The sequence below is a fragment of the Tanticharoenia sakaeratensis NBRC 103193 genome, assembly GCF_000963885.1.
GTDB lineage: Bacteria > Pseudomonadota > Alphaproteobacteria > Acetobacterales > Acetobacteraceae > Tanticharoenia > Tanticharoenia sakaeratensis.
The window spans coordinates 57262-159350 of the sequence record NZ_BALE01000012.1 but is presented as its reverse complement, the minus strand read 5'-3'; the positions used below and the strand labels follow the sequence as shown (position 1 = coordinate 159350).

Annotated in this window: 86 protein-coding genes (1 of these 86 running past the window's edge); 40 read left to right on the top strand and 46 right to left on the bottom strand. The window is 64.5% G+C overall.

Annotation, left to right across the window (positions count from 1 at the left end; genetic code table 11):
* Positions 1-225: 225 nt before the first annotated feature.
* The 5 genes from B8446_RS06400 to B8446_RS06380 all read right to left on the bottom strand — a co-directional run bounded on the left by B8446_RS06400 (position 226) and on the right by B8446_RS06380 (position 5797).
* On the bottom strand, positions 226-642 hold the full coding sequence (locus B8446_RS06400; RefSeq protein WP_048848370.1) for a hypothetical protein: 417 nt from the start codon (positions 640-642) through the stop codon (positions 226-228).
* Positions 643-772: 130 nt separating this feature from the next.
* Complete coding sequence (gene glpK, locus B8446_RS06395; protein WP_048848368.1) at positions 773-2314, bottom strand: glycerol kinase GlpK; 1542 nt, start codon at positions 2312-2314, stop codon at positions 773-775.
* A 42-nt stretch (positions 2315-2356) separates the two neighbouring features.
* Positions 2357-3226, bottom strand: a complete 870-nt coding sequence (locus B8446_RS06390) for an MIP/aquaporin family protein (protein ID WP_048848439.1) — start codon at positions 3224-3226, stop codon at positions 2357-2359.
* A 100-nt stretch (positions 3227-3326) separates the two neighbouring features.
* On the bottom strand, positions 3327-4883 hold the full coding sequence (glpD, locus tag B8446_RS06385) for a glycerol-3-phosphate dehydrogenase (RefSeq protein WP_048848365.1): 1557 nt from the start codon (positions 4881-4883) through the stop codon (positions 3327-3329).
* Between the two features lie 155 nt (positions 4884-5038).
* Positions 5039-5797, bottom strand: coding sequence for a DeoR/GlpR family DNA-binding transcription regulator (locus B8446_RS06380; RefSeq protein WP_264921907.1), 759 nt, complete (start codon positions 5795-5797; stop codon positions 5039-5041).
* A gap of 153 nt (positions 5798-5950) precedes the next feature.
* On the opposite strand from B8446_RS06380, the gene uvrB reads away from it, so the two are divergent.
* Positions 5951-8167: an excinuclease ABC subunit UvrB gene (uvrB, locus tag B8446_RS06375; RefSeq protein WP_048848362.1), complete on the top strand. Its 2217-nt coding sequence runs from the start codon at positions 5951-5953 to the stop codon at positions 8165-8167.
* 60 nt (positions 8168-8227) lie between these two features.
* On the opposite strand, the gene B8446_RS06370 is transcribed toward uvrB, so the two are convergent.
* The 8 genes from B8446_RS06370 to B8446_RS06335 form a co-directional block, all read right to left on the bottom strand.
* Positions 8228-9280, bottom strand: coding sequence for an NAD(P)-dependent alcohol dehydrogenase (locus B8446_RS06370; protein ID WP_148505879.1), 1053 nt, complete (start codon positions 9278-9280; stop codon positions 8228-8230).
* A gap of 38 nt (positions 9281-9318) precedes the next feature.
* Positions 9319-10266, bottom strand: coding sequence for an ABC transporter substrate-binding protein (locus B8446_RS06365; protein ID WP_048848358.1), 948 nt, complete (start codon positions 10264-10266; stop codon positions 9319-9321).
* Positions 10267-10446: 180 nt separating this feature from the next.
* The gene (locus B8446_RS06360; RefSeq protein ID WP_048848356.1) at positions 10447-11646 is read right to left on the bottom strand and encodes a sugar ABC transporter permease; all 1200 of its coding nucleotides are present in this window, start codon (positions 11644-11646) and stop codon (positions 10447-10449) included.
* A gap of 1 nt (position 11647) precedes the next feature.
* The gene (locus B8446_RS06355) at positions 11648-13249 is read right to left on the bottom strand and encodes a xylose ABC transporter ATP-binding protein (RefSeq protein ID WP_048848354.1); all 1602 of its coding nucleotides are present in this window, start codon (positions 13247-13249) and stop codon (positions 11648-11650) included.
* A gap of 7 nt (positions 13250-13256) precedes the next feature.
* Entirely contained in the window at positions 13257-14276 is a 1020-nt protein-coding gene (gene xylF, locus B8446_RS06350) for a D-xylose ABC transporter substrate-binding protein (RefSeq protein ID WP_048848353.1), read from the bottom strand.
* 82 nt (positions 14277-14358) lie between these two features.
* The gene (locus tag B8446_RS06345) at positions 14359-15297 is read right to left on the bottom strand and encodes an ABC transporter substrate-binding protein (protein WP_048848351.1); all 939 of its coding nucleotides are present in this window, start codon (positions 15295-15297) and stop codon (positions 14359-14361) included.
* 41 nt (positions 15298-15338) lie between these two features.
* Entirely contained in the window at positions 15339-16358 is a 1020-nt protein-coding gene (locus tag B8446_RS06340; RefSeq protein ID WP_048848349.1) for an ABC transporter permease subunit, read from the bottom strand.
* 30 nt (positions 16359-16388) lie between these two features.
* Positions 16389-17951: a sugar ABC transporter ATP-binding protein gene (locus B8446_RS06335; RefSeq protein WP_048848346.1), complete on the bottom strand. Its 1563-nt coding sequence runs from the start codon at positions 17949-17951 to the stop codon at positions 16389-16391.
* Positions 17952-18105: 154 nt separating this feature from the next.
* Here B8446_RS06335 and B8446_RS06330 point away from each other — a divergent pair, with 154 nt between their 5' ends.
* From B8446_RS06330 to gshB, 5 genes are all read left to right on the top strand, one after another.
* Positions 18106-19044, top strand: coding sequence for an aldose 1-epimerase (locus B8446_RS06330; RefSeq protein WP_048848345.1), 939 nt, complete (start codon positions 18106-18108; stop codon positions 19042-19044).
* Positions 19037-19537, top strand: coding sequence for a transcription elongation factor GreB (gene greB / locus B8446_RS06325; protein ID WP_048848343.1), 501 nt, complete (start codon positions 19037-19039; stop codon positions 19535-19537). The genes B8446_RS06330 and greB overlap by 8 nt, the downstream gene beginning before the upstream one ends.
* Positions 19538-19621: 84 nt before the next feature.
* Entirely contained in the window at positions 19622-20767 is a 1146-nt protein-coding gene (locus B8446_RS06320) for a YncE family protein (protein ID WP_048848341.1), read from the top strand.
* Between the two features lie 139 nt (positions 20768-20906).
* Entirely contained in the window at positions 20907-23507 is a 2601-nt protein-coding gene (locus B8446_RS06315) for a TonB-dependent receptor plug domain-containing protein (RefSeq protein WP_048848435.1), read from the top strand.
* A gap of 118 nt (positions 23508-23625) precedes the next feature.
* Positions 23626-24621, top strand: a complete 996-nt coding sequence (gene gshB / locus B8446_RS06310) for a glutathione synthase (RefSeq protein ID WP_048848338.1) — start codon at positions 23626-23628, stop codon at positions 24619-24621.
* Positions 24622-24630: 9 nt separating this feature from the next.
* Here the strand turns inward: gshB and B8446_RS16000 are convergent, their stop codons facing one another.
* Entirely contained in the window at positions 24631-24951 is a 321-nt protein-coding gene (locus tag B8446_RS16000; RefSeq protein ID WP_148505875.1) for a hypothetical protein, read from the bottom strand.
* Between the two features lie 95 nt (positions 24952-25046).
* Between B8446_RS16000 and B8446_RS06305 the strand changes: the two genes are divergently transcribed.
* From B8446_RS06305 to B8446_RS06295, 3 genes are all read left to right on the top strand, one after another.
* Positions 25047-25769, top strand: coding sequence for a class I SAM-dependent methyltransferase (locus B8446_RS06305; RefSeq protein WP_048848336.1), 723 nt, complete (start codon positions 25047-25049; stop codon positions 25767-25769).
* A gap of 175 nt (positions 25770-25944) precedes the next feature.
* Positions 25945-27063: a hypothetical protein gene (locus B8446_RS06300; RefSeq protein ID WP_148505874.1), complete on the top strand. Its 1119-nt coding sequence runs from the start codon at positions 25945-25947 to the stop codon at positions 27061-27063.
* Positions 27060-27986 (top strand): heme o synthase, encoded by a 927-nt coding sequence (locus tag B8446_RS06295; protein ID WP_048848332.1) that lies wholly within the window; start codon positions 27060-27062, stop codon positions 27984-27986. The genes B8446_RS06300 and B8446_RS06295 overlap by 4 nt, the downstream gene beginning before the upstream one ends.
* Positions 27987-28303: 317 nt before the next feature.
* Here B8446_RS06295 and B8446_RS06290 read toward each other — a convergent pair whose 3' ends face one another.
* From B8446_RS06290 to B8446_RS16235, 6 genes are all read right to left on the bottom strand, one after another.
* Positions 28304-29173, bottom strand: a complete 870-nt coding sequence (locus tag B8446_RS06290; protein WP_084712124.1) for a Tim44 domain-containing protein — start codon at positions 29171-29173, stop codon at positions 28304-28306.
* Positions 29170-30504: a TldD/PmbA family protein gene (locus B8446_RS06285; protein WP_373277134.1), complete on the bottom strand. Its 1335-nt coding sequence runs from the start codon at positions 30502-30504 to the stop codon at positions 29170-29172. The genes B8446_RS06290 and B8446_RS06285 overlap by 4 nt, the downstream gene beginning before the upstream one ends.
* Positions 30501-31766 carry a M16 family metallopeptidase gene (locus B8446_RS06280; protein WP_048848330.1) on the bottom strand — a complete coding sequence of 422 codons (1266 nt, stop codon included), beginning with the start codon at positions 31764-31766 and terminating at the stop codon, positions 30501-30503. Before B8446_RS06280 ends, B8446_RS06285 begins: the two co-directional genes overlap by 4 nt.
* 82 nt (positions 31767-31848) lie before the next feature.
* Positions 31849-33246 carry a threonine synthase gene (gene thrC, locus B8446_RS06275; RefSeq protein ID WP_048848430.1) on the bottom strand — a complete coding sequence of 466 codons (1398 nt, stop codon included), beginning with the start codon at positions 33244-33246 and terminating at the stop codon, positions 31849-31851.
* Positions 33247-33288: 42 nt separating this feature from the next.
* Complete coding sequence (locus tag B8446_RS06270; RefSeq protein WP_048848327.1) at positions 33289-34356, bottom strand: L-dopachrome tautomerase-related protein; 1068 nt, start codon at positions 34354-34356, stop codon at positions 33289-33291.
* Positions 34357-34366: 10 nt separating this feature from the next.
* On the bottom strand, positions 34367-34564 hold the full coding sequence (locus B8446_RS16235; RefSeq protein ID WP_158507531.1) for a hypothetical protein: 198 nt from the start codon (positions 34562-34564) through the stop codon (positions 34367-34369).
* A gap of 200 nt (positions 34565-34764) precedes the next feature.
* Here B8446_RS16235 and B8446_RS06260 point away from each other — a divergent pair, with 200 nt between their 5' ends.
* A complete protein-coding gene (locus tag B8446_RS06260) occupies positions 34765-36516 on the top strand; it encodes a tetratricopeptide repeat protein (protein WP_048848326.1) in 1752 nt (583 codons plus the stop codon).
* On the opposite strand, the gene B8446_RS06255 is transcribed toward B8446_RS06260, so the two are convergent.
* From B8446_RS06255 to B8446_RS06240, 4 genes are all read right to left on the bottom strand, one after another.
* Complete coding sequence (locus B8446_RS06255; protein ID WP_048848426.1) at positions 36513-39371, bottom strand: [protein-PII] uridylyltransferase; 2859 nt, start codon at positions 39369-39371, stop codon at positions 36513-36515. The genes B8446_RS06260 and B8446_RS06255 overlap by 4 nt on opposite strands.
* Before the next feature lie 57 nt (positions 39372-39428).
* A complete protein-coding gene (gene mutS / locus B8446_RS06250) occupies positions 39429-42071 on the bottom strand; it encodes a DNA mismatch repair protein MutS (RefSeq protein WP_048848424.1) in 2643 nt (880 codons plus the stop codon).
* Positions 42072-42133: 62 nt separating this feature from the next.
* Positions 42134-43675: a murein biosynthesis integral membrane protein MurJ gene (murJ, locus tag B8446_RS06245; protein WP_048848324.1), complete on the bottom strand. Its 1542-nt coding sequence runs from the start codon at positions 43673-43675 to the stop codon at positions 42134-42136.
* A gap of 170 nt (positions 43676-43845) precedes the next feature.
* Positions 43846-44076, bottom strand: a complete 231-nt coding sequence (locus B8446_RS06240; RefSeq protein ID WP_048848322.1) for a hypothetical protein — start codon at positions 44074-44076, stop codon at positions 43846-43848.
* Between the two features lie 382 nt (positions 44077-44458).
* Between B8446_RS06240 and B8446_RS06235 the strand changes: the two genes are divergently transcribed.
* Both B8446_RS06235 and B8446_RS06230 read left to right on the top strand, forming a co-directional pair.
* Complete coding sequence (locus B8446_RS06235) at positions 44459-45838, top strand: carbohydrate porin (RefSeq protein ID WP_148505878.1); 1380 nt, start codon at positions 44459-44461, stop codon at positions 45836-45838.
* Between the two features lie 68 nt (positions 45839-45906).
* Positions 45907-46296, top strand: coding sequence for a DUF4112 domain-containing protein (locus B8446_RS06230; protein WP_048848320.1), 390 nt, complete (start codon positions 45907-45909; stop codon positions 46294-46296).
* On the opposite strand, the gene B8446_RS06225 is transcribed toward B8446_RS06230, so the two are convergent.
* Positions 46297-47277, bottom strand: a complete 981-nt coding sequence (locus tag B8446_RS06225; RefSeq protein ID WP_048848319.1) for an AEC family transporter — start codon at positions 47275-47277, stop codon at positions 46297-46299.
* A 9-nt stretch (positions 47278-47286) separates the two neighbouring features.
* On the bottom strand, positions 47287-47790 hold the full coding sequence (locus tag B8446_RS06220; protein ID WP_084712122.1) for a glutathione peroxidase: 504 nt from the start codon (positions 47788-47790) through the stop codon (positions 47287-47289).
* Positions 47791-47944: 154 nt separating this feature from the next.
* On the opposite strand from B8446_RS06220, the gene B8446_RS06215 reads away from it, so the two are divergent.
* The gene (locus B8446_RS06215; RefSeq protein ID WP_048848420.1) at positions 47945-49156 is read left to right on the top strand and encodes a NupC/NupG family nucleoside CNT transporter; all 1212 of its coding nucleotides are present in this window, start codon (positions 47945-47947) and stop codon (positions 49154-49156) included.
* Between the two features lie 7 nt (positions 49157-49163).
* Here the strand turns inward: B8446_RS06215 and B8446_RS06210 are convergent, their stop codons facing one another.
* The 4 genes from B8446_RS06210 to tsaD all read right to left on the bottom strand — a co-directional run bounded on the left by B8446_RS06210 (position 49164) and on the right by tsaD (position 52871).
* Positions 49164-49892 (bottom strand): TylF/MycF/NovP-related O-methyltransferase, encoded by a 729-nt coding sequence (locus tag B8446_RS06210; RefSeq protein WP_048848316.1) that lies wholly within the window; start codon positions 49890-49892, stop codon positions 49164-49166.
* A 108-nt stretch (positions 49893-50000) separates the two neighbouring features.
* A complete protein-coding gene (locus tag B8446_RS06205) occupies positions 50001-50960 on the bottom strand; it encodes an NAD(P)H-dependent glycerol-3-phosphate dehydrogenase (protein ID WP_048848314.1) in 960 nt (319 codons plus the stop codon).
* A 16-nt stretch (positions 50961-50976) separates the two neighbouring features.
* On the bottom strand, positions 50977-51807 hold the full coding sequence (locus B8446_RS06200) for a 23S rRNA (adenine(2030)-N(6))-methyltransferase RlmJ (protein WP_048848312.1): 831 nt from the start codon (positions 51805-51807) through the stop codon (positions 50977-50979).
* Positions 51804-52871, bottom strand: a complete 1068-nt coding sequence (gene tsaD, locus B8446_RS06195; RefSeq protein ID WP_048848311.1) for a tRNA (adenosine(37)-N6)-threonylcarbamoyltransferase complex transferase subunit TsaD — start codon at positions 52869-52871, stop codon at positions 51804-51806. Before tsaD ends, B8446_RS06200 begins: the two co-directional genes overlap by 4 nt.
* Before the next feature lie 93 nt (positions 52872-52964).
* Here tsaD and hemC point away from each other — a divergent pair, with 93 nt between their 5' ends.
* The 3 genes from hemC (at position 52965) to B8446_RS06180 (ending at position 55756) form a co-directional block, all read left to right on the top strand.
* Positions 52965-54032: a hydroxymethylbilane synthase gene (gene hemC / locus B8446_RS06190; RefSeq protein ID WP_048848308.1), complete on the top strand. Its 1068-nt coding sequence runs from the start codon at positions 52965-52967 to the stop codon at positions 54030-54032.
* A complete protein-coding gene (locus tag B8446_RS06185) occupies positions 54029-54751 on the top strand; it encodes a uroporphyrinogen-III synthase (protein ID WP_048848306.1) in 723 nt (240 codons plus the stop codon). Before hemC ends, B8446_RS06185 begins: the two co-directional genes overlap by 4 nt.
* A 267-nt stretch (positions 54752-55018) precedes the next feature.
* Positions 55019-55756 (top strand): aspartyl/asparaginyl beta-hydroxylase domain-containing protein, encoded by a 738-nt coding sequence (locus B8446_RS06180; protein WP_048848305.1) that lies wholly within the window; start codon positions 55019-55021, stop codon positions 55754-55756.
* Between the two features lie 101 nt (positions 55757-55857).
* On the opposite strand, the gene secB is transcribed toward B8446_RS06180, so the two are convergent.
* Positions 55858-56367 carry a protein-export chaperone SecB gene (gene secB, locus B8446_RS06175; RefSeq protein ID WP_048848419.1) on the bottom strand — a complete coding sequence of 170 codons (510 nt, stop codon included), beginning with the start codon at positions 56365-56367 and terminating at the stop codon, positions 55858-55860.
* Between the two features lie 961 nt (positions 56368-57328).
* Here secB and B8446_RS06165 point away from each other — a divergent pair.
* The 7 genes from B8446_RS06165 (at position 57329) to B8446_RS06135 (ending at position 65241) form a co-directional block, all read left to right on the top strand.
* Entirely contained in the window at positions 57329-58033 is a 705-nt protein-coding gene (locus B8446_RS06165; RefSeq protein ID WP_048848301.1) for a Tim44/TimA family putative adaptor protein, read from the top strand.
* 81 nt (positions 58034-58114) lie between these two features.
* Positions 58115-59308 carry a murein transglycosylase A gene (gene mltA, locus B8446_RS06160; RefSeq protein ID WP_048848298.1) on the top strand — a complete coding sequence of 398 codons (1194 nt, stop codon included), beginning with the start codon at positions 58115-58117 and terminating at the stop codon, positions 59306-59308.
* A 17-nt stretch (positions 59309-59325) separates the two neighbouring features.
* Positions 59326-60135 (top strand): DNA-methyltransferase, encoded by an 810-nt coding sequence (locus B8446_RS06155; protein WP_048848417.1) that lies wholly within the window; start codon positions 59326-59328, stop codon positions 60133-60135.
* Positions 60136-60241: 106 nt separating this feature from the next.
* A complete protein-coding gene (locus B8446_RS06150; protein WP_048848296.1) occupies positions 60242-61747 on the top strand; it encodes a cytochrome-c peroxidase in 1506 nt (501 codons plus the stop codon).
* Between the two features lie 455 nt (positions 61748-62202).
* Complete coding sequence (locus B8446_RS06145) at positions 62203-62763, top strand: Smr/MutS family protein (RefSeq protein WP_048848294.1); 561 nt, start codon at positions 62203-62205, stop codon at positions 62761-62763.
* A 547-nt stretch (positions 62764-63310) separates the two neighbouring features.
* The gene (locus B8446_RS06140) at positions 63311-64420 is read left to right on the top strand and encodes a FecCD family ABC transporter permease (RefSeq protein ID WP_048848415.1); all 1110 of its coding nucleotides are present in this window, start codon (positions 63311-63313) and stop codon (positions 64418-64420) included.
* A gap of 5 nt (positions 64421-64425) precedes the next feature.
* Positions 64426-65241 carry an ABC transporter ATP-binding protein gene (locus B8446_RS06135; RefSeq protein WP_241767659.1) on the top strand — a complete coding sequence of 272 codons (816 nt, stop codon included), beginning with the start codon at positions 64426-64428 and terminating at the stop codon, positions 65239-65241.
* A 21-nt stretch (positions 65242-65262) separates the two neighbouring features.
* Here the strand turns inward: B8446_RS06135 and B8446_RS06130 are convergent, their stop codons facing one another.
* Both B8446_RS06130 and hemF read right to left on the bottom strand, forming a co-directional pair.
* The gene (locus tag B8446_RS06130) at positions 65263-66345 is read right to left on the bottom strand and encodes a hypothetical protein (RefSeq protein ID WP_048848291.1); all 1083 of its coding nucleotides are present in this window, start codon (positions 66343-66345) and stop codon (positions 65263-65265) included.
* Positions 66346-66573: 228 nt separating this feature from the next.
* Positions 66574-67512, bottom strand: a complete 939-nt coding sequence (hemF, locus tag B8446_RS06125) for an oxygen-dependent coproporphyrinogen oxidase (protein WP_048848289.1) — start codon at positions 67510-67512, stop codon at positions 66574-66576.
* Positions 67513-67648: 136 nt separating this feature from the next.
* On the opposite strand from hemF, the gene B8446_RS06120 reads away from it, so the two are divergent.
* Positions 67649-68518, top strand: a complete 870-nt coding sequence (locus B8446_RS06120) for an S-methyl-5'-thioadenosine phosphorylase (RefSeq protein WP_199484053.1) — start codon at positions 67649-67651, stop codon at positions 68516-68518.
* On the opposite strand, the gene B8446_RS06115 is transcribed toward B8446_RS06120, so the two are convergent.
* The 4 genes from B8446_RS06115 to B8446_RS06100 form a co-directional block, all read right to left on the bottom strand.
* Entirely contained in the window at positions 68515-70257 is a 1743-nt protein-coding gene (locus B8446_RS06115; protein WP_158507530.1) for a putative bifunctional diguanylate cyclase/phosphodiesterase, read from the bottom strand. The genes B8446_RS06120 and B8446_RS06115 overlap by 4 nt on opposite strands.
* Positions 70258-70480: 223 nt before the next feature.
* Positions 70481-70858, bottom strand: a complete 378-nt coding sequence (locus B8446_RS06110; protein WP_048848410.1) for a hypothetical protein — start codon at positions 70856-70858, stop codon at positions 70481-70483.
* 102 nt (positions 70859-70960) lie between these two features.
* Positions 70961-72145 carry a zinc-dependent alcohol dehydrogenase gene (locus B8446_RS06105; protein WP_048848408.1) on the bottom strand — a complete coding sequence of 395 codons (1185 nt, stop codon included), beginning with the start codon at positions 72143-72145 and terminating at the stop codon, positions 70961-70963.
* Between the two features lie 89 nt (positions 72146-72234).
* Complete coding sequence (locus B8446_RS06100) at positions 72235-72897, bottom strand: dienelactone hydrolase family protein (protein ID WP_048848287.1); 663 nt, start codon at positions 72895-72897, stop codon at positions 72235-72237.
* Positions 72898-73141: 244 nt separating this feature from the next.
* Here B8446_RS06100 and B8446_RS06095 point away from each other — a divergent pair, with 244 nt between their 5' ends.
* The 3 genes from B8446_RS06095 to B8446_RS15995 all read left to right on the top strand — a co-directional run bounded on the left by B8446_RS06095 (position 73142) and on the right by B8446_RS15995 (position 75540).
* Complete coding sequence (locus B8446_RS06095; RefSeq protein WP_206742554.1) at positions 73142-73435, top strand: co-chaperone GroES; 294 nt, start codon at positions 73142-73144, stop codon at positions 73433-73435.
* Positions 73436-73489: 54 nt separating this feature from the next.
* Positions 73490-75130: a chaperonin GroEL gene (gene groL / locus B8446_RS06090; protein WP_048848286.1), complete on the top strand. Its 1641-nt coding sequence runs from the start codon at positions 73490-73492 to the stop codon at positions 75128-75130.
* A gap of 224 nt (positions 75131-75354) precedes the next feature.
* Positions 75355-75540 (top strand): hypothetical protein, encoded by a 186-nt coding sequence (locus B8446_RS15995; RefSeq protein WP_148505871.1) that lies wholly within the window; start codon positions 75355-75357, stop codon positions 75538-75540.
* Positions 75541-75550: 10 nt separating this feature from the next.
* Here the strand turns inward: B8446_RS15995 and B8446_RS06085 are convergent, their stop codons facing one another.
* On the bottom strand, positions 75551-76168 hold the full coding sequence (locus B8446_RS06085; protein ID WP_048848406.1) for a glutathione S-transferase family protein: 618 nt from the start codon (positions 76166-76168) through the stop codon (positions 75551-75553).
* 98 nt (positions 76169-76266) lie between these two features.
* Between B8446_RS06085 and B8446_RS06080 the strand changes: the two genes are divergently transcribed.
* Positions 76267-76749 carry a cupin domain-containing protein gene (locus B8446_RS06080; protein WP_084712119.1) on the top strand — a complete coding sequence of 161 codons (483 nt, stop codon included), beginning with the start codon at positions 76267-76269 and terminating at the stop codon, positions 76747-76749.
* Here B8446_RS06080 and B8446_RS06075 read toward each other — a convergent pair.
* Both B8446_RS06075 and B8446_RS06070 read right to left on the bottom strand, forming a co-directional pair.
* Positions 76740-78341, bottom strand: coding sequence for an amidase (locus B8446_RS06075; RefSeq protein ID WP_241767658.1), 1602 nt, complete (start codon positions 78339-78341; stop codon positions 76740-76742). The genes B8446_RS06080 and B8446_RS06075 overlap by 10 nt on opposite strands.
* 17 nt (positions 78342-78358) lie before the next feature.
* Positions 78359-81391, bottom strand: a complete 3033-nt coding sequence (locus B8446_RS06070) for an ATP-dependent DNA helicase (RefSeq protein WP_048848401.1) — start codon at positions 81389-81391, stop codon at positions 78359-78361.
* Between the two features lie 168 nt (positions 81392-81559).
* Between B8446_RS06070 and B8446_RS06065 the strand changes: the two genes are divergently transcribed.
* From B8446_RS06065 to B8446_RS06055, 3 genes are read left to right on the top strand one after another with little or no spacing between them, the layout of a single operon-like run.
* Positions 81560-83209, top strand: coding sequence for a lysine--tRNA ligase (locus tag B8446_RS06065; protein WP_048848284.1), 1650 nt, complete (start codon positions 81560-81562; stop codon positions 83207-83209).
* Between the two features lie 21 nt (positions 83210-83230).
* Positions 83231-85354, top strand: coding sequence for a lysylphosphatidylglycerol synthase domain-containing protein (locus B8446_RS06060; RefSeq protein WP_148505870.1), 2124 nt, complete (start codon positions 83231-83233; stop codon positions 85352-85354).
* Between the two features lie 27 nt (positions 85355-85381).
* Complete coding sequence (locus tag B8446_RS06055) at positions 85382-86137, top strand: MarC family protein (RefSeq protein ID WP_048848282.1); 756 nt, start codon at positions 85382-85384, stop codon at positions 86135-86137.
* A 37-nt stretch (positions 86138-86174) separates the two neighbouring features.
* Here the strand turns inward: B8446_RS06055 and B8446_RS06050 are convergent, their stop codons facing one another.
* Positions 86175-86765 carry a uracil-DNA glycosylase family protein gene (locus B8446_RS06050; RefSeq protein ID WP_048848280.1) on the bottom strand — a complete coding sequence of 197 codons (591 nt, stop codon included), beginning with the start codon at positions 86763-86765 and terminating at the stop codon, positions 86175-86177.
* Between the two features lies 1 nt (position 86766).
* The gene (thpR, locus tag B8446_RS06045; RefSeq protein ID WP_048848397.1) at positions 86767-87318 is read right to left on the bottom strand and encodes an RNA 2',3'-cyclic phosphodiesterase; all 552 of its coding nucleotides are present in this window, start codon (positions 87316-87318) and stop codon (positions 86767-86769) included.
* A 225-nt stretch (positions 87319-87543) separates the two neighbouring features.
* Between thpR and B8446_RS06040 the strand changes: the two genes are divergently transcribed.
* The 5 genes from B8446_RS06040 (at position 87544) to cyoD (ending at position 92701) form a co-directional block, all read left to right on the top strand.
* Positions 87544-88311, top strand: coding sequence for a Bax inhibitor-1/YccA family protein (locus tag B8446_RS06040; RefSeq protein ID WP_048848278.1), 768 nt, complete (start codon positions 87544-87546; stop codon positions 88309-88311).
* Positions 88312-88829: 518 nt separating this feature from the next.
* Positions 88830-89762 carry a ubiquinol oxidase subunit II gene (gene cyoA, locus B8446_RS06035; protein ID WP_048848276.1) on the top strand — a complete coding sequence of 311 codons (933 nt, stop codon included), beginning with the start codon at positions 88830-88832 and terminating at the stop codon, positions 89760-89762.
* A gap of 4 nt (positions 89763-89766) precedes the next feature.
* Complete coding sequence (gene cyoB, locus B8446_RS06030) at positions 89767-91752, top strand: cytochrome o ubiquinol oxidase subunit I (RefSeq protein ID WP_048848275.1); 1986 nt, start codon at positions 89767-89769, stop codon at positions 91750-91752.
* A complete protein-coding gene (cyoC, locus tag B8446_RS06025; protein WP_084712118.1) occupies positions 91752-92366 on the top strand; it encodes a cytochrome o ubiquinol oxidase subunit III in 615 nt (204 codons plus the stop codon). Before cyoB ends, cyoC begins: the two co-directional genes overlap by 1 nt.
* Entirely contained in the window at positions 92366-92701 is a 336-nt protein-coding gene (gene cyoD, locus B8446_RS06020) for a cytochrome o ubiquinol oxidase subunit IV (RefSeq protein ID WP_048848272.1), read from the top strand. Before cyoC ends, cyoD begins: the two co-directional genes overlap by 1 nt.
* A 281-nt stretch (positions 92702-92982) precedes the next feature.
* On the opposite strand, the gene fdxA is transcribed toward cyoD, so the two are convergent.
* The 3 genes from fdxA to B8446_RS06005 form a co-directional block, all read right to left on the bottom strand.
* Positions 92983-93315: a ferredoxin FdxA gene (gene fdxA / locus B8446_RS06015; RefSeq protein WP_048848270.1), complete on the bottom strand. Its 333-nt coding sequence runs from the start codon at positions 93313-93315 to the stop codon at positions 92983-92985.
* A gap of 162 nt (positions 93316-93477) precedes the next feature.
* Entirely contained in the window at positions 93478-93765 is a 288-nt protein-coding gene (locus B8446_RS06010; protein ID WP_148505869.1) for a S4 domain-containing protein, read from the bottom strand.
* Entirely contained in the window at positions 93762-96350 is a 2589-nt protein-coding gene (locus tag B8446_RS06005; protein ID WP_048848269.1) for a helicase-related protein, read from the bottom strand. Before B8446_RS06005 ends, B8446_RS06010 begins: the two co-directional genes overlap by 4 nt.
* 91 nt (positions 96351-96441) lie before the next feature.
* On the opposite strand from B8446_RS06005, the gene B8446_RS06000 reads away from it, so the two are divergent.
* Positions 96442-97887, top strand: coding sequence for a leucyl aminopeptidase family protein (locus tag B8446_RS06000; RefSeq protein ID WP_084712117.1), 1446 nt, complete (start codon positions 96442-96444; stop codon positions 97885-97887).
* Between the two features lie 306 nt (positions 97888-98193).
* On the top strand, positions 98194-98589 hold the full coding sequence (locus tag B8446_RS05995) for a MarR family transcriptional regulator (protein WP_048848267.1): 396 nt from the start codon (positions 98194-98196) through the stop codon (positions 98587-98589).
* 144 nt (positions 98590-98733) lie between these two features.
* On the opposite strand, the gene B8446_RS05990 is transcribed toward B8446_RS05995, so the two are convergent.
* Positions 98734-99783, bottom strand: a complete 1050-nt coding sequence (locus B8446_RS05990) for a glycosyltransferase family 4 protein (protein WP_084712116.1) — start codon at positions 99781-99783, stop codon at positions 98734-98736.
* A gap of 110 nt (positions 99784-99893) precedes the next feature.
* Here B8446_RS05990 and B8446_RS05985 point away from each other — a divergent pair, with 110 nt between their 5' ends.
* Together B8446_RS05985 and B8446_RS05980 are read left to right on the top strand one after the other, a co-directional pair.
* Positions 99894-101888: a polysaccharide biosynthesis protein gene (locus B8446_RS05985; RefSeq protein WP_048848391.1), complete on the top strand. Its 1995-nt coding sequence runs from the start codon at positions 99894-99896 to the stop codon at positions 101886-101888.
* A 15-nt stretch (positions 101889-101903) separates the two neighbouring features.
* On the top strand, positions 101904-102089 hold the start of the coding sequence (locus B8446_RS05980) for a DegT/DnrJ/EryC1/StrS family aminotransferase (RefSeq protein WP_048848263.1). Its footprint extends 978 nt past the window's final position; only the first 186 of its 1164 coding nucleotides appear in the window; its start codon is at positions 101904-101906; its stop codon lies off the right edge, out of view.

Here is a 102089-nt window from a genome sequence, read left to right as displayed (position 1 = left end):
TCCTGTCACGCCACAGAATCAGCGTTCAGTGGAGCCGCTCTAGGTCGATTGTCTGACGTTCGCCGCCTTGTGGCCGCCCTCCGCCGGGGCGGGGCAACGGGCGGCGAATTGTGTCCCGAATCTGTGACTCGGTCGTCGGATCCGTGTCAGGCTTGACGGATGATCCTCGCGCGAAGGCAATCAACCCACCGTTGCGCGGCGGGTTTTGATCCCGGCGGGTGAGGCCTAGAAAATGTCCTTGATAAGGTCGTCGCCGATTCCGAAGCCGGCTCCGGCTTCGACCGAACGTGCGAACCCGGAATTCAGGAAATTGTTGAAGAAACCGCCGCCCTGCTGAGCGGCCGGCTGCGGCTGCGGTGCGGGTGCGTAGCCCTGCTGCTGGCCGTAATCCTGAGGTGCATACGTCTGGGCCTGCTGCGCCATGGCGTTATGCAGATTCTGCAACAGGGCCGCGACCTGCTGCTGTTCAGCCTGAAACGAGAGCGCCAACTCACGCAGGTCGAGCATCCATTCCCGGGCCTGCTGGTCGCCGCTCTGGGCCGCAGCCTGAAGCTTGTTGCCCAATGTCTGGAGCGCTTGGGCTGACTGCTGAGCCTGCCCCTGGAGCTGGGTGTAGGTCTGATCGATCGTCTGGATGTCCATGGGCGTGTTCCGTCGAATGGCGATTGAATGTGTCATAGCATGGCAAGGCACGCCGGACACGACAAGGGCGCCGACGGAAATCCGTCGACGCCCCTGTCAGACCGGTTCGGGCGAAGATGCGCCCGCGATGTCAGGCCGCGTGGCTGGACACCGGATGGATCGACGGCTTCGTCTCGGCCGGAACCTGCGGCGTGAGCGTGCGGCGTACCGCATCGGCCCAGCCATTCAGCATCGTGCGGCGCTGGTTGGCTTCCATCTGCGGGCGGAACACGCGGTCTTCCGACCATGTCGCCGCGACCTCGGACAGGTCATTCCAGACGCCTGTGGCCAGGCCAGCGAGAAAGGCCGCCCCTTGTGCCGTCGTCTCGAGATCGCGTGGTCGCTGGACCTCGGCCTGGAGCATGTCGGACAGGAACTGGCAGAACCAGTCATTCGCCGCCATGCCGCCGTCGATCCGCAGGCGACGGGCCTGCGCACCGCCGTCCTCGCGCATCGCATGGGCCAGATCGTAGGTCTGGAACGCCACGGATTCGAGCGCTGCACGCGCGATATGTGCGGATGTCGAACCAAGTGTCAGGCCGCAGATAAGGCCGCGTGCATCCGGATCCCAGTGCGGCGCACCGAGGCCCACGAAAGCCGGCACCATGAAGACGCCGTGGCTGTCCGGAATGCGCGTCGCCATGTCGTCCGTCTGGGACGCGTGGGTGATCAGGTGCAGCCCGTCACGCAGCCACTTGATCGCAGCCCCTGCGACGAAGATCGAGCCTTCGAGCGCGTAATTGGTCTGGCCGCGCATCCGGTAGGCGACGGTCGTGAGCATCCTGTTCTGCGACATGACGGGCTTCGTGCCCGTATTGAGCAGCATGAAGCAGCCCGTGCCGTAGGTCGACTTGGCCATGCCTTCCTCGAAGCATGCCTGGCCGACCACGGCTGCCTGTTGGTCGCCGGCCATGCCGCCGATCGGAATCGGGCGGCCGAAAAGCGATGCATCGGTCTCGCCGAAGATCGTGCTGTTGTCGCGCACTTCCGGCAGGATCGCACGCGGGATCCGGAATAGGCGCAGCAGTTCCTCGTCCCAGTCCTGCTTGTGGATGTCGAACAGCAGTGTGCGGCAGGCATTCGTGATGTCGGTCGCATGCACGCGGCCGCCGGTCAGACGCCACAGCAGAAAGCTGTCGATCGTGCCGCAGGCAAGCTTGCCCGCTTCTGCCGCATCCCGTGCGCCGGGCGCGTTGTCGAGGATCCAGGCAAATTTCGTCGCCGAGAAATACGGGTCGAGCAGCAGGCCCGTCTTGGCGCGTACCGTTTCCTCGATCCCGTCGGCCTTCATCTTCTGGCACAGGGCACTTGTACGGCGATCCTGCCAGACGATGGCCTTGTAGACCGGTCGCCCGGTGTCGCGCTCCCAGATCACGACGGTTTCGCGCTGGTTGGTGATACCGATGCCTGCGATCCGCTCCGGCGATCCGGCCTGCTCGATCGCCTCGCGGGCGGTCTGGACGACATCGCGCCAGATCTGTTCGGCATCGTGCTCCACCCAGCCCGGCTCCGGATAGAACTGCTCGAACTCGCGGCGGGCGACGGACAGGCTGTGGGCCCGGTTGTCGAAGACGATCGAGCGTGTCGAGGTCGTGCCCTGGTCGATGGCGAGAATGCGGTCTTGCTTGGTCATGATGGTGCTCCTTGAAGGGTCCGTGTCAGGGTCGAGACGGTCTCAGGGATGGGACGGCGTGCCGAAATGGTTGGGATCGGCGAGCGGAACGGGGGTGGGTGCTGTCACTTCCGCCGTGGGCAGCGGCGCATTGGGCATGAAGGGCCGCAGCAGCGTGTGATACATGCCGGCACCGATCAGGCCGCCGAGAATGGGCGCTGCGATCGGAACCCACCAGTAATTCATGGGAGCAGGGAAGGCGGACGAGCCCCAGCCCGCGAAGTAGCAGAAGATGCGCGGCCCAAGGTCACGGGCGGGATTGATGGCCCATGCATCCAGATAGCCGGCCGATGCACCGATGGTCGCGACCAGAAGGCCGATGATCAGGGCGGACGTGTTCGCCTGCGGTGCCTGCGTGTTGAACTGGCAGGTGATCGCGAAGATTCCGAACAGCAGCATCGCCGTCAGCACCGTCTCGTCGAAGAAGGCATGCCTCGCCGTGATGTAATCACCGGGATGAGTGAAGAACACGCCCGCGGCCCCACCATCCAGTGCACGCGTCAGATGATGCGTCGCATTGAAATGGTCGATGACCGGCCCGAAGAGGGCATAGACGAGGGCCGCGCCGATGATGCCGCCGACGATCTGTGCCGCGCAATAGGCAGGCACCTTCTTCCACGAGAAACCGCGATACGTCGCGAGCGCGATCGTGACCGCAGGATTGGCGTGCGTGCCGCTGACGGCGCCCGTCGCGTAGATCGCGATCGTCACGCCCAGGCCCCAGACGATACAGACGCCCCAATAGGCGGTCTTGTACGGGCTCGGATCATAGAGCGTGTACATCGCAGCGACGCTGTCACCAAAGAGGATGATGATGATGACAGCGAACATCTCGCAGATGAGTTCACCAAGAAACTTCTTCTGCGGTGTCATGGTCCGGGCATCCGCCCGGGCGATCGGATCTGTGGACATATGTTTCGTTCCTAGAACGAATCGGTGGGATGCCGCGCGGCATGGGCCGCGCGTGGTTGCGTTAGGCGACGTGCGATACGGAGGGCGCGGTTCGCCGGTGGGTCATGTAGGCATCAAGTCGGGTGACCTGGGCCTGGTCGAGAACCAGTCCAAGCTTCGAGCGGCGCCAGAGAACGTCCTGCGCGGTGCGGGCCCATTCGTGATCCATCAGGTAATCGACTTCACGTTCCGAAAGGCCGCCACCGAAATCCTGTCCGAGATCAGCGGCCGCACGGCCCGCGATATCGAACGCGCGCGTCCCGTAGTTGCGCGCCAGACGCCAGGCCGTCTTCTTGTCGAGATAGGGCGCCTTCGCCCTGAGCCTGGCGAGCAGCTTGTCGAATTCCCGACTCTGGAAATCGCCGCCCGGCAGGGGACGGGACGCCGTCCATCCGGGACTGGAAACGGCCGACAGGACGGGGGCCAGCTTCTCCAGGGCATGCTCGGCCAGTTTGCGATATGTCGTGATCTTGCCGCCGAAGATCGACAGAACAGGCGCGCCGCCATCCGTGTTCAGGTCGAGCACGTAATCGCGGGTGACCGCCGAGGCATTCGCGGCCGCGTCGTCATAAAGCGGCCTGACACCCGCATACGTCCATTTCACATCGGCCGGAGAGACCGACTTGCTGAAGTAGCGGTTGAAGCTGTCGCACAGATACGTGATTTCCTCCCCGGAGATCTCGACGTGACCCGGATCCTGCGTCCACGGAATGTCCGTGGTGCCGATCAGCGTGTAGTCGTTCTCGTAAGGAATCGCGAAAATGATGCGCTTGTCAGGGTTTTGCAGAATGTAGGCCTGCGGACCGTCGAACTGGCGCGGCACCACGATGTGGCTGCCCTTGACCATGCGGACCTGCTTGTTTCCGCTCACGGCCAGTGTCCTGTGCAGCAGTTTCGCAACCCACGGGCCCGCCGCATTGACCAGAGTCCGGGCCTTTATGGTCCGCCGTGCGCCTGTTTCGGTGTCTTCGAGCGTTGCTTCCCAGTACGTTGCCTGACGCGTGGCTCCGATCAGACGCGTGCGCGTGTTGATGTCCGCGCCCAGCGAGGCCGCGTCCATGGCATTCAGCGCGACCAGACGGCTGTCCTGAACCCATCCGTCCGAATAGATGAAGCCCTTCGTGTATTCCGGCTTGAGGCCTGCGCCGACCGAACTCTGTTGCAGACGCACGGCGCGCGTGCGCGGCAGGGTCATGTTCGGTGCGAGATGATCGTAGATGAACAGCCCAAGGCGCAGGAGCCACGCCGGACGGAGCAGCTTCGAGTGCGGCAGGACGAAGCGCATCGGCCAGATGATATGAGGGGCGATCTTCAGAAGCCGGTCGCGCTCAATCAACGCCTCCCGGACGAGCCGGAACTCGTAATATTCCAGATAACGCAGGCCGCCATGGATCAGCTTGGTGCTGGCGGATGACGTGTGACCTGCGAGATCGTCCTGTTCGACCAGCATGACGCTGGCGCCGCGGCCTGCCGCATCGCGCGCGATGCCGCAACCGTTGACCCCGCCGCCGATGACCAGAAGATCGATCATGTCATGCTGCGGCGCATGGGCGGTCGTGATGGAACTGATCGACGACATGGCTGCCTCCCTAACTTGGAGGCATTCGTATCCGAACATCACCGCGTGCATCAACGGCGATAACGAGCAAAAGAGAACGCGTTTTCGTGAGGAACGAACGATTTGTCACAGAAGCGTGTTCGGTTTGCGCCAATACGCGCCGGGCGCTGCGCCAGTCAGGGCGGCGCGATATGGATGCGCGTCCTGCATTGCGCCAGCATGGCACGCGCGCCCGGCGGGGGATCGCGATCCGTGATGAAATCATGGACATCGCGGATATGCCCGACGCAGCCCATGGCGCGACGCTGCCATTTCGTATGGTCGGCAAGCAGAAGCACGCGCTGCGAATTCCTCATGATCATCCGGGCGCAATGGATCTCCTCGACATCGAAGTCGAGCAATGAGCCATCCTCGTCGATCCCGCTGATCCCGATGACGCCGAAATCCGCGCGGAATGCGGAGAGGTTCTCGGTTGCGCTCGATCCCACGATTCCACCGTCATGCGACCGCACCGTGCCGCCTGCGATCACCACCTGATAATCGGGCCGCGGCGCGAGTGTTGCTGCCACATGCAGGTTGTTGGTGATGACACGAAGGCGCGGACACTGGCCGAGCGATGCGGCAAAGGCCTCCGTCGTCGTACCGATATTGATGAACAGGGCGGCGTCGGGCGTGATGAGACCCGCGGCACAGCGGCCGATCGCCGCCTTTTCGAGACGGTTGCGGACCTGACGTTCCCCATACGCAATGTTCTCGACCGATGAAGGCAGCCCCGCGCCCCCGTGGTGGCGCATCACATGCCCTTCATCGGCCAGTCGGTTCACGTCGCGACGGATGGTCTGGACGGCAACGCCGAAATGGCGGGCAAGGTCTTCGTTGGAGAGATAACCCCGGGTCCGCACCATGGAGACGATCTCGCGCAGGCGAGGGGTCAGGGTGGTTCGTTCGGAATCGCGCGTGTCAGGTTCGTATTCGCTCAAATGCTGTCTCATCATCGAAGGACGTGCGTCGATCTGGCCTCTTGCCGCGTTAGGCGTCAACGATCGAAACACCTTGCGCCGCGACCGTCAGGAGCCATCTTCTACGCCATGTCTGCATCTGCCGCCCGTTCCTCGCTTCCCGATATGCCCATGGCCTTCACGCCCGAGCGCCAGCCTGCGAAGGCCAAGGTGCGGCGGATGGAGGCCGTCTCGGATTACGAACCCGCCGGCGACCAGCCGACGGCGATCGCGGAACTCGTGCGCGGCGTCGAAGAAGGCGAACGCGATCAGGTCCTGCTGGGCGTCACCGGTTCGGGCAAGACGTTCACCATGGCCAAGGTGATCGAGGCGACACAGAAGCCGACGCTCGTGCTGGCACCGAACAAGACGCTGGCCGCCCAGCTCTACGGCGAGATGAAGCAGTTCTTTCCGAACAACGCGGTGGAATACTTCGTCTCGTACTACGACTACTACCAGCCGGAAGCCTATGTCCCGCGCTCGGACACGTATATCGAGAAGGACAGCCAGATCAACGAGCAGATCGACCGCATGCGCCACGCGGCGACACAGGCTCTGCTCGAACGCAACGACGTCATCATCGTGGCGTCCGTCAGCTGCATCTACGGTATCGGTTCAGTCGAGACCTACTCGAAGATGGTGGTGAAGCTGGAGACCGGCGGCTCCATCGACCGCGACCGGCTCATCAAGGCGCTTGTGGAACTGCAGTATCGCCGCAACGATGCGGCCTTCCAGCGCGGCACGTTCCGGGTCAGGGGTGAGCAGATCGACGTCTTCCCCGTGCAGAACGAGGATCGCGCCTGGCGGATCTCGCTGTTCGGCGATGAGATCGACCAGATCACCGAGTTCGACCCGCTGACCGGCGACAAGACGGCGGACCTCGCGGAGATCAGCCTCTATGCGAATTCGCACTACGTCACGCCGAGGCCGACGCTCAATCAGGCGATCATCGGCATCAAGCAGGAACTGAAGGGCCGTCTGGAGCAGTTCACGGCGGAAGGCAAACTGCTCGAGGCCGAACGCCTGCGCCAGCGTACCACGTTCGATCTCGAGATGATCGAGACGACGGGCGCCTGCAAGGGCATCGAGAACTACTCGCGCTATCTCTCCGGACGCGGCCCCGGCGATCCGCCGCCGACCCTGTTCGAATATCTGCCCGAAGACGCGCTTCTTATCGTGGACGAGAGCCATGTGACTGTGCCGCAGATCGGCGGCATGGAGCGCGGAGACTTCGCGCGCAAATCGATCCTGTCGGATTTCGGCTTCCGCCTGCCGTCCTGCATCGACAACCGGCCGCTGAAGTTCGGTGAATGGGAAGCCTTCCGCCCGCAGACCGTGTTCGTCAGCGCAACACCCGGTCCATGGGAAATGGAGCGGACCGGCGGTGTCTTCGCCGAGCAGATCATTCGTCCGACAGGGCTGATCGACCCTGTCACGATCGTGCGGCCGGTCGAAGGGCAGGTGGACGATCTGCTTGCGGAATGCCGCGATACGATCAGCAAGGGTGGCCGTATTCTGGTCACGACGCTGACCAAGCGCATGGCGGAGGACCTCACGGATTATCTCGGCGAAGCAGGTATCCGCGTGCGTTACCTCCATTCCGACGTCGATACGCTTGAGCGCATCGAGATCATCCGGGATCTGCGTCTGGGTGCGTTCGACGTTCTGGTCGGTATCAACCTGCTGCGCGAGGGGCTCGACATTCCCGAGTGCGCGCTGGTGGCGATCCTGGATGCCGACAAGGAAGGCTTCCTGCGCAGCAGGACATCACTGATCCAGACCATCGGACGCGCCGCACGCAACGTGGATGGTCATGTCCTGCTCTATGCGGACAAGATGACCGACAGTCTGAAGTTCGCAATCGAGGAAACGGCACGCCGTCGTGCGAAGCAGACCGAATGGAACGAAGCGCACGGGATTACGCCGCAGAGCGTGCGCACGAAGATCGGCGATGCGCTAGGCTCCGTGTTCGAGCAGGACTACGTCACTGTCGCGCCCGATGCGGAGGGCGATACGAAGGAGTTCGTCGGCAAGTCACTGGGGGCCTCGATCCAGGATCTGGAGAAGCGGATGCGCGAGGCGGCAGGCAATCTCGATTTCGAACAGGCCGCCCGCCTGCGCGACGAGATCAAGCGGCTCGAAGCGATCGAACTCGGCCTCGATGCGCCGGCGATCGGCAATTCCACCGCGGGCCGCCCGGGCGCCCGCAAACCCAAGGACCACACCCCGAAGCCGCTCGGGCCGGGCGGCGGCGGGTATGATCCGAACAAGAAGCGCGGCGGAGGCCGCAGGCGCGGGTCTAAGTAAGCCTGGAAGCCTCGTCCCGGCCGAGCCAGATTGCTCGGCCGGTGCGGTGCCGTCCTGCGGTTACGGTGTATCCGAGCCCACGCGGATCTGGAGTTTGACGTCGGTGGCGCGGGCTTCGGCGGCGCGTTCGAAGGCCGCCACCGAATCTTCGAAAGCGAACGTTTCCGCGATCAGGGGCTTCAGGTCGATCTTGCCGGATGCCATCAGATCGAGCGCGCGGTCGAACACATTGGCATAGCGGAAGACCGTCTCGATCCGGATCTCCTTGGCCTGTGCCGAGACGATATCGAACGGTGCCTTGTCAGGTGGCATGCCGACCAGCACGACCGTCCCTCCGGGTCGTACGGCGGCCAGCACATCGTCATACACGTGCGGACTGCCGCTGGCCTCGAACACCACGTCCGCTCCCCAGTCCGCGCCGCACAGCGTATCGAGGCGCGCGCGCAGGCTTTCCTCCCGGACGTTGAGCGGGACCAGGCCCGGATAGCGCGCCGCATTGGCGAGCTTGTCCGGCGCGACGTCGGTGATGATGACCTCGGACGCGCCGCCTGCGAGCGCCGACAGCGCTACTATCAGGCCGATCGTGCCGCATCCCGTGACGGCGCATCGATCGCCGGGCTTCAGACCGGCCTTCACGGCTGCCTGAATACCGATCGCAAGCGGTTCCACCATCGCACCTTCCGCGAAGGACACGCTGTCCGGCAGGCGGAAGGTACAGGCCGCCGGATGCACGACCGATGGCGTCAGACAGCCATGGATCGGTGGCGTCGCCCAGAACCGCACGGCGGGATCGACATTGTAGAGGCCCATTCGCGAGGCGCGGGACCGTGCGTCGGGAATGCCGGGCTCCATGCAGACCCGATCGCCGACGGCGAGATGTCGAACCCCGCCGCCGATCTCGGTCACGATACCGGATGCCTCATGACCCAGAACCATGGGTTCGCGGACGACGAATGGGCCGATATGCCCATGCGTGTAATAGTGGACATCGCTGCCGCAGATGCCCACCGTGTGGATCGCCACACGGACATCGTCGGGACCAAGTTCGGACGGAACATCGATGTCCCGGATCGACAGGACATGCTCACGTTCGAGGACAAGCGCACGTGCCAGGGCCATTTTCGAAAGACTTTCCTGTTTGCGACGCGGGTTCACCAGCCCTTGTACTGGGCGACCGTATCCATCGTCACGAGTTCCGGCTCGATCAGGTTCATCGTCTTTTCCGGCTTGCGGCCGTCCATGAGGCCGAAGCCGATGTCCACGGCCATGCTGCCTTCCAACGTTGGATTCTGCGATGCCGTCGCCTTGATCATGCCGCCCGACTTGATGGCGTTGACGGCGTCAGGCGACCCGTCAATGGATGAGATGATGATGTTCGTCCGGTGCAGTTGCCGCGCCGCGAGCTCCGCGCCGATCGCCTGGGGATCGTCGACCGTGAAGACGCCCTTGAAGTCGGGAAAGCGCGTCAGGTGTCCCATCATGACGTTCATGCCGCCATCACGCGCCACGTTCCCGTTCTGATTATCCGACAGGACTTTCAGTTCGGGATATTTCGCAAGCGATTCCCGGCATCCCTTCATACGCTCGATGATGGAGGACACCTGCGGGCCGGTCTGAATGACGATATTGCCCTGCTTGAGCGTCTCGCCGAGATATTTGCAGGCCAGGCGACCGGCCTGCGTGTTGTCGGTCTGCACGGTCGCATCGACGTTCTTGGCGGCGACATCCACGGCAATGACGACGATGCCGGCGGCACGCGCACGGCTGACAGCAGTGCCGATCGCGTTCGGGTCGGCGGCGGCCAGAAGAATGATGTCTGCGCCGGCGGAGATGAAATTGTCGATCTGGCCGGACTGTTTGCCCAGATCGTATTCGGACGATACCGCAAGAATCTTCGCCTGCGGATTGATCTTGTGAGCTGCTTCCGTCGCGCCGCGGACGAGAGAGACGAAGTAGGGGTTGCCCAGCGATCCCACCGAAATGCCGACGGTATCAAGCGTTTTGGATGGGGCTGCGTGCGCCGCACCGGCGCCGAGGCTGCCTGCCAGCAACGCTGCGATCGAGCACAGGAACCTGGAAGATCGGGCTGTCCGCGACATGAAGAAACCTCTGGAACCTTGTTGAATGATGCTCCGGTTTTTTACATCCGGGTCGTCATTCCGCGCGCCCGCAGGTGCAAAGTCAATTTGCCGATCCAACACTTATGAGCGACGAATATAACGAAATATCGTTAACCGATGCAGGGCGGATCGGAGCTTTCGCCCTGCATCGAAAACGCATCAGCGCCGGGCGCTGGTGGCGATGTCCAGCCAGACCGCAAGCAGCAGGATCACGCCCTTCACGATCATCTGCCAGAACGTGTCGAGGCCCATCATGGACATGCCGTTATCGAGGCTCGCCATGAACAGGGCGCCAAACAAAGCACCCGCGACCGTGCCTGCGCCCCCGCGCATGGACGTGCCGCCGATGATGCATGACGAGATGGCGTCCAGCTCGCCAAGACTGCCGGCCGACGGCGTGCCGGCGGCGAGGCGGGCTGTCGTGATGAGGCCGGCGAGGGCGGCCATCGTGCCCATGATTGCGAAAATCACCAGCTTGTTCAGCCGGACGTCAACGCCGGACAGGCGAGTCGCCTCAAGATTGCCGCCGATTGCGTAAATGCGGCGACCGAACACCGTCTGACGGCTGACGAAGCTGAAAATGCCTGCGACACTCAGGAGAATCAGCACGGGGAAGGGAACGCCCTCGTACGAATCCAGCACTACCATGAAGCCGCCGATGACGGCTGCGTAAAGAGCGATCCGCAGATAGACCTGCCATGCGGGTGCTGTCGCGAGACCCACGGCCAGGCGGCGCTGATGCGTGCGCCATGTCGTCACCGCCAGGACGCCGAACAGGACAACTGCACAGGCATCACCGATCCGAAGCGGCACGTAGGACTGTCCGATCCTGACCAGCGCCTGGGACACGGGTGCGATGGTCTCGCCGCCGGTCACGCCGATGACGATGCCCCGGAAGGTCAGCATCCCGGCCAGACCGACGATGAACGACGGAATGTTCAGATAGGCGACCCAGAATCCGTTGAACGCCCCGACAGCGGCGCCGCACAGGAGGACGATCGGCACGGTGGCATAAGCCGGGACATGCGCAACGTCGAGCAGTGCCGCAACGCCGCCGAGAAGCCCGAGCAGCGAGCCGACAGACAGATCGATTTCACCGGAGATGATGACGAAACTCATCCCGCAGGCCAGCATGCCCGTGATCGCCATCTGGCGCAGGAGGTTCGACAGGTTGCGCGGCAACGTGAAGTCGCCGCCCGTCATGTAGGAAAAGAACGCGCCCACGACCACGATCGCGACGATCAACGCCAGGATCTTGTTGCGCGCGAACGCATCCCGCACGGAGCGGACCGAGCGCGGCTGGCGCGCGCGGGGCGGAGGCACGAATGTGGGGTTCGCAGTTTGAGCTTCGGGCGCCATGTCAGAGTTGTCCTGCGGTCTGGGCCGGATGGGCGTCGGACGTGTCCGCGCCGATCGCGGCCGAGAGAACCTGTTCCTGGGTCAGTCCGTCGTTGGTGAAGTCCCCGCGCAGCCGGCCTTCGCCGATCACCAGCACCCGGTCGCTGATGCCGAGGACTTCCGGCAGTTCGGACGAGACCATGATGATCGCGACACCATCTCGCGCGAGTTCGTAGATCAACCGATAGATCTCGTATTTGGCGCCGACATCGACGCCCCGTGTGGGCTCGTCGAGGATGAGGACGCGGGGCTTGGGCATCAGCATGCGAGAGATCACCGCCTTCTGCTGATTGCCGCCGGACAGGTTGGAAATGGCGAGGGCAGGGCTTGCGGTCCGGATGCGCATGGCCGCGATGTCATGGTCGATCGCACGACCTTCGCTGTCCACGTCCAGCACGCCATGGCGTGCGAACTGCGGCAGGGTCGCCATCGTCATGTTGTGCCCGACCGCCATGCCCGGCACGATGCCGTGCGCCTTGCGGTCTTCCGGCACCATGCAGATCCCGGCCTTCACCGCATCGCGTGGCGAGCGGATCGCGCATTTTCGTCCTTCGATGTAGATTTCGGCCGTATGCTCGCCGGGATAGGATCCGAACACGCTGCTGACGAGCTCGGTGCGCCCGGCGCCAACCAGACCGGCAATGCCGACGATCTCGCCGCGACGCACCGAAAACGACACGTCGTCGACGCGCTTGCGGGACCGATCATGTCGGGAGAACGCCGTCACGTGCCGGGCCTCGAACACGACATCACCGATTTCGTGCGGCTCGCGCGGGTAGAGATTGGTCATCTCGCGGCCGACCATCATGCGAATGATCTCACGTGGCGACAGGCCGCTCATGGGCGCCGAGCCAATAAACCGGCCGTCCCTGATGACGGTCACGCTGTCGGCAATGGCCGCGACCTCATCGAGCTTGTGCGAAATATAGACGCACGCAACGCCGCTTTCCTTGAGATCGCGGATCAGGCTGAGCAGGGTGTCGATTTCCGAGCGGCTCAGCGACGAGGACGGCTCGTCGAGGATCAGCAACCGTGCGTTCTTCGCGAGCGCACGGGCGATCTCGATCAGTTGCTGCTCGCCGCCGCCATAATGGCTGACGGGCTCCGCGGGGTTGATGTGTCCCATGCGGAGCCTGCGCAGCAGCACCTGCGACTGGGCGTTCATCGCGTCGAAGTCGATCTGCCCGTGCCGCGTCGGTTCGCGTCCGAGAAAGATGTTCTCGGCAACGGACAATTGCGGAACGAGCATGAGTTCCTGATGGATGATGACGATGCCGGCGGCTTCCGTGTCCCGGATCGAATTCGCCCGGAGTTCACGGCCTTCCCACAGGATCTGCCCTTCCCAGGTGCCATAGGGATAAACCGCCGACAGCACCTTCATCATCGTGGATTTGCCGGCGCCGTTCTCGCCGCACAGGCCGACGCATTCGCCCGCATGCACGACGAGATCGATCCCATCCAGCGCGGCCACACCGGAAAAGCTCTTCCTGATGCCGCGCATTTCGAGAAGAGGTGCACCCGTGCGCGGCGTGTCCTGCACGGGTGTCAGCGGTTCCGCCAGCATGGCACGCCTACTTCATTCCGAGTTGGGCAGCTGTATAGAAACCATCACGAACGAGAACGTGGACGTTTTCGCGGGTGATCAGGATCGGTGTGAGCAGGATCGTATCGACGTTCTTCACGCCATTATTGATCTGCGCGTTGAACGGGGGCTTTTCACCGCGCACGAGCTGAACGGCGGTCTGGGCGGCTGTGGAGGCGATCTGCTTGAGCGGCTTGTAGACCGTGGAGGTCTGCGTGCCATCGAGAATACGCTTGATGGCGGCAAGATCGCTGTCCTGGCCGGACACAGGCACCTTGCCCGCGAGACCCTGGCCCTGAAGGGCCTGGATCGCACCGCCAGCAACACCGTCGTTCGAGGCGACAATGCCGTCGATCTTGTTGTTCTGGGCGGTCAGCGCGTCCTCGATGATCGACAGGGCCTGGGACGGGCTCCATTCAGGCACGTACCGCGCGCCGACGATCTTGATATCGCCGCGATCAATCAGCGGTTGCAGCACCTTCATCTGGCCCTGCCGCAGGAGCTTTGCGTTGTTATCCGTCGGTGCGCCGCCGAGCAGAAAGTAGTTCCCCTTGGGTTTGACGTCGACGACGGCCTGCGCCTGCATCTGGCCGACCCGGACGTTATCGAACGAGACATAGGCATCGATGTCGGCACCCAGGATCATGCGATCGTACGAGATCGTCTTGATGTTCGCCTGCTTCGCCTCGGATACGACATTAGTGAGCGCATTGGCGTTGAATGGGACAATGACGAGCGCGTCCATGTTGCGCGAGATCAGGTTCTCGAGCTGCGACGTCTGCCGTTGCTCACTGGCGTCCGCAGACTGAACATTGGTCGTGGCGCCGAGCGCCTTGGCGGCCGCCACGAAATAGTCCCGATCGCGCGACCAGCGCTCGACGCGCAGATCGTCGATGGAAAAACCGAGTTTCGGATGCGCCGTATCGGCAAATGCCGAGGGTATCTGCTCGGCAAGCCACGCGGCGGCTGGCGCCGTGCCAAGCAGGGACACGAAAGTGCGACGTTTCATGGGAGGTCTCCGGCTGCGCGGACCGTCCTTGCAGCCATGGGGTAACACTCGTTCTTGAAAGGGAAGGGCGGCGGGTGCGGCGTCAGTGTTCCGTCCAGCCGCGATAGCTGCCGACATTGTCGCTATTGACCAGCACGGGCGCCATCAGCTTCGTCTGGCCGCGCTGGCCATGTCCGTCGATGATCGCCTGCGCCATATCCACGGCGTTGGCACCCATCTGGTATGGATCCTGCGTGGACGATGCCTTGATGGCCGAATGACCGCTTTTCAGCGCCGAGACAAAATCCGGGGCGCCGTCGACGGACGTTACGATGATGTCGTGGCCATGACCCTGACGGATGGCGAGATCCGATCCTACCGCCTGCGGATCGTTGATCGTGAAGACGCCGTTCAGGTTCGGATAACGGACGAGATAGCCCTGCATGATCGAAAATCCGCCGTCGCGTGACCCCTGGCCGTTCTGGTCGTCCGTCACGACGTGGATTCCGGGGGCCTGCGAGAAGGCCTGCTTGCAGCCGGTGACGCGATCGATCACGGCCGAGACCTGCGGCCCGTTCTGAATGGCGACGTTGCCCTTGCCGCCGAGCGACTTGGCCAGGAACGCGCAGGAGAGGCGACCCGCCTCGACGTTATCGGTCTGCACGGTCGCATCGGCGCCCGCAGCCTTCACGTCGACGGCCACCACGACGATGCCGGCAGCCTGTGCCCGCTTGATCGCCGGCAGGATCGCCTGGGGATCGACGGCGTTGATCAGGATCAGCTGCACGCCGGATGCGATGAAATTGTCGATCTGGGAAAACTGCTTGTTCAGATCGTAATCAGCCGAAAGTGCGATGACGTGGGCCTGCGGATTGGTCTTGCGGGCCTCGGCCGTGGCGCCCTGGGTGAGCGCCACGAAATAGGGGTTTCCGAGCGAACCGAGTGTCACGCCGATCGAGTTGATCGGTTTGGCGGACGCAGGTGTTACGGCGGCGACCGCCGCCATGGCGACACCGGAGAGAAAAGCTGCAGTTTTGTTCATGGACTTTGTCCGAAGAAATGAGACTGAGGGCAGAAATGTGCTCAGGTGCGTGCCGCAGGCTGGCGGAAGCGGTCGAGGGCGACGGCGATAATGATCACCAGTCCCTTGACGATGAATTGCCAGATGTCGGACACGCCCACGAGAACGAGGCCGTTGGTCAGCACCGCGATCATGAGGCCGCCGACGAGCGTGCCCCAGATCGATCCGATGCCGCCGACGAAGGAAGTGCCGCCGAGGATCACGGCTGCGATAGCGTCCAGTTCGTAGGACTGACCCAGTTGCAGACCATTGGCGGCGTAGAGTCGTGCCGATGACATCACACCGCCCAGGCCGGCCAGCAGGCCCGAGAGGCAATAGACGAACATCAGGACGGCACCGACGCGAACACCGGACAGGCGCGCGGCCGACGGGTTGCCGCCCACCGCGTAGATATGCACGCCCAGCACGGTGCGACGCAGGACGAACCACGACGCCACGACCACGAGCAGCGCGATCACGGCAAGCCAGGGAATGACCAGCGTCGAGGTGATCGCGATCCCGTCATTGCCGATCCACGCATAGGGCAGATCGGCATTGAACACCGTACGGTCGCCGCCCATCAGACGTGCAATGCCGCGTACGGCCGTCAGGGTGCCGAGGGTTGCGATAAACGGCGGGATACGGATGCCTGCAATCAGGACGCCGTTGATCGCGCCGATGAGGAGGCCCACGAAAAGACAGGCCGGGATCGCCAGAAATCCGAACCCGTGCATCAGGGAGACGATCAGGCCGCCCATCGCCGATGCGGCGAGGATCGAACCGACCGAAAGATCAATCCCGCCCGTCAGGATGACGAACGTCATGCCCGAGGCCAGAACGATATTGATCGCAGCCTGCTGGGCCACGATCGAGAGGTTCTGCCCGCTGAGAAAGCGGTAGCCACCCAGCAGATGAAAACCGACTGCCAGCAGCACAAGCACGGGCAACATGCCTGCGGCCTGGATCGCACTGCGCATGCGCTCACGCGATGTCGAAACCTGTTGCGGAGCGGTACGCAGCGCAGAGGAGGTCGTGGACGTCATGACCCGTAAATCCTTGGAATTGACGTGGTATCAGGCCGCGATACCTGCGGCGTATTCCATGATGGCTTCCTGCGTGATCTCGGCTGCGCCATTGCCGCCGACCTCACCCATGATCGTGCCTTCGCGCATCACCAGCACCCGATCGCACAGGCCCACGATCTCGGGCATCTCGCTGGAGATGACGAGAATCGCGAGGCCTTTTGCGGCAAGTTCACCGATCAGCCTGTAGATTTCGGCTTTCGCGCCGATATCGACGCCACGTGTCGGCTCGTCGAGGATCAGCACCTTCGGCCCGGTTTCCAGCAACCGTCCCAGAAGAACTTTCTGCTGGTTGCCGCCGGAGAGACCGCCGACGGAGACGATCGGGCTGGCGGCCCGCACGCCGAGCGATGAAAACGCGTTTTTCGCGCGCGCCCGGCCGTGTTTGCGATCCAGCACGCCCCCGCGGGCATCCTGCTCGATGACGCCGAGATTGATGTTCGCAGCACAGGACATATCCAGGAACAGCCCCAGCGCCTTGCGGTCTTCCGTGAGATACGCGATCCCGCGGTCGAGTGCGTCGCGCGGCCGACGTGGCGCGAACGGCATGCCATCGAGGATGATGCGACCGGATTTCGGCTGCTCCGCGCCAAAGATCAGGCGGGCGAGCTCCGTGCGTCCGGCCCCGACCAGGCCGGCGAGGCCGAGCACTTCGCCGCGGTGAAGCGTCAGGCTGCAGTCGCGCACCCGTCCGGCATGATCCGAGAGATGCTGGACGTCCATGACGACATCATTGAAGACCGCCAGCGGATCGCGGTGCTTGACGTAAAATCCCGACAGGTCCCGCCCGACCATCATGTGCACGATCGCGGCACGGCTCAGTTCATGCCGGGCCAAGGTGCCCACGGCACATCCATCGCGCAGCACGGCGACCCGGTCGGCAAGCTCGTCGACCTCGGCCATGCGGTGGCTGATGTAAATCAGCGCGATGCCTTCTTCGCGCAACTGCCGCACCAGGGCGAACAGGCGCTCGGTTTCGCGGGAGGACAGGGCCGTCGTCGGCTCGTCCAGAATGAGAATCGACGACTTGCGGTGCAGGGAGCGCGCGATCTCCACAAGCTGCTGTTCGGCAACCGACAGACTTGAGACGATCGTCTCAGGTCCGAACGGAACGCCGAGCCGTTCGAGAAGCGGGGCCGAAGCGGCGTTCATCCCGGCACGATCCATCATGCCGCGACGTTTCGGCTCGTTGCCAAGGTAGATGTTTTCGGCGACCGTCAGATTGGGCGCGAGCGCCAGCTCCTGGTAGATGATCGCAATGCCGGCAGCACGGGCGGCCAGAGGGCTGTCGATCGAAACCCTGCGGCCATTGATCCGGATCTCCCCGCCCGGATCGGCGGAATAGGCCCCTGACAGGATCTTCATGAGGGTCGATTTTCCAGCGCCGTTCTCGCCCATCAGCGCCAGAACCTCGCCGCCATAGGCGCGAAGGGACACGTCGGACAGGGCACGCACACCGGGAAAGCTTTTGGATATATGCTGCATCTCGAGCGCCGGAGTTTCCGGGTCGGACCGGTTGTCATCAGGCGCCTGGGAGATCGGATGGTCAGTCATCGATATGGATCTCTCATCGGACAATCCGCACATCGGACTGTTCGATCTGTCTCATATTAACTCGGTGTAATCCGATCGTAATGTCATCTTTCCGTGTGGGGCGTATGACGCGGGGTCAGACGGCCGCGTTTCAGATGGCCGGGAGAATTGAGCGATGAGCGAGTCCACCACCCAAACCGGGCCGCAGGTCCTGACCCTGACACGCGGGGCGCACCGGCTGGACCTGCTTCCAACACTCGGCGGCGCCATTGCCGGCTGGACAAGCGGCGATCGCGCCCTGCTGCAGCCGGTGGCCGACCCGAACCTGATCGCCCAGGAGCACCATCCAGTCGCGGCATACCCGCTCGTCCCGTATTCGAACCGGATTGCGGACGCGCATTTCACGTTCGAGGGCGAAACCTTTGCGCTGTCTCCGAACATTCTGGGCGAATCGAACAGTATCCATGGCAATGCCTGGGAGCGGGAATGGACGGTCGCGCATCAGTCCGAAGACCGGGCGGTCCTCATCCTGGACCATCGACCGGAAAATACGCTCGACGGCACGGACCCCGCCATGCAGTGGCCGTTCACCTATCGCGCGGCCCTCAGCTACGCCCTGGTGGAAAATGGCCTGGATGTGGAGCTCGTCGTTGAAAATCGCGACACCCGTCCTCAGCCGGTCGGGTTCGGGTTTCACCCGTTCTTCCCCCGCAGCGAGGACATGCGCGTGAGCTTCGATGCGCGCGGCGTCTGGCTGTCCGACGCGTCCAACCTTCCACAGAAGCATGCGACGGCAGCAGGAGAGTGGGGATTTTCCGGCCCGACGGACGTCTCGGCCCGCGCGATCGACAACTGTTTCTCCGGCTGGTCGGGCCATGCCAGGGTCGACTGGAACGACTCGGGTCTGAGCATGACAATCGAGGCCGACCCGGTCTTCCACCATCTCGTGGTCTTCACCGCACCGGGCAAACCCTTCGTTGCCATGGAGCCGGTCAGCAACATGAACGACGCCATTCATCATCCCGAGATTCCCGACCGGGGACTGCATGTCCTGAAGCCGGCCGGTCTTCTCCAGGGCAAAATCCGCTTTCGCCTCGTGGACGCCGATGGCTGAACCGACGCCGCTTGCGCGCTATCTCACGCCCGCCGGCGCCGATACGATGCGGTCCGAGCTGCGCATGTTGCTGCAGGACGAGCGACCCAGGATCGTGGAGATCGTATCTTGGGCAGCGGGCAATGGCGATCGGTCGGAAAACGGCGACTACCAGTATGGCAAGCGTCGCCTGCGGGAGATCGATCGAAGGGTGCGGTTTCTCAGCAAGCGCCTCGAGCATGCCGTCATTGTCGATCCGGCCGCCCAGACCCAGCGCGATCGCGTGTTTTTCGGCGCGACCGTGACCTATCTGGACGACCACGATTCGGAGCGTCGCGTCACCATCGTCGGCGCTGACGAGGCGACGACGGGTAGGGGGGAAGTCAGCCTCATGGCGCCTGTCGCACGCGCCCTGATGCGGGCACGCGTCGGGGATGAAGTCACGCTCGCCACGCCGTCGGGCCCGGTCTCGATCGAGATCGTCGGCATCACGTATCCCGAGGCGCGGCCATAGGATCACGGAAACGTCATTTGCCGAGAAGGGCCGTCCGAAGGCCATTCCGGCCGTGTCAGTCATAGTTTGATACGGGACGATTCCATGCGCTTGAGGTTTGCGGCGGCACTCTTTCTTTCCATGGGCGCTGGCGCGTCCGGTTACGCTCAGACGGTCATTTCAGCCAACGACGCGCATTCGATCCTGGTCGGCGGCAAGCAGGTGCTGCCGACGCCTCTGGTGCCCGACAGCGTCTCGACGCTGGCGCAGGGATCGGACGGGCTCTGGCACGTCAGGGACTCGATTGCCGCTCATGCCAGCGTCATCGGACCGCCGACCGCGATCGGCATGACGTCGGACGGCAAGACGGTCTTCGTGGCATCGGCGTCCACGGCCGACCCGGTCAACAACACGATCGCGCCGGATGACCGCATCAGTGTCATCGATGTCTCCGGCGGCAAACCGGTTCTCGTGCAGACCATTGCTGCCGTGCCCGGCGCGACCACCCTGCGGCTGACGCCGGATGGACACCATCTGCTGGTCGCCGGGGGCAAATCCGGTGCGCTGGCATGGTTCCGGTTCGATGGCCGCACATTGTCGCAGCGAAAGATCATCCAGCTCCCGGGCAAGCCGGGTTTCCCCGGTGGCCTTGCGATCCTGCCGGACGGCAAGACGGCCATGGTCAGCCTGTGGCAGGCCAATGTCCTCTATCGTCTGATGATTTCCGGCGACACGATTCGCGTCGACCCGAAGCCGCTGCCGCTCGGACCGGGACCGTGGACCATCCGGCTGACTCCTGATGCGCGTTATGCGGCCATCAACATCCTCGGCCATGGGGAAGGACTGCCGGGCGAGATCGCGATGCTCGACCTGAGCACCTATCCCTGGCGTGTCGTCCAGCGCGTTCCGGTGCCCAATGCACCTGAAGGCATGGATATTGCACCTGACGGATCGGCGCTGGCGGTCGTCTCGCAGAACGGCTCGGCCATGCCGCCTGCTTCGCCACGGTACAATGCGCGCGGTATCGTCACTGTCTTTACGTTGCATGACGGCCATCTGACGCAGGCCGCCCAAGCGCCTGGGCCGCTATGGCCCCAGGGACTGATCTTTGCTCCCGACGGTCGCTCGATCCTGGCTCAAGGCGTGATGGACCATGCCCTGCGGACATTGTCGTGGGACGGAAAAACGTTGTCGGTAAAGGGAGATGCCGCACTTCCCGGCGGCGGCGCCGATCTGGAGCGCCAGCGCTGATCGCGCCAGAACGATACGGCAGCAAAACTGTGACGTATTTGCAATAGCCGTATCATTCTATGTCCCGGGCGCACGAAAACATCTCGCACCCGGAAACATTTTGACGGATCGTGATGACCTCGAAACGAGGAATTCACGAATGAACCGTAAACAGTGTCTGTTGGCCGCTACTATTCTCGGCTTGTCGTTCTGGAACGTGGCGCATGCGAACGCCGCACCCACGACAACGGACACGACACCAGCAGGCAAGGGACGCGCGACGGGCACCGCGCCCGTCCGGCGCGCTGTGACACCGAAGGTGACACCAGCCGCTCCGGCACGTTCCCATCGTGCTGCGCCGGTTCAGACGGAAGCGCTGATCGTCACGGGAACGCATGCAGCCAATCGTTCGGCGCGGCAGAGCATCTCGCCGGTATCCGTCGTCACGGCGGCGACACTGCAGCGCTCGGGCCTGATGAACATCGCCGATGCGCTGACGCGCACATATGCGGAGATCAATGTCAGTGCGATGGGGCTCGATACGGGGTCGTTGACGTCGTCGATCCGCATGCGCGGTCTCAACCCGAACGAAGTGCTGGTGCTTGTGGACGGCGAGCGGCGGCATACCACGGCCAACATCTACGCCGATCCGGGACCGGAATTCGGTTCGACCCCCGTCGACCTGAACATGCTGCCGGCCAATGCCATCGATCATATCGAAGTGCTGGAAGACGGCGCCGCCGCCATGTACGGCTCGGACGCCATCGCAGGTGTTGTGAACATCATCACGAAGCACACCGACCATGGCCTGAACATGTCGGCCCAGACCGGGGCCGACGCCTATGCGGGCCAGGGCTGGGGGTATCAGGTCGGTGTCGACGGCGGGACGAAGATCCTCGGTAACGGCTATCTGCACGTCAGCGGTCAGGTCTATCACGCGGACCATTTCATCGCGAACGGGACGGAAGACCATCGTCTGGTCGGCTATACGCCGCCGGGAGCTGACGCCGATCTCTATACCGCGAAGGCCGGCGGTTATCAGCCCTCCGCAGGCAGCGTCGACAAGTTCATGAGCACGCCCGAGGAAACGCGCGAAAACCTTCTGATCAACTTCGGCAAGCCGATCACGCAGACGATCGACTTCTACGGACAGATCACCTACGCGCACCGGCATTCCGAGGGCTACGAATACTATCGCACGCCCGATGTCGCGGCGTTGCCGGATGGTTCCTATCTCTACCCGCAGGGTTTCACCCCGATCGAAACGAACGACGAGAACGACTATGCGGGCGAACTCGGCCTGCGCGGCCGGGATCTGTTCGGCTTCGACTGGCACCTGAGCACGGTCTACGGCGCCGACGAAGACAGCATCGGCAACAAGAATACGGCCAACCCGACATTGCTCGCGGCAGGCACGTTCTACGGCACCAAGGCCATGGCCGAGCAGTATCGCATGGCCCAATGGACCAACAGCCTCGACTTCCGCCGCAACTTCCTGATCGCCAACACGGTGCCCGTCGTCTGGGCGTTCGGCGGCCAGCATCGTCTCGAGACATACAACATCCGGGCCGGCAACGCGCCGTCCTATGAAGATGGCGGAACGCAGGGTTATGCCGGCCTGACGCCGCAGGATGCGGGTGCCTGGAGCCGTGACGTCTGGGCGGCCTGGATGGACGGGGATTTCCACTTTACCAGGAAATGGGAGGTCGATTTCGCCGGCCGCTTCGAGCACTACACCGACGTCGGCAATACCGAGAACGGCAAGGTCTCGACCCGATACGACTTCAACAAGCGTATCGCGATCCGCGGGACGATCAGCAACGGCTTCCGTGCGCCCACACTGGCGGAAGAGCACTTCTCGGCGCTGAACGTGTCGCCCAACGGTGCGGGCGGCCTGCTGCCCACGACGTCGAGTGCGGCAGCGTCGCTCGGCGCGGTCCCGCTCAAGCCGGAACGCTCGACCAGCGAAAGCGGCGGTGTCGTGCTCATGCCGATCGACGGCTGGCATGTGGAAGCCGACGTCTATCAGATCAACGTCCGGGATCGAATCGTCGAGGGCGGCACGACGAACGGCGCTGGCGCCGTCGATGCAATCGAAAAGCTCGGAATTGTTCTCCCAAGCAACCTGACCGGTGCGGATATTAACAACGTCGACGCCTATTACATGGCGAACGGTGCCAGCACCCGCACACAGGGCGTCGATCTCAAGACCGATTACCTGCTGCGACTGCACCAGTACGGCAATGTCATGCTGACCGCGTCGCTCGACCTGAACCGGACGCGGCTGCACCATAACGGCACCGGTGCGAACGGTATGCAGTTCCTGACGGCACAGAACATTGCGGCACTCACGACTGCCTATCCCCGCAGCAAGCTGATCCTGAACGCGCTCTGGACAGTCGGGCGCTGGGACGTGAACGTCCGGCAGACCCGCTACGGCGAGACCACCGATCTCCTGACCTATGAGGACTGGGAGCCCTCGAGCGCGCAGTGCCCGAATGGCGGCGGGTCCAAGCAGTATTCCAACACCTGCTTCTATCAGTTCAAGAACACGCCCCGCTGGCTTACGGATATCGAGGTCGGCTACCGGATCAGCGATGCATGGCATGTCGCCGTCGGCGCGGATGACATCTTCAACGTCCGTCCCCGGCGTGTGCCGCAATACGTGAACGATCTCGGCGCCACCCCCTACGATACCGACTCGGCCCAGATTCCGATCTATGGCGGCTACTATTATGGGCGCGTGAACGCGACGTTCTGACGCAGGGTCATCGCGGGCACATTGCGATCGGGAACGCTTGGTCTACAAACATGGACCAACCCGATCGCATCCAGCCCGCTCCTCTCCGGCGCGGGTGCCACTGACCGCAGGAACCCGCATGTCCCGACCGCTGAAGATCGCCGTGCAGATGGACCCGCTGGAGCACGTCAACATCGACGGTGACAGCACGTTCGCACTGATGCTCGAGGCGCAAAGGCGCGGCTACGAGCTGTTCGTCTATGACGTGACCAGCATGCGCCTGAGCGAAGGCGTGAATGCGCCGGAGGACACACGGGCGAGGGGACGCCTGCAGGCGACGGCCCGTCCCGTCCGCGTCCAGCGCGTCCGCGACAATCACGCGGATTTCGGGGATGCCGCTACACTGGACCTGGCGGATACCGACGTGATCCTCATGCGCCAAGATCCGCCGTTCGACATGGGATACATCACGGCGACGCACATGCTCGAACACGTGCACGGCACGGGGCCCGGCCGGAGCCTCGTGGTCAATGACCCGCGCAGCGTCCGTGACGCACCTGAAAAGCTCCTGGTGACCCATTATCCGGATCTGATGCCGCCCACGCTGGTGACATGGGACCGCGCGGCCATCCTCGACTTCCGTGCCCGTCACAAGGACATCATCGTCAAGCCGCTGTTCGGCAATGGCGGAGCCGGGATCTTCCGGATTCGCGAAGACGACGAAAACCTGGCGTCGCTGCTGGAAATGCATTTTGCCCGCTCGCGGGAGCCGCTGATGATCCAGCGCTACGAGCCGAAGGTCCGCCAAGGCGACAAACGAATCATTCTCGTCGACGGCGATCCGATCGGCGCCATCAACCGTATCCCCGCCACCGGAGAATCGCGGTCGAACATGCATGTCGGCGGCCGTGCGGTGTCCTGCGCCCTGACCGATCGCGACCGCGAAATCTGCGCCGCGATCGGGCCGCATCTGCGAGAAAACGGCCTGATCTTCACCGGCATCGATGTCATCGGAGACTGGTTGACCGAAATCAACGTCACGTCGCCGACCGGGCTGCAGGAGTTAGACCGGTTCGACGGCATCAACAGCGCGGGGCTGGTCTGGGACGCGATCGAAGCACGTCTCGCTCCCTGATCCGGACGTTCAGGATTCGACGTTGCGCTGGAAGATGGGCTGCTTGAGTTCTTCTTCCTCTTCCGGCGTCAGTTCGCGGACTTTCGGGCGTCCGAAACGGTTGACCATCCATCCCATGAGCTCTTCGCGGAAGTGGAAGACGAAGATTCCGATCCAGGCGAGCGCGGAGACGATCGCAAGAATCATGTGAAGATGGCTCATGTCGCCGCACCTGCCTGAACTGTTGGCGATAGAGACGCGATCGCAGCGGATGAAGCGAACGTGCCGGACCCGGACAAGACGTAAACGGGTTGGCGCAAACTCGCCAGCAGTGATAAGCGTGGCGCGCAATTTGACCTCCCGGTCTGGCCGTGCTCGCCTTCCTGTCGAGACGGCTGTCTCGACAGGGATTTGGAACAGGCCCGCGTTGGGCAATAAGGAGCTCGATGAGCGACGTGCTTCAGGACGATCCGGGTCCGATCCACCGCGGCCGGACCGGATCGCAACCCCGCTCGGCGCTCGACGCGGACGCCGTGCGCGCCGCCTATCGACGCTGGGCGTCGATCTACGATGTCGTCTTCGGAGGCATCTCGGCGTTCGGCCGCAAACGTGCGGTCACAGCAGCCAATGCGCTCCCCGGGGAGCGCGTCCTGGAAGTCGGTGTCGGCACGGGACTGGCCCTGCCGCATTATGCGCCGTCGAAGCGGATCACGGGGATCGACCTCTCCGAAGACATGCTCGCGCGCGCGCGCCAGCGGGTCGTGCAGCGGCAGCTCGGCAATATCGATGACCTCGCGGTCATGGATGCCGAAGCCACGACCTTCGAGACGGCAAGCTTCGACATCGCGGTCGCCATGTTCGTGGCATCCGTCGTCCCGAACCCGCGCCGCCTGCTTGCCGAGCTGAAGCGCGTGGTCAAACCGGGCGGCCACATCCTGTTCGTCAATCACTTTCTCGCGACCTCGGGGCCGCGGCTGGCCGTCGAGCGCGGCATGGCGCGCGCATCCCGCTCGCTCGGCTGGCATCCGGACTTCGCCGTCGATGCGTTGCTGCCGCCGGAGGATCTCGTGCGCGCAACCCTGCTTCCCGTTCCGCCTGCAGGCCTGTTCACACTCGTGACATTGCCCCATGGCGGGAGTATGCAGTCTGAAACATATCGGGACGCCTGACCCGCCACGCCATTGGCGTTGGCCATGAATGCCCAGGCGCCCGCCGTTCGCCCCCGGTTTCACCGGGTGCGGTGACGATAGAGGGATAGCCTTGGCAGACTCTTCAATCGCTTGCGGACCGGCGTCTCAGCCGAATGCCGGTTTCGAAACCCGGGTGATCGGGCCTGCCTATTTCATGTTGGCCATCGTCGCCGGTCTTGCTGGCGCCGGGATCGGCGGGCAGGGAACGGAACTCGGGTCGTCCGCCATCGCCCGGCATGGCGTCATGATGACCTTTTTCGTCATCATTCCGAGCCTGCTCGGCGGTCTGGGAAACGGCCTGCTGCCATCGCGGCTTCGAACCGACGGCATGGCGCTGCGCGGTCTGAATGTCGCGGGTCTTCTTCTCTTTGCCCTGGGTCTCCTGGCCATCCTCGGCGCGGGCTTTGCCGGCGCGCAGGCCAGTGCGCTGGTTGCAGCGGGGTTGGGCGTAGGGTGCGTAGCGATGATTTCGCTCGCAATCGTGCTGATCGCCTCCATTCTGGATGGCCGGCGCAGCGGTGTCGCGATGGACACGCTGACATGGTCCCAGCTGTTCGGTGCGTCGGCGCTGATCGCCGTCGTTCCTCTTGTCGGCGCCGCCCTGACACGCGCGGCTTTCGGAACATCCGGGCCGCTCGCCAGCGTTCTTTCCGCGATGCCGCTGCCTGCAGCAACGATCGCGCTTGCGCCGGCCTGTGGCATCGTGGCCGATGTCCTTGAGGTTGATCTCACCGGCAAGCGCCTGCGCATATGCCTCGTTTCGGCGCTTGGTATCATGTCGATCGGGGCGGCTGTCGTCTGGGATCGCCTCATGGTCGTTCACATGGACTGGCCCGCCTCGCTGACCGTCGCGCTTCAGGCGATCCCCGCAGTCGTGGCGGTGGGCGCGGCGTTGGTGGGAAGCTGGCGACATCTCAAGCACGCATCGCTGCCGCTCGCATGGATCTGTGGCGTTGTCGTCCTCCTCTCGGCCGGCTGGCTGGTCGGCAATGCCGACGCCCGGCATTCCGCCATGGCGTTCGGCCTGATCTTCGCGGCATTTGCGGGGCTTTATCGCTGGCTTGGCCTGAGTGGCCGCGACGTCGGACCCATGGCCTGGCCGCATTGCGTTTTGACCGCAGTCGGCACGGTGGCGACGCTCATGCCGACGATCCTGCCCGAGCCGATCGGCGGCGCGGCGATGTCCGCTGCCCTGGTCTGCCTCGTGCCCATGGTGCTGCGTGCATTCACAGGGCCGGCGCCCGAGCTGGCACATGTGGGAGCTGCATCATGAGCGAGGCCGTCGCCACCGGTTTCCCGTCCGCGGACGGCGGTACGCTGAAAGAGTGGCTCCAGCTTCTGAAGCCGCGCGTGATCTCTCTGGTCGTCTTCACCGGCGCTGCAGGGCTGGCGGTCGCACCGGTCTGGCCGAACTACGTGATCGGCGCGATCTCGATCCTGTGCATCTGCATCGGGGCAGGTGCGGCCGGTGCCATCAACATGTGGTACGATCGCGATATCGATGCGATCATGACGCGCACGTCCAAGCGCCCGATCCCGCATGGCAGCATCGATCCCGAGCGTGCGCTGACCTATGGGGTGGTGCTTTCCGTCCTGTCCGTTCTGGTCCTGTGGCTGGCCACGAACACTCTGGCGGCCGGGATCCTGGCTTTTTCCATCTTCTTTTACGCCGTCATCTACACGATGTGGCTCAAGCGCAGCACGCCGCAGAACATCGTGATCGGGGGCGCTGCCGGCGCCTTTCCGCCAATGATCGGGTGGGCCGCAGCAACCGGGTCGCTGTCGACCCTGCCGATCGTCATGTTTGCGATCGTGTTCCTGTGGACGCCGCCGCATTTCTGGTCGCTGTCGCTCTATGCCTGCAAGGACTATACGCGGGCAGGGATTCCCATGCTCCCCGTCGTCCGCGGGGCGCGCCACACGCGCTGGCAGATCGTGATCTATACCGTGATCCTGATGGCCGTGAGCCTCGTCCCCGGGTTCATGCATCTGTGCGGGCCGTTCTATACGGTCAGCGCGGCGGCGCTTGGGCTCGGTTTCATGGGCTTTGCCCTGCGCGTTTTGTTCGATCGGCAGGACAAGGCGGGCGTAAGCCTCACGAAGGACCGTCCTGCACGCATGGCGTTCCGCTATTCGCTCGCTTATCTCTTCTTCCTGTTTGCGGCCCTGTTGGTCGATCGGGTGCTGCTCGGATGAATACACGTCAGGGACGTCTCGCCGGCATCATCGGCGGCATTCTCTTGCTCGTCATCGTGGTCTACGCGATCGGGATCATCCGCCTATAGCCGCGCAGAAGCGGCGATATTTTACGCGGGCCTGAAGGCGCGCGTTGACGCATTTTCGAGATCATACAGCATCGCTGTGAGCTTGTGAGCTTGTGAGCTTGTGAGCTTGTGAGCTTGTGAGCTTGTGAGCTGTCTAGGCTGAGGCCAATCGTTTGCGCTGCACCGCGTATCCGAGGCGGTCGCACGTATGTCGCGCAAGCGACCTCGGATACGCGAGATATATTCCTGTTATCGAACCTGCTGGATCGCCGACAGGACCCAGTTCCCGGTGCCTTCAATGCGAAGGAACGTCCATAGCTCGGTTACGAGGGTACGCTCGGTGGATGAGCCGTCAATGACCCGGCCGGTCATGTCCGTGGTCACGTCAATCATCGAAAAGCGCATGGCAACCGTTGCATATTCCCGGTTTCCTTCGCGCCACGCCTCGGACAGATCGCCCTGCTGGAACTGGACATCCGATACGATGTTGCGCGCGCCGCGACTCGCGAGCTCTGAAAGTTGGTCGTTGAACTGCGCCGTCATTTCCGGTGTCGCCATCGTGGACAGCGCCCGCAGGTTGCGAGCACTCCATGCGGCCTGGATGTCGATCAAAAGCCGCTGAAACGCCCGGTAATCATTGGCCGTGATCGTCAGTGCGCCACCACCCATCGTAGGTGACAAACCCGCTGTGGATGAACGCCTGCGCCGCAGGAACCACGATATGACAAACCCGATCAGGACGACCTGCAGCAGGAAGCCCAGGATTCCGAGGCCGCTGTGCATGCCGCCGAGGAACCCGTGACCACTCAGCAATCCGAACAGCCCCGCACCAAGCAGACCGCCTGCAAATCCCGTCAGAAACGGGTGGCGCGTTCCGTATCCATAACGGGGCGCACCGTAACCACCGGGCTGGCCCATGTAGGGGCCACGAGGCGTCAGGCTCTGCTCCATCGGCTGGGCCCCGTAGGGGCTCGTGCGTGTCGGCGGCGGTGCAGAATACGTCCGTGAGCCACGGCTGCCGAAGGAGTGGCCGCCGCCCGGCCGTGCATCGGCGGCGGGCAGGGAGACGGACAGTGTCAGCAGCGTCAGACACGCCGCCGCGAAGAAGCGATGTTTCATTGCCCAGCAACGCTCAGACCATCGATACGGATGCTGGGTGCATCCATGCCTCGACGGAATTCCAGATCCGAGCCGATGGTTATCCGGCGGAACATATCGATCAGATTGCCTGCAACCGTCAGTTCAGCCACAGGCTCGGCCAGAGCACCCTGCCGGATCATGAAGCCGCTCGCACCGCGGCTGTAATCGCCGGTGTTAGAATTGACCGACGATCCCATCATTTCCGTTAGAAGTACGCCTTCTCCGATATCGCCAATCAACGTCGCAAAGTCGACGTCGCCAGGCTCAAGGTAGACGTTGGTCGGGGCCGGGGACGGCGCGGAGGAGGCGCCGCGCGCCGCGCGTGCATTGCTCGTCATGCCAAGCTGCCGCGCGCTCCGGCTGTCCAGCAGCCATTGGGTCAGCACGCCGTCATCAATCAGGGCCAACGGCGCAGTCCGCAGGCCTTCACCATCGAAGGGACGTGAGCGTAGCCCACGGACCCGAAGCGGATCGTCCATCACGCGCGCACCGGTCGCCATAATCTGCTCGCCGAGACGGTTCTTCAGGAAGGAGCCTCCGCGTGCAACGGACGCGCCGTTGATGGCGCCGAGGAGGTGACCGAGAAGGCTGCTCGAAACGCGCGGATCGTAGACCACCGGCATCTGCTTTGTTGGCGGCTTGCGTGGATCGAGCCGTGCCAGCGCACGCTCGGCCGCGTTGTGACCGATCGTCTCCGCATCCATCAGATCCGACAGATGAACGCTGGAGTGATAGTCATAGTCGCGCTGCATCCGCGCTGCATCACCTGCCAGCACACTGACCGAGACGGAGTGGTTCGTGCGCACATAGTCGCCGAAGAACCCTGCGGACGTACCGAGTGCGACACTCGTGCGCCCATATCCCGCGCTGGCTCCGGCACTGTTGGAAATGCCGGCATGAGAAAGGGCGGCAGCCTCTGCGCATCCTGCCCGATCAAGCAACGCCGCCGTATCCGGTACGCCAATGCGATCTTCGAGGTCCAGCCCCGCAGCGTCGAATCGTCCGATGGACGCGTGCTCCGCGAGCCCACCGAAGCGGTCCTCCGGCACGACGCGCGCCATGGCCACGGCGCGCTCCGCAAGCGCATCGTGACCTGCCGTGTCCAGATCGGTGGTCGAGACGATCGCACTGCGCTGCCCCACGAAGACACGAAGGCCGAGCGTCGTCGTCTCGGCCTGCTCGATCGCATCGGTCTGGCCCCGGCGGATCATGGCGCCGATCGATACGTCCCGCACGACGAGCGCGTCGGCCTGATCCGCTCCGGCACGGCGGGCGGCGGCCAGGATGGCTTCGACGGTGGACAGGCTCACGCCGCAAGCCTCCGCGCGATTGTCCCGATGTCCGGCATATGTCCGATCGGGCCGAGAGAAGCGACCGTTGGAGGGGCGGTAAACACAGCATTTGCAACGCGCAGGATGTCGCGTTCCGTGACGGCGTCGATCTTCGCGACGGTCTCGTGCGTCGGGATCATGCGGCCGAACAACTGCCATTGACGCGCAATCTGCTCGCAGCGGCTGCCGGTGCTCTCCAGCGACATCAGGAGCGAGGATTTGAGCTGGGCGCGGGCACGTGCCAGCTCCTCGTCGTCCAGACCGTCCTGCAGGCGGCGAAGCTCGTCGAGCACCACGGGCACGAGTTCAGCAACCTGTTCGCCGCCAGTGCCGGCGTAGATCCCGAACAGGCCGGCATCCACGAACGGCGCCGAGAAGGCATAGATCGAATAGACCAGACCACGCCGCTCGCGGATTTCCTGGAACAGGCGCGACGACATGCCGCCGCCCAGCAGCGTCGAGAGCAGCATGCTGGCGTGGTAATCCGCATGGCCGTACTGGATGCCCGGGAAGCCCATGACGAGATGGGCCTGATCCAGTTCCTTGGACTGGCGGAACTCGCCGCCGCCATAGGTGGGCGTGTTGCGGATATCGGCGGCATGGGTCGACAGATCGGCGAAATGCGTTTCGACGAGGCCGACCAGACGGTCGTGGTCGAGGTTGCCTGCCGCGGCGATCGTCATGTTGCCGATGCTGTAATGCCTGCGCATGTAGCCCATCAGCGTCTCGCGGCTCATGGTCGAGATCTGGGCTTCGCGGCCGAGCGTCGGGCGACCCATCGCCTGATCCGGATACGCCGTCTCCTGGAAATGATCGAAGATGATGTCGTCGGGCGTATCGCGGGACTGGCCGATTTCCTGAAGGATCACGCCGCGCTCGCGCTCGATTTCCTCCGGCAGGAACGTGCTGTGGCACAGGATGTCGCCGATGATGTCGACCCCGAGCGAAAGGTCGTCCTTCAGGAGCTTGACGTAATAGGCCGTCTGCTCGCGCGCGGTGTAGGCGTTGATGTGGCCGCCGACATTCTCGATTTCCTCGGCGATCCGGGCAGCCGAGCGACGCTCGGTGCCCTTGAAGGCCATGTGCTCGAGAAAGTGCGAAACACCGTTTTCATCCGACGCCTCGTCACGTGTCCCGACGCCGACATAGGCGCCGAAGGACACGGTTTCCACGCGCTCCATGCGTTCGCTCACGACGGTCAGGCCCGAAGGCAGGCGGGTGACGTTGATCGGGTCGGTCATGCGCGACAATCTGTCCTTGGTCGAAGAAATTCAGATCAACAGATAGGGGCGCGAGCCGCCCGGGACCAGAGGTGGCCCGTGGTCAATGTGTCCGTGCCACGTGAGCGCGCACCGCGTCCTGAATGACGCCAAGCGTATTGGGGCGTCGGTCGAAGCGCTCGGGGCGATCGAACAGATCGGCGAGGTGGGGCGGAAGGGCAGGGTGGATGCCCGTCGCTTCCACCACGGCATCGGGAAATTTGGCAGGGTGGGCCGTGGCCGCCACCACCATCGGCACGCCGGGTTCGCGCGCGGCGCGGCCGGCGGCGATCCCGATCGCCGTATGCGGATCGGCCTGATAGAGGCTGCGCGTGTAGATGCTGCGCATTTCCGACAGGGTCTCGACGTCATCCAGACGCAACCCGGATATCTGCGCATGGGCATGTTCCCAGACGCCCTGCGGCACGGACATGCGGCCGGTCTTGCGGAATTCCTGCATGATGGCCGAACAGGCCTGCGCGTCCCGGTCCAGCAATTCGAACAGAAGCCGCTCGAAATTGGATGACACCTGAATGTCCATCGACGGAGACAGGCTGGGCTGCACCTGCCGCACGCTCATGTCATTGCTGGTCAGGAACCGCGTCAGGATGTCGTTGCGGTTGGACCCGATGCAGAGTTTTGCGATCGGCAGCCCCATCTTCCGCGCGGCCCAGGCGGCAAGCACGTTGCCGAAATTGCCGGTCGGTACGGCAAAAGAGACCGGCCGGTCGGGGGCCCCCAGGGCGAGGGCCGCGCGGACATAATATGGGATCTGGGCCGCAATCCGGGCCCAGTTGATGGAATTGACGGCCGACAACCCGACTTCCTCGCGAAACGGCGCATCGGCAAACATTGCCTTCACCAGATCCTGGCAATCGTCGAATGTGCCATCGATGGCGATATTGCAGATGTTCGGGGCCTGCACGGTCGTCATCTGGCGGCGCTGAACGGCGGATGTGCGGCCGTCCGGGTGCAGAATCACGACGTTGATGCGCTTGCGGCCTGCCAGCGCTTCGATGGCGGCCGAGCCGGTGTCGCCCGATGTCGCACCCACGATCGTGACGGGGCGGTCCTGATCGGCTAGCACATGGTCGAACAGTCGCCCCAGCAACTGCATCGCCATGTCCTTGAAGGCGAGCGTCGGGCCATGGAAAAGCTCCATGGCGAACAGGCCGTCCTCGATCTCGCGCAAGGGCGCGATGGCGGGATGATCGAAATGGACATACGCATCGCGGCACAGTAACCGCAGCGTCGCTAGGTCGATCGCGCCCTCCGCGAACGGCGCGATGACCTCGGCCGCCAGATCCGGATAGGATTCCGCGCGCAGGGATCGCCAGCGATCGGCGGAAAAGACCGGCCAGCTTTCAGGCATGTAGAGACCGCCGTCAGGCGCGAGCCCGGCCAGCAGGATTTCGGAGAAGTTTCGGGGTGTCGCATCCCCGCGCGTCGAGATGTAGCGCATGTGCGAGCCCATAGCAGATTTTTCGGCGTTGGGGATGAGGCCTCAGGGCAAAGGCGGGGGTATCAGCCGGATGATGCTCCCCGAGCCTTTCCATCGCGGCATGTCATTCTGCCGCGTCGCATCCGCGTCCAGCGATCCCGTCGCCACATAGATCGCATGATCCGGCCCGATTGCGATCGAAAGGGGGGTATCGAGGCGTGGATCGGTCGTGAGGCGCTGCGGGAGACGACCGGGCGTGAAACGAAGGACAGCATGCTCCGCGATGTCTGCCATGTAGAGGCTTCCGTCAGGTGCCATCACCATGCCCGTGACGCTCGGGGTGCCGCGCCATTGCACGACGCCTTCGAGCTGCTCGATCGGGCTGTAGTCCGGATCGGTCAGCAGGGCCGTCTCGACGCGAAACAGGGGGCCGGACACAGGCTGATAAAAGAGCCACGCGCCGTCCGGACTGACCGCAAGCAGCGTGTCCTCCCGTCCGATCGGCAGTCCGCGCGGGTCGCGCAGGATCATGCCGTCCACCGATACGGGCCGCTGCGGCACCAGAGACTGGTTCGCGTCCAGAACCCGCTTTACGGCGCCGGTTTTCAGGTCGAGTATGATGATGCCGGGTTCTCCGGCATCCGCAATGTACGCGCGCGCCTTGTCGACGGTGATCGCCGTCAGACGGCTTCCTGAACGGACCGCAGAGTCGAGCTGATAGCGGGCCGTGATCGTTGCGGCATTGTCACCGGTCTGGAGACGCAGCACACTTGCCTTGCCCGCCGCTGCATCGACAGCCCAGAGAGTATCCCCGGATCCGCCTGCGAGAGCAGAGATCCGCTGGACAGGGCTGCCGCCGGCTTCCGCAACGATCGGATAGCGGGTTGTCTGTCCGGACGACACGAGAACCAGCGTGTCGGTTCCCGGTATGGCGCCGGAGCGCGCCAGCATTCGCCCTTTGGCATCGAAGACCAGATCGGCAAGCGGTGCATCTCCGCTCTGTGCGACAACTGCGATTGAAGGCGCCGGCTTGACGTCCGTCCACGGCAGTTCCGCCCGGGCGGCATCCGACAGACCAATAAAGACGCAGGACGCCGCAAGTATCGCGCGGCAGCGAGGAAGCCAGATCATGTCATCTGTGTCAGGCCCTTTCGAGCGAAACGCAAGGCCGTGCGGCGCTGACCTCGGTTGCAGCCGGCTCCGGAGACCGCACCGCGCGATTCTTCTCGACGAAGGAGAAACGCGAGGCTGGTCTGGGATTGGCAAGCCAGGGCGCCGTTTCCACCTCGATGGGAAAGGCAACGGCTGCATGCAGCAGGATCGCGTTGTCGACCGTCATGCATTCCGGGCTCCAGCGATCGTCCGGCATTTTCGCGACGAAGCGCCCGGCATTCGTGCGTTCCACATCCACACGGATTGTACGATGGGTGTTGCCATGCCTGACTGTGGCATAGATGGTTCCTGGCACTTGGCCGGTTCTCTGTTCGACGTGCATCGGTAGATTGCCCCTTGCGTCATTTGGGGGGCACCATTCCAAAGATGTCTGAAGACTTCGTTAACGGGGACGACACTGATCAGGTCAGCATTGGATGGGCACGACTTGCCCGGGGCGATCTGCAAGGCGCGGAATCGGCGTTCCGCCTGGTGGATGCGACATCAGCCGGCCGCCCGGATGCCTTGACCGGGCTGGCGCAGATTTCTCTGGCACGCGGGGACTGGGCTCGCGCGGCAGGCCTTGCCGGAATGGCGGCACGCGCATCGCGTTCCGAGTCCCAGCACGCCGGATCGCATGCCGCACTTGGCCGCGCCCTGCTTCGACTGGGGCATTCCGAAGCCGCGCGTGCCGCATTACATGTCGCGCTTCTGCACGATCCGCTTCACATCCAGGCCAATGCGGATCTCGCCGATGCATTGATTGCGCTAGGCCGTCTCGATGAAGCGCTGAACCTGGTCGATGCCATAGTCGTCCTGGCACAAACCGATGTGGGGCTGCGGCTGAAGCGGGCGCAGATCCTCGGTTTTATGGGACGACATGACGAGGCCGCCCGAGAGTTCCGGGTCATTGCGGATCTGCGGCCGGACGATCCTGCGGCCGCCGCCAATCTCGGGGCCGGATTGTTTGTGTCGGGCGATCTTGATGCAGCGGCCGAGGCGCTTGATCAGGCAGTCCGGATCGGATCCGCGACACCGGAAACGCTCAACAATATCGGTCTGGTCGCCATGGCGCGCGGCGACCTCGGACGGGCGGGCCACGCCTTGCATGACGCGCACCAGGCCACGCCCGCCGATCCGCGAATCGCCAACAATTACGCAACCGTGCTGCAGGAGCTGGGCTCACATGCGGAAGCCGAACGGCTGTATCGCGGCATTGCCGGGACCAAGGATGGTCTCGAGGCGTCCCGTGCCGGGTTCAACCTCGGCACGCTGATGCTGGGCAGCGGACGATGGTCCGAAGGTTGGCGTTTCTTCGAGCAACGTCTGGCGCTCGCCATACCCGCCGGGTCCGGGCTGCCCGACTGGCGCGGTGACAGCGGCACAGGCTGTGTCCTGATCGAGGCGGAGCAGGGACTTGGCGACGTGATCCAGTTCGCACGCTTTCTGTCGGCGGCGGCAGCCCGCGTGCCTGTTGTCGTCCGTCTGCCGGAGACGGCTGCGGGTCTGCTCGACATGATACCGGCGCTCCGGGCCTTTCCGCCGGGGCACATTCGAACTGCGGATGCGGAATGCGTTGCCCGTTGCTCGTTGCTCAGCCTGCCTGCAATTCTTGAAGCCGGCGCGCCATCGAATGCGCCCTATCTGGCCACCGGTCCGGTGGGCACGCGGTCGCCGGGAACGGAACCGGTCGTTGGTATCGTCTGGCGCGGCAGTCCGCGGTATCGCTTTGATCGGCGACGGTCGCTGCAACTGGCGCAACTTGCGCCTCTGCTGGCTACCCGGGGTGTAACCTGGTGGAACCTGCAGCGCGACGTCGACGTGCCGGGCCTGCGGTCGGTTGATCTGACGACGTTGAAGGCAACGGCGGATGCCATCATGGCGTGCGATCTTGTGATCGCCGTCGATACGGCGGTCGCGCACCTCGCTGGCGCGCTCGGCCGGCCTGTCTGGCTGCTCAATCGGTTCGGGGGTGACTGGCGCTGGTACGATGCGCCCCATTCAGATGGCTTGGCCCCAGGCGGCTGGTATCGGGATCTCGTGCAGTTTCAGCCCGAGCAGCCGTCGCCACCGCCGGGCTGTTGGGAGGATGTCATCCTGCATGTCGGCCGGGCGTTGCGTGCGCGATTCGGCCTCTAGGTCAGCAGGGCAGGGTCCGCATTCGCGTCCTCGGCGCGCTCCAGTGCGGCGACGAGGGCGGCCCGGACCTCGTTCACGCGGCGCTCACCCGTCAGCTTCATGCCCAGAAGATCGCGAACATAGAATACATCGACCGCGCGCATGCCGTAGGTCGTGATGTGGGCCGATGCGATCTGCAGCGATTGCTCGCTGATGACGCGCGTCACGTCATGCAGAAGTCCGGGCCGATCGCGGCCGTTGATCTCGAGCACCGTGTGCCGGTCCGATGCACGATTGTCGATCAGGACGCGCGGCGGCACGTGAATGGCTCGTGCACGCCTGCGAATTGCGGGAATCGCGATCCGGGCAATCTCCCGGTCGAGATTGAGACGTCCCGAGAGGGCCTGCTCCACCAGTGAGTTCAGGCGTACGAGCTGATGTGGCGCCTCGAACGCGTGTCCCGCGTGGTCCTGGATCCAGAACGTATCGAGCGCCATCCCGTCGCTGAGCGTATGGATCCGGGCATCGACAATGGATGCGCCCGCGACGGCAAGCGCGCCTGCGATCTGGCTGAAGAGGCCGGGATGGTCAGCGGTCAGGATCGTGACTTCCGTCACGTCCCGTGCCGGGATCGGCAGTGCCTCCACGGTCAGCGGCGCCATGTCCCGATCTGACTGGGCGATCATGCGCGCATGGCGCGCATGGGTATCGGTGTCGAACGACAGCCAATATCCGGCATACCCAAGCGAAAGATAGCGCTCGATCTCGGACTCTTCGAGGGCACCCTGGCCGGGTCCGGCATTGATCGTCAGGGCATCGCGGGCCAGTTCCTTGGCCTGCGCGACGCGCCCGTCGCGTTCCTGTGCCGCCATGCCGCCCTCAAGCACTTCCGCCACGCGCGTATAGAGCTCGCGCAGGAGGGTTGCCTTCCATGCGTTCCAGACCTTTGGGCTGACGGCGCGCATGTCGGCGATGGTCAGCAAAAGCAGCAGGCGCAGGCGCTCGGGCGACTGAATCGTGTCGGCGAGATCGAGGATCGTGCGGGGATCGTCGATATCGCGCCGGAACGCCGTCTGGCTCAGGAGGAGGTGGTGCAGGACGAGCCACGAGACCGTATCGGTTTCCTCGCTGTCGAGCCCGAGTCCCGGGCAAACTTCGGTCGCAACCTCCGATCCAAGTTCCGAGTGGTCGCCGCCGCGTCCCTTGGCGATGTCATGCAGCAGTACGGCAACATAGAGCGCACGCCTCGAATCGATCTCGCGGGCGATGTCGTAGGCCAGCGTGATCTCGTCGGCCATCGTGCCGGACTCGATGCAGAACAGGATCCGCACGGCCTCGATTGTATGCTCGTCGACGGTGTAGATATGGTAGGTGTCGAACTGCATCTGTCCGACGATCTTCGACCAGTCGGGCAGCATCCGGCCGAGGATGCCGGTATCGTTCAGCACATGCAGCCACGGCGCACCGCCGCAACGCGTCGTGGTCGTCGGACGGGCGCACAGGAGATCCAGGAAAAGCGCACGGGCGCGCGGATCATCGGGCAGGCTTCCGGCAGCGCGCTCGTTGCGGATGAGTGCCTGCGTCGCCAGTGGATGCAGCGGCAGCACGTGACGGCGCGCGATATCCAGCAGGGAGAGCATCCGAAGCGGCTCGGCGGCGAAGCCGGGTTCGGGGAGAGGCGCCAGCTTTCCGTCGAGCAACTGCAGTCCGGCGCGCGTGATCTCGTCGCTGATCGCCTTGGACGGACGTGGTCCCGATACGCCATGCGGCTGGGACGCCAAGATCGCGGGTTCCAGAATCAGGCCGAGACGGGTGACCTCGCGCACAGTCAGGAAATAGTGGCGCATGAAGCGCTCGACGCCCGCCTGACGGCCGTGCCACGCATAACCCATGCGGGCGCCGATGACCGGCTGGACGTCGAAATTCAGTCGCTCGTCAGCACGGCCTGCGATGTAGTGCAGGTGAAAACGGACGGTCCAGAGGAACGTCCAGGCGCGTCGGGCGCGCTGGATTTCGTGGTCGGTGAGAAGCCCGGCGCGGGCGAAGGCGTCGCTGCCATCGCGCGACGCCGCGAAGAGGTCGATTCCGGGCTGCACGCCGATCAGAACGCGGCCGATCCAGTTCAGCGTCTGAAGGTCGCGCAGGGCGCCTCGACCTTCCTTGACGTTCGGCTCGACCAGAAACGGGCTGTCGCCGAAGCGCTGATGCCGGGCGCGATGTTCGGCGATCTTGTCGGCAACGAAGATGGAGGCGGCGGACCCGCTGCAGGCCGCGGCGAAGCGTGCGCTGAAGCTCGCGAAAAGCTCGGGCTCACCCCAGAGGCGCCGCGCGTCGAGGAGGGCCGTCCGGATGGTCGCGTCTTCGCCCGCCAGTGTCAGGCATTGCGAAATCGAACGCGTGGCATGACCCACGCGCAGGCCCAGGTCCCACAGGAAATAGAGCACGTATTCCACGCGGGCGAGCACGCGCGGGGAGGGCTGTTCGCCGCTGAGAAACAGCAGGTCGATATCGCTGAACGGCGCCAGAAGCCCTGCGCCGTAACCGCCCGTCGCGGCGATGCACAGTGCGTCGGCGGCATCGGCCGGCCCTGAATCGGCATTGGTTGCCGTGGCATCGCGCGCCAGGCTTCCCAGAGTCGCGATCACGCCGTCGATCAGCGCGGCCAGCAGACGACCGGCCTCGACGCCCTTGATCTCACGCGCTTCGAATGCACGTCGCACGAGCCCCTGCTGGCGACCGATGTGACGCCGGACCGCGCCGACTGCGTCTTCCCGCTGGAACGTTCGACCGGCCTGGCCCGCATCCGCGCGGGCATCGTCCAGAGCGGCGGCCAGCGCATCGTTCATCGCGGCGGGGTCTGGAATGGGGTGTTGCATCAAATCCTGGTTCGGTCGCAAGAGCGGCATGGAAAGCGGCGCATCGGAGCCGGAACGTTATCCTCGGCCTAAAACCGTATCGTCTTCAAGCGCCAGTTTCCGAAGCGCATAAATCGCATCCAGTGCCGCGCGCGGTGTCATGGCATCCGGGTCGAGATTTGCAACCGCCTCATGCAGGGCGGAATGCGCATTTGGGGCGTCGTGTGGCTCTGGCGCCGCTGCCTGCCCGGCGTCGAACAGCGGCAGGGGCGCACGGGCGCGGGCATGGTCGGCTTCGAGAGCGCCGAGGAGCTTGGCCGCCCGGCGCACCACGACTTCGGGTACACCGGCCAGACGCGCCACGTGGACACCCCAGCTTCTCTTGGCCGATCCGCGTCGCACCTCGTGCTGGAAGACGACATCGCCGCGCCATTCCCGCACGGCCATCGTGAAGGGCGCGAGCCGCGGGAGCGTGTCGGCCAGATCGGTCAGTTCATGGAAGTGCGTGGCGAAAATGCAACGCGATCCAAGATCCGAGTGCACGGCTTCCAACGTTGCCCACGCGATGGCGAGGCCGTCGAGCGTCGCGGTGCCACGGCCGATCTCGTCGACCACGACGAGGGAGCGCGGTCCGGCCTGATTGAGGATGGCCGCCGTCTCGGTCATCTCGACCATGAACGTGGAGCGCCCGCGCGCCAGATCGTCGGCCGCGCCCACACGCGAGAACAGCCGGTCCACGATGCCGATGACACCGCTCCGGGCCGGCAGGGGCAGGCCGGCCTGGGCCAGCACCACGGCAATCGCGTTCTGCCGCAGGAACGTCGATTTGCCGGCCATGTTCGGCCCGGTCAGCAGCATGACGCGGGCATCGGGTGCCAGCACGCAGTCGTTGGGTACGAACCGGGCGTCGCCGGTCAGGGCCGCCTCGACCACGGGATGTCGCATGGCCCGCAGGGTGAAAGCCGTATCGTCCCGCATCTCAGGGCGGCACCAGTCACCGCCCTGTGCGAGCTGGGCCGCACCCCGCACGACGTCGAGGAAGGCGAACAGTTCGGCGATTTCGGGCAGGGCCGCGCTGGCCAACGTATCCTCGGCAAGACTCGCGAAGATCTGCCGCTCGAGCACGAGCGCCCGCTCGCCGGCATCGAGAATGGCTCGATCGAGGCTCGCGAGCTCCTCGGTCGAGAACCGGGCGACGCTTGTCGTACCCTGACGGAACAGCAGGCCCGGCCTGTCGCGCAGGGAGGCACCCATCGCGGCCGGAACCTCGACCACGTAGCCGAGCTGCGCGTGATGACGGATCTTGAGGCTGTTGAGACCGAGCTCCGCCTGCAGCCTGACCTGCAACTCCGCGACGACCCGGCGGCTGTCGTCACGCAGGGACCGCGCACGGTCCAGTTCGGCCGAATAGCCGGTCGCGATGAGACCGCCATCCTCGACCCGGGCCGGAAGATCGTCGGCCAGGGCTGCATTCAGGGCGGCGTGCAGATCGGGTACCCGATTCGCGAGATTCTGCTCGGCGTCCGCGATCAGACGCGGACCTTGGGCAGATCCGGCGCCTGCCAGCAGACCCGCGATTACGTCGGCACAGGTCAGCGCATCGCGTACGCTCGCGAGATCGCGCGGTTGACCACGCCCTGCCGAGAGCCTGCCGAGCGCTCGTGCGAGGTCAGGTGCGCTGCGCAGGGCCCGGCCGAGCGGATCGGCGAGTTCGGTCCGGGTGACGAGCCAGGACCAGGCATCCTGACGCGCGATGATCAGCGACAGATCCGTGCTCGGGCTTGCGAGCCACAGTCCGAGCAGGCGGCCGCCTGCGGCGGTCAGCGTCCGATCGATGGCGGAGACCAGCGTGTGTTCCGTCGTGCCGTCACGTGCGCGCAGCAGCTCGAGGCTGGCGCGCGTCGCCGGGTCCAGGCCCAGAACGGCTCCGGTCTCGACCTGGGCCGGTCGGGCGAGACGCGGAAGCCGGCCGGCCTGCGTGCGGCGGATGTATTCGACGGCCAGCGCACCGGCGACGCACTGTTCGTCCGGAAAGTCCCCGATCGCATCGAGCTGGGCGACACCGAGGTTGCGCGACAGGATGGACCGGGCCGATGCGGGGGCGGGCGGTGCAATCGTGGGCGCGAGGCGGGAGACGTACTCGCCCGTGACCAGAGCCGGATCTCCGAGAATCTCGGCCGGATCCAGACGCGCCAGCAGGTCGGGCAAAGCCATAGGCGAGACGCTCGCCAGCTCGAACAGGCCGGTCGAGATGTCGATCCAGGCGGCACCGATCCGGACAGCGCTGCGTTTTCCAGTGCTGGCCAGTGCGAGCAGCAGGTTCTGACGGGATGCGTCGAGCAGGTCGTCCTCGGTCAGGGTGCCGGGCGTAACAAGGCGGACGATGGCGCGTGGAAGCGGGCCTTTCGGGCCGCCCTTTCGGCTTTCCGGGGTGGCCGTCTGTTCGGCGATGGCCACGCGGAAGCCACGTCGGATGAGGCGCGCGAGATAGGCCGGGGCAGCCGCGACGGGGACACCGCACATCGGGATCGGGGCCCCTGCATGGGTGCCGCGCGTCGTCAGGGAGATGTCGAGGGCGGTTGCTGCCGACTGGGCATCGCCAAAGAACAGTTCGTAGAAATCGCCCATGCGGAAGAACAGGAGCGCGTCCGGATTTTCCGCCTTAAGCGCGAACCATTGGGCCATGGCGGGCGTGGCGCCTTCCGGCGAGGGATACGTCACGTGGGCGGCAGTGCAGGCATGGGGTGTTTGTACCGGCTGGATCATTGGCTTGTGAAGCGGGCTCATCGTGCGAACCGCCGGAGCACCGATCGCGGTGATGCGACGCCCGTGGCTGCGAGCATCGCGAGATAGACGATGCCGCCGAACCCGATCAGGGCGGCAACCGTCACGAAGCGCAGCAGCTTGGGCCAGACGATCAGATCGGGTGCCAGCATGTGCTGCACCCCGATCACGACCGCTGCCATCACGACCGATGCGGCCAGCATCTTCGCCAGGCGCGAGATCTGGACCGTATCCGCCTGAAAATGACCGCGACGATAGAGGATGGCGGCGAGCAGACCCACGTTGACGAAGGCCGCGATCGTGCTGGCCAGCGGCGGGCCGACTTCGACGAGAGGCCGGTAGAGCAGCAGATTGAGTGCCAGGTTGAGACTGATCGTCAGGAAGCCGATCCGGACGGGCGTGCTTGTGTCGCCGTGCGCATAGAAGCCGGGCGTCAGGACCTTGATGCAGACGAAAGCTGGCAGACCAAGCGAATAGGCACGCAAGGCCGCGGCAGAGTGCACGACGTCGAGCGTCGTGAAGCGCCCGACGCCGAACAGGGCCGCGATGATCCCGGGTGCGAGCGCCATCAGGCCGAATGCCGCGGGCAGGGTGAGCATCGCGGTGTAATCGAGCGAGCGGTTCATGGAGCCGCGTGCGCCCGCCTCGTCGCCGGATGCGATCAGGCGGGTCATGACCGGCAGGAGCGTCGTCCCGGCAGCAGCCCCGAGCACGCCCAAGGGGAGCTGATTTAGCCGGTCGGCAAAATAGAGCCAGGAGACGGCGCCGGTCGGCAGCTCGGATGCGATCATCGTGTCGACGAGGAGGTTTACCTGCGTCACACCCGAACCGATCAGGCCCGGGACCATGCGCGTGATGAGCGTGCGGGCATGTGTGTTCAGATGCGGCCAGCGAGGCAGCAGGGTCAGCCCTGCGCGATGGGTCGCCCAGAGTACGAGCACGAGCTGCACGGCGCCGGAAATCGTGACACCCCAGGCGCTGGCCTCGGCCGGGGCATGAAAGAAATGGGCGCCGATCCAGGTCGCACCGATACCGATCACGTTGAAGGCGACATAGGCCGCCGCCGCAGCACTGAAGCGGTGCATCCCGTTCAGCACGCCCGAGACGAGAGCCGTCGCGCAGATCAGCACCATGTAGGGCAGGGTGATGCGCGTCAGGCCGAGGCCGATCGCGTAACGATCGGTATTGCCGTCATGGAAACCGGGTGCGACGAGCCACAGCACGGCGGGCATGAAGAGTTCGCCCAAGATGCACAGCAGGGACAGCCAAAGCAGCATCGCACCGAGCGTCTCGGCCGCGAATCGTTGCGAGGACGCTTCGCCCTCGGTCTCGAGCATCGCCGAGAACTGCGGCACGAACGCCGCGTTGAATGCGCCCTCGCCGAACAGGCGCCGGAACATGTTGGGCAGGCGGCAGGCCACCTGATAGGCGTCCTGCACCGGTCCCGCGCCGAGCAGGGCCGCGAGCTGGAGATCACGCACCAGCCCGAGCACACGGGACAACAGGGTCCAGCCGCCAACTGTCAGCAGATTCTTGAACATTGCCGCGTTTCTAGTGCGGCTGTGTGGCGCTTACCATGGGGCGTCTGCCGATCTCGTCATTCTCCTCCGCATGCTCCGGCGGTAGAGTGCGGAAATGCGATTGTTGATCGCGAGGGCGATCGGCAGGCGCCCGAAACGGCCCGTTGCATAGGCGTCCCGTTCTGCCGCGCTTACAGGTGGCTGCTGCCGCGACCCAGCGGTGCGCGTGAAGTCGCGCGGAGCTGACGCACGATCAGGGCGATCGCGCTGCAATAGGCGCCGATCTCCAGCGCCAGCATGATGCCGCCGATCAGGCCCGCATGGCCGCCGATGGCATGACGCGAGACGATGGGCACGAGCGATCCCAGGATCGTTGCGCACACCATCAAGACAATGGCGATCCCGATACGGCGATGGCGCATGGTCGTCGTTTCCTGTCCTGGACGGCCGCGTTGTGAATGTTGTGTCTAGCATGATGCGCCAGCCGACTGTTCGACAAAGCACATCCCACGACGCAAATCGTTGCAACGAGATTTGAACAGACCGCATGCGAAATCAAGTGAGGTCCGTGTCCGCAACATCACAGCCCGACTGGCGCATTCAGACGTAATATCTCACATAGATGTGCGAAAAATGTCATTCCATTCTGATTTATGTCGGATAGTTAATCGCCCGTTCACTTGAAAGGGCGATGAGCAACTGATGACCGAGACATTGACCGCCGCGGCACATTGGCACGATCGACCCACATACTGTGCGAGCCGCAACGTGCTCGCCGCTTTGCTGGGTCTTGCGGCCCTTGCGATGCCGATCCATCGCGCCTGTGCCCAGGCCGAGACTGCGAAGACGATCACCACACCGAACTATACGGCAACAGGCTTTCCGATTTCGGGCGAAGGGCAGGTCCCGATCGGGCCGCTCGTTCCCTCGCTGTATGGGAATCCGCATCTGTTCGGGGATTGGGGCGGGGCGCAGACGTGGCTCACGGATCACGGCATCTTCGTCAATCTGGCCCTGAACGAGGAGTTCATGGGCAACGTCACGGGCGGCCGAACGCGGGCGGACGTGCTGGCAGGCCAGATCGCGGGCGAGGTCGATATCGACTGGCAGAAGCTCGCGGGCATTCCCGGCTTCTGGACGCACATGCTGGTCATCAACGGGCACGGCAACAATTTCAGCCACACGCTCGGCGACTATGTCGCCAATCCGGAGCAGATCTATGGCGCGCGCGGCAATGTCGTGGCCCATCTCGTGGATCTGTATGCGGACAAGACGTTCTTCCATGACCGGCTGATCGTCTCGGCGGGGTGGATCCCGACGGGCACGTTCTTCGATTTCGATGCGCTCGGATGCTCGTTCATGAACGTGGCGGTCTGCGGCAATTTCGCGCCGGGCAAATACATGCCGGGCGGGCGCGACTGGCCGTCGGGAAATCTCGGTGGTGTGGTCCGCTACCGGCCGACGGAGCGCACCTACATCATGGCGGGCGCCTTCGGCGTGACCCAGGCGGGCTATAACGGCGGTATCTCGGGCTGGTCGTGGGGGCAGAAGATGAGCGGGGTCTCGACGCAGGTCGAACTTGGCTGGTCGCCCTCGTTCGGTCATGACGACCTGCTCGGCCATTACAAGATCGGCACGTATTACGACAATTCGACGTATCCGAACCTGTATGAGGACATCAACGGCAACTCGTTCCTGCTGACGGGGCGTCCGCAACGTCATGAATCGGGCATGTGGTCATCATGGTTCATGTTCAACCAGATGCTCGTGCGTAACGGAAAGGGGCTCGCCGACGGCCTGATCGTGATCGGTGGTCTCGGCTATGCGCAGGGCAACGTCACGGCCATGCGCGATCATGAATGGATCGGCCTGCTCGAGAGCGGCACGCCATGGGGCCGGCCGCTCGATCAGGTGGGCATCGAGTTCCAGCATATCGACATGAGCCATTCGGTCCGGCTCCAGCAGGAGGCGTCGCTGGCCCTCGGCACGCCATACCTCTCGAACCAGTGGGGGACAGTCTACGGGGTGCAGAAATGGGAGCAGGTGTATGAGGCGTTCTACAGCGTGCACCTGATGCGTGCGACGGCCCTGCAGTTCGACTTCCAGTATCTGCAGCATCCGGGGGCCACGACGACGTTCCGCGATGCGGCCGTGCTCGGCGGCCAGTTCACGACCAATTTCTGAACCGGCGATCTCCGAGCCCGGGGCTGCGGTGCTTGTATCAACAGGGACCGCGCCCGATATCCGTCTTCATGACGACCCGGACCTATGCGCCCTTCGACATCATGGGCCCCTCCGATCGTGCTGACGCGCGTGCGCGTCTGGCGCGGATCCGCAAGCTTGCCTGGCTGCTGAACGGAGCCTTCCGGATCCCGGGTGTTCGGATGCGCTTCGGGCTGGACACACTGATCGGGCTGGTGCCGGGCGGCGGCGACACGATCTCGGCATTGCTGTCGCTCTACATCGTCCATCAGGCATGGCGGCTGGGTGTGCCGCGTCCGCTGCTGATGCGGATGCTCGGCAATGTCGCGATCGAGGCGGCCGCAGGCGTCGTGCCGATCCTGGGCGATCTGTTCGATACCGCGTTCAAGGCGGATCTGCGCAACATCGCCATTATCGAGCAGGCTCTCGGCCCGCTCTGATCAACCGAATGCGCGCAGGAGTGCGGCGATCGTCACGGCGGACAGCAACGTCGAAACCAGGATCGCACGGCTCGCGACCCTGGCCTCGCGATCGTAGAGTTTCGCAAGCATGAACGGTCCCGTCCCGGTCGGCAGTGCGGCCAGCAGCACGGCTTCCTCGAACGTGGTGCGGTCAAGCATCTTCACGGCGAGTGCCGTCATGGCCGTGACACCCGGCTGAACGAGCAGTTTCAACGTCACGAGCCGTGCCACGGCCATCGGCGGCACACGACGGACCGTGGACCGGGCGGAGCCCGGACGCGTGTCGGCAAGGAACAATCCGATCGTCACGAGCGCGCACGGACTCGAGGCGCTGCCGATCAACTGCGCGGTCGCGGCAAACGGGCCGGCGAGGCCGATCCCGCTTGCGTTCAGCACGCCGCCTGCCAGGGGCATGAAGACAAGCGGGTTGCGCAGCAGCCCAAGCATGACCTGTCCCAGAACCTGGGCGGCGCTGCGCTGAGCGGCTGGATCCGCTCCGGCGTTCTCGAACTCGACCAGGGCGATCGCGATCGCGAACAGCAGGCACACGGTCAGCAGGGATGCGATCGTGACGGCTGCCATGCTGCCGGGGCCGAACACGGCGAGACAGACCGGGATACCGATGAAGGCCGTGTTGCTGTAGCCGGCGCAGAGGCCTTCGATCGCGGCACCGGACATTCGGTGGTCGCGTTCCGTCGGACGCATCCAGTCGAACACCCATCCGAGGAGTGCCGTCAGCAGGCATCCCGTCCCGAACACAATGAGCAATCCGGGTTGCAGCAGCACATGCCCGGGTGTCTGTGCGGTCGCCACGAAGAGCTGGGCGGGCAGGGCCACACGGACGACGAAACGATTGAGGCAGTCCGTCGCGCCGTGACCGAACCAGTTCTTCAGACCTGCGGCATAGCCGAGTGCGATCAGGCCGAAGATCGGCACCAGAATTCCGATAATGGCGGTCATGACAGGCGGTCAGTGATCCAGCACGACACGCATGACGGCCGACTGCACCCGCTCCGAGTCCGGGCGCGAGATGCTCGAGAACCACGTCGCGAGTGTACCGTCGCGCCCGATGATGTATTTGTAGAAGTTCCACCGCGGCCGGGCGAGGAAACCGCCCTGTCGCGCGAGCCAGGAAAACAGCGGGATGGCGTGCGCACCCTTGACCGGGCTCTTGGCTGCAACGGGAAAGCTCACGCCGTAGTTGTTGTAGCAGACGCGCCCGATCTGTTCGGCGTCGCCGGGCTCCTGCTGGCCGAAATCGTTGCTCGGCACTGCGATGACCACGAGGCCCGAATCGCGCCACCGTGTCCATACCGACTGCAGTCCCTCATACTGAGAGGTGAATCCGCATTCGGAGGCCGTGTTGGCGATCAGGATCGGACGTCCGCGATACGCATCGAGATCGATCGTGCGGCCGTCGAGACCGGTAAGGCTGAAATCGAAAGCGGTTGTCGCGGTCTGGGACATGGGCATCCAGGCTGTGGGAAGAGTATCGGGGACCCACTCTACGCAAGCGCGGTGCGCTGGACAAACGGCTGATTGCACCGCAGCCTGTCGAACGGACCTCCGTGTTTGTTGAAAGCGAAGCTACATAGTGCTGATCCATGTCCTGCGTGCAGTGTTCGGCATGGCGCTGCTGCTTGCAGCGGCCGCTGCCTTCTCTCGGACGCCCAGGCGGATTTCGCCGCGGATCGTCTTCGCGGCGCTGGCCTTGCAGATCGCGATCGGGGCACTGATCCTGTTCGTGCCGCCGGGGCGCGCTGCGCTGCATGCCGTGGCAAACGGCGCGGATATGGTCCTGTCCTATGGACGGGACGGCACGGCCTTCCTGTTCGGCGGGCTTGTCGGGCCGAAGATGACAGCCCTGTTCGGCGGCGGCGGATTTGTGTTCGCGCTGCAGGTTCTGCCGCAGATCATCTACATCAGCGCGCTGATTGCCATCCTGTATCATTTCGGCGTCATGCAGTTCGTGGCCCGCGTGGTCGGCGGTGCGGTCCGGAGCCTGATCGGGACCAGCGCGATCGAGAGTTTCTCGGCCGTGCTGACGATCTTTCTCGGGCAGAGCGAAATGCCGGTCGCCCTTCGCCCCTATCTCGCCCGGCTCGGCACGGCCGAACTCTTTACCGTGATGTGCGCGGGGCCGGCGTCGGTCGCGGGTTCGGTGCTGGCGGGTTACGCGGCACTGGGTGTTCCGATGGACTACCTGATCGCCGCATCCTTCATGGCGATCCCCGGTGGGCTTCTGTTCGCCAAGCTGCTCTATCCATCCGCGGACGAGCCATCGATGCCGGCCGCGGCCCTGTCGCTGGATGAACGGGCGGGTGGCATTTTCGAAGCGATTTCAGAAGGAACGAACGCGGGTGTCCGCGTGGCCGTCGCGGTGGCGGCAATGCTGGTCGCCTTTGTCAGCCTGATCGCACTGGTGGACGGCGTCCTTCACGGCGTGGGCCGCTGGTTCGGCGACGAGACGGTATCGCTGCACGGTATCCTGGGATTTGCCCTGGCACCCGTCGCCTGGGCCATGGGCGCACCGTGGTCGGATTGTCGCGCGATCGGCAGTCTTCTGGGCCAGAAATTCGCGTTCAACGAGTTCGTGGCTTATGTGGCAATGCAGCCGATGATCACGGCGCATATGTTGTCCGCGCGGGGGACGGCCATCGCGTCTTTCGCATTGTGCGGCTTCGCCAATATCTCGACGATCGGTATTCTGGTGGGCGTGTATGGCGGGATCGTGCCGGAGCGTCGGGCCGAGATCGCACGGCTCGCGCCGCGTGCCGTGCTGGGGGGCGCCCTGTCGAATGCCATGAGCGCCACCATCGCAGGCCTGTTCATCGGCTGAGGATGTTTCAGGCAGCCATGGCCTGTGCATGGTCGGCTGCCTGACGCACGATCATCGCCTGCGTCGTCGGCAATTCGATGACGCCCTCCGGGCGATCGGCCAGAAAGGTCCGGAACGCGCGGCGCACACCGTCCACGATGGAATAATCGTGGGTCAGGATGATGCCGCCGGGCACCATGCGCGGATAGAAATACCGCAGCCCTGCCAGTGTCGCGTCATGCAGATCGACATCGAGATGCACGAACGAGAACCTCAGTTGCTCGAGCCCCGCCGTGCTGTCGGGAAACATGCCCTGATGGAAGGCGACGTCCGGGATATTGCGCATAAGGTCGCGCACGGCATTCAGGGTGCCTGTGAACTGCCCCTTGTGAAAGACCGGCTCGTCCTTGCCGCCCATGTCCGGCAACCCGTCGAACGTGTCGAACAGATGCAGGCGGCGTGCACCCTTGACCGAGCCGATCAGGTGCGCCGAGGCGCCCCGGTAGACGCCGAATTCGGCAAAATCGCCGGGCAGGCGGCTCTGGGCACTCGCGATCTCATGCACGATGAAGGATTCGTCGGCGCTGAGAAGGGAATGGGCGCGCTTGCGGCAATCGCGCAGGCGGCCGAGCGTTTCAGGGTGCTTGTGACCGCTCAGAAGGCGGGTTTGCAGAATGTTCTGCATTCCGAAAGTCAGGGCGCGGGCTATCTTGTTGCGACCGATAAAACGCCGCATGGCTTCGTTACGCATCCACATGCCTGAACCGCCGCTCCTGAACCTTGAACAAGACCGGATGCGTCTGCAGGCCGGTTCAACCAGAACCGTTCAGCGGCATGACGGTTCATGACCATGTGTCGTTTTCTGTCATTCGACAGCGGGCGGACGGTCCAGCAGCAGGTCTCGCGCGCGGCTGACATCGAACTCGCCTGACAGCAGACGCGCGGTTGTCTCGACGATCGGCATCGCAACATGATGGCGTCGTGCGAGCGCCAGAAGGGCCGGCGCGGTCGCAACACCTTCGGCGACCGTGCTGCGGGAGGCGAGGATGTCGGCAAGGCGTTCGCCCGCGCCCAGTGCGAGTCCCAGACTGTAGTTGCGCGAGCCGCGCCCGGTGCAGGTCAGGATCAGGTCGCCAAGGCCCGCAAGGCCCGCGACCGTGGTCGCCCGACCGCCCATTGCCTCGGACAGACGTCCGATTTCAGCCACCGCCCGGGTGATCAGGGCCGCTCGGGCGTTTTCGCCCAGGCCTGCGCCGATTGCGACGCCCGCACCGATCGCGATCACGTTCTTGGCGGCACCCGCGAGCTGAACGCCCGCCGGATCGTCGCTGGCATACACGCGGAATGTGGCCGTGCCGACAAGGGCTGCCATCGTGCGCGCCGTCGTCAGGTCGGCGGCGGCAAGCACAGCTGCCGCCGGAAGACCCTGGGCGACCTCGATTGCGAAATTGGGGCCGGACAACATGCCCCGGTCATGGCCGGGCCGGGTCTCGGCAAGAATGTCGAGGGGGAGGCGACCCGTCTCGCGCTCGATCCCCTTGCAGCATGCGATCAGAGGCGCGTTGATCTCAAGTCGGTTGGAAATGTCGCGCAGCGTCTGCATCGGGACTGCCAGAAGGGCGAGATCGGCCGAGCGGGGTACTTCGTGCGTGATGGTGATGCCGGGCGGGATCTCGATGTCCGGCAGGCGCGGCAGTCGGCGCGTGCCGGGCGGCGGCGGCGAGCGCATCCACAGTGTGACGGCCGCACCCGCGCGCGCGCTCTGGGCCGCGAGTGCGATCCCCCAGGCGCCGCCGCCGATGACCGCAATATGGGGCACGCTCATGTCCGTCTTCCCGTTTTCATTCGTCTACGATGCGCGAAACGCCCGAGCACGCATCCGCATCGGGCGCAAGCAGGCGGCTGAGCGCGTCAAGGATCGCTGTCGCGGTTTCCGCAAAGCCGTAAGGTGGGCGCACCACCAGAAGTCCCGCGCCGTTCAGGCGCGTCGGATCGACTGGTTCCCGCAGCAGCAGTTCCGCCGTGATCACATCGCGCAGGCCGGCAGCTTCAACCTCGGCCAAGAAGGCTCGCACCGGGGCGCGGTGCTTGATCGGATACCAGACGGCGAGTACGCCACCCGGAAAACGCTTTGCCGCCGTGGCCAGTGCCTGCGCGGCGCGCGTGAAATCGTCCGGTCGCTCGAATGGCGGATCGATCAGCACGAGACCGCGTCGCAGGTCACCCGGGGGCAGGAGAGCGCGGATGGCGCCAAATCCGTCGCGCTCGTGGATCGCGACACCGCTGCGCCGCCCCATCGTGCGGCGCAGAGTGGCAGCATCTTCAGGATGCAGTTCGCACGCGATCAGGCGATCCTGCGGCCTGAGAAGCGAGGCCACGATCTCAGGGGAGCCCGGATAGCGTGCGGGCGCGCCGAAATTCCGCACGATCTGAAGATACGGTGTCAGGGCCGCATCGGGCGGCGCATCCAGGAGCGCGCCGATGCCGGAACGCCATTCGCCAGTCCGTTCGGCAGGGCCGCTCGTCAGGTCGTAGCCCCCGATCCCCGAATGGGTGTCGAGCACGCACAGGCCACCGGGTTTGCGCTGCAGCGCCTGCAGCAGGGCGACGAGGAGCGCATGTTTCATGCAGTCGGCGAAATTGCCGGCGTGAAAGGCGTGCCGGTAATTCATGCGGTGCGTGCCAGACTTTCAGAAAGTGGCCATCGGGGGCGCGCTGCAACCGTCAGGTCGTCCGGCGCATCGCCCCGGGCCCGCAGGTGCTCGATCGCGGCCCATGCGACCATGACGGCATTGTCGGTGCACAGTCTCAGCGGCGGCGCGAGAAAGCGCCAGTTGCGGGACGATGCCACGCCCTCGAGGGCCTGCCGGATGGCGCTGTTCGCGGCCACGCCGCCTGCGACCACGAGTGCGGTCGCATCGGGAACGAGCCGGGCCGCGTGTTCGGCGCGATCGGCCATGATGTCCGCGACACAGGCCTGGAAGCTTGCCGCCATGTCGGCAGCGTCGCGCAGCGGAAGGGCTGCCCTGCCGAATGGTTCGAGCTTGCGCGAGACGGCCGTTTTCAGGCCTGAAAACGAGAAATCGCAGCCGGGCTTGCCGTAAAGCGGGCGTGGCAGGTCCACGGCCTCCGGATCGCCTTCGCGAGCCAGTGCTTCGACAGCGGGACCGCCGGGCCAGCCCAGCCCCAGCATCTTTGCAACCTTGTCGAAGGCTTCCCCGGCTGCATCGTCGATCGTGCCGCCGAGACGTTCATAATGGCCGACCCCGCGAACGGCCACGCACTGACAGTGGCCGCCCGAAACCAGCAGCAGCAGATACGGAAAGGAGAGACCGCCCGGACCGGCGACAGAGGGCAGGCGGGCGGTCAGCGCATGGGCCTCGATATGATTGACGGCGATGAACGGCAGGCCGCGCGCGAGCGCCAGGCCCTTGGCAAACGTGCTGCCGACGATCAGGCCGCCGATCAGGCCGGGGCCTGTGCTGGCGGCAATGGCGCCAAGATGCTGCAAGTTCAGCCCCGCGTCGCCGAGCACGGCCCGCGTCAGGGCGGGCAGCACATCCAGATGGGCGCGCGCCGCGATTTCCGGAACCACGCCGCCCAGTGCCGCGTGTGCCGTCTGGGAGACCACGCGCTCGGCCAGCACCGTTCCGTCCTGTGCGAGAACGGCACACGCCGTGTCGTCGCAGGACGTCTCGATCGCAAGCACCGGGGCAGGTCTGAAACCATGGCTCATGCGGTGGCTCTATAACACGCATGCGTCGGCGCGAACCCCTTCTGCTCCAAGGCCGATTTCCCAAGGGCGCGCGATGCGCTACGAAGCGTTGCCATGACCGCCCGCGATCCGCAGCCCTTCATCCTCTCCACTCGTCTTCAGCAGGTCGCGGCCGGTGCCGTCGGGCGACTGGCGAGCCATCGTGCGAGCCCGCGGCATACCCTGCCGCTACGTGTCGGCACGCGCGGGTCGCCGCTCGCGCTGGTGCAGACGCGGGCATTCCTGACGCGGCTGACGCGGTTCTGCCCGGTGCTGCGCGATATGGGCGCATTTCAGGAACACCAGATCAACACGACGGGCGATCGCGAGCTCGGGCGGCGTCTGGCCGATATCGGTGGCAAGGGGCTGTTTTCCAAGGAAATCCATGAGGCCCTGGCGGAAGGGCGGATCGATTTTGCGGTTCACAGCCTGAAGGACCTCGAGACGACACTGCCGCCCGGCCTCGTGCTGGCCTGCACGCTGCGTCGCGAGGATGCACGTGATGCGCTGATCCTGCGGCCCGGACTGGTGCCGCCTAGATCCGGACATCCGCTCGACAGCCTTCCCGAAGGCGCTCTCGTCGGGTGTTCGTCAACGAGGCGACAGGCACAGTTGTCGGCCATGCGACCGGACCTGCGTTTCTGCCTTCTGCGCGGAAACGTCCAGACACGGCTCGACAAGCTTGCCTCCGGTGTCTGCGACGCGACCATGCTGGCCCTCGCCGGATTGCGGCGTCTCGGCATGGAGGACCGCGCGGATATCGTGCTGGCGCCCGATATCATGGTGCCGGCGGCCGGTCAGGGCATCGTCGGCGTGACCGTGCGCGAAAGCGATGCTGAATTGCGCGAGCTTCTGTCGGCGATCGAAGACCCTGTCGCCCGTGCAGTGTCGACGGCCGAGCGGGCGCTGCTGGCGGAGCTCGATGGGTCCTGCCGCACGCCGATCGGCGGTCATGCGCAGCTCGATCCGAGCGGCCAGATGCTGACGCTGGACGGTCTTGTCGCACGTGAAGATGGCTCTTTCCTGCTGCGCCGGCGTGTCAGCGGCCCCGCGCGCGACGCACGCAGGCTCGGGACCGAGCTTGGTCACAGCCTGCGGGCCGACTCGCCTGCCGATATCTTCGCGGACGTCGAACCTGTGTGAGTGCCATTGGCCCCCGTGTTCTCGTCACCCGTCCTGAACCGGGCCTGACGGAGACGGTGGAGGCCGTCCGCGCTGCTGGATTCGAACCGATCGCCTGTCCGCTCCTGCGCGTCTCGTTCCGCACGCCGTCTTTTCCCGCACACGTGCCTGATGCCGTCGTGATGACGAGCGGGCAGGCCGTCCCGGCTTTGACCGCCGCTATGCGGCACGGTGCGATAGATGCCGGGATGCTGCTCTTTGCTGTCGGGGATCGCACTGCGAACCGGGCACGCGCCGCAGGATTTTCGCGTGTCGAAAGTGCATCGGGCAACGCCGAGGATTTGCGTGTCCGGATCGAATCGGCTCTGGAACGTGGCAGTCGTCTTGTCCTGATGTCGGGGGCAGGAGAGGGGCTGGGATTGGCGCGGTCACTGCGTCGGGCAGGATTTCACGTCATCCGTCGCGTCGGGTATGCGGCTCGGCCCGTGGCCCACCTTCCGGGTGATGCGATGGCTGCATGGGCTGCGGCCCCGGCTGCGGCCCTGTTTTTCTCTGCGGCCACGGCGCGTGCTTTCGTAGGCGCCGCATCTGACGCCGATGAGGCAAGCCTGCGTCGCGCGCAGGCGATTGCAATATCTGGGCCGGTGGCGCTGGAACTGGCGGCTCGTTCCTGGGCCGGTATCCGTGTTGCGGTGCGGCCGGATGCCGCGGCCATGCTCGATGCCCTGTCTCGGCCCTGACTTGCACGCCCGAGAGGCGATACATTCATTCCGGTTCGACCGATGCCCGTACATAGAGGGGTTGCGGTGTCGGAACCTTTTCGTGCGCTGATGTCAAACGGGTTTTGCGAATACCTAGGTCACACACGAATATACTGCCCAAGGGTTCCGAAACTGCGCTGATCGGGTGAACATTTCGATGCCCGCATTTCATGCGGGACCGAATGTTGACAGTGCGCCTCCACGAGACGGCACGTCGGGGAGGGACAAAAGTTGATACTGAAGGCCATGCGGCGCAAGGACGCCGGCCTGACGAAGAAGAAGACGATCTATCATCTGACCAAGGGTTTGCGGGACAACCTCGACCGCTTCGTCATGCATTATGCATTGCTGCCGGACCGAGCGATATTCTCGGAGCGCGATCTGCCGTGGATCGAAATGATCCGTGCAAACTGGCAATCCATTCGCGCCGAAGCCATTGCCATTCGTGCGGCAGACATTCCATCGCTTGGCGATATTTCGCCCGATCATGGACGCATCGCAGCCGACCGCCGCTGGAGGTCCTATTTCCTTGAAGGCTACGGATACCGGCGTCGGGAAAATCGCGCGCGCGTTCCGACGACGGCCAGCCTGATCGACAGTATTCCGGATCTTGTGACGGCCTCTTTTTCGGTTCTCGAACCGGGATGCCATATTCCACGACATCGCGGCATGACGAAGGGGCTGCTGACCTTCCATCTGGCCCTGAAGGTTCCGCAGGACAGGGAACACTGCTGGATCCAGTTCGAGACGCCGGAGGGCTTGCGCGTCATTCCCTGGGAAGACGGTCGAACGATCCTGTTTGATGACACCTACAACCATGCGGTCTGGAACAACACGTCCGCCCCCCGGTACATTCTACTTCTGCAGGTGAGGCGTCCCTGTCGCTGGCCGGCCCGCGCTGTCCTGCGCGTTTTCATGTGGGGCGTGCGGTATTCGCGCTTCGTCCAGGACATCCGCAAGAGACTGGATGCCCGGCAGGCCTGACCGCCCGGCGAGATTACGGCCGGACAAAACAAAAGGGCCTGCGGCACATTGTGCCGCAGGCCCTTTTTGCGCGCGCCCCCCCGGTCGGGGACGCAGCGTGATCAGGCGTTCCCGGCGGGTGCGGGGAACTGCTGGGCGCGCTTGGCCTGCCACAGCGCGACGAAGTCGATCGGCTGCAGGACGACCGGCGGGAAGCCGCCGTCACGGGTCACGTCGCTCATGATCGCACGAACGAACGGGAAGATCAGACGCGGCACTTCGACGAGCAGGATCGGCTCGACGAGCTCCTGCGGCGCATTGCCCAGCGTCACGACCGCAGCATAGGTCAGCTCCGCGATGAACACGGTGCGGCCCGTGGCGCCTTCCTTCTCCGGCGTCTCGGTCGCCTCGGCGCGCACGGCGAGGGCGACTTCGAAGATCGGATCGTTTTCTTCGAGGCGATTCGCCTGAACGTCGATGTTCACGCCGATCTGCGGCGCCGTGCGCAGCGTCGCGAAGATCGCGGCACCCAGCGGCACCTCGAAGGACAGGTCCTTCGTGTACTGAAGGTTGATGTTCAATGGCAGGGCGGGGGGCGCACCGGCGTCGTTGGCGGGATTGGTCTCGGACATCGTCTGATCAGCTTTCTCGAAATGACGGGCCTGCGGAGCGCGCGCGTCGGATCGCACCCGCTCGTAACATCGTGCAGCGCGGTAGCACGCCGTTCGCCCCCAGCCAACCGGGGGAAGACGCTTTGTGGCGTCTCAAACGTGCCGGATCTCGGTGCGCGCCGGCCGTCGTCAGGCGGGCAACGCCTGGGCGGGGAAGTGCCGCCACAACGTCTGCGAACCTCCATCGGACGCAAAGTTCGCCCTTCGATCGGGTACGGTCCGCCTTCGTGACGGGCGACGCATGCGGATTCCGCAGATGCACCGATGACCGGCAATCCAGACTTTCGAATTTCTCCGGATTTTCCGTGGAGCGACGTCCGGAAGGCAGCATCCGTCCAGGAAGAGGACAAGATGGCGGCGCCCCGTAATCATGTCCGGCGGATCGTGCCCGGATCAGCAGGCCGTTCGATGACCAATCGGCACAGCGACGAGAATATTCGGCTCGTTTGAACGCCCGGATCCGCATGACGGTGCGAAGCAGAGATATTCTCGGTCAAACGTTCATCGGCACCCTGACCATCGTCAGCCGGTCGCACCTCAGGACATGCGATCGAGCGTGTTTGCCACCGGACGCAACCTGGATGGGCGAAGGAAAGCGAACCGGCGCCCGGCGGCATGAGCGCCGAAACCCGCTGCGCGGCAGGATTGACGAGTCGGTACCACGGTCGAAATAGCGCCAGTCTGCCTCGATGCGTGACAGGGCTAATCAGAGAAGCCGCCACTCGGCTTCATGCGAGGATCACTGACAGCGTGACCACCTCCTGCGACGACATATTTTCGGCATCATCGCGGTATTCCGGCCGATGCAACGTTGTGAGCCCATGGTCTACACCATATGTGTGGGATGCGCTTCGCGGCGGGAGCGACAGCATGTTCTGTCCGTTCCGCTTGCCTTTTTCACTCTTCTGCCGTGGCCCGACCGATGACCGACATGCTCCACAACTTTCCGATTGATATCGTCGTCTTTGCGGGCATAGCGGTGGCGCTGGGCTGGCGACTGCGCACCGTTCTCGGACGGCGTGGCGGCGCCCAGCCGGTGGTGGCGATCCGATCGATGCCAGTCGATGCGCGGCCGCGTCCGCAGCCGGTCCGCCCGGCCCTGGAAAGTCAGCCTGATCCCGCTTTTGAAATTCCCACGCCTTCGACCCGCATCGGTCAGGTTCTGACGGAGATCGGCAAGCTCGACCGCCATTTCGATGCATCGACCTTCCTGCGTGAGGCCGCGGGCACGTTCCGGACTGTCGTCGTGGCCTTTGCCCAGGGCGATCGTGACCGGCTGCGTCGCTTTCTGACCAATGATGCCTACGCTGCCTTCGACTCGGCCATCTCCGCGCGCGAGGCGGCCGGCGAAACACAGCGCAGCGAAATTCGCGGCATCCTGAGCATGGCGATCGACGACGCCGCGCTTTCCCGTCCGGCGGCCGAGGACAGCCGCGCCCTGCCGGTCGCGACCGTGGATGTCCGGATCGTCTCCCAGCAGATCAGCCTGCTGAACGGCGCGGACAACCAGCCGGTGTCGGGCACGGACGCCGTGACGGAATTTTCCGATCTGTGGCGTTTCGAGCGTCTGACCGGACCCGACGCGCCGGAATCGCTGTGGCGTCTGGCGAGCGCGCGGGCGGCCTGACGCGCGTGTTTCCTGGTCTGGCGAAGGCCGCATGAAGGTGGTACTTCACCGCCTCTTCCTGTCGCCACATCCTGTCGATTGATGATCCGTATCCCCAAACGATTCGCCTTTGCCGTCATCGGACTGCTCGCCGCCTGTTCCCAGACGTCGCAGCCGCTTTCGCTCCAGCCGGTCGATTACGCGCAGCTCAACGGCTGGTCGGACGAGTCGCCGGAGGCGATGATCCCCATGCTCCGGGCCCAGTGCGCGCATCTTGCGCGTCTGCCGCCTGCCACGCGTCTCGGCGGCGACCCTTCGATCGTCCACACGGGCACGACTTCGTCCGACTGGTCGGGTGCCTGTGCCGCGATAGCTGCCGTGCAGCCGGGACGCGCTGCCGCACGGCAGCTGATCGAGACGTGGTTCGCGCCCTACGAGGTTGAAGCCGATGCCCGCTATACCGGCTATTTCGAACCGGAAGTGCGCGGCGCTCTTACACGCGGCGGTGTGTATCAGACGCCCGTCTATGCGAAGCCGCGCAGTCTTGTTCGGACCCATGCGACAGACGGACGGGTGGTCGTCGGGCAATGGGTCAACGGTCAGTTCGCGCCGTTCCCGACCCGTGCGCAGATCGATGCCGGCGCGCTCGACGGACAAGGGCTTGAGCTGGTCTGGCTGGCCAGCCCGATCGACCTGTTTTTCCTGCAGATCCAGGGTGCGGGCAGGGTCGTCCTGCCTGACGGATCCACGTTGCGCCTTGCCTATGACGGGCGCAACGGCCAGCCCTATGTGCCGCTTGGGCGCTTGCTGGTGGACGAGAATCAGCTGCCGCCGGATCAGGTCTCGATGCAGACGATCCGAGACTGGCTGACGGCGCACCCCGATCAGGCGCGCACCGAGATGGAGCGTAATCCGAACTACGTGTTCTTCCGACGCCTGGATGATGTCGGGCCGACCGAAGGCGCGCCAGGTGCGTTCGGCATCGATCTGACGCCCGGGCGCTCCCTGGCTGTCGACCGTTCGGTCATGCCGCTCGGGCTGCCGGTCTGGGTCGAGACGACATTGCCGACCCAGGGCGGAATGGGTGGTGCGTGGCACCATCTGACGCTTGCGCAGGATCTCGGCACGGACATCAACGGTGCCGGGCGGGCTGATCTCTATACGGGTTGGGGACCGCAGGCACAGGCTGTCGCAGGCAATCTGCATGCCGGCGGACGCATGGTCCTGCTGCTGCCGCGCCGTGCGGAAGTCGCGCATACGGCGGCGGCAACCGACGCTTCCGCACAGGATCAGTGAAGGCGAAGGCGCCTGCGCTGCCGCGTACGGTCCGCCGTGCGCTCGGGCCGCATGTCCTGATCCGGGGTGACACGCTCCGGGTCCTGCGCCGGATGGAGGCGCAAAGCGTCGATGTCGTCGTGACATCGCCGCCCTATAATCTGGGGCTGGCCTACACGAGCTACCGGGATCGCCGGACGGAAGACGACTATCTCGACTGGATGACCGAAATTGGCGGCGAGATTGCGCGCGTCATGAAGCCGGGCGGATCGTTTTTTCTCAACATCGCCGGATCGTCCTCTCAGCCGTGGCTGCCGTTCGAACTCATGGTGCGTCTGCGAACTGTCTTCGCCCTGCAGAACCACATCACCTGGGTGAAATCGATCGCGATCGACGACGTGACGCACGGGCATTTCAAGCCGGTCAACTCGCACCGCTTCGTCAATCGCAATCACGAGCATGTCTTTCACCTGACGCATCAGGGAGATGTGCGACTGGCGCGCATCGCGGCCGGCGTGCCGTTCACGGACAAGTCCAACATCGTCCGGCGCGGTCATGCGCAGGATCGGCGCTGCCGAGGGGATACGTGGTTCATCCCCTATGAGACGGTGCAGGCGAAGCGGCAGAAATTCGATCATCCGGGCACGTTCCCGGTGGCACTGCCGCAAGCCTGCCTCGCGTTGCACGGCGCAGGCCCGGGTTCCGTGGTCCTCGACCCGTTCATGGGAACAGGCACGACCTTGCTGGCCGCCGAGCTGATCGGCGCGCATGGCATCGGGATCGACTGCGATCTCGGTTACGTCCGCACTGCCTGCGAGAGACTGAGTGCCGTGATCGCACGTGAATAATCGGTATCGCCGATTGCGATCATAGGCAGGAATGTTTTGACCCCGTTCACTACAATCATGCACATCTCACGAAATCGCGATTGATTTTGAACAGGGGGATGCAGCATTGGCGGGTTCGGCGTGGAAAAGAGTGTTAGGCGGCGTCGTCGCGCTGGGTATCGTGGCCTATGGCGGCACGGGTCTCTACCTCGAACATTTCGATCATGAGGGTGCGCCACGGATTCCGGCAGGCAGCCCGTCGCTTCACGACCCGATCTCGATGAAGGCATTCGCGGCTTTTCAGGAAGTCCGCTGCGATTACTGCCATACGGCCAAGACGTCGGCCGAGCTGCCGTTCTATTTCAATCTGCCGCTGGCCAACACGATCATGGCCCGTGACCTGACCCAGGGGCAGCGCCATTTCCAGTTCCAGCCGATCATCGTGGCCTTCCAGCAGGGCAAGCCGCCTTCGGTCGAGCAGTTGTCCCGGATCGAGGAGGTCATCTCCCAGAACCGGATGCCGCCCTGGGCCTATCTCACGCTGCATTGGCATGCCTATCTGTCGGAGCATCAGCGAGCGGACATCCTGTCGTGGATCGAGGACCAGCGCCGCCGCTACTACGCGACGCCGGGCGTGGCACCGCAGTTCGCGGGCGACGTGATCCAGCCGATCCCGGAAAGCCTGCCGGTCGACTGGCGGAAGGCCGAGCTGGGCCGCGCGCTGTTCTTCGACAAGCATCTTTCAGGCAACGGGCAACTGAACTGCGCAAGCTGCCATGGCCTGAATACAGGCGGTGTCGACCGTCTCGTGACGGCCACTGGCATCAATGGCCAGAAGGGGCCGATCAACACGCCGAGCGTGTATGATTCGGTGTTCAACATCGCCCAGTTCTGGAACGGCCGCGCCGCCGATCTGGCCGGTCAGGCCGCGGGTCCCGTGATGAACCCGGTCGAGATGGGCTCGCATGACTGGAACGCGGTCGCGGCTGCCGTCAGTGCCGAAGAAGGGTACAATGACCGGTTCACGGCAATCTATGGCAGCCCGGACATCAACCAGCACACGGTGACGGATGCGATCGCGGAATACGAGAAGACGCTGATCACGCCGGACAGCCGGTTCGATCTGTATCTCAAGGGCGACAGCCACGCGATCACGGCGCAGGAAAAGCGCGGCTATCAGCGCTTCAAGGAGATCGGCTGCTCGGGTTGCCACAGCGGAATCGCGGTCGGCGGCGATGCGTTCGAGATCCTCGGCCTTGAGGGGCCGTATTTCGACGACCGCCATTCGCCCCTGACCGCAGCCGATGCCGGGCGGTTCGCCTTTACCCACGCGAAGGCCGATCTGGAGCGCTTCAAGGTGCCCAACCTGCGCAACGTCGAGCTGACAGGGCCCTATTTCCACGATGGCAGCGTCAAGACACTGCCGGACGCCGTGCGGGAAATGGCACGCTACCAGACGCCGGATCATGACATCTCGAACCAGGACGTGGACGACATCACGGCGTTCCTGAAGACGCTGACCGGCAAGTATCACGGCGTCGCTCTTCCGGACGTGTCGCCGGAGCCTCCGCTCGGCGCCCCGGATCAGGCGGCCGCGACACAGGCGGCGCCCGCGCCGGCGGTGCCGCAGTAATCGGTCGGGGAAAAGAAATGGGCGGCAGGTCCGCGGGGCCTCGGAGTCCGGCGCGACCTGCCGCCGATCTGTCGTTTCTGATGACTGATCAGGCGAAAAAGGCTGACCGGAAGGTCGGCCTTTTTTTGTGCAGCCCGAATGGGCGAGGCCGAGCATGGCGGGCGGCCATCGAACCGCGACCATCCTCGTGACCCTGTGCGATGCTTGGTCCTTCGTTGCGAGGCGCTACTACCGCTCTAGTCACAGGAAAAACGGTTTCGGCAAAAATGGTCGCAGCAGCACGAGTGCCGTAGCCGTATTCGCGGCAGCGATGTTCGACACCATGCGGCCGCAGGATCGTTGCGCGCTTTGATCCCTGCGCCCGCCTGTTCTAGGCTGATCGTGCATGCGTTTCGCGTGTGGCCAGGGGAAGGTGTCGTCCTGCGGTCCAGAGCAGGGCGGAGGACGACGAACAGGTGGCGCGGCGCACGATATCGGAGCAGGAGACGCTCCTTTGGGACGCGGTGATGCGCGACGTTCAGCCCTTGCGCCGCGCTCGGTCGAAACCCGTGACGCCTGTTCCTGATCCGACGGCCGCGATAGCGCCCCCCGCATCAGCCCCGGCCCGCGCGCCCCGCCTTCCGCCGCCCTGGTCGCCGGACCCGGTCGCCCCGCCCAGACCCGTGGTGCCCTCCATCGGTCATCGCGCGCCCGGACTTGATGATACGAGCTGGCGGGCACTGTCGCGCGGGACAATGCGTGTGCAGCGCAGGCTCGATTTGCACGGGCATCGGGCACAATCGGCGTTCGAACGTCTGCATCGGTTCCTGCTGACGGCGGCACGTGACGGCGTGCGATGCGTGGAAATCGTGACCGGTCTCGGTTCAGGCGCCGAAGGCGGGGTGCTGCGACGCGAACTGCCGCACTGGCTCGACCGGCCGGATCTGGGGCCGCTGATCCTGGCTGTCGTGCATCCGCATACCCGCAATCAGGGCTCGGTGCGGATTCTGTTGCGACGCGCAGGTCGGCCGCGCTGATCGCTTTTGCGCTCTCCCGTTGCCCGTCAGCTCCGGTATTGCCGTGCTCAGGTCGGGGAGCCTGTTTGCGCGAAAGCGCTTTCGATCTTCTGAAGCCGCATCGGAACGCGGTCTGTCGCGTCCATAATTTCTTATCGGCGTTCGCGGAATGGCTGGAATCATATGGTGCTATGGAGCCGGCAGATTGCCACTGAACTTGCCAGCATTCCGGCCAAGGCCCGTAGTGTATGCACGGGATAGGAGGCTGGCGATTGAGGTGTGCGAGGGACTATCGTGAATAACGGCGTCGAGCCCGACGCACCGAAGAACGGTTGCGTCATGTCACTGTCGCCGGCGAGAGAAATACGGCCCCTGCACCCAAGCGTATCCTGGACGCTGGCAAGGAACCGGCGATGACTCTGAATACCCACGGAACCCGCGCCAGTCAGCGCGCCGAAACGGGAGTTCGTGCGACGACTATGTCTCCGGCCGTGAGGCGACAAAGCGACTTGCGGATCTCGGATCATCCCTGATGGCGCGGGATCATGCAGCGCAACCGGCTCTCGACATGGCAGGTTCTGACAGTTCGTGTTCCGCGTCGGATGATCTGTCGGCCTATCGTGCCGATCCACGCATTGCCGAGCGACTGGCACGTGTGCGTTCCGCCTATGCAGGTCTCGTGCGTCGTCGCTGGATCGTGCTGGCCATACTTGCCGTTCTGATCGTCGCGTCCGTCACGCTGGATTTCTCGCTCGGTCCGGCGCGGCTGACGCCTCTGCAGCTTGCACGCACGCTGCTGAACCCGGGCGCTGTCCCGCTGCCACAGCACGTCATCGTCTGGCAGATCCGGCTGCCCTATGCGCTGATGGCCGTGCTCGTCGGGCTCGCGCTGGGCATCTCCGGCGGAGAGATGCAGACGATCCTCGACAACCCGCTTGCCAGCCCGTTCACGCTCGGTGTCTCGGCCGCAGCGGCATTCGGCGCTTCGCTGGCCATCGTCCTGAACTGGCGTCTGCCGTTCGTGCCGCAGGAGTGGATCGTCTCGGCCGATGCGTTTGGCTTTGCAATCGCGTCGGCGGTCATGCTGGAGCTCGTGGCCCGCCTGCGCGGAAGCTCGACGGCGACTGTCGTGCTGTTCGGGATCGCGCTGGTTTTCACATTCCATGCGCTTGTGTCGCTGGTCCAGTTCGTGGCGGACGAGGACAGTCTGCAGGACCTCGTGTTCTGGACAATGGGCAGCCTGACCCGCGCCGACTGGCCCAAGGTCGGTGTGCTCGCCTGCGCCTCCCTCGTGATCACGCCGCTGTCGCTTCGGGCGGCGCCGGCACTGACGGCCTTGCGTCTCGGAGAGGACCGGGCTGCAAGCTTTGGCGTGGATGTGCGCCGGGCGCGCATCGCGTCGCTGCTGCGGATCAGCGTGCTTGCGTCTCTCGCCGTGTCGTTCGTCGGCACGATCGGGTTCGTGGGCCTGATCGCGCCCCATATCGCGCGACGCCTCGTGGGTGAGGATCACCGATATTACCTGCCGGCAGCGGCCCTTGTGGGAGGGCTGGTGATGTCGCTCTCATCCATCGCGGCCAAGAACATCGTGCCCAACGTGGTGGTGCCCGTGGGCATCGTCACCGCGCTGGTCGGCATCCCGTTCTTCCTGGCAATCGTGCTCAGGGTGCGCAGTTGATCGAGATGACGGGATATTCGCGGGCACATACGCACATGCCGGATACGCTGTCATCGCTCCGCGTCGAGCATCTCGCCGTGAGTTTCGGACGGCAGGAGGTGCTGCATGATATCTCCCTCGGTCCGCTGCCTGCCGGGACGACAACCGCATTGCTCGGCCCGAACGGGTCGGGAAAATCAACGCTTCTGCGTGCGCTGGCCGGTCTGCTTCCCGCACGCGGGGCGATATGGCTGGGCGAGCATGGGCTCGATCGGATGGCGTCCCGGGAACGCGCCCGGTTCTGCGCCTATCTGCCGCAGACACTGCCGCCCACCGTTGCCATGGAGGTGCTCGAGGCCGTCATGGTCGCGCGTCAGGCCGGTGGCGCGCGGGTCGACACGGCAACCGCGCTGGCCGAGTCGCTTGCCCTGCTGGATCGTCTGGGCATCGGAGAGCTCGCTCTTCGCCAGATGAACGCGTTGTCGGGCGGCCAGCGGCAACTGGTCGGCCTCGCGCAGGCTCTTGTCCGCCGTCCGCAGGTCCTCCTGCTCGACGAGCCCTTGAGCGCGCTCGATCTGCATCATCAGGTCGCCGTCATGGATTTCGTACAGGGGGAGACCCGCAGACGCGGGCTCGTGACCGTCATCGTCCTGCATGATCTGAACGTCGCACTCCAGCATGCAGATCATGCGGTAGTCCTGTGTGAAGGTCGGCTGCTGGGGGAGGGGCCGAGCCTTGCGATCGTGACTCCCGACATGCTGCGGAAGGCCTACGACGTGCGGGCACGGATAGAACAATGCTCGCGGGGTCGGCCCTGCGTCATCGTGGACGGGATCGTCTGACGTCGGAGACCGGTCCGTCATTCAAATCGGTCGTGTTTCCTGCCTCATCCGCCAACGTGGCTCGTTGAGGGCCAGCCAGCGGCGAAGTGCAAGAACGGCCGTCAGGTTTGGCGTCAAGGCCGCCAGCGCGGCGGCGCTGTTGTCTCCAGCGTTAAGCGTCAGCTGTGCATGAGCTGTCCAGTCGCGGACCCGATTGTCCTCGGTGGCGAGGACTGCGGCGCGACGCCAGCGCGCGACGGTCGTCGGCGGGGTCAGCATTGGCAGCACGAGCGCTGAATCGATGGCAGCCCCGGCCGCAACGGCGCACCACGCCTGATAGAGAGGACCGCCGGGCGTGCGCTGGCGCTGTGCCATGTAGGTTTCGGCAAAGCCGGGCGCGACCGTGCTCGCATTGCCTGCGCCGAACGAGAACAGGGGCGCGGAACCGGTTGGCAGGCGTCCGATCAGGCCGCGAAGATCCTCGCCCGGATCCGGGCTGAGCTGGATGGCATCCACCGTGCCGTCATTCAGGGCGGCAATGGCCTGAGCCGGTTCGGCAAATCCCTGGACCGGGACCGAGTGCAGGCCGAGCAGGGACAGGCCCAGAACACTGGCCAGTTCGACGCCCGTTGCACGCGACACGCCGATCCGGACGGGATGGTCATGGAACGCACCGGCAATTCGCGCGCGAAGCGTGCGGTGCAGTTCATTGCGCGTGATGGTCACGACCGGCGTCTGCGCCACCATAACCGACACCCAGCGGCTGTAGTCGAAATGAACCCGTTGATCGCCTGTCAGGGCCGCGATCAGCGCGGCACCCGGGATCAACAGGGCGGAGGCAACCTCAGCCTCGGTGCTCGTGTCGAACTGGTTCGCGGCTGTCACGCCGTCCTGGCCTGCGTCCTGTCGGATGCCCAATGTGCCTGCCGTCCCGAGAGAGCGGGCGAGCGGCTGCGCCAGGACACCGGCGAGCTGGGCCGGGCCGGTATCGGCACTGCCGCCGACGAGAAGGGCCGGCGGTCCGCCGACAGTGGCATCGTCCGCATAGGACGGCGCACCGTCATCGGCAGGCCAGGCCGCGCGTGCAAGGGCATGGGCCGGCAATGCAAGGAGCCCGGCCAGCATCAGGCGCCGGCGGGATACGCCTTGCCCGGGCACATCGCGCCGTTCGGAGTGCCCGGTCGGTCCGGGAGCTGGAAAAGGCCGTGGCATGCGCGGCAAATGGATGACCTCATGGTGCGACACGCCCTGCGAGACGCGGTTTTCGCGGTGGGCCGATGTGGCCGGCGAAGTGGATATGGCACGCCAATTACGGCGTGATCATGACCTGCGCGTCAACGTCCGGACGGCGTTTCAGGGCCATTTTACGTCCGGCGGCATGCTCATGAGGATCGCATCGACGTGGCCGCCGGTCTTGAGGCCGAAGGTCGTGCCGCGATCGTGCAACAGGTTGAACTCGACATAGCGCCCGCGACGAACGCGTTGAGCGTCCCGTTCGGCATCCGTCCAGGGGGTGCTCATCCGGGCCCGCACGACCGGCGGATAGGCTTCAAGGAACGCACGACCGACATCCTGAACGAAGCGGAAATCGTCCTCGACCGCGCCGCGATGGAACCGGTCGAAGAAGATGCCACCCAGTCCGCGTGGCTCGTTGCGATGCGGCAGGAAGAAGTAGCGGTCGCACCACTCCTTGAATTCCGGATAGTAGCCCGGATCATGCGCATCGCAGGCACGTGCGAAGGCGGCATGGAAGGCGGCGGCGTCTTCCTGCGCTTCGGCCGACTGCGGGAACATGGGCGTGATGTCGCCGCCGCCGCCGAACCAGCCCTTCGTCGTGACGATGAGGCGCGTGTTGAAATGGGCAGCGCAGACATGCGGATTGGCAGGGTGTGCGACCAGCGAAATACCCGTTGCAAAAAAGCGCGGATCTTCCTGCGCGCCGTCGATCTGGGTGCGGAACTCCGGGGAAAACGTTCCCCAGACGGTCGAGACGTTCACGCCGACCTTCTCGAACACGCGCCCGCGCATGACCGACATGACGCCGCCGCCATGGCTGGAACCCGGGGGCTCCCACGCCTGCGCCTCGCGCGACCAGGCCGTCCGTTCGAAGCGACCGGCAGCGGTGCTGCCTGGCAGGTGCGGCAGGTCCCGGGCCGCCGCCTCGTCTTCCAGCGCCTCGAATGCAGCACAGATCTGGTCGCGAAGGTGGACGAACCAGGCCTCCGCTTCGGTCTTGAGCGCGTCATGCGCGACGTCCGCGCGGGTCAGTGTCCGGAAATTCGGTTCGGTCATGGGCCGTCTGGGTGCGCCAAAAATGGCGCTTTGACAAGGCTTGTGGCTTGCGAATGGGGTCGATCTGGTGTTCCTGCGGGGCATTGATCCACGCGGGAAAAGGGAACAGGCGGTGATGGCAGGGGATGGAACGGACATGATCGAGCCCGTGATCGGCGTGATCGGAGGCTCGGGTCTGTACGAGATCGACGGCCTTGAGGACCGCGAGTGGCGCCAGATCGAAACGCCGTGGGGTGCGCCATCCGACGCGCTTCTGTTCGGCAGGCTCGCCGGCGTGCGCTGCGTTTTCCTGCCGCGTCATGGTCGTGGCCATCCGATCCCGCCATCGCGTCTGAACTATCGCGCCAATATCGACGCGATGAAGCGCGCAGGTGTTACGGACATCATTTCGCTCTCGGCTGTCGGCTCGCTCAAGGCGGAGCTTCCGCCCGGCCATTTCGTGCTCGTCGATCAGTTCATCGACCGGTCGTTCGCCCGCGAGAAGAGCTTCTTCGACACCGGATGCGTCGCCCATGTCTCGATGGCGGATCCCGTCTGCCGACGGATGGGTGACACGCTGGAAGCGCAGGCCCGCGGTCTCGGCTTCGACGTTACGCGTGGCGGCACCTACCTCGTCATGGAAGGCCCCCAGTTCTCGACGCGCGCCGAGAGCGAGCTCTATCGCTCCTGGGGCTGCTCGGTCATCGGGATGACCAACATGCCGGAGGCGAAACTCGCCCGGGAAGCGGAGATCTGCTACGCGACGGTCGCCATGGTCACGGATTTCGACTGCTGGCACACCGAGCATGACAGCGTGAGCGTCGATGCCGTCGTCAAGGTGATGCAGGGCAATGCGGATCGTGCGCGTGCCCTTGTCCGGGCTGCCATCCCCAGGCTGGGTCAGCGACGCGGCGCCTGTGAAGCGGGTTGCGATCGCGCGCTCGAGCACGCACTCATCACGGCACCCGACCGGCGCGATCCGGCACTGCTTGCGAAGCTCGATGCCGTTGCGGGGCGCTTACTTTAAAGGCGCTGCGTCTCGAGCTGCTTGAACAGCGCAGGCAGCGCATGAACAGGGCAGGGGCGGCCGAACAGCCACCCCTGCAGAATGTCGCATCCCATATCGACCAGGATGTCGGCCTGATCGCGCGTTTCGACGCCTTCCGCGACCAGTCGTCGTCCCAGACCCCGAACGATGTCGATGATCCCGTGGACGATCGTGGCTTCCGCCCCGGCTTCCGTAATGCCGCGCGTGAAGCTCCGATCGATCTTGATGATGTCGAACGGCACTTGCCGCAGATGTGTCAGCGAAGCAAAACCCGTTCCAAAATCATCGAGCGCGATCTCGAAACCGAACTCGTGCAGGCGATCGAGTTCGCGGCGGATGTTTTCCGACCCCTTGCCGAAGAAAACGCCCTCGGTGACCTCCACGCAGACCTTGTGACGCGGGACGTCGTGTTCGCGCAGGAGGCGATCCAGCCGGTAGGCGACGCTCTGCCTGTGAAAGTCGAGGCCGCTCAGGTTTATGGCGACATGGCCGAACGTCACGCCCGAGGACATGATGCGCCCGATATCCTCCACGGCGCGCGCGAGCACGAAATCCCCGATCTGGGTCGCCGTTTCCGGATCCTCGAAGGCATCCCTGAAGTGATCGGGCGTGCGTTCGCCGTAGAGCGGGTGGTTCCACCTCAGAAGCGCCTCGAGCGATGGCGCGTCGTCCGGTGAAACCGGGACCATCGGCTGGTAGAGCAGGTGGAACTGATCCTCTGCGAGCCCGATCTCGACCTCGTTCAGCTGTGCCATCCGCCGATCGAGCGCCTGCGTAAAGGCAGGCGTGAATTTCTGCGCGCGGTTTCGAAAGCCTGCCTTGGCATGGTACAGCGCGAGATCCGCCCCCTTGAACAGTTCGCTCTCCAGCATGCCGTCATGCGGCGCTGTCGCGTAGCCGATGCTGGCCGTGCAGCGATGCGTCAGGCCGTTCCACACCAGGGGATCGCGGATGGCGGCGAGAAGATCGTCGATCGCGCGCCGGACATTGTCTTCCGTCTCCCCCAGGAAGACGATTGCGAACTCGTCTCCGCCCAGTCGTGCTGCAGCCCGCCGTGGCGTCTCGAAGCGCCGGAGACGTTCGGCGATCGCCCGCAGCGTGGCGTCGCCCGCATCGTGTCCGTAAAAGTCGTTTATGTTCTTGAAATGATCGAGATCGATGAGCCCCAGGGTTACGGATGATCCGTCGTCTCTGGCCTGTTCGAGCCATGTCGACAGATGCCGCGTGAAGGCCCGACGGTTCGAAAGTCCGGTCAGGGCATCGATATTGACCGCCCAGTGCAGTTTGGCGCGGCTGGCGAGCAGGTCGTTCTCCATCCGCTTGCGATCCGAAATATCGAAGCGGATGGCGACATAATGCTCGATTTCGCCATCGGCCGAGCAATGCGGAACGATTGTGGTGTGGACCCAGTAGAGGGTGCCGTTCTTGCGGCGATTGCAGATCTCCCCGCGCCAGACGCGTCCGCTGGTGATGGTCGCATACATCCGGCGGAAGAAAGAGCGCGGATGATGCCCCGAGCGCAGCATTCGGTGATTATTGCCGATCAGTTCGTCTGCGGTGTAGCCGCTGATGGCGACGAAATGCGCGTTGACGAACGTGATCTGGCCCGCAGGGTCGGTGATGGCCACGATCGCTGCGCTGTCGAGCGCGTGGATAATGAAATCGGCCTGGGTATCCGACGGCCAGATGTTCAGCGGACGATCGGCAAGCGTATGCACGATGGGCAGGGGGAGCCGATCCCGATCCAAATCTTCCGTCGGAGACGGAGGTGCTATGATCGGTGTCTGTTCATTCATGCGTGGCCGGTGAGGCCCGGCGTTGCCACGGCGAGCCTCGTTCATGCTCCGTTTTGGTTTGTATGCCGCAGATTAACGTTTTCGGCTGTTACATAACACATATTTCACGGAGCAAAAACGGAAACTGTCATGAAGTGACAGTTCGTCAGGCGTCCGGATGGGCTTGTCCGGGCGTCCCATGCTCGGCTACGGGATCGTGGTCAAGCCTGTTTGCTTCCTCACGTGTGGCCGCCGGTGTCTCGCGCTTCTCGCCCTGGTCGGCTCCAATGAGCGGGGCTTCACCCAGATTTTCCTGAATGGCGGCATCCTCGACCTGCACGTCGGCAAGCTCGGGCGGCGGCAGGTCCGAGACATTTTCCAGACCGGTAGGGCCGCTTTCCTCCATACCGACCAGATCGGTCGCCCGGTCCATGTAGGCGTCGGGCCCGCAATCCGGCGCGCCTTCGGACTGCCAGAGTTCGCGTGCCTTGGCCTTGATGGCAGCGTCGCGCGCGGGATCTGCCTGCAGGGGATTGATGGACATGATGGGCCTCCGGAGCACGTTGATGACTATCCCGGGCCATGCGCCCGGGAACAGCACGCCAACGCGGCCCCGACGGCCGTCGTTCACTCGCAATGCCGCAAATCATCCATGCGGATGGAAAACGACTTTCGTGCAGTGATCGGATTTGTCGCGGAATTTCTCATACAGCGCCGGGCCGTCCTCAAGATTGGCGGACCGGTGACTGATGATGGTGGAAGGGTCGATGTCGCCATTCATGATCTTGCCGAGCAGAGGCTCAAGGTAGCGCTGCACATGCGTCTGCCCCGTGCGCAGCGTGAGACCCTTGTTCATGAGCACGCCGACCATGATCGGGCCTGCGGGCCCGGCATAGACGCCGGGCATGGACAGAATGCCGCCCGGACGACACGCGAGGATCGCCTGGTTCAGCGCGAATGGACGTTCCAGCGTGGTCACGGCTGACATGATCGCGCTGCTGATCTTCTGCGCCTGCGTATCGGCGCCATGAGATTCCATGCCAACGGCTTCGATCACGGCATCGGGCCCCAGGCCCCCGGTCATCTCGATCAGCGTCTCCTGAATGGGCTGAGCCTGAAAATCGATGGTCTCGGCGCCGCTCGCACGCGCCATGGCCAGCCGCTCCGGAACGGTGTCGATGGCAATCACACGCTTCGCACCCAGGAGGAAGCAGGACCGGATGGCCATCAGTCCCACAGGTCCGCAGCCAAAGATGGCGATCGTCTTCTCGGCTTCCGGCGTGATCTCGCAATATTCGGCGGCCTGATAGCCGGTCGGGAAAATGTCTGAGAGAAACAGGACTTTCTCGTCCTCGATGCCGTCCGGAATCTTGATGGGGCCGACGTCGGCATAAGGCACGCGCAGATATTCCGCCTGCCCCCCGGCATAGCCGCCGGTGATATGGGAAAATCCGAACAGCCCGGCCAAGGGGTAGCCGAATGTCTCGGCCTGCATTTTCCCGTTCGGGTTGGTGCGCTCGCAGCAGCTCCAGTTGCCCCACCTGCATTGGCGACATTCGCCGCAGCTGATGGTGAAGGGGACGACGATGCGGTCGCCGACCTTCAGCTTCGTGTTGTCGCGGCCGACGTCGACGACTTCACCCATGGTTTCATGGCCGAGCACGTCCCCGCATTGCATCGTGGGCATGAAGCCGCCCAGCAGATGAAGATCGGAACCGCAGATCGCGCACGAGGTCACCTTGATGATGACGTCGCGCCCATCCTCGATCTTGGGGTCAGGCACGCTTTTGCACGTGATCTTGCCCTTTTTCTGCCAGGTCAGCGCCTTCATGCCCGTCTCTCCAATCCAGAGGCCGAGCATCGAGAGGACACCCGTCGTGTCAGGAGTAAGTCACGGGCCGAGATACGGTTCCGGATGCTTCAGAGATGGGCGTCGAAAAAGGCAAGGCTCCGTGCAAAGGCAAGCTCGGCCGCATCGGGTTGATAATCCGGACGATCGGTGCAGCCGAATCCATGGCCTGCATCGTCATAGACGAACAATTCGATATGAGGCTGCGCCGAACGGATCGTCTGGACATCCAGATGAGAGATGTGCGTGTCGGCGCCGCCGAAATGGAGCTGCACCGGGCAGTGCGGCTTTTCCTCGGCAACCTGCGCGATGCCGCCTCCGTACCAGCCGACGGCCGCATGCACGGCGCGCGTGCGTGTCGCGGTCAGCCATGCGATCAGGCCGCCCCAGCAGAAACCGATGATGCCGCGTCGTTTCGTGCCGAGGGCCGATGCTGCCGCCTCGATGTCGCGCAACGTGTCCTCGGTCGCGATCTGCCCGCGCAGCGCCATGCCTTCGGAAGCGCCCTCGGCCGTATACGGCAGGTCCGCATCGCGCTGTGCCCGGTCGAACAGCGCGGGGGCGATCACGTGGTAGCCCTGTTCGGCCAGGCGATCGCATGTGGCCTGGATGTAGGAGGTAAGGCCGAAAATTTCCTGAACCAGAACAAGTCCACGTGTGGCGCCGGGATCCCCGGCTTCATAGGCGGAGAATTCGTGGCCATCGTCGGCCTTGAGCGAGATGAACCGGCCCATGTCGAGGCTCCCTGTCGCAGTGAATACCGGATTCTAGGGTGGGCGTTGTGTGGCCTGCGTCAACCCTGTGGTCGCCCCGGAGCCGGTCGTTCGTCCGCAGCAAAAGCTTGACTTCGGGCGGGTCAGCTCCTACGTCCGTGGCACTCTCGGCTGGAGAGTGCTAACGCGCTGTGGCATGGCGCACGCGAACCCCGGCGGCGTTGCTTACGTCAAGGACGCCGCCTTGAACATGGAGCGATCCATAATGGCGAATTTCCGTCCCCTTCACGACCGCGTGGTCGTCCGTCGCCTCACGGGCGAGGAAAAGACTGCCGGCGGCATCATCATTCCCGACACCGCCAAGGAAAAGCCGATGGAAGGCGAGGTTGTCTCGGTCGGCCCCGGTGCGCGGAACGAGCGTGGCGAAGTTGTCGCCCTCGACGTGAAGACTGGCGACAAGGTGCTGTTCGGCAAGTGGTCGGGCACCGAAGTCAAGATCAACGGCGAAGAGCTGCTGATCATGAAGGAGAGCGACATCATGGGTGTGATCGGCGGCTGAAAAGCCAGCCTCCATCCCTGATCTCGATCGCAATCCTCGAAAAGGAAGACAATCATGGCTGCTAAAGACGTTAAGTTCGGCGCCGACGCGCGCCAGCGCATGCTGCGCGGCGTGGATATCCTTGCCGACGCGGTGAAGGTGACGCTCGGTCCGAAGGGCCGCAACGTGGTCCTGGACAAGAGCTTCGGCGCGCCCCGCATCACCAAGGACGGTGTGTCGGTCGCCAAGGAAATCGAGCTGGCCGACAAGTTCGAGAACATGGGCGCCCAGATGGTGCGCGAAGTGGCCTCGAAGACCAACGACACGGCCGGTGACGGCACCACGACCGCGACCGTGCTCGCGCAGGCCATCATCCGTGAGGGCGCCAAGGCGGTTGCCGCCGGCATGAATCCGATGGATCTGAAGCGCGGCATCGACAAGGCCGTGAAGGTCGTTGTCGAGGAGCTGAAGAAGAACACCAAGAAGATCACGACCCCGGCCGAGACGGCCCAGGTCGGCACGATCTCCGCGAACGGCGAGCATGAGATCGGCGAGATGATCTCGCAGGCCATGCAGAAGGTCGGCTCGGAAGGCGTGATCACGGTGGAAGAGGCCAAGGGCCTGCACACCGAACTCGACGTCGTCGAGGGCATGCAGTTCGACCGTGGCTACATCTCGCCGTACTTCGTGACCAACACGGAGAAGATGACGGCGGATCTGGATAACCCCTACATCCTGATCCACGAGAAGAAGCTCTCCTCGCTGCAGCCGATGCTCCCGCTGCTCGAGAGCGTCGTCCAGTCCGGCCGTCCGCTGCTGATCCTGGCGGAAGACGTCGACGGCGAAGCGTTGGCGACCCTGGTCGTCAACAAGCTGCGCGGTGGCCTGAAGATCGCCGCCGTCAAGGCGCCGGGCTTCGGTGATCGTCGCAAGGCGATGCTCGAGGACATCGCGATCCTCACGGGCGGTCAGGTGATTTCCGAGGATATCGGGATCAAGCTCGAGACCGTGACGCTCGACATGCTGGGTCGCGCCAAGAAGATCCACATCGAGAAGGAAAACACCACGATCGTCGAGGGCGCTGGCTCGACCGACGACATCAAGGGCCGTTGCAACCAGATCCGCGCGCAGATCGAGGACACCACCTCGGACTACGACCGTGAGAAGCTGCAGGAGCGTCTCGCGAAGCTCGCCGGTGGCGTTGCCGTGATCCGCGTCGGTGGTTCGACCGAGGTCGAGGTGAAGGAGCGCAAGGATCGCGTCGACGACGCGCTGCATGCGACCCGCGCCGCGGTTGAGGAAGGCATCGTTCCCGGTGGTGGCACGGCCCTGGCGCGTGCGTCCAAGGCTTTCGGTCATCTCGAGTTCCAGAACGACGACCAGCGCGTCGGTGCGGACATCATCCGCAAGGCCCTGCAGGCACCGCTGCGTCAGATCGCGTTCAACGCGGGTGAAGACGGTGCGGTCATCGCCGGCAAGGTGCTCGAGCTGAACGACTACAACCAGGGCTTTGACGCGCAGAACGGCGAGTACAAGGATCTGGTCGCGGCCGGCATCATCGACCCGACCAAGGTTGTCCGCACGGCCCTGCAGGATGCGGCGTCTGTCGCCGGCCTGCTGATCACGACGGAAGCCATGGTGGCCGAGCGTCCCGAGAAGAAGGCTCCGGCCGCTCCGGGTGGCGGCATGGGCGGCATGGGCGACATGGACTTCTGAAGTCCGTAACCGCTTCTGCGCTTCCGTAGGGGAGCGCAGACATGCGCGACTCAAGTGCTTTCATGAGGCCGTGTCTCCGCAAGGAGGCACGGCCTTTTGCTTGTGCAAGGAAGGCGGGCGCAACTTGCATCGGATCATCGAGTTCTTGCTGCACCGCAACGTCGTCTGCGCGACACGAGCGCAGCCGGGTTGGCGGTCTTGCCAGAAATGGAAGGTCCGGTGCCATGAACAGAGCTGTTGGCCTGTTGGCAGCAACGTCGCTGCTGGTTCTCGCAGCATGCACACAAGCGTCCGACCCGCCGGTTGCGGCCTCTCCGGCCATGGCCGGGCGCCCGGCCGATACCGCAACCGCCCCTGGCGGTCCCGGCCCGGGCGTCGGACAGGGCGGCGTTGGCTCGGGAATGCCCTAGTCGTCGCCCGTCAGTCGTCGCTGAACCCGTTGCGGACGACCATGGGCTGCAGGATCTCGAGCGCGCGGGTTCTGGTGGCGATGGCCGCGATCTTCGGGGTGGTTGCGGAAAACCATGCCATGCGCGGACGCCATGTCGTCATGACGGACAGATAGATATCCAGAATGCCCGGCGTGGTTCCCAACACGAACGGACCGGCAATTTGCGTTTCGAGCCACGCATAGAGCCGGAGGCGATAGTCGTCCGTGCTGTCGCGCAGCTCGTCCGGCGCCTGTTGCGTCCATCGGACCGGATCATCGCCATACGTGAATGTGGGATAGACGTTGGCCACCAGCCAGACCAGAAGACGCAGGAAACGTGCGTGGTCAGGATGTCCGGGCTGGGGCGCCAGATCGGGCCGGCCGGCGGAAAAATAGAGTGCGATGGCAGCGCTTTCCGTCAGGATCGTTCCGTCATCCAGAACGACGGCCGGAACCTGCCCCAGCGGATTAACCACGTACAGATGCGTCCGAGCCGGCCCGGGCGTCTCGAACCCGGACACGTCAACATAGTCGAACGGAATGCCGGCGAGAGCCAGGATGCCTTCCGTGATTGCCGAGCCATATCCCGGCGCGCCGTAAAGTTTCATCGGATCCCGCTCCTTCGGTCCATCATGGGACATAGGGGTCGTCGGCGAACCTTCCGCGCAACGGGCCGTAAGCACGTCTCCATGGAAGGATTGCCTGCATGAAGAAATGGATCGCACTCGTCGCAGTTTTGACGGCAACGCCCATCATGGCCCAGCCGGACAGCGGTACGGCCGCAAGCGTCATTCCAGGTCCAACCTCCGTTCACTGGAAGCCGGCGCCGCCAGATTTCCCCAAAGGGGTAATGCTCGCCACCATGATGGGCGATCCGGGCAAGCCAGGCGTCTTCGTGATCCGGGCGATGATGCCGGCCCATAGCGTCATAGCGCCGCACATCCACGACTCCGACGAGGCCCTGACGGTCATCTCAGGGCATGTGCGCCATTATATCGGACCTGCGATGGATGCCGCACATGGTCAGGCACTCAAACCCGGCGCATTCGTGCATCTGCCCCAGGGCACGCCGCATGCGGTTGCAACCGACGGCGGTCCTGCGGTTCTGGAAGTCGCGGGCACGGGGCCGTTCAGCATGCATTACGTCAACCCAGGCGACGATCCGTCACAGAAGGCGGCTCAGCGATAAGCGGGTGGCGGCTGCCAGGGGCCGCGCGCCTGCTCGTAAGCGTATCCCAGCGCCAGCAGGCGCGCCTCGGACCATGCCGGACCGATGAATGACAGCCCGACAGGCAGTTCCTTCAGCTGACCCATGGGAACCGTCAGATGCGGATCACCTGCCACGGCGGCAAGCGACCCTGCGCCGGTATTGTCGCCCGGACGATCGCCATTGACGAGGTCATTGACCCAGGCCGGCCCGATCGTTGGCGCGACAAGCGCGTCCAGATGATCGCGCGCGAGCATCGCGTCGATCCCGTCATGGCCCGCGACCCGGCGGGCGCGGTCGCGGGCCTGAATATAGGCTGCGTCGGTCAGCGGGCCTGTCCGGATGCTGCGTTCCATCAGTTCCTGCCCGAACCAGGGCATTTCCTGCGCGGCATGAGCCTGATCGAAGGCAATGACGGATGCCATGCTGCGTGTGGCGACCGCCGGAGGCGTATGGGCGAGATAGCGGTCAAGCCCATCGTGGAACTCGTAGAGCATCACCGTCATCTCGTCGTCGCCCAGCGTCGGCGTGTCATAATGCGCGATATCGACGATCGTGGCGCCCTTGGCGCGCAGCACGTCCAGCGCAGTATCGAAGCGGGCCCTGACGTCAGGCGACTGACCTTCAGCGAACCGTAATGCCCCGATGCGCTTGCCGCGCAGGGCGTCAGGGTTGAGGCCTGCGAGGTAATCGACCCGGCGGCGATCTGCTTCTTTCGTGGCAGGGTCGGCCGGATCGGTGCCCGCGATCGCGTTCAGCAACAGGGCGGCATCGCGGACAGTCCGCGCCATGGGCCCCGCCGTATCCTGGCTTGCGGAAATCGGCACGATCCCGGTGCGCGACACCAGCCCCACTGTGGGCTTCAGACCGACGATTCCGTTCATGGCGGCAGGGCAGGTGATGGAGCCGTCCGTCTCGGTGCCGATCGCGAGCGGCGCGAATCCGGCGGCGATGGCAGCGGCACTTCCGGCGCTCGAACCGCAGGCCGTGCGTGTCGTGTCCCACGGGTTTCGGGTCAGGCCGCCCACGGCGCTCCAGCCGCTGGACGCGCGATCGGACCGGAAGTTGGCCCACTCCGACAGGTTCGTCTTGCCGAGCACGACACCCCCCGCCTTGCGCAAGCGGGCGACCAGCGAGGCGTCGCGATGCGTCAGGTTGGCAGCCAGTGCGAGCGAACCGGCGGTCGTGGGGAGCAGATCGGCCGTCTCGATGTTGTCCTTGACCAGAACCGGCAGGCCATGGAACGGCCCGATTGTGCCCGCGGCCGCGCCATCGGTCTCTGCGCCACGGTTCAGTGCCAGAATTGCATGCACGGCGTCGTCATGCGCGCGGATGCGGTGCGCATACATGGCCAGAACGAGGTCGGACGTGATCTTGCCCTGTGCGAGGAGCGCGGAAAGATCGGCCGCGCTCATCTGGGGCGACACGCCGGCCGGAAGCGCGGGCCCCGGCGAGGCAGATGCAGGGTGCGCGTGTCGCATATCGGGATGATGTGGCCGCGCGCCGACGGACGTCGAGACGATCGCGGATGCGAGAAGCAGGCTGAAGCGGAGTGGCCTTTGGGTGATCGGCACGGCAGGTCCTGAAAGCGTCAGTGCGACGGGGAAGCGGCAAGGAACTCTGCAACTGCCCTGATCGTATCGGCAAGTCCGAGCCGCTGCACCGACACGCCCTGCGGAAAGGCCGAGAACAGCCGGCTGGGCGCGCGCCGGTCCAGCAGGACGAATGCGCCCCGATCGTCCGCCCTGCGCACCAGACGTCCGAACGCCTGCCTCAGACGCATCCGCGCGATGCGATCGTCGTACAGGCGCTGGGCCTCGACTTTCGAGAGAGCATCCGACGGGCCGTCTTCGGCCGGGCGCGACAGATGCAGGCGACGCTCGCGATGAAGGATGTCGGGCCGGGGCCAGGGCAGCCGTTCGAACACGACGAGCCGCAGGGAGCGCCCCGGAACGTCCACCCCGTCGCGCATCGCGTCCGTGCCGAGTAGACAGCTGTCCGGCTCCGTGCGGAAGACGTCGACGAGTGTTGCATTGTCCATCGCATCGACGTGCTGCGCATAGAGCGGCAGACGGGCCGCCTCCAGGGCAGGGCGGATTCGCTCCTGCACCGCGTGCAGACGGGAAATGGCCGTGAAAAGGCCGAGCGCGCCGCCACCCGCGGCCAGGAAGAGCTCGCGATAGGCCGCAGCCAGCGAATCGGGATCGTCGCGCGCCACGTCGGTCACGACGAACGCCCGCGTCTGCTTCGCGTAGTCGAACGGGCTCATCAGGGCTGCGCGCGTCGGCTTGTGCGCGAAATGGGGCATGCCGAGCCGCATCTCGGCCGCACGCCATGCCGGCTGTTCCCAGTCGCTTCCCGCCGTATCGGGCTGGTCACGCAGGGTTGCCGATGTGATGAGCATGCCATGCGCCGGGCCCTGCATCGTGGCGGCGAACGGTGCCATTGGATCGAGCCAGTGCCGGTGCAGCCCGATGTCGTGGCCGCGCTCTGCCGGGCTCGCTCCACGAACGGCCGGCAGCGGATCGGCGCGGATGAAATCGACATAGGTCGGTGTGGTGCCGGCCGCGCGTTCGGCCGGGACCTGATCCAGCATCGCGGTCCACGCGTCGACGGGCGCGATCGCGCGGCGCGTGATGGTTCGGACCAGCGCCTCGATCCGGGCGCGTTCACTGCTCTCGAGGGCGTCCGCGTCCTCCTCGAGCTTGGCCTGAAGGCGCTGTATGAGCGTGTGCAACGGGGTGCTCAGGCGCCCAAGCGCGCGGGAGAGGGCGGCCGCGGCCTCGAGCACGTCATCCGGCACAGGGTGAAGATCACACTCGCCGCCGAGCATTCGGCGTGCGCGCCCGTCCTTGCCGGCAAGGCGCGCGGCGAGCTCGCGATCGATGGCCGCGAGAAACTCCTCCGTCGGGTTGTTGGGTGCCGGTTCCGGCGCGAGTCCGCGTGCGGGCAGGGGGGCTGCCAGAAGAGCCGTGAACGGGTTGGAAGGCGTGGACGGCGGCACATCGGTCTCCGCGTCCTCGATCGGTTCGGGCGGTGGCGCATGGGCTACCGCGCGATCCGCCAGCCGGGTAGCCCAGCCCGGGGCAGGCAGCGCGCGGGCGGCAAGCAGCACCGCATCCATCGGCGCTTCGAGGCTCGCCTCGGTCGCGACCAGATCCTCGAGTCGGCGGCGCAGGCCGCGTGCGCGGGACCGGCTGCCCTCGGCGCCGAGCAGCCAGCGGCGCAGTTCTGCGGCCTCGAGACCGGACAGGGTCGTTGCAAATGCACTGTCGGCGGCATCCGGGACGTGATGTCCCTCGTCGAACACGTAACGCGTCGGCACCGCGTCCTCGGCCAGCGGCGCCGAGCCGGAGGCCGCGCTCCAGGCCGCCTGCGACATGACGAGCGCGTGGTTTGCAATCACGAGGTCCGCCTCACGGGCCCGGCGGATCGTGTGCTCCACGAAGCATGTCTGGTAATGCGGGCAGGCACCATGAATGCATTCGCCGCGCCGGTCCGCCATGGCGGTCAGTGTGCCGCGTCCGAACAGTTCGCCGAACCAGCCCGGCAGGTCGCCACCGGAGAGGTCGCCGTCGTTGGTGACCTCTGCCCAGAGCGACAGCAGAGCCAGCGGGATGAGCGCGGCACCGGCCGCAGCGCCGCGCGACAGGACCGTGTTGATGCTGTCCTCCATGTTCAGGAGACACAGATAGTTTTCGCGGCCCTTGCGCACCACGACCGCATGACGCCGGATCGCAGGATCCGGATAGAGTCTGCGCAGTTCCTGATCGATCTGCCGCTGCAGGTGGCGCGTGTAGGTGCTGATCCAGACCGCGCCGCCGTTCATTTCCGCCCAGAGGCTGGCTGGTGCCACATAGCCGAGTGTCTTGCCGGTCCCGGTGCCTGCTTCAGCCAGAACGATATTGGGCGCCAGCGCGTCTTCCCTCGGATCGAACGCGCCGGCGGCAACGGACGCGAAATCGGCCTGGCCCGGCCGGGTCTCGGCATCGGGTCCGAGGATCTGGCGCAGGCGCGTCCGCGCATCGCCCGGGGCGACAGGATGGTTGCCCGGCGCGGGCCTCGGGGCGGTTTCCTCCCATTTGGGCAGGCGGCGCCAGACGCGGAGCGCATCGAATGTCGGTTGCGGCTGATCCGGCGCATCCAGGGCGTCGGCGACGATCCCGGCCCAGGGCCATCGACCGGCGCGCAGCACCGACAGCATTTCGCGCAAGGGCTTGCCGTCTGCCGTGCCGCTGCGTGCCCGCAATGTTTCCAGCATGGTATCGGCGAGGGCAGGCAGCAGGTCAGCCTCCAGCCGGGCCGGGACTGGAACCTGCAGCGCGATCGCAAGCCCGCGTGGCGTGGGAGCGGCGCTGCGGCCGGGATGGCAGAACAGGAACAGTTCCAGCAGATCGAGCCACGGACCGGGGGGCGCCGGCGGCGTCAGGCCGATACCGCGCAATGTCGCGGGCGCGTGGACCAGCAGCGGCGGCGGCAGCGTGCGCAACAGCGCGGGCAGATCGGCCCGGTCGGGGACCAGCAGCTCGCCATCGGGCGTCAGCAGCGAGCACGCGCCGTGCCCTGCGATCAACGCGGGTGCCGTTGCGAGATCGGGAAACGGCGATGACGGTAGGGCGGGCATGTCAGGCATTGGCCCGGTGGAGCATAGGGCGCGTCGCGGCACTTGTCGCCGCGTTCTTCCCGAACAAGAACAAAACGGCAAAATCGGTCCTGATATACTGTGTCAAATCAATGGATTATGCGCGATCGCTTGACCGGGCCCCGCGCAGTTCCTAGCTTCTCGCGCATCATGGTATCCGATAGTGCTCACCACGCCGCGCCGCGCGCCGAAAGTCATGAACTCCCGAAGGCCTGGCCGTTCGAGGAAGCCCGCAAGATCTCGAACCACGTCGCCGCCGGCGGCGCGGGCGCCGAAGCACGTCCTGCGCTGCTCGAAACGGGATACGGGCCGTCCGGCCTGCCGCATATCGGCACGTTCGGCGAAGTTGCCCGCACGACCTGGGTACGGCAGGCCTACGAGGCGCTGACCGGTCGGCCGACGCGCCTGCTCGCGTTCTCGGACGACATGGACGCGCTGCGAAAGGTGCCGACCAATGTGCCGAATCAGGCCATGCTGGCCGAGCATCTCGGCCTGCCGCTGACTCGGATTCCGGATCCTTTCGGCAAGTTCGAGAGCTTCGCGCACCACAACAATGCCATGTTGCGGGAATTTCTCGACAATTTCGGCTTCCAGTACGAGTTCGCGTCCGCCACGGACTATTATACGCGCGGCGTATTCGATGCGGCTCTCCGCCGTATGCTTGAAGTGCATGACGAAATAGTGGCGTTGATTGCGCCGACACTCGGCGAGGCGCGGCGTGCGACCTATTCCCCGGTATTGCCGATCCATCCGCGCACCGGTCGGGTGATGCAGGTGCCGGTGCTGGGGGTCGATCCCGAAGCCGGAACCGTTCAGTGGCGGGACGAGGACGGCGAGGCGTTCGAGACCTCCGTCTTCGGCGGCAAGGCCAAGATGCAGTGGAAAGCCGACTGGGCCATGCGCTGGTTCGCTCTCGGCGTCGATTACGAGATGTCGGGCAAGGACCTGATCGACAGCGTCCGTCTGTCGAGCCAGATCTGCCGCGTGCTGGGCAAGGAACCGCCGGCGGGGCTGACCTACGAGCTCTTTCTCGACCAGAACGGCCAGAAGATTTCCAAGTCCAAGGGGAACGGGCTTTCGATCGACGAGTGGCTGCGTTATGCGCCACCGGAAAGCCTCGGCCAATACATGTTCCATCAGCCGACACGCGCAAAGCGGCTGTTTTTTGACGTTATTCCGCGCGCGACGGACGAATACCTCGCCAATGTCGACAAGGCGGCCCAGACCGACGATCCGGCCGTGCTCCAGGCCAATCCGGCCTGGTTCATCCAGGGCGGCACGATCCGCCCGCAGGATTCGAGCCCGGTGTCGTTCACGGCGCTGATGAATCTCGCGAGTGTTGCGAACGCCGATGATACGGCGACGCTCTGGAAGTTCCTGCAGCGCTACGATCCGGAGCTCTCGCCGCAGACGCATCCCTATGTCGACCAGCTCGTTGGTCGTGCGCTGGCGTATTTCCGGGATTTCGTGCGCCCGGCGAAAGTCTATCGCGCGCCGAACGAGACGGAGCGCAAGGGCCTGCAGGATCTCGCCAACGCGTTGCGCACCACGCCCGCGGATGCGACGCCCGATGCGGTGCAGGACATCGTGTTCGAGGTCGGCAAGCGATATTTCGCAAAGCCCCAGCTCCGTTCATGGTTCGGCTGCCTGTACGAGGTCCTGCTGGGCCAGACGGAAGGACCGCGCTTCGGTATCTTTGCGTCCCTGTATGGTCTTCCCGAGACCGTCGGGCTGATCGATGGAGCGCTGGCCCGGTCTGCAGATGGCAATGAACATGCCGTCGAATCCGTCACGGCCTGAGCGAAGCGTGCGCGAGGGATCGTGAGCGTCGCACCGGAGCCGCAAGCAGACGATCCGATCGTGCCGTGCGCCGGGAGCGCCGGTGCGCCGCATCGTTGGCGCCGTCTCCTGCACCGCCTCCCGGCGGCGCTGGGTCTGGTGCTGATGATCGCAGCGATCGTCGTCATCGTCCGCGAACTCCATACGCTGTCTTTTCACGATATCCGTGCAGCGCTGCATGCAATGCCAGGCCGCGCGGTCAATGTCGGCATCGCGTGCACGGTCCTGTCGTACACGATCCTGAGCTTCTATGACTGGCTCGCGTGTCGGCAGGTCGGCGCGGATGTCTCGTATCGCAGGGCCGCGTTTGCGGCGTTCTGCTCCTATGTACTGTCCCATAATCTCGGCTGCTCGGCGATTTCAGGCGCTGCCGTCCGCTTCAGGCTTTATCGGAACTGGGGCGTCGGCAGTGCCGCGATCGCCCAGATCATCGCGTTCTGCTCGACCACCTATCTGCTGGGTACGCTCGCACTGATCGGGGGCGTCCTGCTGGCCGAGCCGGGGCATCTGCCGCTGATCTCGACCCATGTGCCGGAGATCGTGCCGATCGTGATCGGCATCGGCATGTGGGCCGTGATCGCGGCATATGTCGTCATGTCCCTGCGCCCGCGTGTGCTTCGTATCCGGCATCATGAGATCGATCTTCCGGGTATCGGCACGGCGCTGGCCCAGGTCGCGGTGTCCAGCGCGGACATGGCGGCAACGGCTCTGATCGCCTACGTCCTGCTGCCGCACGGCGTTCCGATCAGCTTCGGCGCGTTCCTCGCGATCTACATGATGTCCTACACGGCAGGTCTGCTGGCGAGCGTGCCGGGGGGCCTGGGCGTCTTCGATGGCGCGATGATGCTGGCTCTCGGCCATTACATGAGCGCATCGGCCATTCTGAGCACGATCCTCGTGTTCCGCGTGCTCTACTACATCGTGCCGCTCGTCCTCGCGGGCCTCATGTTCGCAGGGCACGAGATGTTCCTGCGCGGAGACGCGGCCCTTGGGCGCAAGCGCGCGCAGGCGGCGCGCCGCCGTGGCGAGCCCGCGCCGGTATTGGCGCCGCGACCCAGCCACGTGATCCGGGAGAGCGAGGCCGATTTCTCGGTGGCGGTCGCAACCGGTGTCGTGGCCGCGTCAGGCATCCTGCTTGTAGTTTACGCTATGTTGCCCTCGGCTTATGCCCCGACGGGATTTGGCGGCTGGTGGCTGCACGAGGTGACCGATTGCCTGCTTTCGGTCACCGGCGTCACGCTGGTGGGGCTTGCCATCGGCTTGTCCCAGCGCGTGCTGCTGGCCTGGAAGGCGACGATCGGATGTCTGCTGTGGGCGATCGCACTTGTCCTGCTTCGGCATGCGCCGATTGGGGTTCCCGGCTCGCTTGCGCTGGTCATCGTGCTGATCGCGCCCTTCAGTTCCTGCTATTACCGTCCGGCTCGACTCATGTCCGAGCCGTGGTCGCCGACGCTGATGACGCCGGTCATGCTCTGGATCGCGAGCCTGGTGAGCATCGCGATCTTCGCCTCCGAACGTCACCTGGGGGTGTCGTGGTGGCGCGAACTGCTGCATGGCGCCCGTGAAGCCGATGTGCGTTGGGTCTTGGGGCTTTCGGTTCTTCTGGGGCTGATCGCCATCGGACAGATGATGCGTGTCGGCCGCATACCCGTCCTGCCCTGGGACCGGAGTTCCGAGGAGCGGTATCGTGAGCTGGATCACGCGCTCGCCGAACTCGGCCCGCGGCGGCCGAACGGCGTACTGTTTGGCGATGCCGGGCGTGCGGCAATCCCGTTCCTCCGCACCGAGCGCTTCATCATCGGGCTGGGCGATCCGGCAGGGCAGGCGCGATTTTGTACAGCGGCGATCTGGCGCCTGCGCGACCTCGCGCTGCATGAAGGACGCCATCTTGTCTTCATCCGTATCGGCCAGGCTCTGCAGGGCGTCTATTGCGATCTCGGTCTGAGCGTGTGCCAGAACGCACCGGCCGGCGCTGGAACGTTATGCTGCCTGCCCCAGGATGAGCCGGCCGTTCGTGCCGTCTTGATCGGAGACCAGCGCCGCTTCGCGCGTCGCGCCCGTAATACGGCGGCGATTGTCCGTCGGCAGGGCGCATCCGCGCCGTGACGTCGCTGGGACGGCGGGCGTGACGGCATGATCATTTCACCGCATGGGCTGACGCAGCAGATTGGTGCGCGCAACGTGCTTGCGGCGTTCCTGCTGGCGTTTCCGGCCCTGTTCTCGATCGTCAATCCGCTCGGGGCCGCACTGATTTTCGCGCAGGCGACGCTAGGCCGGTCGCGCAGGGAATGCGTGACGCTGGCCCGGCTCGTGGCGCTGAACTCGTTCATCATCCTGATCGTTTCGATCTGGTTCGGCGAATGGATCCTCGGCTTCTTCGGGATCACGATCGATGCCTTGCGTGTGACGGGTGGCCTGGTCGTGGCTGTCCGTGCCTGGGCGCTGTTGCAGGAACCGGAGGAGATCGAGGCCCGCAAGGAACGCCAGGCGCTGCAGGAGGGTCGAACGACGGCTACCGCAGATCTGCGTCAGACGGCTTTTTTTCCGCTCGCCATGCCGTTCACGGTGGGACCGGGCAGTATCTCGGTTGCGATTGCGCTTAGTTCGGAGCGGCCGGCATCAGATCCGATGCCGAGCTACTACATCGGCCTGACGCTGGCCTCGACGGCCATCGCGTTCGTCGTGGCAGGGGTCTATGCCTATGCCGATCGCGTCGTGGCCATGCTGGGCTCGACCGGCACGCGGATCGTCAGTCGCCTTGCTGCCCTGATCCTGCTGTGCATCGGCATTCAGATCCTCTTCTCCGGTCTGCACGGCTTCGTTCTGGATCTCGCCCGGGACATCCGGCTCGATCTCGCGCCTGCTCCCACGGCTTCAGCCAGCCGGTGAGCCGGCTGCGGCGCCTCAGAAGTCTTCCAAAGACGCGTTACGACGTAAGAATCTCGCGCACGAGTGTGCGCAGCGTCGGAATCACGTCGTCCTGGAACCAGGGCGCGCGACGCTCCCAGACGCCTGTGCGCCAGGACGGGTGCGGGAGTGGAAAATACTTCGGCAGGTAGTCCCGAAAATGACGCACACGCTGGGTGACGGAGCCTCGACCGAGCGTATGTTCCTGCGAATAACTGCCGACCAGCAGGACGAGCCGGATGCCGGGCATATGCGACAGCACGCGCTCGCGCCACAGCGGCGCGCATTCCGGGCGCGGGGGCTTGTCGCCCCCTTTGGGCAGGCGGCCCGGATAGCACAGCCCCATGGGCAGGATCGCGACCTGGCTTGTGTCGTAGAATTGTTCTTCTGACAGGTCGAGCCAGGTCCGCAGCCGGTTGCCCGACGGATCATAGAAGGACTTGCCGCTCAGATGGGCTTTCGTCCCCGGCGCCTGACTGGCGATGAGGATCCGTGCCGTCGTTGAGACATGGATCAGCGGTTTGGGTCCGAGTGGCAGAAAGGGCGCACAGACCGTGCAGGCCTGCACTTCGCGTACGACCTGTGCCAACGCGGTATCTTGATCTGTCATGTCAGAAGACGTTGGCTTTCGCATCGAGTGGATAGAGGGCGCTGGGTTCATAGACCGGCGTGTCCGGCCCGCGCAGGGACTCGAACAACGTGAACGACGTGACCAGCACGGGCGGGCTTGAGAGAAGATTGTAGTTCTGCATCCAGCGCGCCACGGCGTCATGTGCCATGGGATCCATGTGAGCGATCGTCACATGGGGTTGAAAGCGGCGTTTTTCCGGCGGCAGGCCGGCACGTCGCAGGGCCGTCTCGATCCGGCTCTGAAGCTGCATCAGGGCCTCGCAGCGCGCAACGCCGATCCAGAGACGATCGAGCCTGGAGCCCGAGAACAACCCGGTTCCGCACAACGAGAGCGGAAAGGACGCGCATGAGACCCGCGAGAGGGCAAGATCGATTTCCTCCGCCTGATGGCGGCTGGTGATCTCGCCCAGGAAACGCAGGGTAAGGTGATAGTTGGCGGGCGGCACCCACGTCGCGCCCGGCAGCGAGCCTCTCAGATCGGCAAGCTGCTCGCGCTGGTCGTCGGACAGTTCGATTGCGGTGAAGAATCGCATGGGCGGCGCAGCTCCCGGCAGGTCCAACAGCGGCCCCGAATCGAGGGGGCAGGACAGCTTGTCATGGAATGCAGTACCACGCCCACCGCACGCCCGGATCCGCCCATCTTGAACCTGTCCGTGATGATACGACTTGTTAAAGCCTCTGGTGCACGAACTGCGCTATGATGCGGCAACGAGGGTCCCGTCCTTGCGGGATGTCTGCTGCTCTGGAGAAGGAAGACAATGGCGTTCACTCCGAACTATCGTGCAACCGCTGCCGGTTACGGTGCGGGCACGATTGATACGGGCCTGCGGGCCTACATGTTGCGCGTCTACAACTGGATGGCGATGGGACTCGTCGTCACGGGTATCACCGCCTACACGATCGCCGAGACAAGCCTGCGGCATGCCTTCTTTCATGCCATCATGACGCCTGGCGGCGTGGCCATCCGCCCGACGGGCCTGGGCTATATCGCCATCTTCTCGCCGCTGGTCTTCACACTCATCATGTCGGCCGGGATCAACCGGCTGTCCCGGCAGACGGTCCAGACGCTGTTCTGGGCGTTCTGTGTCGCCATGGGCGCAAGCCTTGTCAGCCTGGTGATGGGATACACAGGCCTGTCCATCGCACGTGCCTTCTTCATCTCCGCAGCGGACTTCGCGGCGATGTCGCTCTGGGGCTACACGACGCGGGCTGATCTCTCCCGCTTCGGATCGTTCCTGATCATGGGCCTGTTCGGCATCGTCATCGCATCGGTCGTCAATATCTTCATGCACAGCCCTGCAGTCATGTTCATCGTTTCGGTGGTCGGCGTGCTGGTGTTCACGGGGCTCACGGCATTTGATGCGCAGCGGATCCGGGCAACCTATGTCCAGTTCGCGTCCTATCTCGGTCCTGATGAGATGGCCAAGCGCAGCGTTTATGATGCACTTGGACTCTACTTGAACTTCATCAATCTTTTTCAGTTCATTCTGCAGTTCGTCGGGGTTCGATCCAACTCCGACAACTGATTATTGACCGAGCCGATACTTGCGTCGACAGGGCCAGCTCATCTTGAGCTGGCCCTGTTTACGTTGAAATGGACCAAATTGGTCCGATAAAGCGGCGCGAGTATTGCAGCACGCAACCTAAATTTTTTTACACAGTTTTATTCTGTCGGCTGTTGAAACTTTGCAACCCGTTGAAAACGCAAGGTTCTGGCGCGCGGGTGCCTTTTTTTTGCCGCAAAGGAAACCGTGCGCGAAGGGTTGCCTCACGATTGGTTCAGGCAGATGACAATCACAGTCGCGTCGGTTTCCAAAAGCCCGCAGGCATCATGCCTTTCCGGGACAGAGACCGGCGCATGATGTTCGTTCGGTGGGGCGGGCGTATGCCAGAGGTCGCGAGATGAGAGACGCCATGGATCATCAACGGCAGCGGGGTCAGACCCGGGACGTTCGAGGTTCCGTTTCTCATGTGACGATCAGGCAGTGCGGCCGGTTGGTTCCGCCGTCGGCTTTGATGATTGGGGTAGGAACTGGGGCAAGAGATGATAACCAAGCTTAAGCCGGCGCTCAGAGGTCTCGTACCTCTCGGCACCGTTCTCCTTTTATCAGGGTGCAGCGGCCTGGACCTGCTCGATCCGCGTGGACCGGTCGGGCTCGAGGAACGCAACGTCCTGCTCCTGGAATTCGCGATCATGATGTGCATCGTCGTCCCGACGATCGTGCTCACGATCTACTATGCGTGGAAATATCGGGCGTCGAATACGTCGGCAGAGTACCTGCCGAACTGGTCGCACTCGAACAAGATCGAGGTTGCCATCTGGGGCATCCCCACGCTGATCATCTTCGTGCTTGGCATCATCAGCTATGACACGACGCACCGTCTCGACCCGTATCGCCCGCTGAGCCCGGCTGTCGCCGGAACGAAGCCGGCGCTGAACGTCGAGGTTGTGGCGCTCGACTGGAAATGGATGTTCATCTACCCGGACCAGGGTATTGCAACCATCAACCAGCTCGCGATCCCGACCAATACACAGATCAGCTTCCGCATCACCTCCGATACGGTGATGAACTCGTTCTTCATTCCGCGCCTCGGATCGATGATCTACGCAATGGCCGGCATGCAGACGCAGCTGCATCTTCTCGCCAGCCAGTCGGGGGACTACCTGGGTGAGTCGTCGCAGTTCAGCGGTCGTGGTTTCTCGGACATGAAGTTCCGCACCCTTGCGATGGACGACAGCGAGTTCAATGCATGGGTCGACAAGGTCCGGGCATCGTCCGACACGCTCGATTCCAATGATTACAGCAAGTATGCCGCGCCGAGCGAAGCTGCTCCGGTGCAGTACTTCTCTCATGTGCAGCCCGGTCTGTTTGAGGGGATCATCGCCAAGTACAACAATGGCATGGTGATCGATAAGAGCACCGGCAAGGTCATGCACATGCAGTCCGCCATGTCCGACATGCAGATGAAGGAATAAGGCAATGTTGGGAAAGTTAACCTGGTCCGCCATACCCATTGATGTGCCGATTCTCGTCGGCACCTTCGTTGGCGTGGCCATTGCGGGCATCGCGGTGCTCGGTCTCGTCACCTATTACGGCAAGTGGGGCTATCTCTGGCGGGAGTGGTTGACGTCAGTCGATCACAAGCGTCTTGGCGCCATGTATATCATTCTTGCTGTCGTCATGCTGTTCCGCGGCTTCGCGGATGCCATCATGATGCGCACGCAGCTTGCACTCGCCTACGCCGGCAATCCCGGTTATCTGCCACCGCACCACTACGATCAGATCTTCTCCGCACACGGAACGATCATGATCTTCTTCATGGCCATGGCTTTCATGACCGGCCTGTTGAACATTGCGGTTCCGCTGCAGATCGGCGCGCGCGACGTTGCCTTCCCGTTCCTGAACTCCCTGAGCTTCTGGATGACCGCGATCAGTGCGATCCTGATCAACGTGTCCCTGTTCGTGGGTGAGTTCTCGCAGTGCGGCTGGCTTGCCTATCCGCCGCTGTCCGAGAGCCAGTTCAGCCCCGGTGTCGGCGTCGACTACTATATCTGGGCGGTTCAGCTGTCCGGTGTGGGCACGCTGCTGACGGGCGTGAACTTCTTCACGACCATCGTGAAGATGCGTGCGCCTGGCATGACCTGGATGCGCCTGCCGGTGTTCACCTGGACCGCGTTCGTCACCACGATCCTGATCATGGTGTCGTTCCCGATCCTGACGGTCACGCTCGGCATGCTGGGTCTCGACCGCTATTTCGGCATGCACTTCTTCACCAATGATGGCGGCGGCAACCAGATGCTCTACCTGAGCATGATCTGGGCCTGGGGCCATCCGGAAGTGTACATTCTCGTCATTCCGGCCTTCGGCGTGTTCTCGGAAGTCGTCTCGACGTTCTCCGGCAAGCCGCTGTTCGGCTACAAGACGATGGTCTACGCCACGTGCTCGATCGGCGTCCTGTCGTTCGTCGTGTGGGTGCACCACTTCTTCACGATGGGTGCCGGTGCCAACGTTAATACGTTCTTCGGCATCGCGACGATGATCATTGCCGTCCCGACGGGCGTGAAGATCTTCAACTGGCTCTTCACGATGTATAAGGGCCGGGTCCAGATGCATGCGTCCATGTGGTGGACGCTTGGCTTCATGATCACCTTCAGCATCGGCGGCATGACGGGCGTCATGATGGCGATGCCGGCTGCAGACTGGCTCGTCCATAACAGCCTCTTCCTGATCGCGCACTTCCACAACGTGATCATCGGTGGCGTGTATTTCGGCTACATTGCCGGCCTGAACTACTGGTTCCCGAAGGTGTTCGGCTTCAAGCTGAACGAGAAGTGGGGCATCCGCTCGTTCTGGTGCTGGTTCGTGGGCTTCTACCTGGCCTTCATCCCGCTCTACGTGCTCGGCTTCATGGGCATGTCCCGTCGTATGAACCACTACGACAATCCCGACTGGTATCCCTGGATGCTGGTTGCGGAAGCTGGCGCCATCCTGATCATGGTCGGCATCGCCTGCATGCTCGTGCAGATCTATGTCTCGATCCGTGACCGTGCGCTTCCCGAGAACGTCGACCTTACGGGCGATCCGTGGAATGGCCGTACGCTCGAGTGGTCCATCTCCTCGCCGCCGCCGGCCTACAACTTCGCAGTCGTGCCGACGGTCTATGGTCTTGATGCCTTCCATCACGACAAGGAGCTGGGTCGTCAGGGGACGCACAAGGAATTCGAACCGATCCACATGCCGAAGAATACGGCAGCGGGCGTGTTCGTCGGAGCGTTCTCGTTCCTCCTGGGCTTCGGTGCGATCTGGTATATCTGGTGGCTCGCCGCCATCAGCATGCTGGGGATCATCGTCACCGTGATCATGCGCAGCGCAAACACCGACATCGACTATTACGTGCCGGTGAGCGAGATCGAACATAACGAAGCAGAACAGTCGCGCAGGCTGGTGGCACAGGCGGCAGAGTAATGGCACACGAAGCAACCATGCACCCGTCGGAGCACGGGCACGACCAGGAGCACGGGCACGAATCGCCCGTCGTCTTCGGCTTCTGGATCTATCTGATGACGGATTGCGTCCTGTTCGGGTCGTTGTTCGCGGTGTTTGCCGTCCTGCGCGACCAGTTCGCGGGCGGTCCCACCGGCAAGGAACTGTTCGACCTCACGAACGTGGGGATCGAAACGGCCATCCTGCTTTTCAGCTCGATCACCTATGGCTTCGGGATGCTGGCGGCGCAGAAGCACAACTCAGGCGGTCTGACCGCCTGGCTTGGCGTCACCTTCCTTCTCGGCCTGTGCTTCGTGGGTCTCGAAATCAACGAGTTCACCCACATGGTGTCGGAAGGTAATGGCCCGGATCGCAGCGCGTTCCTGTCCGCCTTCTTCACGCTCGTCGCGACGCACGGTCTGCACGTCACCTTCGGGTTGATCTGGATGGCGGTGCTGATGGTCCAGAACTTCGGGAAGCAGCGCTTTACCGAGCGCATGATGAACAAGCTGACCTGCCTCAGCCTGTTCTGGCACTTCCTCGACATCGTCTGGATCTGCGTCTTCACCTTCGTCTATCTGATGAGTGTCGTCTGATGGCCCAAGCGCATCTCACAACCCCTGCCGGCGAAAGCCACGGCTCCTACGGGTCGTATTTCATCGGTTTCGTCTTGTCGGTTGTCCTGACGGCGGCAGCGTTCGCCATCGTCATGATGCACGGCATGTCGCCGACGGCGACGATCGGGGCGATTGCGGCACTCGCAGTCATCCAGGTCCTCGTCCATCTCGTGTTCTTCCTGCATCTGAGCACCAACTCGGAATCGCGCTGGAACACGATGGCGTTCGTCTTCACCGTCATCTCCGTCATCCTTCTGGTTGGCGGCACGCTGTTCATCATGCACGACACCAGCGTCAACATGATGTCGCGTTGATCTGTCGTCCCTGCATCGCGCTGGCGCGATGCAGGGATTTGCAGGCAAGGAAAAAGGCCGACCGGGATATCCCGGCCGGCCTTTTCTTTTGGAACCATCAGAATTTTGAGAGACAGTGTAAGACAGCTTCTCCGGCTGCGAGCCTGATGCGCCTTGCATCAGCTCCAGCGGAACGGGGCCGACACATCAGGTGCACGCCGGCGACGCCGAGAGTGTAGGACACAAAAAAGCCGGTCGGAGATCCGACCGGCTTTCTGTCTTCAGGCGCTGGCCCGCGAGCTTCAGCCCTTATGAGGTGCGTCCGACAGCAGCTCTGCCTTGCCCGGCTTGTCGCGCCATTCGTCCGCATCGGCCGGCGGCGTGCCCTTGCGGGTGATGTTCGGCCAGAGAGCCGAAAACTTCGTATTCGTCTCGGCCCAGACGGCTGCGCGATCGTCGCTGTCGGGCACGATGGCTTCGGCCGGGCACTCCGGCTCACACACGCCGCAGTCGATGCATTCGTCGGGATTGATGACCAGGAAATTGTCGCCTGCGTAGAAGCAGTCCACGGGGCAGACTTCAACACAATCCATGTATTTGCAGCGAATGCAGTTTTCCGTGACCACGTAGGTCATCGCGCTCTCCGATCTTCCAATCCAAGGAACGGGCGACCATGCGCCCCGTCTCCACGCCTGCGCGGCGGTGAAGGCAGTGTGCGTGCAGGACACGCGGTAACTGCCACAGTGACCGGGATGATATGCGGGGCTTTGCGCCGCCTTGCAAGCACTCCGAAGCTGCTAAAGTTCCTCGTAGACGCCGATTGTCTCACGCGGCGAGCCACGTTTTTCAACAAGGGCCAGAACGCGAAGGACGCGCACCTCCGGAGACGGGTGTGCAGGCAGCGTCAGCACGTCGCCTACGCGGACGCGCGCATGAGGTTTGTCCGTCTCCATTCGATTGATACGGATCCGGCCCTGTTGCACGAACGCCGTGCAGGCCGAACGGGTGCGGGCAATGCGCGCATGCCACAGCCACAAATCAAGCCGTTGGCTCGGGGCGACGCCTGTGTCAGGCTCTTTCCTCAAGGCGGCGTCGCCTCGCGCCAGCGCGCCAGGGCAGCGAATGCACCACTCGGCTCCCCCGGTGTCCGGCGCGGCGTCGCGGGACGGTGCCGGTTGCGTCTCGAAACACCCCGTGCGCCGGATCGGCGAACGGAAAGCAGCATCAGCGGCGCAGGCGGGCCGAAGGGCTTGTCTGTCCGCTTTGGCAACTGCGCGGCGGTGTGTGCGATGCCGAGCCCGCGCAGCACCGCCGGCACGTCCGCACTTGCGACACCAAACCACGAGGCAAGCACGTCGGGTGCCGGTCGCGCGCCTTTGCGCGTCAGATGAGCCAACGTCACCGTGATCCGTTCCGCAACATCCAGGCGGAGCCAGATCGGACCGGCCGCGACCCATCCCAGCCGTTCGGCATCGGGCTCATCCGCCGTGGACGGCACCGATACGCGTTCCGGCACGAGGGACGTTGCCGGGGCGCTGGTGTCGCCACGCCATATCCGGAACAGCGCGGCGCGGACCCGCATGGCCTCAGGCTTGAGGGCCGCCTGGCAGAAAACGGCCTGCGAGCCGACCGAAATACCGTGACGCCGAAGTGTATCACGGGCCGGTTTCGGCAGCGCCGTGTCGGCTGCGGTCAGTGCCGTGACGCCGCCATCTTCTTCGAGGCGGTGGGCGAGACCACGCAGCGTCCCGTTGGAGCGGATCGCGGCGCACGCGCGCAGGAGCGCGGCAAGGGCGTCGGTCACCCTTTTCGACACGACGTCCTGCAGCCGGACCGCCACCTGATCGCGCTGTCCCGCATGCAGGAACTCGCCCGGCAGAATTCGCACTGCGGGAGCCAGCAATCCACGGCCCTTGACGAGGCGTGCGACGGGGACGCCGAGCCATGCGACCTGAAGTCGTTGCCAGTCGACGGCAAATGCCTCTTCCTCAGCCGTCACGAGTGCTTGGACACGCCGTGGCATTTCGTGTTTGAGCGCCTGCTTGCCGGCCTTCAGCACGTGCTTCTGCTCGGGGCCTGACAGGGTTGCGTCCGGATGAAGCGCAAAGCCCACCATGCGGCCGATCGCGTGGCCTTCGACCACGACGTCGCCGTCCTTCGTCACGGCAGACAGCAACCGCCGATCGCCGTCGTCGTCCAGCCGCCGCAGCAGGGACGTGGCGCGACGGTCGACGAAGCGCGTAGTCAGGCGCTCATGCAGCGCGTCGGACAGCGTATCTTCCACGGCACGGGCGCGCGCCTGCCAGTGCGCCGCATCGCGGCTCCATTCCGTCCGCGCGGCGACATAGGTGCACACGCGCACGCCCGACAGCCGGTGCATCAGCGTGTCGATGTCGCCATCGACACGATCCAGCGCACCAAGCTGGCCCTCGAACCAGGTCGGCGGGATGGCGCCATGGCGCCGCAAGGTGAAGAACAGCCGCGCGCAGAGCCTGAGATGGCTGTCGTCGCCCAGTTTCCGGAAATCGGGGATCTGGCAGACGTCCCAGAGCAGTTGCGTTCTCGACCGGCCACGGGCCGCCTCGACGATCTCGGCATCCTGAACCAGCGCATCCAGCGTCGCGAGATCCGAGGCCACGCGTCCCGCCGTCAGTCCGGGCATGGCGGGCGGGCGGAGCAGGCTCTCGAGAAGCGGCATCGGACCGGAAAAATCGAGCGCTGAATTACGCCATGACAGGCGGGCAATCGGGTCGAAACGGTGCGTCTCGATGGCCTCAATCAGCGATGGCGACATCGGCGGGCAGTCGCCGGTGGTGCCGAACGTTCCGTCACGCATGCCGCGTCCCGCGCGCCCTGCGATCTGGGCGACTTCCTGCGGCAGGAGAGGGCGGGGCGAGGTGCCGTCGAACTTGCTCAGGCCCGCCAGTGCCACATGGCCGACGTCCATGTTCAGCCCCATCCCGATCGCGTCCGTCGCGACCAGATAATCCACTTCCTTGTTCTGGTAGAGCGCCACCTGTGCGTTGCGGGTGCGCGGAGAAAGCTGCCCCATGATGACGGCACAGCCGCCGCGACGCCTGCGGATGACTTCGGCGATGGCGTAGACCTCGGCGGCCGAGAACGCGACGATCGCCGAGCGCGCCGGAAGCTTGGACAGCTTGATGGGGCCGGCGTCCAGAAGGCCGGACAGGCGCGGTCGCGTCTCGATCTCCACGCCCGGTACCAGACGCATCATGATCGGGCGGATCGTCTCCGCGCCGAGAAACAGGGTCTCCACAAGTCCGCGCGCGTGCAGCAGACGGTCCGTGAAGACATGTCCGCGATCGGGATCGGCGCAGAGCTGGATCTCGTCGACGGCCACGAATTCGGCCTGGAGATCCAGCGGCATCGCCTCGACGGTGCAGGAGAACCAGCGCGCCCCGTCGGGGACGATCTTCTCTTCCCCGGTGATGAGGGCGACCGCGCCCGCACCCTTGATCGCGACCATCCGGTCGTAGTTCTCGCGTGCGAGCAGGCGTAGTGGAAAGCCGATGATGCCGGACGCATGCGCGAGCATGCGCTCGAGCGCATAATGGGTCTTGCCGGTGTTGGTCGGTCCGAGCACCGCGCGGACGCGCTTCGGCATGGCGAAGCCCCGCGCGGAGCCCGGCGCGTGCTGCGGCCCCTGCATGCCACGATGCTGTGGCGCGCGACGCGGGAACGCAAGGGGGCAGCGTCCCGATACCTCATGTAAGAAGAATGATGACCGCAGGATGAGGACGATGATGATGGACCAGTTGCCGCAACGCGCCGCTTCCGAGGGGCCGGACTGCTTCGTGGCACCTTCCGACGGGGCGGTGCGTGAAGTGCTTGTGGTCCCGGAAGGAGAAGCGGCTTTCGACGTGCTGCCCGAGTCGGCGCGGGCATTCGTGCGTGATGCCGGTTTCGCGGCAAAGCCCGGCCAGATCGCACTCGTGCCGGGCGCGCAGGGCGTGGCGTCCGCGCTTCTGACCGTGGCGGGGGGAGAGATACGCGATGCCTTGCGTTTCGCACCGCTCGCGACCGGCCTTCCCAAGGGGGACTGGCGGGTGACGCGGGCAGGGCAGCATGCGCAGGCCGTTGTCGATGGATGGGATGACGATCTGATCCTTGGGTTTGCCATGGGCGCCTATCGCATCCGTCGCGATGCGGCGCCCGCCGTGCGACTCGTGGCGCCGGTGACGAACGGCGTCGGGCATGCACTGGCAGCGGCCTGCTGGCTGGGACGCGACCTGATCAATCGGCCGGCCAATCTGCTCGGGCCGGTGGAGCTGGCGGACATCGCCGTCTCGGTGCTCGCCGATGCGGGCGCACATGCCGAGAGTATCGGTGGCGATGCGCTGGCGACCGAGTATCCATGTCTCGCCCATGTCGCCGCCGGCTCGGATCGGCCGGGTCGCGTCATTCGAGCATCGTGGCGGGGCAGCCGCGCGCCCGACACCGCGCCCCATATCGCTCTGGTCGGCAAAGGAGTGTGCTTCGATACGGGCGGCTACGATATCAAGCCGTCGTCCGGCATGCTTCGCATGAAGAAGGACATGGGGGGCGCTGCGCTGATGCTCGCGCTGGCATCGGCCATCATCGCGCAGGATCTCCCCGTGCGTCTGACCATCCGGATCGGGTGTGTGGAAAACAGCATCTCCGGCCACGCCATGCGACCTTCCGACGTCGTCCGCACGCGCTCGGGCCAGACGGTCGAAATCGGCAACACGGATGCGGAAGGGCGTCTCGTGCTGTGCGACCTGCTCGACGAAGTGTCCTCACTCGCACCCGACCGCATCATCGATGCCGCGACTCTGACGGGCGCTGCACGGGTGGCACTCGGACCCGATCTGCCGGCATTGTTCAGTAATGACGCTCTATTCGCGCAGGCGATACTCGGGGCCGCCGAACATTCAAGCGATGATATGTGGCGCCTGCCTCTCTGGCATGGCTATTCGTCATGGCTTGCATCAAATGTGGCTGACTGCGGCAACGTATCGGCGAAGCCCATGGCCGGTGCAATCACGGCGGCGCTGTTCCTGGAGAAATTCGTAAAACCTCAGATTCCGTGGGCTCATGTCGATACATATGCCTGGAACGACTCAAGCCGCGCCGGCCGGCCCGAGGGCGGGGAGACATTGGGGCTGCGTGCCCTTTATGGCGCAGTATTACAAACAATTAAGGCTTGGGAGAGCTCCGCCACCTGATGTCACAAAAAGAAGACTGAACTCGTTACGCGCGAAGTCCTATATGGGGTTCAGATCGTTCCCAAAGGCGACCGCCTGAGTCGGTGCTGACCCCACGGAAACTTTCGTCATGATGCTTCGTTGCGGCTTATTAACCAGTCCGGGCGCAGAATGATGAGAAGCCGAAGACCGGGGCATCAGTGTCGGGACAGGTGGCCGGCGCGGGAGCGCAATATGATGATCGGTGCGGGACGGTTCGTGCCCCGCACGAATTGACAATGCGGCGTCCGGCGACGGTCCGGTGCGGCCCGCACGAGGAGACAATTGATGAGCCAGGCAACCAACGACCAGATGCTGACCCTTCTGCGCGACACCATCGTCGCGATGGTCCGCAAGGATGGTCCCGATCTGTCAGCACGCCAGCTGGGCGTTTTCCTGACCTGCTACCTGCAGGACGGTGCGCACACGGTTCGCGGCCTCGCCGCCGACCTCAATGTATCGAAGCCCGCGATCACCCGTGCGCTCGACCGTCTGGGCGAGCTGGATCTGGCACGTCGCAAGGTCGATCCGCTGGATCGCCGCTCGGTGCTGGTGCAGCGCACGCTCAAGGGCTCCGCGTTCCTGCGTGACATGCGCAGCGTCATGAACGAAGCGTCGGGTGCGAAGGCCACCAAGACGGTCAAGGCGCCGGTCGCCCGTGTCGGCGCACGCCGCGCCGGCTGATCCTCGGTTCTCGAGGCTGATCTGGAAAAGGGCGCCTTGTCAGGCGCCCTTTTTTGTTGCCGGTCGAGGATCTCATGATCCGATCGTAACAGGCGCGACAAGCGCGTCTGTTACCGCAAGACGTTCCATCTTTTAACGGGAACGTCACCAGATCCCGATATCGCGACGGCGCGCGCAGACACAGACAGCAGCACACCAGGCCAGCTGGGGCAGGATGACAGCAACGAGCCCGAGTGATGGGTGCGTTTGCCCGATATACAGGGCCGCGTATGCGCCCCAGCCGACGAACATCCAGTGCAGAAGCGTAATCGCCACGGGCTTTGCGCCACAACGAACGGCTATTTGATAGAGATGTCCACGATGTGCCTGAGCCAGGCGATGGCCTGCCCAGGCACGACGGACAAGCGTGAAGATAACATCGAACAGGATCGCGGACAGGAGCGAGGGCGCAAGCCATGGCGGCACCGCCCCGCTGATCGTCAGTTCGTAGGCGGCTCCTGCCAGCATCAGCCCTGCGCCCTGGCTGCCGACATCGCCCATGAAGATCCGTGCCCTTGGAAAATTGAAGGGCAGGAACGCGGCCAGGCAGCAGGCGAGCAGAATCAGCAGCGCTGCCATGCCAGCAGACGTCAGCGTCTGGGCATGCGCCATCGTCGTGGCCGCCAGAATGGCCGCGGACAAGGCCATGCATCCCGAGCACAGGCCGTTGAGACCGTCGACGAAGTTCAGGGCATTCGTCGTGAGCAGGAGCCACATGAATCCGCCGACGCACAGCAGGCCCGTGATTGGCAAGGGGGCAGGACTCAGCGTACCGAAAATCACGATCAACGCGGCCAGGCCCTGGGCGCCGAGCTTGTAGCGCGCGGCAAAGGAATGAATGTCGTCCGCCCAGGAAATGGCACCGAGAAACACACCGGCCACCACAACGGCGGCGAAGGACAGGTCTGGCCAGCCTGCGCCGAGGCTCAGTCGCACCGGGATCGCAAAGAGAACGACGCCTCCGAGAATGCCGATGCCGCCACCTTTCGGAATGGGACGGGTATGCGCGCTCCGCTCGACCGGTACATCCATGACCCGAAGCTGGAGCGCCATGCGTACGAGGATGGCCGTCGTCACCATGGCGGCCAGAAGAAGAACGACGGTCATCGCTGCCACGACTTTCGGTGCGAGAACGGCAATCGGGGGAGGGGCCATCGCGGATACCGCATGGTCTGCGCTATAGGGGGAGGGTGATGGCTTCGCAATGTCAGGATGACCCGACTGTTCCGCGCGCGCGCGCGGCCCCGACCGGAAACGGAGGCACCGTGCGGGGCGCTTCCGGCGCTTCCACTGGCGGCCCGGTCTGGCCCAATCAGCGGCCGGGCGCGCGAATCGCGGTCAACATCGTGTTCGATGGCATTGTTTCGGCACTGGCGGCGCCGGTCGCCCGCTATCTGGCCGATCCGCATGGCGGGCTGCTTCATCCGCTGTGGTTCGTGGCCGGTGGCGCGATCACCCTCCTGGTCAGCGGCGTACCGTTCCGCATGCCCCAGCAATACTGGCGTTTCTCCGGCGTCGCCGATCTGGTCAGCATCGCCGGCGCGTCGGCGGCGAGTGCCGCCCTGTTCGCGGCGGGCCTCTGGGCAACCGGTTATCCGCTGCCGACCCCGACCTTTCCGATCATCCATGCGCTGGTCCTGCTGGTCAGCCTTGGCTCCGTACGCATGGCAAGCCGGCTGGCCGCCCGCAGGCGCCGATCCGTGGCGCGGCGCCGGATCGTGCTTGCAGGCCCCGACCTGGCTGCGGACCTGTTCCTGCGGGCGCTGGAACGTGACCCCGAAGGCAGCGAGGTCGTGGGGCTTCTGACCGAAGGCGCGCGTCAGGCGGGGCGGCGCATTCACGGCGTGCCGATCCTGGGCGTGCTCTCCGATCTCGATCAGGTGCTCTCCCGACTGGCGCAGGCGCAACGCACGCCCGATCTGGTTGTGCTGACGGACCCGGATCTGCGCGGGGCTGGGCTCGCGGCGGTGTTGGAAGCGGCACAGAGACGCGGGATCGCCGTTCAGCGTACGCCTTCGTTGATGACGCTGACGCCCGCCGACCGGGTCGAACTGCGGCCGGTCGCGATCGAGGACCTGCTCAATCGGCCGCAGGTTCCGCTCGATCGGGAAGGCATCTCGCGCATGATCGCAGGCTCCGTCGTGCTGGTGACCGGAGCGGGCGGGACGATCGGTTCGGAACTGGCGCGCCAGATTGCAGCCTTCCAGCCGGAACGCCTTCTGCTGCTCGATCACGGTGAGTTTGCCCTCTGGCAGATCGATCTCGAGATTTCCGAGCAGTCGCCGGAAGTCGATCGGGTTGCCCTCATAGCTGACGTGCGGGATCGGACGCGGATCGCCGCCCTGTTCGCGCAGTATCGCCCGGAACTCGTTTTCCACGCCGCGGCGCTCAAGCATGTTCCGATTGTCGAGAACAATCCGTTCGAAGGCATCCTGACCAATGTGATCGGCAGCCGGATCGTCGCGGATTGCGCGCGAGCCGCGGGTGCCCGGGCGATGGTCCTGATCTCTACCGACAAGGCCGTGAACCCCTCAAGCCTCATGGGCGCGTCCAAGCGATGCGCCGAGATCTATTGTCAGGCGCTGGACAAACGCGCCCGTGCCGAGGGAGGCCAGGACATGCGATGCGTGACCGTGCGCTTCGGAAATGTCCTGGGCTCGACGGGGTCGGTGGTGCCGCTCTTCCGGCGCCAGCTCGAACGCGGTGGCCCGCTGACCGTGACCCATCCCGACATGACGCGCTATTTCATGACGGTGCCGGAAGCGGTCGGGCTTGTGTTGCAGGCAGCACGGCGCGGCACTGTCGCGGTTGCGTCCGAGCAGGGAGCCGGGACGGAGGCGATCCTGCGCAACGGCGGCATCTTCGTGCTCGACATGGGGGAACCCGTCAGGATTCTCGACCTTGCGCGGCAGATGATCAGATTGGCCGGGTTGCGCCCCGACGAGGACATTGCGATCACGATCACAGGCCTTCGTCCAGGCGAAAAGCTGTTCGAGGAGCTGTTCCATGGTCGCGAGGCCCCGGTGCCGACGGATGCCGCCGGCCTTCGGATCGCACGGCCGCGCACGGTCGACCTTCTCGAGGCCGAGACCCTGCTCGACAGACTGGCAACAGTCTGTCACGCAGAAGACCTCGATCGCGCGCTGGCGATTTTGCGCGACCTGGTGCCGGAGTTCGCCCACAATCCCGACGGGGTGGTCACCCCACCTCCGTCCCGGCCGCATGCTGCGTCTCCGGCTGCTCATGAGCCGATCGCCTGAGGACCAAGAAGTCAGATGACACAGAGCCCGCCCATCGCCTTTCTCGACCTGCCGAAGCAGCAATCGCGTCTGCACGATGCGATCCGGACCCGCATCGATGCGGTTCTCTCTCATTGCCGGTTCGTGATGGGCCCCGAGGTCGAGGAACTGGAGCAGAGACTGGCCGCCTATTGCGGCGCAGCGCACTGCATCGCCGTGTCG

Coding starts and splice junctions, on each gene's coding strand:
- B8446_RS16235 (WP_158507531.1), bottom strand. CDS start 34,564: ATGACGGTCGACAACGCGATCCTGCTGCATGCAGCCGTTGCCTTTCCC.
- B8446_RS06220 (WP_084712122.1), bottom strand. CDS start 47,790: ATGCCCATGTCCCAGACCGCGACAACCGCTTTCGATTTCAGCCTTACC.
- B8446_RS06360 (WP_048848356.1), bottom strand. CDS start 11,646: ATGGCGCCCGAAGCTCAAACTGCGAACCCCACATTCGTGCCTCCGCCC.
- B8446_RS06130 (WP_048848291.1), bottom strand. CDS start 66,345: ATGCTGGCCGGGCTCCTTGCATTGCCGGCCCATGCCCTTGCACGCGCG.
- uvrB (WP_048848362.1), top strand. CDS start 5,951: ATGTCTGCATCTGCCGCCCGTTCCTCGCTTCCCGATATGCCCATGGCC.
- B8446_RS06085 (WP_048848406.1), bottom strand. CDS start 76,168: ATGAAACTTTACGGCGCGCCGGGATATGGCTCGGCAATCACGGAAGGC.
- B8446_RS06095 (WP_206742554.1), top strand. CDS start 73,142: ATGGCGAATTTCCGTCCCCTTCACGACCGCGTGGTCGTCCGTCGCCTC.
- B8446_RS06200 (WP_048848312.1), bottom strand. CDS start 51,807: ATGAATTACCGGCACGCCTTTCACGCCGGCAATTTCGCCGACTGCATG.
- B8446_RS06305 (WP_048848336.1), top strand. CDS start 25,047: ATGAGCGACGTGCTTCAGGACGATCCGGGTCCGATCCACCGCGGCCGG.
- B8446_RS06040 (WP_048848278.1), top strand. CDS start 87,544: ATGGCGTTCACTCCGAACTATCGTGCAACCGCTGCCGGTTACGGTGCG.
- B8446_RS06165 (WP_048848301.1), top strand. CDS start 57,329: ATGACCGACATGCTCCACAACTTTCCGATTGATATCGTCGTCTTTGCG.
- B8446_RS06335 (WP_048848346.1), bottom strand. CDS start 17,951: ATGACTGACCATCCGATCTCCCAGGCGCCTGATGACAACCGGTCCGAC.
- B8446_RS06050 (WP_048848280.1), bottom strand. CDS start 86,765: ATGACAGATCAAGATACCGCGTTGGCACAGGTCGTACGCGAAGTGCAG.
- B8446_RS06000 (WP_084712117.1), top strand. CDS start 96,442: ATGATGATGGACCAGTTGCCGCAACGCGCCGCTTCCGAGGGGCCGGAC.
- B8446_RS06255 (WP_048848426.1), bottom strand. CDS start 39,371: ATGCAACACCCCATTCCAGACCCCGCCGCGATGAACGATGCGCTGGCC.
- B8446_RS06300 (WP_148505874.1), top strand. CDS start 25,945: ATGTTGGCCATCGTCGCCGGTCTTGCTGGCGCCGGGATCGGCGGGCAG.
- B8446_RS06270 (WP_048848327.1), bottom strand. CDS start 34,356: ATGATCTGGCTTCCTCGCTGCCGCGCGATACTTGCGGCGTCCTGCGTC.
- B8446_RS06210 (WP_048848316.1), bottom strand. CDS start 49,892: ATGTGGATGCGTAACGAAGCCATGCGGCGTTTTATCGGTCGCAACAAG.
- B8446_RS05990 (WP_084712116.1), bottom strand. CDS start 99,783: ATGGCCCCTCCCCCGATTGCCGTTCTCGCACCGAAAGTCGTGGCAGCG.
- B8446_RS06340 (WP_048848349.1), bottom strand. CDS start 16,358: ATGACGTCCACGACCTCCTCTGCGCTGCGTACCGCTCCGCAACAGGTT.
- B8446_RS06070 (WP_048848401.1), bottom strand. CDS start 81,391: ATGCCCGCCCTACCGTCATCGCCGTTTCCCGATCTCGCAACGGCACCC.
- B8446_RS06290 (WP_084712124.1), bottom strand. CDS start 29,173: ATGAAACATCGCTTCTTCGCGGCGGCGTGTCTGACGCTGCTGACACTG.
- tsaD (WP_048848311.1), bottom strand. CDS start 52,871: ATGAGCCATGGTTTCAGACCTGCCCCGGTGCTTGCGATCGAGACGTCC.
- B8446_RS06355 (WP_048848354.1), bottom strand. CDS start 13,249: ATGCTGGCGGAACCGCTGACACCCGTGCAGGACACGCCGCGCACGGGT.
- B8446_RS06230 (WP_048848320.1), top strand. CDS start 45,907: ATGACGACCCGGACCTATGCGCCCTTCGACATCATGGGCCCCTCCGAT.
- mltA (WP_048848298.1), top strand. CDS start 58,115: ATGATCCGTATCCCCAAACGATTCGCCTTTGCCGTCATCGGACTGCTC.
- B8446_RS06205 (WP_048848314.1), bottom strand. CDS start 50,960: ATGAGCGTGCCCCATATTGCGGTCATCGGCGGCGGCGCCTGGGGGATC.
- cyoB (WP_048848275.1), top strand. CDS start 89,767: ATGTTGGGAAAGTTAACCTGGTCCGCCATACCCATTGATGTGCCGATT.
- B8446_RS06135 (WP_241767659.1), top strand. CDS start 64,426: ATGACGGGATATTCGCGGGCACATACGCACATGCCGGATACGCTGTCA.
- B8446_RS06345 (WP_048848351.1), bottom strand. CDS start 15,297: ATGAACAAAACTGCAGCTTTTCTCTCCGGTGTCGCCATGGCGGCGGTC.
- B8446_RS06400 (WP_048848370.1), bottom strand. CDS start 642: ATGGACATCCAGACGATCGATCAGACCTACACCCAGCTCCAGGGGCAG.
- B8446_RS06315 (WP_048848435.1), top strand. CDS start 20,907: ATGAACCGTAAACAGTGTCTGTTGGCCGCTACTATTCTCGGCTTGTCG.
- B8446_RS06260 (WP_048848326.1), top strand. CDS start 34,765: ATGTCTGAAGACTTCGTTAACGGGGACGACACTGATCAGGTCAGCATT.
- B8446_RS06105 (WP_048848408.1), bottom strand. CDS start 72,145: ATGAAGGCGCTGACCTGGCAGAAAAAGGGCAAGATCACGTGCAAAAGC.
- B8446_RS06240 (WP_048848322.1), bottom strand. CDS start 44,076: ATGCGCCATCGCCGTATCGGGATCGCCATTGTCTTGATGGTGTGCGCA.
- B8446_RS06330 (WP_048848345.1), top strand. CDS start 18,106: ATGAGCGAGTCCACCACCCAAACCGGGCCGCAGGTCCTGACCCTGACA.
- cyoA (WP_048848276.1), top strand. CDS start 88,830: ATGATAACCAAGCTTAAGCCGGCGCTCAGAGGTCTCGTACCTCTCGGC.
- cyoD (WP_048848272.1), top strand. CDS start 92,366: ATGGCCCAAGCGCATCTCACAACCCCTGCCGGCGAAAGCCACGGCTCC.
- thrC (WP_048848430.1), bottom strand. CDS start 33,246: ATGCGCTACATCTCGACGCGCGGGGATGCGACACCCCGAAACTTCTCC.
- groL (WP_048848286.1), top strand. CDS start 73,490: ATGGCTGCTAAAGACGTTAAGTTCGGCGCCGACGCGCGCCAGCGCATG.
- B8446_RS06295 (WP_048848332.1), top strand. CDS start 27,060: ATGAGCGAGGCCGTCGCCACCGGTTTCCCGTCCGCGGACGGCGGTACG.
- B8446_RS06215 (WP_048848420.1), top strand. CDS start 47,945: ATGGCGCTGCTGCTTGCAGCGGCCGCTGCCTTCTCTCGGACGCCCAGG.
- B8446_RS06080 (WP_084712119.1), top strand. CDS start 76,267: ATGAAGAAATGGATCGCACTCGTCGCAGTTTTGACGGCAACGCCCATC.
- hemF (WP_048848289.1), bottom strand. CDS start 67,512: ATGACCGAACCGAATTTCCGGACACTGACCCGCGCGGACGTCGCGCAT.
- B8446_RS06005 (WP_048848269.1), bottom strand. CDS start 96,350: ATGCAGGGGCCGCAGCACGCGCCGGGCTCCGCGCGGGGCTTCGCCATG.
- gshB (WP_048848338.1), top strand. CDS start 23,626: ATGTCCCGACCGCTGAAGATCGCCGTGCAGATGGACCCGCTGGAGCAC.
- xylF (WP_048848353.1), bottom strand. CDS start 14,276: ATGAAACGTCGCACTTTCGTGTCCCTGCTTGGCACGGCGCCAGCCGCC.
- B8446_RS06140 (WP_048848415.1), top strand. CDS start 63,311: ATGGCAGGTTCTGACAGTTCGTGTTCCGCGTCGGATGATCTGTCGGCC.
- B8446_RS06280 (WP_048848330.1), bottom strand. CDS start 31,766: ATGACCGACCCGATCAACGTCACCCGCCTGCCTTCGGGCCTGACCGTC.
- B8446_RS15995 (WP_148505871.1), top strand. CDS start 75,355: ATGAACAGAGCTGTTGGCCTGTTGGCAGCAACGTCGCTGCTGGTTCTC.
- B8446_RS06100 (WP_048848287.1), bottom strand. CDS start 72,897: ATGGGCCGGTTCATCTCGCTCAAGGCCGACGATGGCCACGAATTCTCC.
- greB (WP_048848343.1), top strand. CDS start 19,037: ATGGCTGAACCGACGCCGCTTGCGCGCTATCTCACGCCCGCCGGCGCC.
- secB (WP_048848419.1), bottom strand. CDS start 56,367: ATGTCCGAGACCAATCCCGCCAACGACGCCGGTGCGCCCCCCGCCCTG.
- B8446_RS06065 (WP_048848284.1), top strand. CDS start 81,560: ATGGTATCCGATAGTGCTCACCACGCCGCGCCGCGCGCCGAAAGTCAT.
- B8446_RS06235 (WP_148505878.1), top strand. CDS start 44,459: ATGCCGATCCATCGCGCCTGTGCCCAGGCCGAGACTGCGAAGACGATC.
- cyoC (WP_084712118.1), top strand. CDS start 91,752: ATGGCACACGAAGCAACCATGCACCCGTCGGAGCACGGGCACGACCAG.
- B8446_RS05995 (WP_048848267.1), top strand. CDS start 98,194: ATGAGCCAGGCAACCAACGACCAGATGCTGACCCTTCTGCGCGACACC.
- glpD (WP_048848365.1), bottom strand. CDS start 4,883: ATGTCGTCGATCAGTTCCATCACGACCGCCCATGCGCCGCAGCATGAC.
- B8446_RS06365 (WP_048848358.1), bottom strand. CDS start 10,266: ATGTCGCGGACAGCCCGATCTTCCAGGTTCCTGTGCTCGATCGCAGCG.
- B8446_RS06390 (WP_048848439.1), bottom strand. CDS start 3,226: ATGACACCGCAGAAGAAGTTTCTTGGTGAACTCATCTGCGAGATGTTC.
- B8446_RS06225 (WP_048848319.1), bottom strand. CDS start 47,277: ATGACCGCCATTATCGGAATTCTGGTGCCGATCTTCGGCCTGATCGCA.
- B8446_RS06180 (WP_048848305.1), top strand. CDS start 55,019: ATGCGGCGCAAGGACGCCGGCCTGACGAAGAAGAAGACGATCTATCAT.
- hemC (WP_048848308.1), top strand. CDS start 52,965: ATGACCGCCCGCGATCCGCAGCCCTTCATCCTCTCCACTCGTCTTCAG.
- B8446_RS06055 (WP_048848282.1), top strand. CDS start 85,382: ATGATCATTTCACCGCATGGGCTGACGCAGCAGATTGGTGCGCGCAAC.
- murJ (WP_048848324.1), bottom strand. CDS start 43,675: ATGTTCAAGAATCTGCTGACAGTTGGCGGCTGGACCCTGTTGTCCCGT.
- fdxA (WP_048848270.1), bottom strand. CDS start 93,315: ATGACCTACGTGGTCACGGAAAACTGCATTCGCTGCAAATACATGGAT.
- B8446_RS06110 (WP_048848410.1), bottom strand. CDS start 70,858: ATGTCCATCAATCCCCTGCAGGCAGATCCCGCGCGCGACGCTGCCATC.
- B8446_RS06320 (WP_048848341.1), top strand. CDS start 19,622: ATGCGCTTGAGGTTTGCGGCGGCACTCTTTCTTTCCATGGGCGCTGGC.
- glpK (WP_048848368.1), bottom strand. CDS start 2,314: ATGACCAAGCAAGACCGCATTCTCGCCATCGACCAGGGCACGACCTCG.
- thpR (WP_048848397.1), bottom strand. CDS start 87,318: ATGCGATTCTTCACCGCAATCGAACTGTCCGACGACCAGCGCGAGCAG.
- B8446_RS06120 (WP_199484053.1), top strand. CDS start 67,649: ATGATCGAGCCCGTGATCGGCGTGATCGGAGGCTCGGGTCTGTACGAG.